Raw genomic sequence first — 109,988 nt, forward strand, 5'->3', positions numbered from 1 at the left:
CCGGGTCCGGGACAATGTATGGTGGGTAGTTTGACTGGGGCGGTCGCCTCCTAAAGAGTAACGGAGGCGCGCGATGGTGGGCTCAGAACGGTCGGAAATCGTTCGCTGAGTGCAATGGCATAAGCCTGCCTGACTGCGAGACTGACAAGTCGAGCAGAGACGAAAGTCGGTCATAGTGATCCGGTGGTCCCGTGTGGAAGGGCCATCGCTCAACGGATAAAAGGTACGCCGGGGATAACAGGCTGATGACCCCCAAGAGTCCATATCGACGGGGTTGTTTGGCACCTCGATGTCGACTCATCGCATCCTGGGGCTGGAGCAGGTCCCAAGGGTATGGCTGTTCGCCATTTAAAGCGGTACGTGAGTTGGGTTCAGAACGTCGTGAGACAGTTCGGTCCCTATCTGCCGTGGGTGTAGGAATATTGAAAGGATCTGTCCCTAGTACGAGAGGACCGGGATGGACGTATCTCTGGTGGACCTGTTGTGGCGCCAGCCGCATAGCAGGGTAGCTATATACGGACGGGATAACCGCTGAAGGCATCTAAGCGGGAAACCCACCTTGAAACGAGTATTCCCTGAGAACCGTGGAAGACGACCACGTTGATAGGCCGGGTGTGGAAGAGCGGCAACGCTTGAAGCTTACCGGTACTAATAGTTCGATCGGCTTGATCGTTCTCATTCCTTATGCTCATCAAAAGCGCTCACGCTTGAGCGGCCCTAACGGGCCCAAGCTCCGCGAGGGCGCCGGATGAACCGGCGACGCGCAGTCGCGCTTGCGGGCAATAGCCCGTAACAAAACTGCAAGCGCCAATGGCACAAATACAGCTTCTCGATTACGTGCGTTTTGCCGACCTGGTGGTTATGGCGGAGCGGCTGCACCCGATCCCATTCCGAACTCGGCCGTGAAACGCTCCAGCGCCAATGGTACTTCGTCTCAAGACGCGGGAGAGTAGGTCGCTGCCAGGTCTGCTAAACGCACGTAAGATTCTCGATATGATCAAAGCAGCCATCGGCCTGATGCCGGTGGGTCTGCTGCAGAACAATCTCTCTCACACTCAAATTCAGTCGGTTTCGCGCATCGTCGCCCAGCGACTTTGGCGCAATGCGCCGGGGCTTGCCATTAACCCTGGATGCCCCGCTGCTTCCGCAACGACAATCGTCGTCGGCAGGAACTGCCCTTCCCCGACACACTGGATCCACTCGGCGCTGATCGGCAATGCCTGTGGGACGCGGGCGCGAACCATCGCCATTCCCGGAGACCTGATTTCAGATCCTGGCGCTGCCGACCTGTCCAGACAGCAGAAAAATCTGGCGGCAGTCTCCGAGCCTTACGGTGTCGGCGCGACCGCCTTGATTTACCTGTACAAGCCTGTCTTTTGTGACACCCAAGCCGGGTCACGTCGCTGTGCCAAAACGGATCTGTTCCTGCTGTCCAGGCCGTTTTCGGAAGGGACTGTTAACCATCGCTTCCTATGTCTCAGGGGACATTCAATCGGCGAGTCTCCAGTATGGCATCCATGCGTTTTTCTCGGGCAAATCTCACGGCTGCAGTGCCTGGAGAGGATGAGCAGCATCGCCACGAGGCCGCGCAGCCGCACGCGATCGATTTTACCGGCCGGATCACCAGCCGTGACAGCAACGCGCACACATATGTAAAGCCCCAGAACGATGGTGCGGTGTTCCCCAATTTCGGCGGCGAGGGTGAGTTCGCCCGCCCGGAATGGCAGGACTATTTCTTCTTGGCGCCGAATGTGCGTTTCACCCGCACGCCCGACCGCGAGATCAAGAAGATCTCGGCGGAGGACGGCGAGCACGAGCAGCCCGGCGAGCAACCGGTAGCCATCGTTTCCCAGGCCACTCCGCGTGTATCGGCTCCCGCCGCCAAGCCGGCTTCTCCAGAGCCACGGGCTACCGCCCCATCCATGCAGCAGCCTTCGCCCAGGCGTGTCGTGGATCAGGCTGCAGCAGCGCCCGCCACCGGGGTATCTGCCGCGACTGTGAGCCAGCCTGCAGCCCCACAACCCATAGCGAAAGCCCCCACACCCCGGCGCAATACACGCTGGTCGTATATCTCGGACCATGCCTTCTTTGAATTTGCTTCCGAATTCTCGCCGCAGCACGCGATATCCCCTGCCCCGGTGCCGGTGGTCTCGGCAGCGGTCAAGCCTGCAGCCCCTGCAGTAGCGCCTCGCCAGCCTGAGCCAAGGCCGATCGTGTCGCCGGACGTGACCTCTCTCTACCGGGTCATCGAGGTGTCCGCTTCCATGCAGCTGACGCCGATCGATGTCACCAAGTCACCGGTCCCGGCAGAGACAGTCGAGATCGCTACGCCTGCCGTTGAAACACCAGTTGCCGCGGCAGCATCGGCCAGCAGGCCGGTTGCCGCCAACGATGCCGCGCCGGCTGCTCCGGCGCGCACCGTCGAGATCACCATGCCGGCGCCGCGCCAGTCGCTGCCGATGGTCGGCAAGGTAACCCAGGTTGAGCCGGGCGACTACGAGCTGCCGTCGGAAGAGCTGCTGCAACTGCCACCGGAGGGACAGGGTTTCTACATGTCGCAGGAGCGGCTGGAGCAGAATGCCGATCTTCTCGAAAGCGTGCTGGAGGATTTCGGCGTCAAGGGCGAGATCATCCATGTCCGCCCAGGCCCCGTCGTCACCCTCTACGAGTTCGAACCAGCACCGGGCGTGAAGTCCTCACGCGTCATCGGCCTCGCCGACGACATCGCCCGTTCGATGTCGGCGATTTCGGCGCGTGTCGCCGTTATCCCGGGACGCAACGTCATCGGCATCGAACTGCCGAACGAGACCCGTGAGACCGTCTATTTCCGTGAATTGATCGAGTCCGACGGCTTCCGCAACACGGGTTGCAAGCTGGCGCTCTGCCTGGGCAAGACCATCGGCGGCGAGCCTGTCATCGCCGAGCTTGCCAAGATGCCCCACCTGCTCGTCGCCGGTACCACTGGCTCTGGCAAATCGGTGGCCATCAACACCATGATCCTGTCGCTGCTCTACCGGCTCAAGCCGGAGGAGTGCCGCCTCATCATGGTCGACCCGAAAATGCTGGAGCTGTCGATCTATGACGGCATTCCGCATCTTTTGACGCCGGTCGTCACCGATCCCAAGAAGGCAGTCACCGCGCTCAAGTGGGCGGTGCGCGAGATGGAGGACCGCTATCGCAAGATGGCGCGGCTCGGCGTGCGCAACATCGACGGCTACAACCAGCGCGCCGCGGTCGCCCGCGACAAGGGCGAGGTCGTGGTGATGCAGGTCCAGACCGGTTTCGAGAAGGGTACCGGCGCGCCGCTGTTCGAGGATCAGGAGATCGACCTCGCGCCGATGCCTTACATCGTCGTCATCGTCGACGAGATGGCCGACCTGATGATGGTCGCCGGCAAGGAGATCGAAGGCGCCATCCAGCGCCTCGCCCAGATGGCCCGTGCCGCCGGCATCCACCTGATCATGGCGACGCAGCGCCCATCGGTCGACGTCATCACAGGCACCATCAAGGCCAACTTCCCGACCCGCATCTCCTTCCAGGTCACCTCGAAGATCGATTCGCGCACGATCCTTGGCGAACAGGGTGCCGAACAGCTGCTCGGCCAGGGCGACATGCTGCACATGGCTGGTGGCGGCCGCATTGCCCGCGTGCATGGCCCGTTCGTCTCCGACGCCGAGGTCGAGCATGTCGTCAACCACCTCAAGTCGCAGGGACGGCCCGAATATCTCGAGACGGTCACCGCCGACGAAGAGGAAGAACTGCCCGAGGTCGACGAGAGCCCGGTATTCGACAAGAGCGGCATGGGCGCCGAGGATGGCGACAACCTCTATGACGAGGCGGTCAAGGTGGTGCTGCGCGACAAGAAGTGCTCGACCTCTTACATCCAGCGCCGCCTCGGCATCGGCTACAACCGCGCCGCCTCGATCGTCGAGCGCATGGAAAAGGAAGGTATCGTCGGTGAGCCCAATCATGTTGGCAAGCGCGAGATCATCCGGTAACCGGGATCGCAAACCGCTCCCAGAAAAGCCGCCCGGTCTTCGGGCGGTTTTTTTTTATGATACGTCTGGCCCGCGCCAGAAGACCTGGTCAGCTGACATCGCTGTTCCAAGGCAGTGCCGGCACCTTGGAACAGCGAACGGGAGACAAAAGATGCGGATTGTCGTTGCCAGGCTGAATCATGAAACCAACACCTTCTCGCCGGTCGTGACGACACTCGCCTCCTTCGACCCGCAATGGGACGAAGCGGCTCGGATTTTCGGCAAGGGTTCCAACACCGCGCTCGCCGCGTTCCATGCATACGCAGAACGGATCGGTGCCGAACTGGTGACGCCACTGGCGGCGACGGCCAATCCCAGCGGGCCGGTCGACAACGAATCATTTGAGACGATGGCGGGCGCTATCCTTCGGGCGGTGGAAGCGGGTTGCGATGCGATATTGCTCGACCTGCACGGCGCCATGGTCACGGATCGTTTCGACGATGCCGAAGGGGAGCTGCTCGCACGTATAAGGCAGAGCGCGCCGCGGGTTCCGCTTGGCGTCGCGCTCGACCTGCACGGCAACATCACGCAACGCATGGTCGACAATTGCGATTGCATCGTCGGTTTCAAGACTTATCCGCATATCGACATGTACGCGACCGGCGAGCATGTCACGCGCATCATCGACAGGATGCTCGACGGCACCGCCAGCCCGAGGCAGCACTGGGTCCACCCACCCATGCTTGCCGCGACATTGCGCATGAACACCAATGTCGCCTGTGCGATGACCGAAATCGTCGATCTGGCGATCGAGGCGGAAAAGCGCGATGGAGTCCACGCCGTCACTTTGTTCGGCGGTTTTCCGATTGCGGACATAGCGGAGACCGGCGTGTGCGTCGTGGTGGTGGCAGATCATGCGGACACAGCCCGGGCAGTGGCCAGTGAGATCGCCGAACAGGCCTGGCGGCGACGTGCCGAATTCCTCTATGACGAGCTAGCGCTGGAGATGTCGCTGGCAGCCGCGGTGGAGGCCTCGCACAAACCGGGGACGGGCCCGGTGCTCCTGCTCGATCATGGCGACAACTGCATGTCGGGCGGCACCTGCGATACGATGGACGTGCTGGAAGCCATGCTTCGAATGGGCCTCTCCGGGATTGTCGCCGGCCCGATCTGTGATCCCGCGTCGGTCGAAGCCCTGATTTCCGCCAGCGTTGGCGCGGTCACCACCATCGATCTCGGCAACAGGATGAAGGCGGAAGGCTTCGTCGCGCCGCGAGAACCCTTAAAGCTCCAGGGACGTGTCGCTGCGATCAGCGACGGCAACTACATCGTTTCGGGTCCGATCTATACGGGCCAGCTTTGCAGGATGGGGCGCGCGGTCAAATTCGAGACCACCAATGCGTCGATCCTGATCACTGAGCTGCCGCATGAGCCGTGGGATCTCGGCGTCTTTCACTGCACTGAGCTCGATCCGCTGGCGGCGCGTTTCCTGTTGCTCAAGTCACGCATGTATTGCCGGCCGGTGTTCGAGCCGCGTTCGAGGGCTGTCGTCGAATGCGCCAGCTCCGGCGTCACGAGCTCCAACTACGAGCTGTTCTCGTTCCACAAGCTCGCGAGGCCGGTCTATCCGCTGGATACCGGCGTCCAGTGGGCGCCGGCTGCCTAGAGCGGAAAGCGATCAGGACGATTCGACACTCCGCTCCATCTTTCTGTCTGCCGCATGATCTCATCCGAAAAGTCTGCAACGTTTCGGGATCATGCCCTATGCGGCCTGGAGCTTGTCCCCGACCGGCGTCGCCTGCGCAGGGACGAGATTGACCCAGGCCTTGATCGGGAGATGGTCGGAAGCCAGCCGCGCCAGGGGCGTGTCGTGAGCGATGACAGGCGACAGGATATCCTTGCGGTTTGAGATCAGGCGGTCGAGCGCCAGCAATGGCAATCGTGATGGAAAACTGGGGACGGCGGGCGGCAGTTCCCCAAACGCGGTCTCGAACATGGCGAGCGCGGAACGGTCGTTGAGGCGCCATTCGTTGAGGTCGCCCATCAGCAGGGTCGGGGTCTCGCGTCTGTCGTTCATGATATCCAGGATCGCGCGAACCTGCCGGGTGCGCGAACGGCGAAGAAGACCGAAATGCGCCGCGACGATCCGGATGATACCACCCGCTTCCAGTTCTATTTCCGCGACCACTGCACCGCGCGGCTCCAGCCCGGGCAGCTTGACCTGGTGGACGTCGCGCACACTGCCGCGCCTGAAGAGAACGACATTTCCATGCCAGCCATGTGCCTTGAGCTGCCCCGGGATCGGCACCGCGGTGAGCCCGGCTTCACGCTCCAGGCGCACCAGATCCAGCAAACCGGTGCGATCACCGAAGCGCTTGTCCGCCTCCTGCAGGGCGATGACATCGGCATCGATCTCGTGGATGACGCGGCCGGTCCGTTCCGGATCGAACTTCCCGTCGGTGCCCACGCATTTATGGACATTGTAGGAGGCGACGAGCACACCGGCCTGCTCGGCGCTCGCGATCGCCGGTTCCGCCTGGTCCCGGCGCATGCGGATGCGCTCGAGGATGTTTGCAGGGATGCCACCGCCCAGCCGGTGCATGGTGCTTCTTGATTCCTTGCTGATCATCAGTCCCAAGCCCGTGTCGTCTTTTTCTAACTAGAGCAGTTCCAGGAAAAGTGTGTAGCGGTTTTCTCTGCAACCGGCAGAACGCCAAAGGACTCGGTCAAAGATAAGGCGAACCAAGCCACAGAATCCGGTCGATCAAGCGTACAAGAAACGGACGCTGACGCAATTCCGGCAGCGTGACCTCTTTTGCCGAGCCGACCGCGGTTTCGATGCGTGCCTCGATTTTTTCGGCAAAGGCAGGATCCAGCACTTCAAGGTCGATCTCGAAATTCAACCTGAGCGAGCGGGGGTCGAGGTTCGACGAACCGATGAAAGCCCAGGTGGAATCGACGACAAGCAGTTTGGAATGGTTGAATGGCCCCTGTGCGCGCCAGACCTTGCAGTAGCTTCTAAGGACCTGGTCGAACTGGGCGGTCATGGCACGGTCGACGAGAACGAGGTTGTTGACGGACGGCACGACGATATCGATATCGACGCCGCGCCGTGCCGCGGTGGTCAGGGCGCTGATCAATTCCCGGTCCGGCAGGAAATAGGGCGACATGATGCGTATGGATCGGCGGGCGACCGAAAAGGCCGCCATCAGCATCTTGTGATTGGCCTCCAGGCTGGCATCGGGTCCGGAAGGCAGCGCACGCATGAGCATCGGCGAGCCCGGATCTCCGGCCGCGTCAAACGCGATATGCCAGGCATCGCCCTGCAGCTGCTCCCCGCTGGCGAAAAACCAGTCTTCGGCGGCAACCGAGAAGATGTCGGAGACTACCGGACCGTCGATGCGGAAATGGGTGTCGCGCGCCATGTCGGCGCCGGCGAATTCGGCGGTGAAAGCCTGCCTTATGTTCATTCCACCCATGAAGGCCACGGCGCCATCAGCGACCAGGATCTTGCGGTGGGTTCGCAGATTGGCATAGGGCAGACGCAGCCCGACGATGATGCTGCCGTTGAACACGTCGGTGGGGACACCGCCCTTCTGCAGATAGCCGACAATGCTGGGAACCGAGTAGCGGGCCCCGACCGCATCGATCAGCACACGCACGGCAACACCGCGTCGCACGGCTTTTATCAAGGCATCGGCGATGCGCAGTCCGATCGGATCTCGGTCGAAGATATAGGTCTCGAGGATAATGCTGCGTTGCGCGCCGTCGATCGCCGCGATCATGGCGGCATAGGCTTCATCGCCGCTTTCGATCATGGTGACGGCATTTGCCGTGGTCAGGACGTGGTGGGTTATCCTGTCGCCGGCGGTCTTGAGTGCCACAAAACGCGGGCCGAACCGGGCTTCGATGGAGCTGTTGGTTGCATCGAAGCGCGTGTGCTCGAGCACCGCGCGCCCTGCCGCCGCCCGCTCCGCCGCGAGCGAGACGCCCCTGATCCGGTTTATGCCGGCAATGGCATAAAGCGCGGCGCCAATGAATGGCGACAGGATGATGATACCGACCCAGCCGATGGCCGCCCGCACTTCATCCTTGGTCATCGCTGCATGTGCGGCAGCGACTGCCGTAATCACCATCGAGACGGCGGCGAGGAATTGGGGCCAATGGGTGGTGATAGATGTCCACATGGCGGACATCTATGCAGTTATCTTCAACGCCGTCGATTGATATCCTTGAAGGGGCCTACGGGTTCCCACCAGCTTGCCAACCCTATCGCCGGATTCCGTTGTGGGATGGAATGTCCTCGTCCGGAGCCGGGCTCCCTTCCTCAGGGGCCGGGCCTTCTTCGTTCGATGGCATCGCCTCATCCGGCCGCAGGGTTTTGCCGCCATCGTCGGGCAGTTCTTCATCTACAGGCGAGTCGATCTCGGGCACCTGGCCTCGGTCTTCGAGGACCTCGCTCTCGCCCCGCTGTGAAGACTGGGGTTGCTCACGGCTGAAGTTGGTGTTCCCGCCATCGTCTTCGTTGTTTTCCGATCGCACATTGGTTTCATTTGTCACGGCCTTTTCAACGGTGAAGTCGACATCTGCCGGCAGGGGCTCAACAGCTGCCCGCGACAGGTCTTCTTCGGGCAGCGCAACATAGATGTTGGTCGTCTCGTTGGTCACACTGTAGATCGTCTCATAGGTGACGTCCTGATAGATCGCCGGCTGACTGACTTCCAGGATGGGGTTGTCGATGATGATCGGGTCGTCGTACCAGCTTGAAGCCAGGCCGTCATAATATCCGTCATAGTAACCGTCCCAATAATCGTCGAAGCGCGGTGATATGTAGTAAGGGTTGTCGAAATATACGTAATAAGCGGGATAGTAGGTTCGTGTCGTCACAACGAAAGCGTCGAAATATCCTGCGAACACCACAAGCATGAACGCGGCGCGCTGATAGACCACCGGATCCTCAAAGCGCCCGTCGAGATAGGCGATCTCACGATGCATGCGCCGAACTTCGGCCCGCAGCGCGGCGTTGTCCGCCACCTGGTTCTCCAGAATGCGAACCCTGGCGGTGAGATTGGAGACTTTCCTTTTGAGAGCATGCACTTGTGCCCTTGAGGCCTTTGGGGTCGATTTTGCCGGCTTGGAAAGCACATAGCGCGAGGAGTATGCGGACCAGGCCCCATTGAGCCGCTGCAACGCTTTCGTGGCGTCGCTGTTCTTCGTTGCCGACAGCGCGTATCGGGTCTGGAGATCTCCTACGGCCCTCGACACAGCTTTTGTGCCTTTGGCGATGGATGCCGCGTTTTTCGATCCCAACGCCCCTTCGAGATTCTGCATGGCCCTGGACGTTTCAGTCACGGCCGCAACAACGTTTGCGCCGCTCCGACGCCTGCTGTCGGCGGAGGCGTCCCTGAAGCTGAAGGCCATCGCTGCCAGAGATCCGCGCATGTCCCTGAGCAGGGCGGGAGCATTCATCTCAACCGGCGCGGATGCATGTGCCTCGGTCGCCATTGCGAGACGGGGGCCGAAAATGGGCGCGATCAGCGGCGTCGCGGTGTTCATCGCTGCTGCTGCCAGCGCTATGCCGAACGTGAAAGGCCGCTTTTGGGTCGAGATCAAGGGACATGTCTCCTGGGAAAACGTTGCGGGTTGGCATTGCCGGTCAAAAGTCCGGTGTTCGGGACGTGTCAGAACCGAACTCCAGCCAGTGCGGGAGGACTTGCTTCAACGGCTAAGAAAGCAGCCCATGTGTTTCCACTCGTGGCATTGCAGCACTCGATACAGGTTCGATGAGGGTCGGTGCTGCACCAGGGGATTGCGAGTGCTATCGCGCACAGGATGGTTACGAAAGCGAAGCCGGGGATGAGACGAGACACCATTCTTCCCCCTTGCCTGCCGTGACGCGCTTGTGGGTTGCCCTGTTTCATAGGCGCGTTTCTAAACCGGCCAAGCTGACAGGCCCCTGAAGCGATTGTCAGCGAATTTTCAGCTACGTTCCTATAGAGTGACGAGCAGATCCGGAGATTGCTGTGAGACGACTGGCTGGCTTGAGGTGTCTCGTGACATGCGGGGCGCTGCTGTTGCTCTTATCGGCAGGCGCGCACGCTCAGGATTCGGGCGAGGGCTCGGACGACGGCGGAAACGGCGGCGTCAGCAATTCGGATTCGGAGTCCGAAGACGCGGGCAGCGAGCAGGACGGTGGCATCTGGGGGGGCTATTCGGTTTCGCGACCGTCCCCGGAACCCGATGATACCGATCGGGGCAAGGACGCAGCCCTGGATGCGGTGCAGAACCAACACGCCCTTCCCTTGGACGCCATCGCTGCCGCGACCCGGAAGTTGACCAACGGCCAGATCCTGGACGCGCAGCTGAAGTCGGTCGGTGGGTCACTTCGCTATGAAATGAAGGTTCTTGAATCCGGGGATCAGCTCCGTCGCTATTCGTTCGATGCCCGAAGCGGTCGCCTGGTCGGAGTGAAATGACGGATGCGCGTTCTGGTCGCTGAAGATGATCGCCGCATTGCCCAGGCGCTTGGCCAGGCACTCGCCGCGGCAGGGTTTGCGATCGAGTTCGCCTCCCAGGGGGAAGATGTCTGGTTTCGCGGCGATACCGAGACATTCGATGCCGTCATCCTCGACCTGGGACTTCCGGACCTGGACGGATTGACGATCCTCAAGCGCTGGCGTCGAGCAGGACGTAACATGCCTGTGCTGATCCTGACTGCCCGCGGGCAATGGAATGAGAGGGTGGAAGGCATAGAGGCGGGTGCTGACGACTACGTGGTCAAGCCCTTTCGTATCGAAGAGGTCGTTGCCCGGATACGTGCCCTTGTGCGTCGCGCGAGCGGGTTCTCGTCCTCCCAGATCGAGGTCGGACAATACATGCTCGACACGCGCATGAAGCAGGTGACCCGCGACGGGCTGCCGGTATCGCTGACACCGCAGGAATACCGCCTCTTTGCTTTCATGGTGCATCAGCGGGCGAGAGTTGTCTCGCAACTGGAGATAACAGAGCATCTCTATTCGCAGGATTTCGCCAGGGACTCCAACTCCGTCGAGGTCCTGGTCGCTCGTCTGCGCAAACGCCTGGGCGCTGATGTGATCGTGACGCGCCGGGGGCTGGGATACACGCTCGGCGGCAATTTCTGATGAAATTTGGCTCGCTCAAGGTTCGGATGATTGTCGGGACCGCCGTCTCGATTGCTTTTGCGCTCGTTCTGGCCGGCATCGCGCTTGGCTACATGTTCGTTGAAAGCGTCGAGCGGGGAGCGCGGTCCGATCTTTCGGCAACCATGGCGCGTCTCGTGGCGCTGGTCGATCTGGACGTGACCGGTGCTGTACCGCGTCTTTCAGGCCGGTTGCCCGACCCCCGCTACGACACGCCACACAGCGGCCTTTATTGGCAGGTCCGCGATATGGACTCCCAGCGGACGATACGTTCCCGCTCGCTTTGGGACCGCATGCTGGAGACGGATCCCAAGCTGGAGGGGCAGCGGTTCTCGACGATGACGGGACCTGCAGGGCAGTCACTGATCGCCTTGTCGCTGAACGCGAACTTCAAGACCAACCAGCAGGACAAGCGTTATCAGATCATCGTTGCCCAGGACCGCTCCATACTCGACGATTCCATCAAGGACTTCGCCTGGTCAATGGTGATAGCCCTGCTTGTTCTGGGCGGTGCTCTCGTCGTCGTTGCTGTCCTGCAGGTGCATTTCGGTCTCTTGCCATTCAAGAAACTGCGTCAGGACGTCGAGAGCATTCGCAAGGGGACAGCCAGTTCGGTCGAAAGCAGCTATCCCGCAGAGGTTGTCCCCTTGGTCGTCGAGGTCAACGAACTGCTGGCGCTGCAGCAAAAATCCATCGAGTTCGCACGTTCGCGCGCCGCCGACCTCGCACACGGGCTCAAGACCCCGCTGTCCGTGATCGGCACCATCGCGCATGAACTGGAGGTGCGCGGCGATCATCACCATGCGGCCGTCATCTCCGACCTGGCGAATGAGATGCACGAGCGCATCGACTATCAACTGCGGCTGTCCCGGCTGCGTCATCGCGCACGGCTGCATGTGCTGAGGGCTCCGCTTAACCCCGTGGTGACGCGGGCGATGCTCGTTCTGCAGAAGACAAAAGAAGGCGAACGCCTCGAGTGGCAGGCCGACATGCAAGATCAGCTCGATGTCGATATCGATGCAAACGACCTCATCGAACTTGTCGGGATCGTTCTGGAGAACGCCGCAAAATGGGCGAGATCCGCAGTGAGCGTCCGACTCCACAAAGACGGCGATGTCGCTGAATTGAGAATAGGCGACGACGGACCGGGAATCGACCAGTCGAACTTAAATCTGGTCGGCGTGCGAGGGCGGCGTTTTGACGAGAGCGCGCCTGGAAGCGGTCTGGGGCTTGCAATCGCAAGAGAGATCATAGCCCTGAACAACGGATCGATGTCGTTTCAGAATCGCTCGAGTGGCGGCACGCTCGTCATCTTGAGACTGCCTCTCGCCTTGACCCAGAATGGCGCGGAAGGCGAAGGACCGAGCCGGCTGGCGGCTCCACATCCTGAGATCCACCACCTGACAGCCCCCATCAAACCGGCATAGCCGAACCCGGATGGGGCCTCGCATGCTCAGATATCCTGGGGAGATGCGCCGCAACCATGTTTCGGCCAAGCGAAAAACAGAAAAGGCCGCCAAACGGCAGCCTTTTTCTAACAGCTTGGTTTTCCGAAGGAAAACTGGAGCGGGTGAGGCGATTCGAACGCCCGACCCCAACCTTGGCAAGGTTGTGCTCTACCCCTGAGCTACACCCGCTCACACGGCCTTGGGCCGCAAGCCGGGCCTATATGGCCGAAGACCGCGCCGAATGCAACAGGGAAAAATGCGCTTTTTGCATCGTTGGCAAAACTGACCAAAACGCCTTGGCTTGCAGGCTCCCTCTGCTCTATGGATCAGGAGGATACGCGTTCAAGTGGCGCATGGATGGCCACGTCGAATCCTTGTGCGGCAATTGAGTGGAGCATCATGGCCAAGACAGAAGACGAGCTTTTCGCTTTCCTGGCCGGTTTGGGCATCGAAGTTTCGACACGCCGGCATGCACCGCTGTTCACCGTCGCCGATTCGCAGGCGCTGCGCGGCGAAATCGCCGGCGGGCACACCAAGAACCTGTTCCTCAAGGACAAGAAGGACAATTTCTTCCTGGTGACCGTCGACGAGGAAGCGGAGGTCGACCTGAAGCAGATCCACCATCTGATCGGCGCGGCCAGCCGGGTTTCGTTCGGCAAGCCCGAGAAGCTGCTGGAATTGCTAGGCGTCGTTCCCGGCGCCGTCACCGTCTTCGGACTGATCAACGACAGCGAAAAGCAGGTCAAGATCGTGCTGGACGCGCCGCTGATGGAAAACCCGGTCATCAACGCGCATCCGTTGACCAATGAAGCGACCACATCGATTACTTCGGGCGACCTGATCAGATTCATCGAGGCAACAGGCCACGAGCCTGTTATCTTGAAAGTCTCGGCGTGATCGCCACATTGGTGGCAAAACCAGCCCCTGCAGAACTGGGCCGCCGTTCTTGCCGGCGACCCGAAAGGACAAGATGATGAGTGACCAAAATCCGTTCGGCGGCATGGGCAACGCGTATACGACAACCGTGCAGTATGGCGGGCAGAACGGTGGAGCCGCGCCGGCAAATGGTGCAGCCGGCAACCTGATCAAGGACACGACCACGGCGACCTTTACTGCCGACGTTATCCAGGAGTCACGAAACCAGCCGGTGCTGGTGGATTTCTGGGCACCCTGGTGCGGGCCGTGCAAGCAGCTGACGCCGTTGCTGGAAAAGGCGATCAACGCCGCCGGCGGCACGGTGAAACTCGTCAAGATGAACATCGACGACCATCCTTCGATTGCCGGACAACTCGGCATCCAGTCCATTCCGGCGGTCATCGCCTTCAAGAACGGACAGCCGGTTGACGGCTTCATGGGCGCCATTCCCGAAAGCCAGATCCGTGAATTCATCGAGCGGGTGGGCGGTAAAGGCGGCGGCCAGCCGCAGCTCGCCGAGGCCCTGGCTGCCGCAACCGAGGCTCGTGGCGCCGGCGATATCCAGACCGCTGCCGATATCTATCAGTCGATCCTGGAGCAGGCGCCCGACACGGTCGAAGCGATAGCCGGCCTTGCCGAGATCCTGTTCGATGCCGGCGATACGGCTGGTGCGGAAGCCGTGCTGGCCCAGGTTCCGGAAGGAAAGGCGGATGCACCGGCGATCAGCGCCGTGCGGGCGCGGATAGCGCTTGCCGCGCAGGCGTCCGAACTCGGCAACCCGGCGGAATTCGAAAAGCGTCTTGCCGAGAACCCGAAGGATCACCAGGCTCGCTTCGACCTGGCCATGATCCAGAACGCCAACGGCGAACGCGAAAAAGCCGCAGACAATCTGCTGGCGATCGTCAAGGCCGATCGCGCCTGGAATGACGACGGCGCTCGTGCGCAGCTTTTGCAGCTGTTCGAAGCCTGGGGCATGACCGACGAGGTCACCTTGTCGACGCGCCGCAAACTGTCCTCGCTGCTGTTTTCGTAAAGCACAGCGCGGACGAGCCCTCGCTGGGAGCCCGGCAAGCCTCGAGGGGCATCAGCCGGTTTTTCGCGAGGCATGTGACTGGACAGGAAAAGGAATGCGCGCGGGAAACACGCGGTATCGGCTCGAAACCGATTTGCCTGCCTCGATCGCGGTTTTTCCGCTGGCGGGGGCGCTGCTTCTGCCCGGTGGGCGTTTGCCGCTGAATATTTTCGAACCGCGCTATCTGCAGATGGTGGACGATGTTCTTGGCGGCTCCAGGCTGATCGGCATGATCCAGCCAAGTCTCGATGGTGCACTGCGTGACGATGGCGAACCGGAACTGAGCGGCATCGGCTGCATCGGCAGGCTGACTTCCTACATGGAAACCGGCGACGGCCGTTATGTCGTTTCGCTTCAGGGGGTCTGCCGGTTCCGGGTCACGCAGGAACTCTCGGTGCGCACACCCTTCCGGCAATGCCGCGTGGCACCCTTCCTGGCAGACCTGGAGGAAGATCCGTCAGCATCGGCGGTTGATCGCACCGCCCTGCTCAAGGCCTTCAGGGCCTATCTGCAGGCCAATGATCTGGAAGCTGACTGGGAAAGCGTCAGCCGGGCCGACAACACCATGCTGGTCAATGCGCTGTCGATGATGGCGCCTTATGGCGCGGCCGAAAAGCAGGCACTTCTGGAGGCGCAGGACCTGAAGAACCGGGCCGAGACGCTGATCGCCATCACCGAAATGACGCTGGCGCGCGAGGGCGAGGATTCCGGGCCAGGTTTGCAGTAGAAACCCTGCAACAAGGCTGGAGATGCAAAGCATGGGTGAGCGGGAAGGCAAGAGGGTCGATGTCGACCCCAAGCTGCTGGAGCTGCTGGTGTGTCCGCTGACCAAGGGACCTCTGAGCTGGGACGCCGAACGCAGCGAACTGGTCTCGCGCGTTGCCAGGCTGGCCTATCCGGTGCGCGACGGGATTCCGATCATGCTGCCCTCCGAGGCACGGTCGATAGCGCCCGGTAAGGGTTGATCCCTGGAATTGTTGGCTGCTTTGCAAGCATCTGCCAATCCGGTTCTGGCCGGATCAGTGAAAGTTGCGGCCCTTCGGCATGACGCTCTGCGTCTCATCGGCAAGCGTGCGGAAATCCTGCTCCGATGGCTTCCGTTGCAGCTCGGGCATGCTGCCGTGACTTCGGCTGGCGGAACCGGTCAGAAGTTTCCTGCCGTCGGCCGATCTGGCGAGGTCTGGGTGCGTGTCTTCCAGCAAGGTCGACAGCCAGGGCGTCAGATCTTCGATCCTGTCTGCGACGATGTGAATGACATCCGACTCGCATTGTAACTTGCCGGTGACGCGGACGAAGCGTGCGCCCATGATGATCGGCCGAAAGCGCGCGAAAGTCGATTTCCAGAAGATCACATTGGCGACAGTCTTTTCATCCTCGAGGGTGAGGAAGATGGCATTGCCATTACCCGGGCGCTGGCGCACCAGCACAAGGCCGGCGACGGTGACGCGCCTGCCGTCCGGCACCGAGGAGAGCAGCGCATTCGGCGTAACACCGCTGCGGGTAAGCCGATCGCGCAGGAACGAGACCGGATGCGCCTTGAGCGACAGGCCGAGCGAACGATAATCGTGAATGACGTGTTCGCCCGACTGCATCATTGGCAGTTTCGTTGCCGGCTCTAGATCCGGAAGCCTTACGTCGGGCTGGTCGAAAAGAGGCAGTCGTTCCGCAGCCTTGCGACCATCCAGAGCGCGCACCGCCCACAGCGCGTCACGCCGGCTGATACCGAGCGAACGAAAGGCATCGGCCTCGGCCAGTTTTTCGATCTCGTCGGTATCGAGGCCGGAGCGAAGCCAGACATCGCGCACGGATTCGTAGCCGTCGCCGCGCCGTTTGATGAAGGTGTTCATCCTGTCTTCGGACAAGCCCCTGATCTGGCGAAACCCCAATCGCACGGCATGATCCGTTACGATGACGCCGCGCATTCCGGCATGACGGTTCACGATGCGATCGGCATCAAAGGATGCCTTTTCAAGCGTGCAATCCCAGACGGAGGTGTTGATGTCGACGTCGCGGACCTCGACGCCATGATCGCGGGCATCCCGCACCAGTTGGGCGGGTTGGTAGAAGCCCATCGGCTGCGAGTTGAGGATCGCGGCGCAGAAGACGTCGGGATAGAAGGTCTTGAACCAGCAGGACGCATAGACGAGCAGAGCGAAGGAGGCGGCATGGCTTTCCGGGAAGCCGTATTCGCCAAAACCTTCAATCTGCTTGAAGCAGCGTTCGGCAAATTCCCTGGGGTAGCCGCGCTCGACCATGCCATTGATCATGCGGTCGCGGTAGTTGCCGATGGTCCCGGTGCGCTTGAATGTCGCCATGGCGCGACGCAGTTGATCGGCCTCTCCGTTTGAAGCCGCCGGCGACGATGGCGATCTTCATGGCCTGTTCCTGGAACAGGGGCACGCCCATGGTCTTCCCCAAAATGTCCTTCAATTCCGGTTTGGGGTATTCGGCAGCTTCCTTGCCCTGTCTGCGCCGCAGATAAGGATGCACCATGTTGCCCTGGATGGGACCGGGGCGGACGATCGCAACCTCGATGACGAGATCGTAGAAAGTGCGTGGCCGCAAGCGCGGCAACATCGACATCTGCGCGCGGGATTCGATCTGAAAAACGCCCAGGGTGTCGGCGCGGCAGATCATATCGTAGACGCGCTGATCGCTTTCGGGGAGTGTCGCCAGGGAATAAGGCCTGCCGAATTCGTCGCGTGCGGGATAATGATCTTCCAGCAAAGTAAAGGCGCGCTTCAGGCAAGACAGCATGCCGAGCGCCAGCACATCGACCTTGAGGATCTTCACGGCGTCGAGATCGTCCTTGTCCCATTCGACCATCTTGCGCTCGTCCATCGCCGTCTTGATGATGGGCACGATCTCGTCGAGCCGGTCCTTGGTGATGACGAAGCCGCCGACATGCTGGGTGAGATGGCGCGGAAAACCCATGATCTCGTTGGCGAGATCGACCACGTGTCTGGTCAAGGGATCGCTCCGATCGAGACCGCCTGCCTGGGTTTCCCGTTCGCCGAGTTCGGATGAATACCAGCCCCAGATCGAGCTGGACAAAGCACTTCGAACATCTTCGGACAGACCCATGGCCTTGGCGACCTCACGCAGGGCCGAGCGGCCGCGATAGCTGGTGACGGCAGCGGCGAGTGCGGTGTGCTTTTCTTTGTACTTGTCATAGATGTAGGCGATGACTTCGTCTCGCCTCTCATGTTCGAAATCGACGTCGATATCGGGAGGTTCGTTTCGTTCCTCGGAGATGAAACGCTCGAAAAGCGTGTCGATCCGTTCGGGTCCCACTTCGGTAATGCCGACGCAGAAGCAGACGATCGAATTGGCGGCCGAACCGCGTCCCTGACACAGAATTCCCTTCTCGCGCGCGAAACGCATGATGTCGTGCACCGTCAGGAAATAGCGCGCATAGTTCAGGCGCTCGATAAGTGCCAGTTCCTCAAGGATGCGCTTGCGCACACCAGCCGGTACGCCGGCCGGGTAGCGGTTGGCTGCGCCTTCCCAAGCCAGCCTGGCCAATTCTTCCTGTGGCCCGAGACCCGACAGGGTCGGTTCGTCAGGGTAGTTGTATTCGAGTTCGCTCAGCGAAAACCGCAGCGTCTCGCTGAAGCGCCGCGTCTGTTCCAGCGCGTCCGGATAGCTGCGGAAAAGCCGCGCCATCTCGGCAACCGGTTTCATGTGGCGTTCGGCATTCGCCGCCAGCTCGAAACCGGCTTCGGCGACGGGGACATTGAGGCGGATCGCGGTGACCACATCCTGGAGCGGCCGGCGCGCGGGCGTGTGGTAGAGCACGTCATTGGTCGCCATCAGGGGCAGGCCGGCCGCGGCGGCCAGGGCGGCTGCCTGTTCCAGCCTGAAGCGGTCGTTGCCTTGATAATCGGGAGCCGCCACCAACCATAGATTGCCGTCGAAGCGATCTTTCAATTGGCGCAGCAAGGCCAGTTGCGTTTCGCCTTTGCCCAGGAGATCAGGCAGGACGGCGAGCGACAGGCGGTCGCCCCATTCCAGCAGGTCGCCCCGTTCAAGCAGCGTCGCGCCCTTTTCCGTCTCGGGACGCAGATTGGCCTGGGTGAGCATGCGGCACAGATGCCCCCACCCTTCGCGATCCTGCGGATAGGCCAGGATGTCGGGAGTGCCGTCGCTGAAAACCAGTCGGCAGCCGGGATGATAGGCTATGCCTTCGACCTTCGACTGCTGCCAGGCGCGTACGACACCTGCGACCGTATTGCGGTCGGCAAGGCCGACCGCCGAAAAACCATAAAGTTTCGCGGTGACGACCAGTTCCTCGGGGCGCGAGGCACCACGCAGGAATGAAAAATTCGACTGCACGCCGAATTCGACATAGGCCGGTGCGCGCTGAACAATCATGTTCATGCAAACACCCCGTGCATGAACCAGCGCGGCGGCGGCTTCGAAGCATCATAGAAGCCCTGGCGATAGAGCCAATAACGGCGGCCGTCGGTGTCCTCGATGCGGAAATAGTCACGCGTTGGTTCGTCTTTGCGCCACCATTCAGCGGCGAGACGTTCCGGCCCTTCGACCTTGGCGACGCGGTAGAGTGCCCGCCGCCAGCGGAATTGCCGCGGCGGACCGTCCGGAATTTCCGAGGCGGGGACTTCGACGGGTTCAGGCGCCTGAAACAGCCGGATCGGACGTTCCGGCTGGTAAGGCACGGCGGAAGGCAGTTCCCTGGGTCCGGCCGGCTTCTTCGGCGGCGAAATCCGCCGCGGTGCGTCCTGCCAATAAGGGATCACCGCAACGGCACGTTCCGGCAGGTGGCTTTCGACGGTGACCGGTTTCAGGATGGCCCCCTCGCCCAGGCGCGCACGGATACGGTCGGCGAACAGTGCCAGGTCTTCCCCACTGTCTTCGGTGGTATCGGCAAGGTCGGCCTGATGCATGTCGAAAGGAGCGGTCGCCAAGATGGCGAGGCGAACCAGATCGAAGCCGTAGCCGGCGTCGAAGTCCTCGGCGATCGCGGTCAGCTTTTCCTGGAACAATCTCAGGATCAACCGCGGCTCGCGCATCGACCGCGAGGTGCCGACGACAAGACGCGTAACCACGCCATCGACCCTGAAAAGCAGGAGCGCTACCGCGCGAGCGCCTTCACCCCGTCGCTCGAGATCGGTTTTCAATGCCGTTGCTAGCAGAAGCACCAGCCGTTCGATGTCATCGATCAAGGTGACGGGTTCGGCGAGGTGGCGTTCGACGGAAAGCGGAGCGATGGGCAGGCGTGGTGAGACGGCTTCGTCCTGCCGTCCGAGCGCCTGGTCGATGCGCAGGAGCAAGGCAACGCCGAAACGGCGCGCCAGCGGCGCGCGTGGTGCCGCCAGGACAGCGCCAACCGTACGCAGGCCAACGCTTTCCAGGCTGCCGCGGACGGCGGGTTCAAGGCGCAGTGCCGCGAGTGGCAGCGGGATGAGAAGGGCCTCTTCCTGTCCTATTTCGATAATACAGCGGCCGCGAAACCTGGCGGCAGCCCAGGCTGCCCCCGCTGTTGAAGCAATGCCGGCACGAACATCGAAGCCCTGGTGGAAGAAGCGGGCCAGGATCTCGTCAAGCATGGCGTGCTCGCCGCCGAACAGATGCGTGCAGCCGGTGATGTCGAGGAACAGGCCATCGGTACCATCGAGCGCGACCAGCGGCGTGTAGCGATCGCACCAGTCGGCGAGGCTTTCAAGCAGACGCAGGTCTGCCTGTGGGTCGGCCTCGACAACATCGATTGCCGGATGCATGGCGCGGGCATCGGCAATGCCCATGCCGGGTTTCAGCCGCAGTGCCTCGGCCCGTTCGTCAAGCGCGGCGATGCGCTGGGCGTTGCGGTCGCGATGGCTGATCACCAGCGGGCAATGGCTGGCGGGACGGGAACGCCAGGACCGGCCGTGCCGCTGCCGCAGGATCCGTTCCGCCGGAAGATAAGGGAACCATAGCGACAGGATTCTTTGCCCGGTTCTGGGTGTTCCATGGCCGCTGGTGGGTTGCGCCCGCGTGCGTTCGATCCAGGAATGTGCGTTCATCGGGGTTCCACTCCAATGTGAATTGTCCGGGCTGTGCGGCGCGGCTCTTGCCGATGGTGACAGCGATGCCAGGGCAGCCGATCGTGCCGTCCAGGGGGCCGGCCATGGTTTTGCGCAATGTGGCCGGCGCCGGCGCGACAACGAGGCGGACGGGGGCAGCGGTCGGCTCGGCAAAGGCGGCCTGACGCAGCAGGAAGACCGGCCGTTCCGCGGCGAGCGCGCGGCGATGCAGCCGGCGCGTGGCGGTAAGGTCGAGCCGGTCAGGATTGCCGCGCAGCTCCAGCACGACAGCAGAGAGTGCGCTCAAGCCTGCCGCTTCTTCGGCAATCCACAAGGCGTCGGTGATCTTCGGCGCCTCGGCGTAAAGCAGGTTCTCTGGTGCGATGCCGAAATTGGCCTCAAGTCCGCGCGCGTACGGAAAACCTGCCTCGCGAAAGATCTCGGTGGTACCGACCCACAGGATGGGTGCCGGGGTTTCCGTCGGCTTCAGCAGCAGGCCGGCAAGCGCCAGCGCAAAGCCGGCGACGGTGCCGGCATCGCGGGTCTCGACACCATGGAATTCGGTCAAGGCAGCCTTGGGCAGTCCGCCATTCAAGGCAGCATCAAAGCGGTTCGCACCAGTGGCGAGCAAGCCATGGCTTTCGGCCACGCCGCTGCGGCGTACCAGCATACGGTCCGCGTCGAAGCCGACCGGCACCTCAAGGCGCTCCGGCAGCGTTCCTTCAATCTTCGCGATCTGGCGGCGCAAGGCAAAAACAGTGTCTCGCGCCACGGCGTTTATCGCCATGTCGGTCAGCGTCCAGTCAATTTGTTCCTGTTATGTTCTTATAGATTCCAGAGGGCGGAATGAGAGTCAAGCGGACTCATGGAGAATTTATTCCTCTCCTGTCACGGTGAAAACAGTACCCGGATGTGCGCCGCGCTTGTTTTCCGAAAGCCTGCAGCCTTTTGCAGCGCCGCCTGTCAGTCCGGGAGCATGCTTTATTTGCCGATTTTGCCGCAACAGCCTATATGCCGGGATCAAAGGATAAAGAATGGCCCGCATCTACAAGACCCGCACCTGGCACAACGAGCTTTCCCCCTCTCTCGAGGAGCTTGAGCTGCTGGCGCTGGAAGCCTACGCGCATCTGCCGGAGGAATTTCGCAAACTGACCGGCGAGATCGTCATCCAGGTGGCGGAGTTCCCGACAGACGAGATCATGGACGACCTGTCGCTGGAGACCCCCTTCGACCTGCTCGGCCTGTTCGAAGGCCGCGGTATCGCCGAACGCTGGAACCCCGCGACCGGCGAAGGGCCGAACCGCATCACGCTCTATCGCCGTGCCATTCTCGACTACTGGGCCGAGAACGAGGAAACGATGGGCGACATCGTTACCCATGTACTGATCCACGAGATCGGCCACCATTTCGGCCTCTCCGACGACGACATGGAGCGTATCGAGGCCTCGGCGGAATAGCCCCCTGCCCGGCGGATCGCGGCCTCTACCAGTCGCTCAACTTGGTCTCGCCGGCCACGTATTCCTGGCCTTCGACGTCCTTCACCACGGCCTGGCCGCAGCGCATCACCTTTTCCTTCTTGTCGTAGGCGTAGGTCGGCGAACCGTAGAGATGCCAGCCCTTGTTCAGCGCGGCCGTTACCTTGTGGCAGAAGGTGGCATCGTCAATGGCGGTGAGGAAGCGGTAGAGGCGCATGGTCCTGTCCTTGAAGCGGTCGCCTGATCATGCGCCGATGCTGGCGGCTTTCGCCAGCAATTTCTGCGCCTGGACCAGATGGAGACGTTCCACCATCCGGCCGTCAAGGGCAATCACACCCTTGCCGGCGTTCTCAGGCCGGGCAAATGCCGCGATGATGACCCCGGCCTCCGACAAGGCCTGTTCCGAAGGGGAGAAAGCAGCGTTGGCAGCCTCGATCTGCGATGGATGGATCAGTGTCTTGCCGTCGAACCCCATGCCGGCGGCATCGGCGCATTCGCGGACGAAACCCTCCGAATCGCGGAAATCATTGAAGACCCCGTCGAGCAGGGTGATGCCGCCGGCCCGCGCGGCCAGAACCATCTGCATCAGCCAGGGTGCCAGGTAGCGCCGGTCCGGGGTGGCCAAGACGCCGGTTTCCTTGATCAGGTCGTTGGTGCCGGCAACCAGGCAGGCGAGCCGCGACGCGGGATCGCGACCGAGCTCGGCGATTGCCGCGATGTTGATCAGCGCCCTGGGCGTCTCGATCATCGCCCACAGTTTCACCTCGTCTGGTGTATCAGCCTCATCGAGGGCATCGCCGGCCTCGAGGATGTCACGCGGCGTATTGATCTTGGGCAGGAGAATGCCGTCCGGCTGGCAAGCGAGGGCCGCGGCCAGATCCTCAGGCCCGCCCTCACCACCAAAGCGGTTGATGCGCACCACCATCTCGCAGCGCCACTGCGGGCGATTGGCGAAGATCGTGCCGAGCCGGTCGCGCGCCGAAGCCTTTTCGCCGGAGGCTACGGCGTCTTCCAGGTCGATGATGACGGCGTCGCAGGCAAGGGCCGGGAGCTTGGCCAGCGCGCGCTCGTTCGCGGCGGGAATGTAGAGAACGGAACGGCGCGGACGATAGGGATTTTCAATCATCTGGTCTTCTTGCCCGCCAAAGCTGGCCCTTGCAAGGGCTTGCGGGAGGGTGGCTGAACCTGCTTAACCTCCAGAACTGCAATCCGGAACAGACTTCATGGCGCAATACGACATCGTGATCATCGGCGGAGCCATCGTTGGCGCTTCGGTTGCCTATTATCTGCGCGAGGAAGGCCTCACCGGCTCCATCGCGCTGGTCGAGCGCGATCCGCAGTTCGCGCATGCCGCAACGACGCTGTCCTGCGCCTCCATCCGTCAGCAGTTCTCGATCCCGGAAAACATCCGGCTGTCGCAGTTCACGCTGAAGCTGTTCCGGCGGCTGAAGGAAGAATTCGGTGAAGACGCCGATATCGGTTTCCGCGAGGGCGGCTATCTGATCCTGGCCGGCGAGAACGGCTTGCCGATCCTGAGGGCCAACCACGACGTGCAGGTCGCCGAAGGCGCCGATATCGTGCTGGAGGACGCCGAGGCGCTGACCCGCCGTTTCGCATGGCTGTCGGCGGAAGGCATCACCGCCGGTGCCTATGGCCGCTCCGGCGAGGGCTGGTTCGACGCGCATGCCTATCTGCAGCTGTTCCGCAAGGCTTTGCGCGGCAAGTCGGTCGACCTGATCACCGCTTCCGTCACCGCCATCGCCCGTGACGGCGACAAGGTCCGGTCGGTGACGCTCGAAAATGGCGAGACGCTGCAGGCCGGCATCGTCGTCAACGCCGCTGGTCCCAATGCCGGCAAGGTTTCGGCGATGGCCGGGATCGAACTGCCGGTCGAGCCGCGCAAGCGCTCGGTGTTCGTGTTCGAGGCGCGCGAGCGCTACGAAGACCTGCCGCTGCTGGTCGATCCGAGCGGCATCTATGTGCGCCCGGAAGGCTCGGTCTATATCACCGGTGGCGCCGAGCCCGAGGAAGGCGAGCTTGCCGCCGACCCGACCGACTTCGAGCCGGATTGGTCGCTGTTCGAGGAAACGATCTGGCCGGTGCTGGCCACCCGCATTCCAGCCTTCGAGGCGATCAAGATGACCCGCGCCTGGGCTGGCCACTATGACTACAACACACTCGACCAGAATGCGGTGATCGGTCCGCATCCCGAGGTGAAGAACTTCATCTTCGCCAACGGCTTCTCCGGTCATGGCCTGCAGCAGGCGCCGGCGGTCGGCAAGGCGCTGGCCGAACTGATCCTGCATGGCGGTTATCGCACGATCGACTGCTCGGCTTTCGGCTATGCCCGCGTGGCGGAAGGCCGGCCGTTCCGCGAGCTCAACGTGATCTGACCGCCACAGCCGGGTTGAACTTCGCCGCCGGCCTTTGGCCGCGATTGACTCTTTGCGCAATCGGCGTAAAAGCCGGCACCGAACAGGAACGTCTTCATGCGCGGCCTTATCATGGCTCTCTTCGCATTCGACTTCCCCGGCCATGGCAACATGGTTGCGGGAGGCCGGCAGCGTGCGCTCCTGTCCTCGACCAAAACTATGGCCAAAAAAACCACCGTCACCACGGTCTGATCTCCCTTGGCCTTCTCGCCCTCTCCCCGGGTCTGGCCCGAGGGAGGCGAGACCCGCAGTGGCCGGCGGGTTTCTCCAAGCAAAGCGAGCGGAGAGCGACAGGAGAATTTTTCGATGGGTTTCAAGGTTGCGGTAGTCGGCGCCACGGGCAATGTGGGCCGCGAAATGCTGAACATTCTGGAAGAGCGCGGCTTCCCGGTGAGCGAGGTGGTCGCACTCGCCTCGCGGCGCAGCCAGGGCACCGAAGTGTCCTTCGGCGACAAGACGCTGAAGGTGAAGGCGCTGGAAGGCTACGACTTCTCCGACACCGACATCGCCGTCATGTCGGCCGGCGGCAACGTTTCCAAGGAATGGTCGCCCAAGATCGGCAAGCAGGGCTGCGTCGTCATCGATAATTCGTCGGCGTTCCGCTACGATCCGGAAGTGCCGCTGATCGTCCCGGAAGTGAACCCGGACGCGATCGAGGGTTTCTCCAAGAAGAACATCATCGCCAATCCGAACTGCTCGACGGCGCAGCTGGTGGTGGCGCTGAAGCCGCTGCATGACGCGGCGACGATCAAGCGCATCGTCGTGGCGACCTACCAGTCGGTGTCGGGCGCCGGCAAGGAAGGCATGGACGAGCTGTTCACGCAGACCCGCGCCGTCTTCGTGGCGGATCCGGTCGAGGCCAAGAAGTTCACCAAGCGCATCGCCTTCAACGTCATCCCGCATATCGACGTGTTCATGGAAGACGGCTCCACCAAGGAAGAGTGGAAGATGGTGGCCGAGACCAAGAAGATGCTCGACCCCAAGATCAAGCTGACGGCCACCTGTGTGCGCGTGCCGGTGTTCATCGGCCATTCCGAAGCGGTCAATGTCGAGTTCGAGAAGCCGATCACGGCCGACGAGGCGCGCGACATCCTGCGCGAGGCACCTGGTTGCCTGGTCATCGACAAGCGCGAGGACGGCGGCTACATCACGCCGATCGAATCCGCAGGCGAGGACGCCACCTACATCTCGCGCATCCGCGAGGATTCGACGCTCGATAACGCCCTCAACATGTGGATCGTCTCCGACAATCTGCGCAAGGGTGCCGCTCTCAACGCCGTGCAGATCGCCGAACTGCTCGTCGAGCGCGGCCTGATCCAGCCGAAGAAGAAGGCGGCTTAGTTCGTCCTCACGCTGTCGCCGCTTCGCGGCTCGCTCCGGACGGGGCGCGCCACGAGGCGCGACACACGGTCGTGCTTGCGGTCTTTGACCGTTGGGCTGCGATCGTGGGCTTAGATCTGAAGTTGTTTCGAAAACATCTTTAACGAAAAGGCCCCGGCAGGTTCTGCCGGGGCCTTTTTCTTTGTGAGAAGAGCGCTCTACGATCAGTTCCAGTCGCGGATGTCGACGAAGTGGCCGGCGATCGCGGCGGCGGCGGCCATGGCTGGCGACACCAGATGGGTACGGCCCTTGAAGCCCTGGCGGCCCTCGAAATTGCGGTTCGAGGTCGAGGCGCAGCGTTCATGCGGCTTGAGGCGGTCGTCGTTCATGGCCAGGCACATCGAGCAGCCCGGCTCACGCCAGTCGAAACCGGCCTCGATGAAGATCTTGTCCAGGCCCTCGGCCTCGGCCTGTTCCTTCACCAGCCCGGAGCCCGGCACGATCATGGCGTTGACGGTCGCAGCGACCTTCTTGCCCTTGGCGACGGCAGCGACGGCACGCAGGTCCTCGATGCGGCCATTGGTGCAGGAGCCGATGAAGACGCGGTCGAGCTTGATGTCGGTGATCCTGGTGCCGGGTTCGAGGCCCATATACTCCAGTGCGCGCTTCTTGGAATTGCGCTTGTTCTCATCGTCGATCTCGTCGGGGTTCGGCACGACGCCGAGCACCGAGGTCACGTCCTCAGGCGAGGAACCCCAGGTGACGATGGGTGGCAGCTTGCCGGCATCGAGCACGACGACCTTGTCGTAGTGGGCGCCCTCGTCCGAGTGCAGCGTCTTCCAGTAATCCAGAGCCATGTCCCAGGCTTCGCCCTGCGGCGCCCGGGGCTTGTCCTTCACATAGGCAAAGGTGGTCTCGTCCGGCGCGATCAGGCCGGCGCGGGCGCCGCCTTCGATCGACATGTTGCAGATGGTCATGCGGCCTTCCATCGACAGCGAGCGGATCGCCTCGCCTGCATATTCGATGACATAGCCGGTGCCGCCGGCGGTGCCGATCTCGCCGATGATGGCGAGGATGATGTCCTTGGCGGTGACGCCTTCCGGCAGCTGGCCGTCGACACGCACCAGCATGTTCTTGGCCTTCTTCTGAATCAGCGTCTGGGTAGCGAGCACGTGCTCGACTTCCGAGGTGCCGATGCCGTGCGCCAGAGCGCCGAAAGCGCCATGGGTGGAGGTGTGGCTGTCGCCGCAGACGATGGTCATGCCCGGCAGGGTGAAACCTTGTTCCGGGCCGATGATGTGGACGATGCCCTGGCGGCGGTCCTTCTCGGAGTAATATTCGACGCCGAAGTCGGCAGCGTTCCTGGCCAGCGCCTCGACCTGGATGCGGCTTTCCTCGTTCTTGATGCCGTTCACACGGTCCGGCGAGGTCGGCACGTTATGGTCGACGACGGCGAGGGTCTTTTCCGGATGACGAACCTTGCGGCCGGCCATGCGCAGGCCTTCGAAAGCCTGCGGGCTGGTCACCTCATGCACGAGGTGGCGGTCGATCCAGAGCAGGCAGGTGCCGTCATCCTGGCGGTCGACCACGTGTTCGTCGAAAATCTTGTCGTAGAGGGTGCGCGGTGCGCTCATGTGCGTAAATCCGTCGATATGAAGCAGGGAAGATGCAGGGATGCGCCAGCCGGAAAATAGGCGCAGTCGGCCGTCAGATCAGGCGCCTAAGTCGGCTGGTCAGCGCGCCGGAAATGCGGGCGAAAAAGCGCGCAGGCAGGCGCTTCTTGTCCTGCAGCACGAAGCCCTTGTAGGCCGGATCGCCGAAAAGCTCTTCCATCGCCTCGCTCATACCAATCTTTTGCCGGATCGGCAATTGGCGGCGACTAGAGCGCCGCGCGTCCGTCCGGACGCGCAAGCACGCTTTTCGAGCATGTGCGCCAGGCCGCAAATAAGCCTGAAAGCTCGATTGCCTTGAGCGGCGAAACGAGGAGCCCCCCCATGATCGATCGTCGCGCAGTCCTGAAATCCATGGCGCTGGCTGCCTGTCCGGTGCTGCTGACGCGCCCGGTATTGGCCGCTGCGCAATCGCAGCCGTGGACCACACGGCTGGTCGACGCGGCGCTCGATCAGGTTGGCGTGACCGTCATCTACGATCCGGCCTATGTACGGCTCGATTATCCCGATGGCGACGTGCCCGCCGAGCGCGGCGTATGCACGGACGTGGTGGTGCGTGCCTACCGCAAGGCGTTCGACGTCGATCTGCAACGGCTGGTCAACGAGGACATGCGTGCGGCGTTCTCCGCCTATCCGACGATCTGGGGCCGCAAGCAGCCGGACCGCAACATCGATCACCGCCGTGTCCCCAATCTGGAGACCTTCTTCAAGCGAAAAGGCGCGGCATTGGAGGTTGTCGACGATCCGGCGGCCTATCGGCCGGGCGACCTGGTCACCCAGCGGCTGCCCGGCAATTTGCCGCATATCGCCATCGTCACCAGCAAAATGACGCCGGATGGCCAGCGGCCGTTGGTGGTCCATAACATCGGCGCCGGTGCCAGGGTCGAGGATACGCTGCTCGCCTTCCGCTTCGTTGGCCACTTCCGTTTCGCGCCAGAGGTCTGAGGCGTTCCGATTGGCCTCCGGCGTTAGAAAATCTCGAACACGAAAGCCTTCACCTGCGCGTCGGGGTCGGCAACGGCGTAGCAGCGGAACCAGGGACTTTCTTCGCGCAGCCGCCATTTGCCGGCCTGTTCCAGTTCGTTGAAAACGTTGCGGAAACGACCCGTTTCCAACACCTGGTCGCGCACGGTGAAGATGGCATGGCCGCCGGCTTTCGTGATGCGCACCAGCTCATGCAGGCCGGAAGCCGGGGCGTGGCCGATGGTGAAGACACCGGTGGAGAAAAAAGCGCGGAAATGCCTGTCCGGCCACGGCAGCGGGCCGCCGAGCATCGCCTTTTTCAGGTCACCATAGGCCTGCCTGCCGGCAGCGACCCGCAGCATGTCGTCGGAAAGGTCGAGCCCGGCCAGATCGGCGTAGCCGAGCGCCTTGAGCTGCGGGCCGGTGAGGCCGGTGCCGCAACCGGCATCAAGCAAAGGGCCTTCACCTGCCGCAACATAACGCGTCACCCAGGCGGTGATCAGGAACGGCAGCAGATAGCCGAGCGAGGCGGTCTCGCTGTCATAACTCGCCGCCCAGGCGGCATAGGCTGCATCGAGCGCTTCGGGTGTACCTGCGCCATAGACGGAATCCAGCGCCGCATGCGCCTTGTCGGTGTCCATCGCGTGTCTCCCAGCAGCCGTTCCAGCCAAGGTGGAAGCGAACGACGCCTGCGTCAACCCAGGCGCTGGCTGCGCCGCATGCGTCGTTCCAGGGCCCTCAGCGCCAAAGAAAGGCTGACGGTAAGGGTCAGGTAGATGTAGGCGACGATCGAATAGGTTTCGAAGAAGCGGAATGAACCGGAGGCGTAGATCTTGCCCATCTGGGTGATATCGGCGACGCCGAGCACCGAGACCAGCGAAGAATCCTTGGTGATGGCGATGAAGTCGTTGCCGAGCGGTGGCAGGATGACCCTGATCGCCTGCGGCATGACGATGAACCTGAAACGCTGGCCGCGGCTCAAGCCGAGCGCCTTCGCAGCTTCGACCTGACCGATGTGGACCGACTGGATGCCGGCGCGAAAAATCTCGGCGATGAAGGGAGAGTAACCGAAGGCAAGCGCGATGATGGCGCGCCACAGCAGCGACACCTCGCGCACCAGCAGTGCGTCCATGTAGCCGGCCTGCTGCAGCGGCAAGGTGATGAAGTTCCAGCCTGCGACGAAAGCGGGGACGCCGGCGAAAGCGATCCAGAACAAAAGCACGAGCACCGGAATGCCGCGCATGATCTCGACATAGAAGCGCGCGGCCTGCCGCAGCCAGATCGATCCCGACAGCCCCATCAGCGCGAAGCCAAGGCCGATCGTCGCCGCCAGAAGGAATGCGACCAGCGCGACGAAGATGGTGATGCCGATACCTTGCGCGACGGTGGCGAAGACCTGCGCATAGACGTCGCTCGTGGCGATCGCAAACGCAGCGACCACGGCGATGGCGACAGCTACCGCCAGCCACCAGGGAAATTCCTTGGCCTGCTTGCCAGACACGGACGGGGTCAATGTCGTGGCTCGCGAAAGGAGGAAGGCAGCGCCTCGAAGCGATCGAGGATGGCAATCATCTGGCGGCCCCCTTCGGACAGCGCATAGATGACACCGCGCGGGAAGGTGGAAATCGTATTGCGCTCGATCAGTCCCCGTCGCATGAGGCCGTCCAGCCGTTCCGACAGCACTTTTGCGGTGATACCGGGCAAGCAGGCCATCAGCTCGCCGTGCCGCTTGGCGCCAACGGACAGGTGCCACAGCACCAGCGCATTCCAGCGATGACCGAGGAAAGCCAGCCAATCCTCGACCGGACAAAGATCCGGTCGTCGCGGTGCGGGCATTTGCGGGCAGGCTTCGGCCGTCGCCGGTTCGGTCATGCTGGGTTCCCGTTTGGATAGTTCTGAAACGACATGGTTCTGTTCTCGAAACAGGAGAAAGCCAATGTCAAGAAAAGTCTATCAGCCGGCTGAGATGAATGGAGCTTTTGCGGCCGCCCGCAATGCCGGAGATCTCGATGAACTGCTTTCGCTCTATGAAGACGATGCGCAGTTGCTTGTGGATGCGAGTGGGGCCAGTCTCACCGGCAAGGTGGCAATCGCGATGGAATTGCAGAAGCTGATCGAATTGCCCGGCATGATGGCGTCGAACAACACGTTCTGCGTGGAGCATGGCGATCTGGCGCTGCTGCGCGCCGATTTCACGCTGACCGACGGCAAAGGCTTCGTCATCTATTCCGGCTTCACCGCCGAAATCATCCGCAAGCAGGCCGATGGCTCGTGGCGTTATGTGATCGATCATGCCGGCGCCAGTCGGTATGGCGCCGGCTGATCTAGGCGATAACCTACTGGCCGACCTTGTAGTCGAGGAACCACTTCTTGTTCAGGCCATCGATGGTGCCGTCGGCCTTGATGGCCGCGATCGCTTCATTGACCGGCTTCACCAGATCGGAGCCCTTGGCGAAGATAAAACCGAAATCCTCGGTTCCGAGCGGGCCTCCGACCAGCTTCAACTTGCCTTCCGAAGCGTCGACATAACCCTTGCCGGCGGTGGAATCGGTCAGCACCACATCGACGTCGCCTGTCTTGAGCGCCTGCACGGTGGCGCCGAAGGTCTCGAACAGCTTGATGCGCGGGTTCTGCTCATTGCCATCGAGCACGGAATAGACGGCGGTGTAGAAAGGCGAGGTGCCCGGCTGCGCGCCGATCAGGCCATCCTTGAAGGCGCCGAAGCTCTTGGCGTCGTTGAAGCGGCTCTCATCGCCGCGCACCAGCATGAACTGTTCGTTGCGCATGTAGGGGTCGGAGAAATCGACCTTGGCCTTGCGCTCGTCGTTGATGGTGATGCCGGTCATGCCGATGTCGTACTGCTTGTCGGCCACCGACTGGATCATCGCATCCCAGGAGGTGTTCTGGTATTCGACCTTGAAATTCAGCCGTTTGGCGATTTCGTTCATGAAATCGTATTCCCAGCCGATCTGCTTGCCCGACTTGGGGTCGACGAACTGCAGCGGCGGGTAGGCGTTTTCCGTCACCACCACGACCTTCTTGCCGGCAAGGTCCGGCAAGGTCTGGGCCGCGGCGGCAATCGGCGCGAGAAGGCAGGCAGCAATCGCGGCCAGCACGAGTTTGGATCTGATCATGATGTATCCCTCGAGAAACGAGGACCGAGCCCACACCCCGTTGGCGGTCCAATCAATTGCGCGCCGACATTAGCGTTCTATCGGACCCTTGCAAGGCACGATATTGCGCTACACGCCAAGAAAGTGCAATTCGATGGCGGTGACGAGGCATGATTGGGGTGGGTTATCGCTCGGTTCCGTCAGGCGGTTCGGCAAAAACGGTTTCGGTTTCTGCAATACGCAACTGACTGCTCAACCTGTTCAATGTATCGCGCAGCCCGGCCAGTTCGGCCGGTTCGAGCGGCAGCTGGCAGCCGAGGGCTTCCTGGATGTCGTTGGCTGCAGTGCGCAGCGCTTCACCCTCGGTGGTCGGTTGCACCAGCACGCGCCGCTCGTCGGCAGGGTCGCGACGGCGGCTGATCAAACCGCCCGCTTCCATGCGCTTCAGCAGCGGCGTCAGCGTGGCCGGGTCGAGGCCGAGTGTATCGCCCAGTTCGCCGACCGTGCGTGGCGCCTTTTCCCACAATGCCAGCATGGTGAGATATTGCGGATAAGTCAGCCCAAGCGGCGCCAGCAGCGGACGGTAGAGCTTCGTCATCAGTCCGCTGGCCGTATAGAGCGCAAAGCACAGCTGACGATCGAGCCGGGGCGTCTGCACCCGGCTCGCATCCGTTTCTTGCTTGATCGTGTCCGAAACGGTCATCCCGCCTTCACCGAAAGAGCGACGTCTACATTGCCCCTGAGCGCATTGGAATAAGGACAGACCTTGTGCGCGGCGGCAACCAGCGCCTCCGCCGCTGCCTGATCAAGCCCTTTGGTTTCGGCGATGAGCTCGGCGCCGAGCCGGAAGCCGCCCTCGCCGTTCGGCAGAAGGTCGATCCTGGCCGTCACCGCGGCATCCGCCAGCCGCAGCTTCTGCTTGCCGGCAACGAAACGCATGGCGCTTTCAAAACAGGCGGAATATCCCGCGGCAAAAAGCTGCTCGGGATTGGTGGCGCCGCCCTTGCCGCCCAGCTCCTTCGGCATGGCGAGGTCGAGGCTGAGCAGGCCGTCAGAGGACTTCACATGGCCGGCGCGACCGCCAACGGCACGGGCTTCGGTGGAATACAAGGCAGACATCGGCATCTCCATTTAATTTGTACGCAAATGATTAGTGTGCAAATTAAATGGAGTCAACCTTGAATTTTGTGATGAACACCGGCCGCGCCTTAGGTGTCGCGTCTGCCGGCGGTATCGGCGTCGGTGGAGACGCCTTCGGCGATCAACAGCCAGGGCATGGACGGAGCTTGACCGGCTGAAACGCTCATTGGGGGATCAACCTCGACAAGGGTACGATTCCGCCAAGGTGCAATCGCGGATGGAGTTTCGCAACTGCATTCGTAGACCGGAGCGGCGATTGCAAAAGTTCGCCTTTGGCCACACAGCAGCAAGAAATGAAAAAGGCGGCCGAAGCCGCCTTTCCAAAATCAGCAGGATCCGAAGATCTTATTCAGCCGCAGCGGTTTCCGCAGCAGCGGCCTCGGCGGCAGCCTTCTTCTCGGCAGCTTCCTGGGCGGCCTTTTCGGCGGCCAGCGCTTCGGCAGCAGCGACCTTTTCGGCTTCGATCCTGGCCTTCTCGGCAGCGAGCGCCTCGCGCTCCTCGTCGTTCAGCTTGCGGGCGCGCACGCCGGTGTTCTCGGAGATACGAGCCGACTTGCCGCGACGATCGCGCAGGTAATAGAGCTTGGCGCGGCGAACCTTACCGCGGCGGACGATCTCGACCGCTTCGACCATCGGCGAGTAGACCGGGAACACGCGCTCCACGCCTTCGCCGTAGGAGATCTTGCGGACGGTGAAATTTTCCTGGAAGCCGGAGCCGGAACGGGCGATCACGACGCCTTCATAAGCCTGCACGCGGGTGCGGCTGCCTTCGGTGACGCGCACCTGAACGCGCACGGTGTCGCCGGGCTGGAATTCGGGGAGCTTGCGCTTGGCTTCGATCTTGGCGGCCTGTTCGGCCTCGAGCTGACGGATCAGATCCATCTTAAAATCCACTTCTTGTTCTTCCGACAGCCAGAGCGCCCTGCACTTGCCTTGCAGTTCTAAACCGCTTGGCTATGCCTTTCACCCGAAGATGTCCGGCAGGGGCGACTACACCGCCATTGTTGACGGGTCCGGACGATCTTGTCCGGTTCGGCGCGGCACATAGCGCTATTTCGCGCGTTTGTCACCTGTCCAACGGTATTTTTTACCGTGGCCGGTTGGTCAGGCCGGCACTCAATGCCAAAAAGTCGGACCAAAGGGAAGCGCTGACCATGACCGAACCCCATCCCATCCGCTTCGCACGCACCGCGCTGCTCGACATCGCCTATGAAGATCACGGCGAACCAAACGGCGATCCAATCATCCTGCTGCATGGCTTTCCTTACGATCCGCGCGGTTATGATGAGGTCTGGCCATTGCTGCATGGACATCGCGTGATCGTGCCTTATCTGCGTGGCTACGGGCCGACCCGCTTCCGCTCGGACGGTTCAATGCGGTCGGGCCAGCAGGCGGCGCTCGCGCAGGACCTCATCGACCTGATGGATGCGCTGTCGATCGAACGGGCAGCACTCGCCGGTTATGACTGGGGCGGTCGCGCCGCCTGCATCGTCGCCGCCTTGCTGCCGGAACGGACACGCTGCCTGGTAACCGGCGACGGCTACAACATCCAGAACATCCCGGCTTCGGTGAATCCGGCCTCGCCCGAGGACGAATACCGCTACTGGTACCAGTATTATTTCCACTCGGCGCGCGGCGTGCGTGGGCTGACCGAAAACCGCGAGGCGCTGACCCGACTGCTGTGGAAGCTGTGGTCGCCGAGCTGGGCTTTCAGCGACGACGACTTCGCGCGCAGCGCTGCGTCCTTTAACAATCCTGATTTCGTCGACGTCGTCATCCACTCCTATCGGCATCGCTACGGCTACGCACCCGGCGACCCGGCACTGCAGGCGATCGAGGACCGGCTGGAGAAGCAGCCGCAGATTTCAGTGCCGACAATCTCGCTGTGCGGGGCCGACGACGGCGTCGGTCCACCCGACGAAGAGGATGGCCATCAATTTTCCGGTCGGTTCGAACGCCGGATCCTGCCGGGCGTCGGGCACAACATTCCACAGGAGGCACCGAAAGCGACGGCGGAAGCGTTGCTGGAGCTGATGGGTAAGGCCTGAGTTTGCTTGCGTGCAGGCGGCGACGCCCCTAAACCTGCCGGATAAGCATTCGACAGGGTCAGCCTTGACGTTCATCGACGCCGCCATTCTGTTTGTCGCCGGCCTGTTGTCCGGCATCGTCAACGCCGTGGCCGGCGGCGGCACGTTCCTTACTTTCGGGGCGATGAGCGTGCTGGGCATTCCGCCGATCTCGGCCAACGCCACGTCCTCGATCACGCAGTTCCCAGGCTACATCACGTCGACGCTGGCTTATTGGGACGATATCCGCGCCATCTGGCGCAGCGCCCTGCTGCTTTGCATCGTCTCGGCCATCGGCGCGCTGGGCGGCGCGCTCCTCCTGCTCGCGCTCGACAACCCGTCCTTCCGCGTCATGGTGCCCTGGCTGCTCATCGCTGCCACCGCGCTGTTCGCCGCCGGACCGTGGCTGAAGCCGAAACCGAAGCCAGGTCAGCCGGCTGCCGTCGGTACCGTGCCGGGTGCCCTCATGCAGTTCGCCACCGCCATCTATGGCGGGTTTTTCGGCGCCGGCATGGGCGTGATGATGCTGGCGACGCTGGGCCTGACCCAGAGCGGCGATTACCATCGCCTCAATGCGCTGAAGAACATGTTCTCCATCGTCATTGCCGCCGTCGCCATCCTGATCTTCGTGTCCGGCGGCGTGGTGTCCTGGCCGCAGGCGATCGTCATGATCCCGGCGGTCGCGGTCGGCGGTTACGTCGGCGTCTGGATTGCCAAGCGCGTGCCGCAGAATGCGGTGCGCGGCTTCGTCATCGCGGTGGGATTGTTCCTGGCGGCGTATTATTTCCTGAAAGCCTAGAGCATTTTGTAGCCAAGTGGAATCACTTGGCGTTGCAAAAATGCGACGAAAACAAAAACTTAGAGCGTTTCCGCGTTTCCGTGAAAAACGGAAACGCTCTAGCCGCGCCCGTCGCCAGAATTCCCGGCCAGCAGATCAGGCCTTCGCTCCGCCGTCAGCTTCTCTGACTGATCGTGCCGCCATGCGGCGATCCTGGCGTGGTTTCCCGAGATCAGCACGTCGGGAATGGGTCGACCCTCGAAGTCCTGCGGCCTGGTGTAGTGCGGATGTTCGAGCAGGCCGTTCTCGAAACTCTCTTCTTCGCCGGAGCGTTCATTGCCCATGACACCGGGCAGGAGCCGAACGACGGCGTCGAGCAGAACCAGCGCTGCCGGTTCGCCGCCCGACAGGATGAAATCGCCGATCGAAACCTCTTCCAGCTCTCGTGCCTCGATCACGCGCTGGTCGACACCTTCGAAGCGGCCGCACAGGATGACGACGCCCGGTCCCGCCGCCAGTTCGCGCACGCGCGCCTGCGTCAGCGGCTTTCCGCGCGGGCTCATCAGCAGCTTCGGGCGCGGATCGCCTTCGGGCGCGGCGTGATCGATGGCGCGGGCCAGCACGTCGGCGCGCATCACCATGCCGGCACCGCCGCCAGCCGGCGAATCATCGACGGTGCGGTGCTTGTCGAAAGCGAAGTCGCGAATCTGGATCGGCTCAAGGGACCAGTCGCCGCGTTCCATCGCCCGGCCGGCCAGGGAGAGGCCGAGCGCGCCCGGAAACATCTCCGGATAGAGGGTAAGAACCGACGCCGAAAAGTTCACCGGTTGCCCCCGGCGTCCTTCGGACCGCGCGGCCGGCGTTTCGCATCGAAGCCGTCATCGCCTGGCGCCGTCTCGCCGTCGGGCTCGCCGTCGCCGTCCTCATCCTCGACAAGGCCGGCCGCGATCGGATCGATGCGCACGAAGCCGCCAGCGATCGAAACCTCGGGCACGGCCGCCTGGGTGAACGGGATGAGCACGCCCTTGCGGGTGCCGAGCGTGATGTCGAGGATGTCGCCACCGCCAAAATTCTGCACCGACACGATCTTGCCGATGATGGCTCCGGAGTCGTCCTTCACGGCAAGACCCATCAGGTCGGTATGGTAGAATTCGTCCTCGTCGCCATCGTCCGGCAGCGCCGAGCGGTCGACGAAAAGCTCGACATTGGTCAGTGCTTCGGCGGCAGCGCGGTCATTGACACCCTTGAAACGCACCACGACGACATTGCCGGCGGGGCGGATGTCGTTGATCGCGAAGGCGCGACCGTCCTTCGAATAAAGCGGACCATAGTCGGCGAGCGCCAGCGGGTCGCCGGTGAAGGTTTTCACGCGCAGCTCGCCCTTGATACCATGAGGAGCGCCGATCACGGCCATCTGGACAGGATTTTTTGGTTTGGTCATTGGCCGGGCTTCATCGCTTGGTAACCTGAAAGGCAAATGCTGGTCTGGAGCACCGCCTTCCGATGAAAGTCTGTCAGGTGTTCTAGTCAACAGGGCCCGCTCTGCCAATGCAGGAATTCCTCATCGCCGCCAAGCCGGACCTCCAGGCCGCCCGCGAAAGCTGGCTGAAGGGGCTGGCCGGCGAGCGTCGGCTGTCGGCGCTGACAGTGGAAGCCTATGAACGCGACACGCGCCAGTTCCTGCAGTTCCTGACCGGCCATGTCGGTGGTCCTGCCGGCATTGCCGACATCGCCGCGCTGCGCCCCGCAGACCTGCGCGGTTTTCTCGCCCAGCGCCGCAACGAAGGGGCCGGTGCCCGCACGTTGGGGCGTGGGCTCGCCGGGGTGCGATCACTGCTGCGCTTCCTGGAGCGGCGAGGGCTGGCGAACGCGGCGGGCGCTGCAGCGTTGCGCGCGCCGAAACAGCCGAAGTCACTGCCAAAGCCGCTGACGGCGGCGGATGCGCGGCGGGTCGTCTCGACCGGCGAGCAGATGGCGGAGGAGCCGTGGATCGCGGCGCGCAATGCGGCCGTCCTCACTTTGCTCTATGGCTCGGGCCTGCGCATTTCCGAGGCGCTTGCCCTGACCGGTGCCGATCTCGCGCATGCGTCGGAGACGGTGCTGCGCGTCACCGGCAAGGGTGGCAAGGTCAGGCTTGTGCCCGTCCTGCCGGTGGCGTTCCAGGCGATAGCCGAATACCGCAGGCTCTGTCCTTACCATCTCGGCGCGGATGGCCCGTTGTTTCGTGGTGCTCGCGGCGGGCAGCTCAATGCGGCGATCATCCAGCGCGAGATGGTGAAACTGCGCTCGGCACTGAACCTGCCCGAGACCGCGACGCCGCATGCGCTGCGCCATTCCTTCGCCACGCATCTGCTGGGACGCGGTGGCGATCTTAGAACCATCCAGGAATTGCTTGGTCATGCCAGCCTGTCGACGACCCAGATCTATACCGGTGTCGATACCGCGAGATTGCTCGATATCTACGAGGCGGCGCACCCTCGCGCGTGAGCCTGTCGGAGGCGATGACAATTTTCATCGCCCGGTTAACCGTTTTGCCGCCTTTGGCGCCTAGAACAATCGCCATGATACTTGCTCCGACAAAAGCCGACCGTATCGCGCAGCTGTCGTTGAAGCTGCTTGCGGCGATCAACGTGCTTTTGTTCCTGTCCTTCGTGGCGGTGGCGCTGCTCGCCTCCAGCCGTGCGCATGCCGAGGCGGTGACCTGCAGCGGCGCCGACATGCTTGCCGGTCTGCAGAAGAGCGATCCGGCTGCCTATGCCGCAATCGAAACGGAAGCGGCGGCCGTACCCAACGGCAAGGGCTTGCTGTGGAAGCTCGAGAAGGCCGGCGAAAAGCCGTCCTGGCTGTTCGGCACCATGCATATGACCGACCCGCGTGTGGTGACCTTGCCACCGGCCGCGCAGAAGGCCTTCGACGGCGCCGATACGGTGATTATCGAAACCACCGATGTGCTCGACCAGGGCAAGATGATGGCGGCGCTGGCCAAGGAGCCGGAGCTGATGATGTTTACCGATGGCAAGAGCCTCAGCACGTTCCTGTCGCCGGACGACGTCAAGGCGCTGGACAAAGGCCTGGATGCACGGGGCATCCCCGCTGCTTCGGTTGCCAAGATGAAACCCTGGATGCTGTCGGCGATGGTTTCACTGCCGGCCTGCGAGATGGCCCGCAAGAATGAAGGAAAGCCGGTGCTCGACGTCAATCTGGCCGAACAGGCCAAGGCGGCGGGCAAGGACCTGCAGGGGCTGGAGACCGCCGCGGATCAATTGCGTGCCATGGCCTCGCTGCCGATGGAACAGCACGTCAAGGGGTTGCTCGAGACGCTCAAGCTGGGCGACAGGATCAATGACGTTTCGGAAACGATGATCGTGCTCTACCAGCGCGGCGACATCGGCATGATCTGGCCGCTGTTTCGGGTCGCACTGCCGGAGGCGACAGAAGACGCGGAAGGGTATGCGGCCTTCGAACAGGCCATGATCACCAACCGCAACAAGACGATGGCCGAACGCGCGCTGCCGATCCTGGCCAAGGGAAATACCTTCATGGCAGTCGGTGCGCTGCATCTGCCCGGGGCGGACGGGCTGGTCGAGCAGTTCCGCAAGGCGGGCTACACCGTCACCGCCGTCCACTGACGGCGTTCAGGCGACCCGCGACAGCATTGCCGGCACGATGATGCGGTGGAACGGCATGACGATCGACAGATAGGCCCGGCCGAGCAGATTGTGCGTTGCGACGAAAGTCGTGGCGCTGATCGACTGGCGGCCGCCGCCGAGTTCGCCCACTTCCACCAGCAGTCGAAAATCGAGATGCCGGTCATCCAGGCCGAGAACCACGGTTGACGGGCTTTCGTCGAGCAAGGGAAAGAAACCGATCTGTTCCTGACCGGCCGGGATGTCGGTGGGGCCTGTCTTCAGACCGAATGGCAGGACCACGAGGTTGCGGAGTGCCATCAGCCAGCGGATCCAGGCGGGCCGACGCAGCATGACACGTTCCGCTGCGGTGCGCGCATCAAGGTTCTGGCCGTCTATCTCGATCGAATACCGATCGCAGAATTGCGCCGCGGGCAGAATGCTTTGATGTCCGGAGAGATCGTGCATGTCAGCCATCTCCTGTTGCGCCGAGATTCCAACGGAGCAACTTCTACTCTAGCGCTATCGCAGCCCTAGAATCAGCTGACCAAATGTCGCTGCCGTGGAACCACGATTGGTGCCCGTAGTACAATTTTCATCAGTAAAAAGCCGGCTATAGATTTCGAGGTCTCGATTTTACCCTGCCCGAAAGCAAAAAAGCTGGGCGATTTGCTGATTTTAGCGCCACTGTCGTTGTTTTGACGCCTTGCGGCTTCTAGATTCAGCACACAATCACGCGTTGCGCGTCGATTGGCATTGATTGATAACTTTCTCCCAGGAGGACTTCCATGGCGGATTCATCCAACAGCTCTCCAAGCTCTGGTGGTGGCGGCAGCGGCTGGCTGATCGCACTCGTTATCGTCGTTCTGGCCGTCGTCGCGTATTTCGTCTTCGGCCGCAGCGGTGGTGAGCATCCGGCGCCTGCCGAAGCTCCGGCGGCCAGCACACCTGCCCCGGCTCCGGCGGCACCCGCGGCCGAACCGGCCAAGCCTGCCGAACCCGCGAAGCCGGCAGAGCCTGCTCCGGCACCGGCAAACCCGGCACCGGCTGCCCCGGCCCAATAACCAGCAGCGTCATGAAATGGAACGGCCCGCCTTTCGGCGGGCCGTTTTCGTTTGATCGGGCGAGAGCGGCGCGATGGCGATCCTGCCGGGCCGCCTGCCTCTAGAGATGGATCGGCTTGAAAAAGGTGGCGAGCGCCGCTTCCTTTACCGCCTCCGACATGGTCGGGTGCGCATGGCAGGTGCGAGCGAGATCTTCCGACGAGCCGCCGAATTCCATCAGCACCGTCGCCTCGTGGATCATCTCGCCGGCACCGAAACCGAGAATGTGCACGCCGAGCACGCGGTCTGTGGCCTTGTCGGCCAGGATCTTCACGAAGCCGTCGGTGTGCAGCATGGCGCGTGCGCGGCCGTTGGCCGTGAACGGGAACTTGCCGACTTTGTAGTCGACGCCTGCTTTCTTCAGCTCCTCTTCGGTCTTGCCGACAGAAGCCACCTCAGGGCTGGTGTAGACGACGCTCGGAATGACGTCGTAGTTCACATGGCCGGCCTGGCCGGCAATGGTCTCGGCCACGGCGACGCCCTCGTCCTCTGCCTTGTGCGCCAGCATCGGACCAGCCACGACGTCGCCGATCGCGTAGATGCCCGGCACATTGGTGCGCAGATGCGCGTCTGTCTTGACGCGACCGCGTTCGTCCACGTCGACGCCGGCCTCCTTGAGACCGAGCGCGTCGGTGTAGGGTCGGCGACCGGTGGCGATCAGCACCGCATCGGCTTCGATGGTCTCTGCGGCACCACCCTTGACCGGCTCGAAGGTCACGGTCGCGCCCTTCTTGACCTTGGCGACGGCCGTCACCTTGGCACCGAGCTTGAAGTCGAGACCTTGCTTGGCCAGCATGCGCTGGAACTGCTTGGACACTTCGCCATCCATGCCGCCGAGAATGGTGTCGAGATATTCGACGACCGTGACCTTGGCGCCAAGGCGTGCCCAGACCGAACCAAGCTCCAGCCCGATGACGCCGCCGCCAACCACGATGAGGTGGCCCGGCACCTTCTCCAGCGACAGGGCGCCAGTGGAGGAGACAATGACCTTCTCGTCGATGTCGACCTTCACGCCGGGGATGCCGGCAACGTCCGAACCGGTGGCGATGACGATGTTCTTCGCCTCGATCTCCTGCACCTTGCCGTCTTCGCCGGTGACGGAGACCTTGCCGGCCGACGCCACCTTGCCGGTGCCGCGGAAGGCATCGATCTTGTTCTTCTTGAACAGGAAGGCGACGCCGTTGACGTTGGCGGCGACGGTCGCGTCCTTGTGCGCCAGCATCTTCTTCAGATTGAGCTTCGGCGTGCCCACCTCGACGCCGAGCGTGTCGAAGGAGTGCTGTGCTTCGGCCAGCATTTCGGACGCATGCAGCAGCGCCTTGGACGGGATGCAGCCGATGTTGAGGCAGGTGCCGCCAAAGGTCTCGCGCTTTTCGATCACTGCCGTCTTCAGGCCAAGCTGCGCGGCCTTGATGGCGCACACATAGCCGCCGGGGCCGGATCCGATAACGACGACGTCATAAGCCATGATCTTGTCCTTCCTGCCTGGCGGTCAACGGCCGCCGCTTACGTTCACAATGGAGCCCGTCGTATATGATGCCGCGTCCGACAAAAGCCAGAGCACGGCGTGGGCGACTTCTTCGGCCTTGCCTTCGCGTTTCATCGGCACGGTATCGCGGATGGCAGCGACCCGTCCCGGCTGACCGCCGGAGGCATGGATTTCGGTGTCGATGATGCCTGGGCGCACGGCATTGACGCGCACACCTTCGTTGGCGACTTCGCGGGCAAGCCCGATGGTGAAGGTATCGATGGCACCCTTGGACGCGGCGTAATCGACATATTCGCCGGGCGAGCCGAGCGTTGCCGCGGCCGAGGAGAGGTTGACGATCGAGCCGCCCCTGCCGCCGCGCAGCTTCGACATGCGCCTGACGGCCTCGCGGGCGCAGAGGATCGAGCCGACGACGTTGATGCGCATCATGCGCTCCAGCCGTTCGACGCTCATTTCGTCGACGCGCGCCTTGCGGTCGACCACGCCGGCATTGTTGACGAAGGCATCGAGCCCGCCGAAGGTCCTGTCCACGGCTGTAAACATCGCGACCACATCGGCTTCGTTGCCGACATCACCCTTGACGGCAAAAGCCTCGCCACCACCGGCCTGGATTTCAGCCACCAGCGCGGCGGCGGCTGCCTCGTTCGAGGCATAGTTGATTGCCACGCGATAGCCAGCCTTGGCCGCAAGCCGGCACACGGCCGCGCCGATGCCGCGGCTGCCGCCGGTGACAAGCAGTGTCTTTGCGGCAGCGGTCATTCCTGGCATCCCTTCAACGCAAAGACATCCCAGGGCTGCTTGGGCAGCTTGTCCTTGATGGCGGAGCGGCTGAGCTGTCCGCCGAGATCCGGGAAGATCAGTTTTCCGGGCGCGTCCTTATGCTCATTGGGCAGAAGATCGACCGCGCCGGCGCCATCCGTCGTGTAGATCACGCCTTCCCAGACGGTACAGGCCGCGAGCTCCTCGCCGGTGACATCGCCTTCCGGGCACTGATGCATGAGGGTGCCATGCGGGCGCGCGGCATCGCTGCTCCACAGCACCACACCGTCGAGGACGAGATCGTTGCCCAGCAGCATCTTGAAGCTGTTGGTGGTGGTGGCCGAGCCCATGGTCGGACGGAAGTCGATCTCCGCCACCTGCTCGCGTTCGCCATAGACGGCAAGCTCGATCGGACAAGCCGCCAGAGCTGGCGAAACGCCGAACAAAGCCAGAGCAATTCCAGGAAAAGTGCGTAGCGGTTTTCCGTCGGGAATTGCGTTTCCGCGTTTCCGTGAGAAACGGAAACGCTCCAGGGAAGAGATCATGGCAGGCAGTCGCATAGTGTGCTCAGCTTGCCTGCTGCGTTGCCAGGCGTATGCCCAACCCGATGAAGATCATGCCGGTGATACGATTGAACCAGCGGCCCCAGGCGACGAAGCGTTCGCGCACCGAGGCGACCGTGAAGAAGGTCGAGACACCAACGAACCAGAGGATCAGGGTCGCCGCCATCAGCAGGCCGTAGATGGCCTGGACCGGGGCTGGCGTGTCATGGCTGACCAGCGCGGTGAACAGCGACAGGAAGAACAGAACCGGCTTGGGGTTCAGCGCATTGGTGGCGAAGCCGAGCAGGAACAGGCGCAATGTCGAAGGTGGTGCGGCGGCCGCGGTTTGCGATTCCGTCTTTTCGTCCGGCATCTCGAAGGCGTCGGCACGCAGTGACTTCCAGCCGAGATAGAGCAGATAGGCAGCACCCGCCCATTTCAGCAGGCCGAACAGGAACAGCGACTGCGCGACGATGATGCCGATGCCGAGGATGGTGTAGCCGATGTGGAACAGCAGCGAGGCGCCGATGCCGAAACTGGTGACGATGGCCGCACGGCGGCCATGCACCAGGCTCTGGCGCACCACGAGCAGGAAATCGGCGCCAGGCGAGACCACCAGCACCGAAAAGACCGCCATCAGGCCGAGAAACTCATAGACATAGTGCATCGATCGGAGCCCTTGTTGTGGCCGGTCTAGGCCATCAGCCTGACCACCATCAGCGCCAGGCCGAGGATGGAGACGAACCAGACCAGTGTGCGCAGAACCGGAACGCCGGCCGCGTAGAGGAATACATACACGATGCGCGCAACAAACCAGAGCCATGCACCGGTCGCGCCGAGGTCGCCGGTCTTGCCGGTGACCGTCAGCGCCAGGGCCAGGCCGATGAAGGCCGGATAGGTTTCCAGAAAGTTGCCGAGCGCACGCTTCAGCCGACCGGGTAGAACATTTCCCGGTTCCTTCGGCTGATCGCGCGGGCCAAGCAGATATCTCAGGCCAAGATCACTCGACAGGTCGAGCGACAGGGCCTGAACCAGAATATGAACCAGGAGGAAAACAACGCTCCAGCCGAACACCCAGATTTCGCTCGACGCTGCTGCGGCTTCCATCATTCCTCCTGTTCTTCGTGTCCTATGAGGCGATCAGTCGGACCAGCATCATCACCAGACCGACAATGGAGGCGGTCCAGACGATGGTGCGCACCACCGGCACCCCGGCCGCATAGAAAACGACATAAAGCACGCGGGCAACGATCCACAACACCGCACCGGTCGCGGCAATGCCGCCGGTTTTGCCGGTAAGTGCAAGCGCCAGAACCAGAGCGACGAAGGCCGGGTAGGTTTCAAGCAGGTTGTGCAGGGCACGCAGCAGGCGTCCGGCCAGCACACTTTTCGAAACACGGGCCTCGTCGCGCGCGCTGAACAGATATTTCGGGCCGAGATCTCCGATGGTCGAGGCCTGGGCGACGACCTGAATGATCAGGAGCGCCGCGCTCCAGCCAAGAACCTGGACCTCCGTCGATGCCGCAACAGCTTCCATATTCCTTGTCCCCTTTTGTCGAGAGGCGCATCGCGCCCCGCTACGTTCAGTTACAAGCGAAAGTCGTTTGCCGGCCGGTCATTTCGACCGGCCACGACGAAAATCTTCCACGGCAATGGAGAACGCCCTTACAGGTCCAGAACGAGGCGTTCCGGATCTTCCAGGCTTTCCTTGACGCGGACCAGGAAGGTCACGGCTTCCTTGCCGTCGACGATGCGGTGATCGTAGGAGAGCGCCAGATACATCATCGGGCGGATGACGATCTGCCCGCCGACCACCATCGGCCGCTCCTGGATCTTGTGCATGCCGAGAATGCCCGACTGCGGCGCATTCAGGATCGGCGTCGACATCAGCGATCCGTAGACGCCGCCGTTGGAGATCGTGAAGGTGCCGCCCTGCATGTCGGCGACCGAGAGCTTGCCGTCACGCGCGGCAATGCCAAGGCGGCCGATTTCCTTCTCGATCTCGGCGATCGACATGGCGTCCGCGTCACGCACCACCGGCACCACGAGGCCCTTGTCGGTGCCGACGGCCACGCCGATGTGCGCATAGTTCTTGTAGATGATGTCGGTACCGTCGATCTCGGCGTTGACGGCCGGGATTTCCTTCAACGCATGGGTCACGGCCTTGGTGAAGAAGCCCATGAAGCCGAGCTTCACGCCATGCTTCTTCTCGAAGATGTCCTTATATCTGGCGCGCAGGTCCATCACCGCCTTCATGTCCACCTCGTTGAAGGTGGTGAGCATGGCAGCGGTCGACTGCGCATCCTTGAGGCGGCGCGCGATGGTCTGGCGCAGCTTGGTCATGCGCACGCGTTCCTCGCGCACCGCATCACCTTCGGCCGACGGGGCGCGCGGCGCCGCAGGGACCTTTGGCGTTTCAACGGGCTGGGACGGCGCGCCCTTGGAGATGGCGTCGAGCACATCACCCTTCAGCACCTGACCGCGCTTGCCGGAACCGGAAACCTGGTCGACCGCGATGTTGCTCTCGGCGAGCAGCTTGGCGGCGCTCGGCGCCGGCGGCATGGTGCGCGCCTCGATCGGGCCTTCACCGGCAACCTGGTTGCTCTGGGCGGCGGCTTCCTTGACGGTCGAGGCAGCGGTTGGCGCCGAAGCCTGGGCAACCGCCTCCGGCTTGGTGGCTGGCGCGCCCGCACCGGCACCGATCGTGCCGAGCAGAGCGCCGACGCCGACCGTCTCGCCTTCCTTCACGGTGATTTCCACCAGCGTGCCGGCAGCAGGTGCAGGCACTTCCACCGTCACCTTGTCGGTTTCCAGCTCGACCAGCGGTTCGTCGGCGGCAATGGCGTCGCCGACCTTCTTGAACCACTTGCCGATGGTTGCTTCGGTGACCGACTCGCCGAGTGTCGGGACTTTGATTTCGGTAGCCATGTGCCTGTCCGTTGTTGTCGGTTGGGTTCGGTGTGCCCGGCTTAACCGCCGAGCGCGTCTTCGAGAAGGGCGGCCAGCTGCGCCAGATGCTTCGACATCAGGCCGGTGGCCGGCGAAGCGGCTGCCGGGCGGCCGGTGTAGCGCACGCGCTGATGCTTGGCGTCGATATGGGCGAGCACCCACTCCAGATACGGGTCGATGAATGACCAGGCACCCATGTTCTTGGGTTCTTCCTGGCACCAGACCATCTCCGCGTTGCGGAAGCGCGACAGTTCGGTGATCAGCGCCTTGGCCGGGAACGGATAGAGCTGCTCGACACGCAACAGGTAGATGTCGTCGATGCCACGCTTCTCGCGTTCCTCGTAGAGGTCGTAATAGACCTTGCCGGTGCACAGCACGACGCGACGGATCTTCGAATCCTTGACCAGCTTGATCGCCTGGTTCGGCAACAGCTGGGCATCATCCCACAGGAGGCGGTGGAACGAGCTCTCGCCCGACAGCTCGGCGATGGTCGACACCGCGCGCTTGTGGCGCAGCAGCGACTTCGGCGTCATCAGGATCAGCGGCTTGCGGAAGTCGCGCTTCAGCTGCCGGCGCAGGATGTGGAAGTAGTTGGCCGGCGTCGTACAGTTGGCGACTTGCATGTTGTCTTCGGCGCAGAGCTGCAGGAAGCGCTCGAGGCGGGCCGACGAGTGTTCCGGACCCTGACCCTCATAGCCGTGCGGCAGTAGGCAGACGAGGCCTGACATGCGCAGCCATTTGCGCTCGCCCGACGAGATGAACTGGTCGAACACCACCTGCGCGCCGTTGGCGAAGTCGCCGAACTGGGCTTCCCACAAGGTCAACGCCTTCGGATCGGCCAGCGAGTAGCCATACTCGAAACCGAGCACGGCCTCTTCCGAGAGCATCGAATTGATGACCTCGTAGCCTGCCTGCGCCGGCGACAGGTTGTTGAGCGGGATGTAGCGGGTTTCGTCGCGCTGGTCGTAGAGCACGGAGTGGCGCTGCGAGAAGGTGCCGCGTTCCGAATCCTGGCCGGACAGACGGATCGGATTGCCGTCGAGCAGGATGGCGCCGAAGGCGAGCGCCTCGGCGGTCGACCAGTCGATGCCCTCGCCGGTTTCGATGGCCTGGCGGCGGTTGTCGAGGAAGCGCGCGATGGTCTTGTGCGCTTCGAAATCCTTCGGCACCTCGGTCAGCTTCTTGCCGATTTCCTTCAGTGTCTTGACCGGCACGGCGGTCTTGCCACGGCGCAGCTCGTCCTGCTGGTCGGCCGAGCGCAGTCCGGACCAGGCGCCGTCGAGCCAGTCGGCCTTGTTCGGCTTGTAGGCCTGGCCGACTTCCCACTCGCTTTCCAGATGCGCGCGCCAGTCCGCCTTCATCTTGTCGAAATCGGCCTGGGCAAGGTGGCCTTCGGCGATGAGGCGATCAGCATAGAGCTGCACGGCGGTCTTCTGCGTGCGGATCTTGCGGTACATGATCGGCTGGGTGAAGGCCGGCTCGTCGCCCTCATTGTGGCCGAAGCGGCGATAGCAGAACATGTCCACAACCACCGGCTTGTGGAACTTCATGCGGAATTCGGTCGCCACCTTGGCGGCGAACACCACGGCTTCCGGATCGTCGCCGTTGACGTGGAAAATCGGCGCCTCGATCATCTTGGCCACATCCGACGGATAGGGCGAAGAGCGCGAGAAGCGTGGATTCGTGGTGAAGCCGATCTGGTTGTTGATGATGAAGTGCAGCGTGCCGGCGACGCGATGGCCGCGCAGGCCGGAGAGGCCGAGGATTTCGGCGATCACGCCCTGGCCGGCGAAGGCGGCGTCACCATGCAGCAGCAGCGGCATGACCTTGGCCCGTTCGGCCAAGGGCACGATCTCGCCGCGCTCGCGACCGACGAGCTGGTCCTGCTTGGCGCGGGCCTTGCCCATCACCACCGGATCGACGATTTCCAGATGCGACGGATTGGCGGTCAGCGACAGGTGCACCTTGTTGCCGTCGAACTCGCGGTCCGAGGAGGCGCCGAGGTGATACTTCACGTCGCCCGAACCCTCGACATCGTCGGGGGCATAGGAGCCGCCCTTGAATTCGTGGAAGATGGCTCGATGCGGCTTCGCCATCACCTGCGAAAGCACGTTGAGGCGGCCGCGATGGGCCATGCCGAGCACGACCTCCTTGAGGCCGAGCTGGCCGCCGCGCTTGAGGATCTGCTCCAGCGCCGGGATCAGCGATTCGCCACCATCAAGGCCGAAGCGCTTTGTGCCCTTGTACCTGACGTCGAGGAACTGCTCGAAGCCTTCGGCCTCGATCAGCTTCTGCAGGATCGCCTTCTTGCCCTCGGCGGTGAAGGAGATCTCCTTGTCGGCGCCTTCGATGCGGGCCTGGATCCAGGCCTTTTCCTCGGGGTCCGAGATATGCATGAACTCGACACCCAGCGTCGAGCAGTAGGTGCGCGTCAGGATCTCCAGCATCTGCCGGATAGTGCCGAACTCGAGGCCCAGCACGTTGTCGAGGAAGATCGGCCGGTCGTAGTCGGCCTCGGTGAAGCCGTAGTTGGCCGGCGACAGCTCGTTATAGTCCTCGAGCGGATTGGCAATACCGAGCGGGTCGAGATTGGCGTGCAGGTGGCCGCGCATGCGGAAGGCGCGGATCATCATGATGGCGCGCACGGAATCGCGCGTCTGCTGATGGACATCGGCCTCGGAGACGGCGACGCCATTGCTGGCGGCCTTTTCCTTGACCTTCTTCTCGATGGTCTTTTCGACCAGGCCCCAATTGCCGTCGAGCGCGGAAACCAGCTCGCCGTTGGCGACCAGCGGCCAGGAAGGACGCGCCCAGGATGCGCCCTTGGCGTTCTTCTTCACATCGGCAGCGTCATCCTTCAGCGCGGCGAAGAAATCCTGCCATTCCGGATCGACCGACGCCGGATTGTCCTCATAGGCGGCATAAAGCGCATCGATGTAGTCGGCGTTGCCGCCATAGAGGAACGAAGTGAGGGAAAATTGGTCGTTGGCCTGATCTTGTCGTGCCATCTTTGTCTCGGAGCGCTCGCTCCGTCTCCTTTGTGAAGGGGAGTAAGGCAACAAGGCAGTAGGGGAATGTTCCGGTCCCGATGCCTTACTGCCCCAATCCCTTATTCCCTTAACCCTTGATCGCTTCGACCAGCGTCGTGCCGAGGCGCGCCGGCGACGGCGACACGCGAATGCCCGCCGATTCCATCGCTGCGATCTTGTCTTCCGCGCCGCCCTTGCCGCCCGAGATCACCGCGCCGGCGTGACCCATGGTGCGGCCGGCCGGAGCCGTGCGGCCGGCAATGAAACCGGCCATCGGCTTCTTGCGGCCACGCTTGGCTTCGTCCTTGAGGAACTGCGCGGCGTCTTCTTCGGCAGAACCGCCGATCTCGCCGATCATGATGATCGATTTGGTTTCGTCGTCGGCCAGGAACATCTCCAGCACGTCGATGAACTCCGTGCCCTTGACGGGATCGCCGCCGATGCCGACTGCAGTGGTCTGGCCGAGGCCGACATTGGAGGTCTGGAACACAGCTTCATAGGTAAGCGTTCCCGAGCGCGAAACAACGCCCACCGAGCCTTTCTTGAAGATGTTGCCGGGCATGATGCCGATCTTGCACTGTTCCGGCGTCAGCACGCCGGGGCAGTTGGGGCCAAGCAGCCGCGACTTGGAGTTTTCCAGCCGGGCCTTGACCCGCACCATGTCCAGCACCGGGATGCCCTCGGTGATGCAGACGATGAAAGGAACCTCGGCGTCGATCGCCTCGATGATCGCCTCGGCGGCGCCTGCCGGCGGCACATAGACGACGGAGGCGGTAGCACCGGTCCTCTCCTTGCCTTCGGCCACCGACGAGAAGATCGGCAGCGTCTCGCCCTTGGCGCCGGTCCAGGTCTCGCCGCCCTTCTTCGGGTGGATGCCGCCGACCATCTGCGTGCCGTAATAGGCCAGCGCCTGTTCGGTGTGGAAGGTGCCGGTCTTGCCGGTCAGGCCCTGAACCAGGATTTTGGTGTTCTTGTCGACGAGAATGGACATGCCCAACCTTTTTACGAGAGGGTGATTGAGGAAGGTGAGACGCGCCGGTAGACGCCGCTCACCATGTCTTGCCAGACGTCGCTGCCGGCCGCCTTGAACTCGAGGCGCATGCGGTAGCTGTCGGCGGTATCGAAATTGTAGGTCACGCGCGCGGCACCGCGCGGCGAGGTCTTCACCAGTGCCAGCTCGTTGCCGATCCAGGCGCCGGAAGCCGGCGCCGCCGGCACGAAACCCATGGTGTCGAACTGATGCATGGTGCAGGCACCGTTCGGCAGGTCGAAACCAAAGACGTTGTGCGAAGCGAAGGACGCCTTGCCGTCGCGGCTCTGCCGATAGCGCTGCACCACAAACAGACCGTCGAACTCGGGTTCGGCCACGATCTCGGCGGTGGCCTTGCCGGCCGGTGCCCATTGCGTGGCCGAAATCTCCTCCTCGCCATGCCACGCGCCAACCAGCGCCTGCAGGCGCTGGTGGTCGGGTGACAGAGCGGGTGAAGATGCCGTGCTCATGGTCGAAGCCGTTTCAGCCAGAAACCGTTCAGCCCTTGACCGCCGCCACGATCTTCTTGGCAGCGTCGTCGAGATCGTCGGCCGGCGTGACGTTCAAGCCGCTTTCGCGGATGATCTTCTTGCCAAGCTCGACATTGGTGCCTTCGAGGCGCACGACCAGCGGCACTTTCAGGCCGACTTCCTTGACGGCCGCGACAACGCCCTCGGCGATGACATCGCATTTCATGATGCCGCCGAAGATGTTGACGAGGATGCCTTCGACCGCGGGATCCTTGGTGATGATCTTGAAGGCGGCCGTCACCTTCTCCTTCGAAGCGCCGCCGCCGACGTCGAGGAAGTTGGCGGGTTCGGCGCCGTAGAGCTTGATGATGTCCATGGTCGCCATGGCAAGGCCGGCGCCATTGACCATGCAGCCGATGTTGCCGTCGAGCGCGACATAGGCGAGGTCGTATTTCGACGCCTCGATTTCCTTCTCGTCCTCTTCGGTCTCGTCGCGCAGTTCCATCATGTCGGCATGGCGGAACAGCGCGTTGTTGTCGAACGACACCTTGGCGTCGAGCACGCGCAGGCGGCCGTTCTTCATGACGATGAGCGGGTTCACCTCGAGCAAGCTCATGTCCTTCTCGGTGAAAGCCTTGTAGAGCAGCGGGAACAGCGTTTCGCCGTCCTTGGCTGCATCGCCCGAAAGCTTCAGTGCGGCATTCAGCCCGGCGATGTCGTCGCCGGTCACGCCCTTGGCAGGATCGATCGCCAGCGTGACGATCTTTTCCGGCGTGTCGTGCGCGACGGTCTCGATGTCCATGCCGCCTTCCGTCGAAACGACGAAGGCAACGCGGCCGACCGAGCGGTCGACCAGGATCGACAGATAGAGCTCACGGTCGATGTCGGCGCCGTCCTCGATGTAGAGGCGGTTGACCTGCTTGCCGGCAGGGCCGGTCTGCTTGGTCACCAGCGTGTGGCCGAGCATCTCGTTGACGTTGGCGACCACCTCGGCGATCGACTTGGCCAGCCGCACGCCGCCCTTGGCATCGGCGGACAGTTCCTTGAACTTGCCCTTGCCGCGGCCGCCGGCGTGAATCTGGCTCTTCACGACATAGAGTGGTCCGGGCAGCCGCTTGGCGGCGGCTTCCGCGTCACCAGCCTGGAACACCGGCACGCCTTCCGCGACCGGAGCGCCGAAACCCTTGAGAACCTGCTTTGCCTGATATTCGTGGATGTTCATCTGGAGCGGTCCCCGTTTACTTTTGACCGAGCTGCGGCGCGATCGCCACACAGGCCTCGCAAAGGCCCTTCACGGCTTCGACCGACTTCTCGAACATCTTTTCCTCGGTCTTGTTGAAGTCGAGCTCGATGATGCGCTCGACGCCACCGGCACCGATCACCACCGGCACGCCGACATAGGTATCCTTGAGGCCGTACTGGCCGTTGAGGTGCGCGGCGCAAGGCAGGACGCGCTTCTTGTCCTTCAGGTAGCTCTCGGCCATGGCGATCGCCGAGGCGGCCGGGGCGTAGTAAGCCGAGCCGGTCTTGAGCAGGCCGACGATCTCGCCGCCACCCTTGCGGGTGCGCTCGACGATGGCGTCAAGCTTCTCCTGGCTGGTCCAGCCCATCTTGACGAGGTCCGGCAACGGAATGCCGGCGACGGTGGAGTAGCGGGTCATCGGCACCATGTCGTCGCCGTGGCCACCAAGCGTCATGGCGCTGACGTCCTCGACCGAAACCTTGAATTCCTCGGCCAGGAAATAGCGGAAGCGGGCGGAGTCGAGCACGCCGGCCATGCCGACGACATGGCTCTTTGGCAGGCCGGAGAACTTCTGCAGCGCCCAGACCATCGCATCGAGCGGGTTGGTGATGCAGATGACGAAAGCGTTCGGGGCATATTTCTTGATGCCGGCACCGACCTGTTCCATCACCTTGAGGTTGATGCCGAGCAGGTCGTCGCGGCTCATGCCGGGCTTGCGCGGCACGCCGGCGGTGACGATGCACACATCCGCACCCTCGATGCCGGCATAATCGTTGACGCCGACGTAACGCGTGTCGAAGCCGTCCACCGGCGAGGATTCCGCGATATCCAGTCCCTTGCCCTGAGGAATGCCTTCCGCGATGTCGAACAGCACGACGTCGCCGAGTTCCTTCAGGCCGATCATGTGAGCGAGCGTGCCGCCAATCATGCCGGAGCCGATGAGCGCTATCTTGTTGCGTGCCATGTGAGGATCAATTCCCTTGTCAAAAGACGGCGCCATTGCGGCGTCGGAGGAGAGGCCGGTAGGATCGGGAAACCCGCGAGATTTCGCCGCACCCAATAGTCCCGTTGTGGAAAAAATTCAAACGATTATTTTGAGGCTAAATATTTCAATCGGTTAGATTACTTTGGATTTACGTAAACGTCAAAATTCGAACGTGCTTGTAGAGCCGGTTCTGGCAAGATGACCATAGAGATCAGAAGATTGTTGCCGAGTGATGACGCATTGCTCTGCGGTGAGGCTGGGAAGGTGCCCCGCGAGCCCGTCGAGACTGCGGGCGGTGGCGCACGTTCTAACCGGCCAGGGCCGGCTTGGCCTGTCTTTCGGACCAGCCTTCGAGCCAGTCCTTGCTCTGCATTTCGATGAGGCGGGATACGGTGCGGTCGAATTCGAACGCTTCGGTCGTACCGGCGCGACCGGCATAAAGCCCGTCGGCCGTTGCTTCGGCACTCACGACGACGCGCTTCCTAGTGTCGTAGAGCGTATCCACCAGCAGGATGAAACGCTTGGCGGGATTGCGGCGCGTCTGGTCGAGCACCGGCACGTTGTCGATGAAGATCGTGTCGAAACGCTCGGCGATCGCCAGGTAGTCGCGCGCACCAAGCGGTGCGTCACACAATTCCGCGAAGGAAAAGCGCGCATTGGCGCCGACGGCACGGGGAACCGACACATGCCGGCCCTTGAGCGGGATCTCGACCACCGTCGAGGCGTGGCCGTGGGTCACGGCATGCCAGGCCTCGTCCATCCTGCGGCCGGTCTCTTCGCCCAGCGGGGTCATATAGACCGGCAGCCGGTTGAGCTTCTCCAGTCGATAGTCGGTGTCGGAGTCCAGCGTCACCACGTCTGCATGGCGTTCCAGTATCGCGATGAAAGGCAGGAAGAGTTGCCGGTTGAGGCCGTCGCGATAGAGATCGTGCGGCGCCACATTGGAGGTGGCCACCAGCACGACACCGCTGGCGAACAGCGCTGAAAACAGCCGCGACAGGATCATCGCGTCGGCGATATCGGTGACAGTGAACTCGTCGAAGCACAGCACCCATGATTCTTCGGCCAGCGCCTTGGCGACCGGCGGGATAGGATCGTCCTCCTTGACGGTACCTTCCTTGCGGGCCTGCCGGTGCTTCTGGATGCGGTCCTGCACGTCGGCCATGAAGTCGTTGAAATGGACGCGTCGCTTGCGCCTGACCGGCACGAGCTCGAAGAAAATATCCATCAGCATTGTCTTGCCGCGGCCGACGCCGCCGTAGACATAAAGGCCCTTGACGACGGCAGGGGTTCGGGGTCGCCTGGCGAACAGCCAGCCCAGCGCGCTGGACTTATGCGCCAGGCGCTTGTCGGCGATTTCGTCGATGAGGCGGTCGAGCCGCCCTACGATACGCTCCTGTGCGGCGTCGCGCGTGACCGCGCCGGTCTCGACGAGATGGTCGTAGCGCTGCCTGACGGTCGCGTGGGTCTGGAGGCCGTCACGCACATGCATGATGTATGGTCACCGGATGGGGATAGGGAATACCTATCCCGACTGGTCTTATCTGGAAAGCGAGATCGGCTGGCCGTTCGAGGTCTGGCCGTCGAATTTGGTCGGGCTCGAGGAATAGAGCCTGGCCAGAGTGCCGCCGTCCTGATCGTAGAGGGTCAGCTGCTTGCCGGCGACGTTCCACGACTTGACGTTGTCGATCGGCGGGGGGCAGCGCAGCGGGCCGGCGCGATAGCCCTGGCCGAATTTGGTCTGCGGGGTCGCCACCTTGCAGCCCTGGCCGGCGACCGAAGCGCTCCACACACCGGCAATCGCCGACGCCGTGAGGTCCGGTGCGTTGGCTGGCGGCGTGGCGCCACCGCCCGCCGGCAGCGAAGCCACCTGGGTGCCGGCGCCCGGTGCGGTCGGAAACTTGGAGGCATCGGTCGGAGCCGGAGCGGCCGGCGGCGGCAGCTGGCTCGAGGAAACGGTGCCGGAAGGCTGCGGCTCGAGCGGAGCGGGCTGCGAGTCCTCCGAGCCAAAGCGCGTGCTGGTACAGCCGCTGGCGACGAGTGCGGCTAGCGATACGGCAACAAGACCGGATCTCGAAAGGATCATGGCAACCTCCGCGGCCCGAAACGGGCGCCGTCCAAAGAAAATGCGCCTTCCACCAAAAGGGCGAAGGCGGCAGAATTTCAACCCGATATGGTTAAAATAGGGTTTGCGCTGGCGTCTGTTGCATTTTTATCGCAACCGGGAGCGGTGCCGTTACCGCAGTTCGGACGTCGCGGATGTCCCTTCATCTTTTCGGAACCCAGCATTCGAAACAGCGTTTGAGCGTCGTCAGTCTATCGATTGCGGGTATATAAATGCTCAAGTGGATTCTCATCCTGCTCATTGTCGCTGCTGCGGCAAGCCTGCTCGGCATGCCGGCACTGGCCGGCGCTGCAGCGACCGGTGCGCGCATTCTGATCGCCATAGTTCTGGTGCTGTTCCTGCTGCTGCTCCTCGGCGTCTTCGCCATCACCTGATTTGCTCCACTTCTCGGCCGGACTGGTAATTTCCGGCCGTTTCCGCCATATAGCGCCAAACAGACGTGGAATTTCGGGACCATTATGGCTGGCGCAGCCCCCTTCGCCAAAATGAATGGCATCGGCAACGAGATCATCGTTGCCGACATGCGTGGTCGTGCCGACAAGGTCACGGCGGCGGCGGCGATCGCGCTCAATGCCGATCCCGCCACGCGCTTCGACCAGATCATGGCGATCTATGACGCGAAAACGCCCGGTACCGCCTATTTCGTCGAGATCCTGAACTCGGATGGATCGTCGGCACAGGCCTGCGGCAATGGCATGCGTTGCGTGGTGCAGGCCCTGGCCGCCGAAACCGGGCAGACGATGTTCACCTTCGAAACCGTCGCCGGTATCCTCAACGCCAGGCAGCACGCCGACGGGCTGATCTCGGTGGACATGGGCAAGCCGCGTTTCGGCTGGCAGGAAATCCCGCTGGCCGAGGAATTTCGCGATACCCGCATGATCGAGCTGCAGATCGGGCCGATCGATGCGCCGGTGCTGCATTCGCCCTCGGCCGTCTCGATGGGCAATCCGCATGCGATCTTCTGGGTCGACAACGACGTCTGGAGCTATGAGCTCGAACGTTTTGGCCCGATGCTGGAAAACCATCCGATGTTCCCGGAACGCGCCAACATCAGCATCGCCCAGGTGACCTCGCCCGACAGCATGGTCATCCGTACATGGGAGCGTGGTGCGGGTCTCACCAAGGCCTGCGGCTCTGCTGCCTGCGCGGCAGCGGTGGCCGGCGCGCGTACCAAGCGCACCGGACGCAGCGTCAACCTCACCGCGCCGGGCGGACAGTTGCATGTCGAATGGCGCGGGGACGACAACGTTGTCCTGACCGGCCCGGCCGCATGGGAATTTTCCGGCACCTTTGATCCGGCCAACGGCGCCTGGACGCGCGATACCGAGAGCGCCGCCTGATGCCGGAAGCGCCTGCCAAGGGGATCGAGGTCGTCACCTTCGGTTGCCGGCTCAACACCTATGAATCCGAAGTGATGCGCAGGGAGGCCGAAAGTGCTGGCCTAGGCGCTCTGAAGGGCGGCGCGATCATCTTCAACACCTGTGCCGTGACAGGTGAAGCGGTGCGCCAGGCCAAGCAGTCGATCCGCAAGGCGCGACGCGAGAACCCGGAAGCCCGCATCATCGTGACCGGCTGCGCGGCCCAGACCAAGCCAGAGGATTTCTCCGCCATGGGCGAAGTCGACCTCGTGCTCGGCAACGAGGAAAAGCTCAAGGCGCACAACTACCGCGCGCTGCCCGACTTCGGCGTCAATGATTTCGAAAAGGCCCGCGTCAACGACATCATGTCGGTGAAGGAAACGGCATCGCATATGGTCGATGCCATAGAGGGGCGCGCGCGTGCCTTCGTGCAGGTGCAGAATGGCTGCGACCACCGCTGCACCTTCTGCATCATCCCTTATGGTCGTGGCAATTCGCGCTCGGTGCCCATGGGGGCCGTGGTCGAGCAGATCAAGCGGCTGGCCGGCAATGGTTACGCCGAGATCGTGCTTTCCGGTGTCGACATGACAAGCTATGGCGCCGACCTGCCTGGCGCGCCGCGACTGGGCAGGCTGGTGAAGACCATTCTGCGCCAGGTGCCGGAGGTGAGGCGGCTGCGCCTGTCGTCGATCGATTCGATCGAGGCCGATGACGACCTGCTCGAAGCGATCGCCACCGAGAGCCGGCTGATGCCGCATCTGCATCTGTCGCTGCAGTCGGGCGACGACATGATCCTCAAGCGCATGAAGCGGCGGCATCTGCGCGACCAGTCCATCCGATTCTGCGAGGATGTGCGGAAGCTGCGGCCCGGCATCGTCTTCGGCGCCGACATCATCGCCGGCTTTCCGACCGAAACGGACGCCATGTTCGACAATTCGGTCGCAATCGTCGAGGAATGTGGCCTCACCCATCTCCATGTGTTTCCGTTCAGTCCGCGTGAAGGCACGCCGGCTGCGCGCATGCCGCAGGTGCGGCGCGATTTGGTGAAAAGCCGCGCAGCCCGATTGCGCGCGGCAGGCGATGCCGCCTACGCCAGGCACCTGGCATCCCTTGGCGGCACGACGCAGTCTATCCTCATCGAACGTGCGGGTCTTGGCCGCACCGAGGGCTTCACGCTGGCGGCGATCGCGGCCGGCCAGCCCGGGGAAATCATCGAGGCGGTGGTGACCGGCCATGACGGCGCCCGGCTCGAAGCCGCGCCGCTGACCGCACGCGCAGCCTGAAACGAGCGGGACGCATGGCATTCGGGTTCATCAAAAAGGTCTTTTCCTTCGGCAAGAAGGAAGTGGTGGAGGAGAAGGTCGACGAGACCGCCCCGCTGCCGCCGCTCAATTTCGACGCGTTGGAAGCGCTCAGGCCCGCCGCCGAACAGGAAGTCCCCGATTTCCTGAAACGCGAAGAGCAGGCCGAAGCGATACCGGCTCCGGAACCGGCCGCGCCAGAAAAGATCGAACCAGCGGCGCCGGAAGCCAAGGCGGCTGACGAAGAACCGATCGAGATCGCCGAGCAGGAAGTCCCTGATTTCCTGAAGCGCGAAGAGCAGGCCGAAACGGTACCGGCTTCGGGACCGGTCACGCCTGAACCCGAAAAGGTCGAACCGGCGGGGCCTGAAGCCGAGGCACCCGACCAGGAATTGATCGAGACTGCCGCAGAACCGGAGGCGCTGACAGCTCAGGTCGAACAGCCGGCGTTTGTCGAGACCGCGCCCGAGCCGGTTACAGAAGAACCTGAAGAGGCTCCTGTCGCGCAAATCGATGTCGAGCAGGCAGAGGCAGTTGTCGAGTCGGAGCCGGTAGCGCCCGTTGTCGAACCGGTAGAACCAAAGCCCGTCGCCGAAGTCGAGGCAACGCCGGCACCGGAAGCGGATACAGCCGCCGAATCGCCTCCCGCTATGCCGGAGCCGGAGGTTGAACACTCCGAGCTGGAAAGTCAGCCCGAGACACCGCAGGCCGAAGAAGAGCCTGCGATGGCAGTCGAGCCGACAATTGTCGTCGAGGAAGTGCCGCAAGCGGAAACCGAAACCGCGTCGGAAATAGTCGTACCCGAGTCGGAACCTGAACCAGTTGCGCTCGAGCCGGTGGAAGCGCCTCAGGTCGAAGCGACTGTGCCTCCCACTCCTGTTGCGGAAGCGGCCGCTGCCCGTGCAACTGCCGGCAAGGTTACCGTCAGCAAGAAAGTCGAGCAGAAGACAGAGCCCGAAAAGGCTCCCGAACCGGTTGCGAAGCGCTCGTGGTTCCAGCGTATGCGCGAGGGGCTCGCCCGCTCGTCGCGTGAACTGAGCGGCAACATTGCCGGTGTCTTCACCAAGCGCAAGCTCGACGAGGAGACGCTGCAGGACCTGGAGGACGTGCTGATCCGCGCCGACCTTGGTGTCGAGACAGCCCTGCGCGTCACCGATTCCCTGGCCTCCAGCCGCTACGGCAAGGATGTGTCCGATACGGAAGTGCGTGCGGTCATGGCTGCCGAGGTGGAAAAGGTGCTGGGACCGGTGGCAAAGCCGCTGGAGCTCGACCTGTCGCACAAGCCGCATGTCATCCTCGTCGTCGGCGTCAACGGCACCGGCAAGACCACGACCATCGGCAAGCTTGCCGCCAAGCTCACCGACGGCGGGCTTTCGGTGATGCTGGCCGCCGGCGACACGTTCCGCGCTGCCGCCATCGAACAGCTCAAGATCTGGGGTGAACGCACCAAATCGCCCGTCATCGCCACCAAGCTCGGTGCCGACGCCGCCGGTCTCGCCTATGACGCCTTTGAAAAGGCAAGGGAAGCCGGCTCCGACGTCCTGATCATCGACACGGCCGGCCGCCTGCAGAACAAGGCCGAGCTGATGGCGGAGCTGGAAAAGATCGTGCGCGTTCTGGGCAAGCTCGATCCGGAAGCGCCGCACACCGTGCTGCAGACGGTGGACGCGACAACGGGCCAGAATGCGCTCAACCAGGTCGAGATCTTCCGCAACATCGCGGGGGTCAACGGGCTGGTGATGACCAAGCTGGACGGCACGGCGCGCGGCGGTATCCTGGTCGCCATCGCCGCCAAACATAAGCTGCCGGTCTATTTTATCGGTGTCGGCGAACAGGTCGACGACCTCGAACCCTTTTCCGCCAGCGATTTCGCCAGGGCGATTGCCGGCGTTGGATAGATGATGAACGAACCCATTCTCGAAAAAGACCCCTCCGATCCACGCAAGAAGGCGTTGAATCCCGGCCTGAAGTTCCTGCTGGAGCTTGGGCCTGGCCTCGTCTTCTTCTTTGTGACCTTGCGCGGCGAGTGGCTGGCGCAGAAGTTCCCGGTGCTGGCGGAACTTGGCGAGCCGATCCTGATCGCCACGGCCTTCTTCATGGCCGCGACGGCGATTTCACTGAGCGTCTCCTGGCTTTTGACACGCAGCCTGCCGATCATGCCGCTGGTATCCGCGGTGGTGGTTTTCGTGTTCGGCGCGCTGGCGATCTGGCTGCAGGACAAGACCTTTGCCTTCATGAAGCCGACCATCATCAACTCGCTGTTCGGCGCGGTGCTGTTGGGCGGGCTGCTGTTCGGCAAGTCGCTGCTCGCCTATGTGTTCGACACGGCCTTCAAGCTCGATGCCGAAGGCTGGCGCAAGCTCACCTTCCGCTGGGGCCTGTTCTTCTTCTTCCTGGCCGCGGTCAACGAAGTGGTGTGGCGCAACTTCTCCGAGAACACCTGGCTCTACTTCAAGGTGTGGGGCATCATGCCGATCACGCTGGTGTTCACCCTCAGCCAGATGCCGTTGATCATGCGGCATTCGGTTGAGGAAAAAGCGGAAAAGTAGCCCTTCAATCGATTAATTCGGCATTAACCGGCCATGCGCAGGGCGCAATGCTGCATTGCAGCATCTTGTTTTGCAATGCACACGAACTATGTCATGGTGGAATTGAAAAGGGAGGACTAACCGCCGCGCCAATGCGGCCAATCGCGAAGGAATTTCGCCATGATCCTCGACCTCGTGTCCCGTGCTCGTGACAGCATGAACAAGCGCAAGCGCTACAACCAGCTCGTCAACGAGATCCAGAGCCTGACCGACCGCGACCTCGCCGACTTCAACGGCAACCGCGCCGAGATGCTCTACAACGTTCGCAAGCAGATCTACGGTTAAGCCTGCTTGTCGCATGTTGCGCGGCGAATTCCTGGCGCTCGATGTGAAAGTTCTGGAACCCGAAAGCCGGCCGGCTTTCGGGTTCTTTTGCTATCAGGACAATCTCTGTGCGGCGGCCGATGCTGTCTGCGCCCGCTTCAGCCAATAGCCGAAGATCGCAGCGGTAACGAAGGCAATGACCCCGTAGATCGCCGCCGGCACCGCCATGGTCGCATTGTTGAGCAGAAGCGGGCTGAGCGCGATGGCGATCGCCAGCGTGCCATTGTGGATGCCGATTTCCATGCCGATGGCGGTCGCCTGGCGTCTGTCGATACCCGCCACACGTGGCACGCAATAGCCGACCGCCAGGCTGACAAGGTTGAAGGCGAGCGCGGCAAGGCCGACCACCGGGCCCCAGGTCATGGCGGTCTCCCATTCCTGGACAAGCGCCACCACAACCACCGCGAACAGGAACAGCATCGACAGGATCTTCACCGGCTGTGCCATGCGCGCGGCGAAGGCCGGGAAGCGACTGCGCAGCCACATGCCGATCAGCACCGGCCCGAGCACGATGACGAACACCTGCACCACCTTCGCGAACTGCAGCGGAATAGCCTGGTCGCCTGTCATGAAATGCGCGAGCGACCAGTTGACGATCAAGGGCAGCGTGGCGATCGACAGGGCCGAGTTGATTGCTGTCAGCGTGATGTTGAGTGCCACGTCGCCACCGGCGAGATGGCTGTAGAGATTGGCTGACGTGCCGCCGGGGCTGGCCGCCAGCAGCATCATGCCGACAGCCAGTGCCGGCTCGAGTTCGAACAGGTAGATGAGGGCAAGGCAGGCCAGCGGCAGGATCAGCGTCTGGCAGATCAGCGCCACGATCACAGCCTTCGGTTTCTGGAGAACGTCGCGGAAATCCTGGAGCGTCAGCGACAGGCCGAGACCCAGCATGATGACGCCGAGCGCGAGCGGCAGAAAGATTGTCAGCGCGGAGCTGTCCTGCATGGAAGTCCTCTCCCCTTTTAGACTGCGCGCGCCGTTGTGGCGCCCTCCCTTGCAGCCATTGCGGGAAAGGTAATCGAAAAGCCGCTTGCTTGCCTATCAGGCATGCGGCCAAGTCGGCTTACCATGGGTCAAGTCGATCGACGGTGCAGGCTCAGGGGTAAAGCATCCTCTGCGCCGAGTAGGACGCGGTGCTTCAGTCGGCCGCCAGCGCCTTTTCGATTTCGGGCAGCAGCAGTGCCTTGGCGGTCTGCGGGGTCAGCGGCCCGACATACTTGAAGGCGACCTTGCCGTCCTTGTCGATCAGGAAGGTTTCAGGCACGCCATAGACACCCCAGTTGATCGCGGCGCGCCCGTTCGCATCGACGCCGATGACGTTGAACGGATTGCCGAGTTCGCCGAAGAAGCGGCGCGCATTCTCCGGCTTGTCCTTGTAGTTCAGCGCGGCCATCACGAAGCGTTTGTCCTGGGCAAGTCCCATCAGCACCGGGTGCTCCTCGCGGCAGGGCACGCACCAGGAGGCGAACACGTTGAGCAGGGTGACCTGACCCTCGAACTCTGAGGAATCGAGACCCGGCAGGCTGCTTCCCTCCAGCGGCGGCAGGTTGGTCTCCGGCGCGTCCTGGCCGATGAGAGCCGAAGGGATGGCGGAAATGTCGCGTCCGGACAGCAACTGGGACAGGAACAGGCCAGCGAGACCGAGGAAGATCGCCAGCGGCAACAGCAGGATCGGCTTGAAACGACGGCGTCGGGGCGCTTCTGTCTGTTCGCTCACTTAAAATACCGCTTTCATGATCTGGCCGCCTTGTCGGAGCGACGGCGAACGCCGGCCGATTCCAGCTCCGCCAGTTCCCGGTTACGGGCCCGCTGGTCGAGCAGGATCCAGCCGATCAACCCAGCCAGGGCAATGGCAGTGATGCCGTAGGCGGCAGTTACATAAAGGGCGTGTGCACTCATGCGTAGCCTCGCGCGCAATCGACAGGCAGACTGTCTTCCCGGCCCTTTGCGATCATGCCTACCCTTAGCCCTCGCCTTTTGAGGGCGCAATCCGGCGCCACGCCGCACCCCAAAACGCCATCAGTCACCGCTATGGCGCAATGCCAGGGCGGCGGCCAGTGGTCCGATGACTGCCAGAAACAACGTCAGCGCGGCAAGAATGAGGAAAGGCTGCAAAAAAGGATCGGGATCGTTGACGGCACCGTAGCTGGCCGAGACGCCGAAGATCAGCACAGGAATGGTGATCGGCAGAACCAGCACCGAGATCAGCAGTCCGCCACGCGGCAGTGCCACCGCCACCGCCGCACCCGCGGCGCCGATGAAAGTGATTGCGGGGGTGCCGACCAGCAAGGTCAGCGCGGTGGCACCGATGCCGGTCGGGGTCATGTTCATGAACAGGCCGAGCAAGGGCGAGGCCACGACCAGCGGCAGCACGCTGACTGTCCAATGGGACAGGCATTTGACGAAGACGGTGAGAGCCAGCATGTGGCGATCACGGTTGAGCACCAGCAGGTCGAGCGATCCATCCTCGCGTTCGGCCTGGAACAGCCGGTCGAGGCCGAGCAGGGAAGCAAGCAGCGCCCCGATCCACAGGATCGCCGGGCCGATGCGCGCAAGCAGGTTTAGATCCGGGCCGACACCGAAAGGAATGGTGGCGATGACGGCCAGGAAGAAGATGACGCCCGTCAGCGCACCACCGCCGGCACGGAAGCCCAGTTTGAGATCCCTGACATAGAGGGCAAGCATCAGGATTGCCCTCCCATCTCCAGCGTCCTTGCCGTTCTCAGACCCAGCGGCAGGTGGGTCGCGGCGATAACGATGCCTCCGGCGGCGCAGTGGGCGTTGATCAGGCCGGTGAAACGCTGTTCCGATGCCTTGTCGAGGCCTGCGGTCGGCTCATCCAGCAACCAGGCCGGACGATGCGAGACCAGCAGCTTGGCGATGGCGGCGCGGCGGCGCTGCCCGGTCGACAGGTAGCCGAAAGGCAGGTGGCCGATGCCATCCAGCCCGACCGCATCAAGTGCCTCGGCGATGCCGAGCCGGCCTTCTCCACAGAAGTGCCGCCAGAAGGCGAGGTTCTCCGTCACTGTGAGTGCCGTCTTCATCGCGTTCTGGTGGCCGAGGTAGTGACAGGCGGAAGCAACGCTTGGGAAAGCCTCGCCACCCTCGGCGATTCGCATGCTGCCGGCGGCCACAGGCAGGAAACCGGCGACGACGCGCAGCAGCGTCGACTTGCCGGAACCGTTGGGTCCAGTGACCACGAGGCTCTCGCCGCCTGCGATAGAAAAGTCGATGCTGTCGAAAACGGGCTCTCCGCTGCGCTCTCCGCTCAGATTTTCGGCGATAAGCCGCATCATTTCCCCTTCGCCGAAAGTCTGACTGGCAGTGCATTGCGTCGCAACAAAAATGCCAATTCCCTGTCTAGAACTATTCAATCATTTTCTCTATATGCACCCTTACCAACCCCAGCGGTCGGGGAAGGCAAAATGAATTTGCGCCGAACCAGCGCACGCGCCGCCTTGAACGGCTCGGGTTGCTTGGGAGCGGACAGCGGAAATGGCCGTACCCGCACCTTTGCGCGTGATGAGCATGCCCATCGGAGTCCGTTCCCTTTCAGGCTGAACAGACAAGGATGGATCGCTCGTGTCCAAATCACTAGACAGTTTCAATTGCCGCCGGACCCTGACCGCAGGTGGCGGAGAATATGTATATTTCGACCTCACCGAGGCCGAAAAGAACGGCCTGGCCGGGGCGTCGAAGCTCCCCTATTCGATGAAGGTTCTGCTGGAGAACCTGCTTCGCAATGAAGACGGCCGCTCCGTCACCAAGGAAGCGATCCAGGCTGTCGCGGCCTGGCTGACCGACAAGGGCAGCGCCGGCGTCGAGATCGCCTACCGCCCGGCCCGCGTGCTGATGCAGGACTTCACCGGGGTTCCGGCCGTGGTCGATCTGGCAGCCATGCGCGACGGCATCGCCGCACTCGGCGGCGACCCGGAAAAAATCAACCCGCTCGTGCCGGTCGATCTGGTCATCGATCACTCGGTCATCGTCGACGAGTTCGGCACGCCGATGGCGTTCGCCCGCAATGTCGAGCTGGAGTATCAGCGCAATGAAGAGCGCTACAAGTTCCTGAAGTGGGGTCAGCAGGCATTCCGCAACTTCCGCGTCGTGCCGCCCGGCACCGGTATCTGCCATCAGGTCAATCTCGAATATCTCGGCCAGGTGGTCTGGACCAACAATGAGGATGGCGAAACCGTCGCCTATCCGGACACCTGCGTCGGCACCGACTCGCACACCACCATGATCAATGGTCTCGGCGTGCTGGGCTGGGGCGTCGGCGGCATCGAGGCGGAGGCTGCCATGCTCGGCCAGCCGGTCTCCATGCTTCTGCCCGAGGTCATCGGCTTCAAGCTCACCGGCAGGCTGAAGGAAGGCGTGACCGCTACCGACCTGGTGCTCACCGTCACGCAGATGCTGCGCAAGAAGGGCGTCGTCGGCAAGTTCGTCGAATTCTTCGGCCCTGGCCTGTCCAACATGACGCTGGCGGATCGTGCCACCATCGGCAACATGGCGCCCGAATATGGCGCGACCTGCGGTTTCTTCCCGGTCGACGGCGAGACCATCCGGTATCTGACCATGTCCGGCCGTCCGGAAGATCGTATCGCGCTGGTCGAGGCCTATTCCAAGGCGCAGGGCATGTGGCGGCACGATGGTTCGGCCGATCCGGTCTTCACCGACACGCTCGAACTCGACCTCGGCTCGGTGGTACCTTCGATGGCCGGCCCGAAGCGGCCCGAAGGCCGCGTCGCGCTCGAAGACATCCCGGCTGGTTTCGCCAAGGCGATGGAGACCGAGTACAAGAAGGCCGCCGAGATGCACAAGCGTTACGCGGTCGAAGGCACCGACCATGACCTCGGTCATGGCGATGTCGTCATTGCCGCCATCACCTCGTGCACCAACACGTCCAATCCTTCGGTGCTGATCGGCGCCGGCCTGCTGGCCCGCAATGCCAACCGCCTCGGCCTCAAGCAGAAGCCCTGGGTGAAGACGTCGCTGGCGCCCGGCTCGCAGGTCGTGGCCGAATATCTGGAAAAGTCCGGCCTGCAGAAGGAGCTGGACCAGATCGGCTTCAACCTCGTCGGCTTCGGCTGCACCACCTGCATCGGCAATTCCGGCCCGCTGCCTGGCCCGATCTCCAAGACCATCAACGACAAGGGCCTGATTGCTGCCGCGGTCTTGTCCGGCAACCGCAACTTCGAAGGCCGCGTGTCGCCGGACGTGCAGGCGAACTATCTCGCCTCGCCGCCGCTGGTGGTTGCCCATGCGCTTGCCGGCACTGTGACCAAGGATCTCACCAAGGAGCCGATCGGCGAAGACCGGAACGGCAAGCCGGTCTATCTCAAGGACATCTGGCCCACCTCGGCCGAAATCCAGGAGTTCATCGAGAAGAACGTCACGCGCGAGCTGTTCGCCCGCAAATATGCCGACGTCTTCAAGGGCGACGAGAACTGGCAGAAGGTGCAGGCTCCGAGCGGCCAGACCTATGCATGGGACGACAAGTCGACCTATGTGCAGAACCCGCCTTATTTCGCCGGCATGGGCAGCAAGCCCGGCCATATCAGCGACATCAAGGGTGCCCGCGTGCTGGGTCTGTTCGGCGACAAGATCACCACCGACCACATCTCGCCGGCGGGTTCGATCAAGGCGGCCTCTCCGGCCGGAAAGTACCTCACCGACAATGGCGTCGGCGTCGCCGACTTCAACCAGTACGGCACGCGACGTGGCAACCATGAAGTGATGATGCGCGGCACCTTCGCCAACATCCGCATCCGCAACCACATGCTGGGCGAGAACGGGCGCGAGGGCGGCTACACCATCCACTATCCGTCCAAGGAGGAGATGTCGATCTACGACGCAGCCATGGAATACCGCAAGGAAGGCGTGCCGCTGGTGATCTTTGCCGGCGTGGAATACGGCAACGGCTCCTCGCGCGATTGGGCGGCCAAGGGCACCAACCTGCTCGGCGTGCGTGCCGTCATTGCCCAGTCGTTCGAGCGTATCCACCGTTCGAACCTGGTCGGCATGGGCGTCATCCCCTTCACCTTCGAGGAGGGAACGTCGTGGGCCTCGCTCAACCTGAAAGGCGACGAACTGGTCGAGATCGACGGACTTGAGACCATCAGGCCGCGCCAGAAGATGGTTGCCAAGGTCACTTTCGCTGACGGCACCGTCAAGAATGTCCCGATCCTGTGCCGCATCGATACGCTCGACGAGCTCGACTATTACAAGAACGGTGGCATCCTGCAGTACGTGCTGCGCGACCTCGCAGCCTGATCCGACAAGCATATCCAAAAAGAGACCGCCGGAATGAAAGTTCCGGCGGTCTTGTTTTGTGGAAACAGTTGTTTTGTGAACGAAAGAATTTCACCGCAACGTGACTTCCGGTTGAGCGTCGCTTCTGGCAGTAATTCAGAAAACACGAACATGCCGGCCATGCTGGCGGGACCAGAAATATGTCCTCTCGGAAACCATTGCTGCTGGCTGTTGCCGGGCTGGCGGTATCGACGCTCGCAACCGCGGCTCAGGCGAAGGAGCCGGTGCGACCCCTCGGGGTCGTGGAGCTGTTCACCAGCCAGGGCAACAAATCCTGCCCACCTGCCGATCGTTACCTGGCGGAGATCGCCGCCAAGGGTGATGTGATCGCGCTCGCCTACCATGTCGACTATTGGGACTATCTCGGCTGGCAGGATTCGCTCGCGCGCAAGGAGAACACCGAGCGTCAATACGGCTACATGCGCTCCTTCAAGGGTCGTTCCGTCTATACACCGCAAGCGGTCATCAACGGCCGCGCCGACGTCAACGGCGCCAGCCGCGAAGCCATCAGCGGCGCCCTGACGAGGCTGAACAAGACCGGCGAAGGCATGCGGATCGACATCACGGTGACCAACACCGGTGACGGCATCTCGATCGAGGCCGGTAATGCGCCCAGCGATGCCGCCGGCATTCCGGTAAAGGCGCATGTCGTCATCGTCTATTTCAATCCACCGCAGGTGGTGAATGTCGGCAACGGCGAAAACAACGGCCGCAAGATGACTTACTGGAACGCCGTTTCCAATGTCCAGACCGCCGGCATGTGGTACGGCAAGGCACAGCGCTACGATCTGCCGGCGAGCGAGATCGCCAAGGCGGCCGGTTCCGCCGTGCTGTTGCAGTCGGTCGGCCGCGATGGGGAACTCGGCCCGATCATCGGCGCGTCCTTCATCCGCAGGCCATCCGTCTGATCGCGGCCAGGTCGGTTAAAGACCTCAATTTTCTGGGATCATGTCACCGTGTCACGGTGCGACCATCACGCCGTGACCGACGATTGCTACCTTGCCACCCACCTTTACGGATGTGACGTTGTCTGGTGCCCCATGCGGCTCGACGATGAGTTCGCTCGGTCGTCCTGCAAAGCGTCCCTGGTTCAGCGTGAAGGCTTTTCCCGATTGGGCGCCACAATAACGAAGGCAATAAGCGCCAATGGTTCCCGCTGCGCTTCCCGTGGCGATATCCTCGATGATGCCGTCATTGTTCCAATGGCGTATTTCGCAGGCTGTCCGGTCGAAGAGCACGGCGAATTGAGCACCCCGTGCGGCGAGGAACCCGCTGATGTCAGCCTTGATCCTGGCTCGGGCCAGCACTTGCGGACCCACAGGTACGATCAGATAGCGCAGGCCGGTGCTTATGACGGCCGGTGGCAGTGTTGGATCGAGATCGGCAAAGCTCAGGCCAAAAGCCGCGGCGATCTCGTCAGACGTCGCGACCTCGCCGAAGAACTGGGCCGGACCTTGATCGAGCAAACCGAAATAACCCGAGCCATTTCGCTGCGTGACAACCGTGACGCTCTTGTCGGCGAGGTTGAATGTCCATCGCTGGTCTTCCTCGCGCTCCGCTGTTTCGTGCAGGGCAGCCGCCGCGCCGATGATGGGGTGGCCGGCGAAGGGCAGTTCCTCGATCAGGTCGAAAACGCGGGCGCAATAGGTCCGGGCGTCCGCCGCGGCTTCCAGGAAGATGGCTTCGAAATGCCGGAGCTCGCGGGTGATCGTCTGCATCTGATCGGCGTTCAGGCCGGCGCTGTCGAGAAACACCGGCAGGCTGTTGCCGGCGTAGGCGTGAGGTGCGAACACGTCGACATGCAGATAGGACAGCACGGATAACCTCCGTTAGAGATTGCTGGCGAGATCGTTGGTGAAGCGAGCGATCTCCTCTTCGTTGCGCCGGTAAAAGGTCCAGCCTTTCCTGCGCGTTGCAATCAGCAGGCCACAGTCGGTCAAAAGGGTCAGATGGCGTGAGGCGGTTGCCGCGGCGATTTCGAGTTTGTCGCGCAGAAAGTCCGCGCAGACACCGTCGAGCACGAGATCGCCATCCTCCTGCGGGGGGAAGTTTGCAACGGGATCCTTGAGGTAGCCCAGCACAGCCAGCCGCACCGGGCTGGCAAGTGCCTTCAAAGCTGTAAGACGGCGCCTGGATAAATCATTCGCTTCGTTATTTCGCATAAATACGAAATACATACAGCGAGCGTCACGAGTCAAGGCGCTGCGATGGTCGGGCAGCCCGCGACATCGCAAACGTAGCGTGATTGTCGGCCTGCTTTGCCAAGGATATCTGTCGCAGGTCCGGTCGAAATGGGTGTTAAAATGTAAAAACCGACGTCAGTTCAGGCCCGACGCCGGTTGGAAACATCCAAATTGTCGCTGCGACTTTCCTGATTGAAAGCCGAGGTTGGTTCGATCCGACTCAGACCCGTGGGCGGGGGGCTTGGGGTTTACGAGCCAGTGCCGGACCGAACCGTCTCAGGCAACACCCGCAAGTTCGTCGGACATTGGGGCGACAACGCGGATAAAAGACGGCGAGAATGTGGCAAGGAATCACCAATTCCAACACATCGTTCGCAAATGTGAGTAGACGTGCGCTCCATTGGTGACGGCTGCTGACGTCGTGAACAGATTCGTGTGCGCCCTTGCAATTGCGATCCGAAAGCGCGACCCTGTTGCCAGCAAACGATTCAGCCTGAGGACAAAGGCATGATGGACCGTGGTGGCGGGACGGAGGATGGGGAAGCATCCGCAATACTGATCCCGCTACACGAGGCACGACGCGAGCGCCTCGATATGCCGGTCGCCTTCGAGCGACGTGAACTCGATCTCATTCTCCGTCTGTACGGGCGCATGGTTGCAGCCAATGAATGGCGTGACTATGCCATCGATCATCTTGCCGACCGGGCGGTTTTTTCCGTCTATCGTCGTGCATCGGAAGTGCCCTTGTTCCAGATCATCAAGGATCCGAATCTCGCGCGGCGCCAGGGTGCCTTTGCCGTTGTCGCTGCGGGCGGCCGTATTCTGAAACGTGGCCATGAACTTGCCCGCGTGCTTGGCATCTTCGACACCAAGCTCAAGCTGGTAAAGGCTTGAAAGCCTGAGTTATCAAGCGGTTGCCAGAGCTTAGCCTTGCCGGAATTTCCGCTCCGGCAACGATGCCGGGTCCGGCGGCAGCGTAGCGCCGCCGTTCAGTTCGAGCTGCATGAACACCGTATCCAGCCAGCGCTCGTGCTTGTAGCCCGAGCCGACGAGGCGTCCGGAGTGACCGAAGCCGAGCCTCTCGTGCAGCTTCACCGAGGCGCTTTCGGGGTGGCCGTCACCGATCACGGCGATAATCTGGCGGAAGCCCAGCGCCCGCGCCGCCTCGATCAGCTGTTCCATCAGGCGCCGTCCGACGCCCCGGCCCTTCGCTTCGGGCGCGACATAGACGGAATCCTCGACGATGAAACGGTAGGCCTGACGTGGCCGGAATGCGCCGGCATAGGCGTAACCGAGAATGGTCCCGTCCGAATCAGTCGCAACCAGATAGGGAAAGCCGCCGGCCCGCAGTGATTCGTAGCGTGCGCCCATCTCCTCCCTGCCCGGGGGGACAAGTTCGTAAGACGCCGTGCCATTGTCGACGGCATCTGCATAGATTTCGGTTATCCGGTCGAGGTCGGCTGGTTCCGCATCGCGGATCGTCAAGTTGCTCATTTATTGTGCACTCGTATCTACTGCCTTCAATAACAGCAAATCCGCGTTCAAAAGAAAAGGGCGGCCGTTGGGCCGCCCCTTCGATTTCGCTGGTCCAGCGCGTCGGTTAGCGACGATCACCCATGAACTGCAGCAGGAACATGAACATGTTGATGAAGTCGAGATAGAGCTGCAAAGCACCCATGATGGCCTTGCGGCCAGCGACGAGGGTGTCGTCGTTCTCGTAATACATTTCCTTGATCTTCTGGGTATCGTAGGCGGTGAGGCCGGCGAACACCAGCACGCCGATCGCCGAGACGGCGAAGGACAGCGCGGAGGATTGCAGGAAGATGTTGATCACGGAGGCGATGATCAGACCGAACACGCCCATGATCAGGAACGAGCCCATCGCGGTCAGGTCACGCTTGGTGGTGTAGCCGTAGAGCGACAGCGCACCGAAGGCGGCCGCGGTGGCAAAGAAGGTCTGAGCGATCGACGCCGTCGTGTAGACGAGGAAGATCGACGACAGCGACAGACCGACCAGGCCGGCATAGATCCAGAAGGTGGTCTGCGCGGCCGAAACGCTCATCGACTGCACGCGGAACGACAGGAAGAACACTGCGGCAAGCGGAGCGAGGATGACGACCCAGCGCAGCGGCGAAGCGAAGATGGCGTAACCGAACGAAGTCAGCATGTCACCGCTCGGCAGCGTTGCGACGGCCGAGGCAGGGTCGCTCGTGGTGGCCAGCATCACGGTGCCAACGGCGGCAAGGCCGGTGATCAGCAGGCCAAGGCCCATAAGGTTGTAAACCTTGAGCATATAAGCGCGCAGGCCTTCGTCGATGCCGGCGTCGGCACGGGTTCCAGCCGGCACGCTACGCGTTTGATAGTTGCGGAAGTCAGACATGGATTCCTCTGTTGCTCTGCCCCGTCGGGTGTCCGGTTCCTCGAACGAAACCCAGGCGCCGCTGGCGGGGCTCCAGCATGCCTGCTCGAAATATGAGGGTTATTGCCGGCAAGAACAAGACCGTAACGGCCTGCAACGCTTCGTGAGCGGCCAGGACGCGCCGTTTTTAACCAAAACAGGCCATTTCTTACCGAAAATTAATCAAAAGCGCCCAGCTGGCGGCCCCTTGCGTCAAAGGCTGCGCAATACGGGAGCTGCCTTCTGTCCGAGAATTCGCCACGTGCCGATGAGGCCGATGCCGACGGTGACGACCAGCGAGAGCACGATCGTGCCGATCGCTACTTCGGGCAGGAAAGTCCACGGTAGCGTCATGACATTCGAGATGACGAACCAGGCCGCGATGCCACCGGCAAAAAGGGCGAAGATGGCGGTGGCAAGTCCGATCAGCATGTATTCAAGCGAAAAGGCAGCGATCAGCGTACGCCGTGTCGCGCCCAGGGTCTTTAGCACCACCGCGTCATGCACGCGCGCCCGGTTGCCGGCAGCCAGCGCACCCGCCAGCACGAGCACGGAGGCGATGAGCGCCACGCCAGCCGCGGCGCGGATCGCGGTTCCGATCTGGCCGACCAGCTGATTGACGACGTCGAGCGCGTCCTTGACCCGGACGGTCGTCACCGTCGGATAGGCGCGGGTCACGGCATTGAGCAGGCGAGCGTCATCGGTAACGGTTGCCGATTTGTCAGACAGCGTGGCCAGCCAGGAATGCGGCGCGCCGGCGAAGGTGTTGGGCGAGAACACCATGACAAAATTGATGCCCATGCTTTCCCATTGCACGCGGCGGAAGCTGGAAATCCTGGCCGTGATGTTGCGGCCGAGCACATTGACAGTCACCGTGTCGTCGAGCTTCAGTCCAAGCGCCTTGGCCTCGTCGGCCGAGAAGGAAACCAGCGGTTCGCCCCGATAATCGGCCGGCCACCAACTACCTTCGATCAGCGTGGCGTTCTCGGGCTTGGCAGGAGCATAGGTGACGCCTCGGTCACCCCTCAGAACCCAGGCCGCTTCGGGTGGCACCTTGACCTTGTCGACGGGGACACCGTTCAACGCCATGAGCCGGCCCCGCAACATCGGCACCCTGGCCAGCGTACCGGAAGGAGCTTCCTTGCCGACCAGGGCGGCGAAGGCATCGACATCGGCTGCCTGGATATCGACGAAGAAGAAATTGGGCGCGCGCTCGGGCAGGTTGCCGCCGATCTGGCGCCGCAGATTGCCGTCGATCAGCGCCAGCGTCACCAGGAGGGTCAGTCCCAGGCCCAGCGACAGAACGACCGAAGGCGTCAACGCGCCCGGCCGATGGATGTTGCCGACCGCAAGCCGCAGCGCCGTCGAACGCACACGTGGGCTCTTCCTGGCGATGAACTGGACGAGTGTGCTCACAACGCGCAGCACGAGGAAGGAAAATACCGTCGCGCCCACGAAGATAGCGGCAATGCGGCGATCATTGGCCATGAAGATCGCCAGGGTTGCCAATGCGATTGCAATGGCAAGCGCTATCACGACGTAGGGCAGCCTCGGCAGGCCGCGGCTTTCGAAGCCCATTTCCCGAAACAGGGCTGTTGCTGGCACGTCACGGGCACGGCCGAGCGGCAGCAGTGCGAAGACAAGCGTCACCATCAGACCGAACAGTGCCGCAAGGGCGAGCGAACCGGGATAAAAACCACCTTCCGCAGGCACCGGAATGACGGACTGCAGTGCCGTGCTCGCGGCAAAGGGCATCGCTGCCCCGAGCAGCAGGCCGGCAACGATGCCAAGCCCTGAAATCATCAGGATCTGAACCAGGTAGACGAAGAAGACGAAGCCGCCGGAAGCACCCAGGCTCTTGAAGGTGGCAATCACCGCACGCTTGCCGTCGAGATAGGCGCGCACGGCGTTGGCGACGCCAACGCCGCCGACCACAAGCGCCGTCAGGCCAACCAAGGTCAGGAACTGTGAGAAACGCTCGATGTTGGATGACAGAGCAGGTGCCGCATTGGTGCGGTTGCGGATGGACCAGCCCGCTTCGGGGAATCGCTCGGTCGCCTGCCGGCGAACGGTTTCGATGTCGGCTTCGCCGGCACTCCCGGGCAGGCGCACCTTGTAGGCGTTTTCAACCAGGCTGCCCGGCTGAACCAGACCAGAGGCCTGGAGGCCGTCGCGGGAGATGAGCAGGCGTGGCGCGAAGCCGAAACCATCGGAGACGGCGTCCGGCTCGCCGATCAGCCTGGCGCGCAATTCGAACGTGGCGTTGCCAAGTTTGACGCGGTCGCCGAGCTTCAGATGAAGCCGTTCAAACAGCAGGTCAGGTGCCGCGGCTCCGAAGACATCGCCAGACTGTCCAAGCAGCGCCGCGTGCGCGAGGGGCGGTTCGGTCTGCAGCGCACCATAGAGCGGATAGGCGTCGTCAACCGCCTTGGCCTCGACCAGTGCCTGGTCGGAGCCGTCCGGCAGGCGTGCCATCGAACGCATGCCGGAGCTTTCCGACACCGCGCCAAGTCCATCAAGAAACGCCCGTTCCGCCGGGCTTGCTTCGCGCTGGTTCAACTGGAAGCGGATGTCGCCCCCGAGAAGCGCCTGGCCCTGGGTCGCGACGCCATCCGAAATGGAACGCGCCACCGAATTGACCCCGCCGATAGCCGCAACGCCGAGCGCAATGCAAGCGAGGAAGATGAGAAAGCCGGACAGGCCGCCACGCATCTCGCGCAGTGAAAACCGAATGGCCAGGGCCAGGGTTCGGGCCGGTGAAATCGTCTGGGTCGCTGCGTTGCCTGGCATCCGTCAGTTCTCAGGCCACGATCTTGGCTGGAGCGGCGTCAATCTCGATGCGGCCGGAGCGCATCGCCACCTGCCGGGAGCAACGAGCCGCCAGGGAAGGGTCGTGGGTGACCAGAACCAGCGTCATGGCGCGCTCGGCAGCCTTGGCGAAAAGCAGATCGGCCACCTGCTTGCCGGTGGCCTGATCGAGATTGCCGGTGGGTTCATCGCAGATCAGGATGCGCGGCGAGGGGGCCAGTGCCCGCGCGATCGCAACACGTTGCTGTTCGCCGCCCGAAAGCTCGCCCGGGTAATGGGTGACACGGTCGGCAAGGCCCACAGCTGCCAGTTCCCGCGCGGCAACCCCAAAAGGATCGGCCGCGCCCGCCAGCTCGAGTGGAACGGCAACGTTTTCAAGCGCGGTCATGTTGGGGATGAGGTGGAAGGACTGGAAGACGATGCCGACATTGCGACCTCGAAACGCCGCGATCTGGTCTTCGCTCTTTCCATTCAGCACCTGGCCGGCGATGCGCACCTCGCCTGCGTCAACACGTTCCAGTCCGGCCAGAACCATCAGCAGCGTGGACTTGCCGGAACCGGATGGCCCGACGATGCCGGTGGTTTCGCCCGCTGCGACATCGAGACTGATGCCCTTGAGCACGTTCACCGAGGAAGCACCCTCGCCGAGGGTCAGGGAAACGTCCTTCAGCTGAATAGCGGCTTCAGTCAAAGCAAAACTGTCCTATATGGAGGGAACGTGGGCGGAGTTGCCCCGGTGATATGGGTTCTGCCGCATGGCTTTCAAACATCTGGCTGCTTTTGTCGCGCTTTTCCTTGCATTCGGACAGACTTCACCCGTTCGGGCCGAACAAGTCCAGATCGTCGGATTCGGTGACAGCCTTACCGCGGGCTTCGGCCTGGCCCCCGGCGAAGGCTTCACCGACCGGCTGCAGGTGGCATTGCGCGCCAAGGGTTATGACGTCGCCGTCGCCAACGCCGGCGTTTCGGGTGATACCTCGAGCGGCGGTCTGGCCCGGCTCGACTGGTCGGTTCCTGACGGCACGAGCCTGGTTATCCTCGAACTCGGCGCAAACGACATGCTGCGCGGCATCGATCCGCAGATGGTCGAGGACAATCTGGACAAAATGCTGGCACGGCTGAAGGAGCGCAAAATTCCAGTCCTGCTCGCCGGCATGGTGGCTGCCCCCAATCTCGGCCACGCCTATGGCGAGGCCTTCGGCACGCTCTATCCGCGGCTGGCGAAAAAATACGAGGTGCCGTTCTACCCGTTCTTCCTGGACGGAGTCGCCGGCAACCCTGCCTTGCAGCTGGAAGACAAGATGCATCCCAATGCAAAGGGCATCGACGTGATCGTCGAGCGAATCCTTCCGGATGTCGAAAAAGCGATCAAGGCGTTGCCCGCGAAGTCCTGAGCCGGCTGCCCGATCGATGGGCTGCGTCAGTGTGTCCGGAAAATAAACCCCTTGCTCCCGCCGCTTTTCAGTGATTCGCTGTGATTCGAGAGTTCGATTCGAGGACAGGAGGCTTGCCATGCCACGTCTTTTCACGGCCCTCGAAATTCCGCGTGATGCGGCGCTTTCGCTCTCCCTGCTCAGGGGCGGCTTGCCCGGCGCCCGATGGATCGATGTCGAAAACTACCATCTGACGTTGCGCTTCATCGGTGATGTCGAAGGTCATGTCGCCGATGAAGTCGCCAATGCGCTCGACCGCATCGAACGCCCGTCCTTCTCGCTGACCCTCTGTGGTGTTGGCGCTTTCGGCCAGAAAAAGCCGCATGCTGTATGGGCAGGCGTCATTCCGTCCCCCGATCTCAACATGCTGCAGGCCGATATCGACCGTGTCTGCAAACGCCTTGGCGTACCCACCGATCCGCGCAAGTTCACGCCACATGTGACACTGGCAAGGCTACGCAATTCCAGCCCGCTGGAGGTCGCCGGTTATCTCTCCGCACGCGGCAATTTCGCGGCCCTGCCGTTCAGGGTCGGCCGCTTCGTGCTGATGTCCTCACGCGATTCCGTTGGTGGCGGCCCCTACATCGTCGAGGAGGCATGGCCGCTGTCGGATGCCGCCACGCGCCCGTCCAACCGAGTGGCGATGGCCTCCGACGCGTCGCGGATCATGCGGTAGACCGAGGCAAAACCTTCCGGTCCACCATAATAGGGATCCGGCACTTCGCGGCCGCGATCACCGGCGTATTCCAGGAACAGATGGATGCGTTCGCGTGCGTCGTGCGGTGCCATCGCCTTGAGATCGGCGACGTTCGACCGGTCCATGCCGAAGATCAGATCGAAGCGCGAAAAATCGTCGAGAGCGACCTTGCGTGCCTTCTGGCTGGAGATATCAATGCCATGACGGGCGGCGATTTCGACCGAGCGCGGATCGGGTGCTGAGCCGGCGTGCCACCCGCCCGTGCCGGCCGAATCCAGGAGAAAGCGATGTCCTAGCTCACGCGTGGTCAGGACATCCCTGAAGACGCCTTCCGCGAGCGGTGAGCGGCAGATGTTGCCGAGGCAGACGAAAAGGATCGATTTTGGGGGTTCCACGCGCATCCGACGCTACGGTATCCTCTGTCAATTCTGATGCATGTCGCGCATCGGGTTTTTTGCGCATGTCGTCATCGCAAGATCGTTTGCACTGTTGCACGACATGCTTAACCGGGAAAGCACGGAAGCAAGCCATGGCGAGAGAGAAATTGGACGGACAGGCCGTAGCGGCGCTTCTGGCCGGGCTCGAGAGCTGGACCCTTGCCGCCGATGGGAAGTCGATCCGTCGCAGGTTCGAATTCAAGAATTTTTCAGAAGCCTTCGCCTTCATGACCCGATCGGCGCTGGCAGCGGAAAAACTGGATCATCATCCCGACTGGTCGAATGTCTACAAGACCGTTGATGTCACGTTGAACACACACGATGTCGGCGGACTGACGGCGCTCGACTTCGAACTGGCCAAGAAGATGGACCGCTTCGCGGGCAGCTGAGCCGGTTGCATCTTGCGATGGATCGCAGAGGTCACCACATTTCGTGGCGAAGCGAGGCAGCATCTGCTGCTTCACGAGGGAAACCACCATGGTGCAAGGCAGCAACTACGAGTTCCTCGGGCCCGATGGCAAGGTCATAGGCGAGGACAACGTGCGCGCGAAGTTCTGGCGCACCGCCAAGAAGGCGGCGCGCCAGGTTCCATTCATGGAAGACGTCGTAGCGGCCTACTATTGCGCCCTGGACAAGGAAACGCCGTACAAGGTCAAGGCGATCCTGCTCGGCGCGCTGGCCTATTTCGTGCTGCCGGTGGATGCCATCCCCGATATCGTCGCGGGCATCGGCTTCACTGACGACGTTGCGGTGCTGACGGCGGCGATCACCGCCGTACGCGCCCATATTACGCCCGCTCACAAACTCGCGGCGCGCAAGGCAATCGCCGAACAGGACTGACGCGGCGTCACCGCATGGTGTGGTCAATGCGGTCCCCGTCGGGCTAATCCAGTCAAATTCTTGCCGTTTTCCTGCTCTCCAAGTCGACGCCGGGACACCGTGTCGTCGCCTGAAGGGTTGGCTACGGCATGGAATTGGCGGCGGTTTCCGAAGGTCATGCTCTTTTCGATGGAAAGTTCACCCTTTGGTAACCCAGATTAAATCAAACTAAAGCGAACCGGCGGGCGGGGGTCCGCCTGGCGCCGCACCGTATGGAATACAGGGAATAAGATGCGCGGATTGATCCTCACAGCCACCAGTCTGGTCTTGCTTGCCGTTGCCTCGCCGGCGCTGGCACAGCAGGCGACCAAGATCGGCCAGCACAACGCCTGGGGCACCTACAGCTACAAGGCGCAGACCGGCAAGGTGTGCTACGTGTTGACCGTTCCGACCGACAAGCAGCCGCCGACGCTAGACCATGGCGACATGTTCTTTTTTGTCAGCCAGCGCCCGGGCCAGCAGGTCTCCTACGAGCCGCAGTTCATTGCGGGCTACGAGTTCCAGAAGAACTCGAAGGCCACTGTCACCATCGACAACAAGTCTTTCTCGATGTTCACACGCGGCAAATCGGCCTGGGTCGAAAACGCCGCCGAGGAGCCGGTGCTGATCGCGGCGATGAAGACCGGCAAGGATATGAAGGTCACCGCCAAGTCCGGTCGCGGCAATCCGACATCCTACGTCTTCTCGCTGAAAGGCATTTCTGCAGCGCTGCAATCGATCGCGACGTGCAAATAGGGACCTGATACCCCGACATTTCGACAGCGGGCCGGGTCGATATCCGGCCCTTTCTGTTTTCAAACGCGAGAAACTTCCCGATGATGCGCATCGTTGTCGACGAGGCAGGTGAACATCTCGATGCGGCAGCGCGGATCTGGGCCGAGGCGACCAGCCGGCGCGACAATGACAAGGACGTGCCGTCGCTCGAATTGTCGCGCCCTATCATCAAGCGCGTGCTGGAAATCTCGGAGCGTTCATTCCTGCTGATGGTTTTCGAGGACGCCGACGGCGGCCGGCCGGTCGCCTTCACGGCGGTGGCACCCGTTCCCGGGGACGAAGACATGGCTGAACTGCACTACCTCGGTGTCGAGCCGCCTTCATGGGGCAGGAGCTACGGCGCCGTGGCGCTGGTGGCCACGCAGGATGCCTTGCTCGAACGAGGCTTTGCAGTGGCCAGGCTCTCGGTCTATGTCGACAACCAGCGTGCGGTTCAATTCTACCAACGCGGAGGTTGGCAACCGCATGGAGAGGCGCTTCCACATCCGCGCACCGGCAAGCTGGAGCAGCGATACCGCCTCTTTCTCGATCCTCTCCGGCGGTAAGGACGCGCCATCGTGACGTCACGCCACAGCTGTGATATGTGCCGGCTGAACCCTATCTAGCCAGGATTGTTTCTGTTCAAGCCAGATCTGCCATGACCATTTCGCTCGACATCACCGACAGCAACACACGCGCCGCGCTTGCGTCACGCGCTGCCGCACCACAGAAGGCCTCGCTTGTCGGTCTCAGCCGCGCCGAAATGGCCGAGGCGCTCGTTGCTGCCGGCATCGTGCCGGAAAGACAGGCCAGGATGCGGGTGCAGCAGCTCTGGCACTGGCTCTATGTGCGCGGCGTTTCCGAATTCTCGCAGATGTTCAACATCTCGAAGGATCTGCGCACCGCGCTCGACCAGCATTTTGCCATTGCCCGTCCGGAAATCGTCGAGGAACAGATCTCCGAGGACGGCACGCGCAAGTGGCTGTTCCGCTTCCCTGCGCGCGGAGCCGGCAGGCCGGTGGAGATCGAGACGGTCTATATCCCTGAGGAGGGGCGCGGCACGCTGTGCATCTCTTCCAGGTCGGCTGTACGCTGACCTGTTCGTTCTGCCACACCGGCACGCAGAAGCTGGTGCGCAACCTGACGGCGGAAGAGATCCTGGCGCAGCTGCTGACCGCGCGGGACCGGCTGGGCGATTTCCCGGACCGGGACACGCCGGCTGGCGCGATCGTGCCGGCCGAAGGCCGCAAGGTTTCCAACATCGTCATGATGGGCATGGGCGAGCCGCTTTATAATTTCGAGGCGGTCAAGCAGGCGCTGCTGATTGCTTCCGATGGCGACGGGCTGGCCTTGTCAAAGCGTCGTATCACGCTTTCCACCTCGGGCGTCGTGCCCGAAATCTTCCGGACCGGCGAGGAGATCGGCGTGATGCTGGCGATCTCGCTGCACGCGTCGAATGACGACCTGCGTGATCTTCTGGTGCCCATCAACAAGAAGTATCCGCTGAAGGATCTGATCGACGCCTGCCGAAAATATCCCGGCCTTTCCAACGCGCGCCGCATCACCTTCGAATATGTGATGCTGAAGGATGTCAACGACAGCCTGGAAGATGCCAAGGCGCTGGTGCAACTGCTGAAAGGCATTCCGGCCAAGATCAACCTGATTCCGTTCAACCCGTGGCCCGGCACCAACTACCAGTGCTCGGACTGGGAGACGATCGAGAAGTTCGCCGACTTCATCAACAATGCAGGCTATGCCTCGCCGATCCGTACGCCGCGCGGCCGTGATATTCTCGCGGCCTGCGGCCAGCTGAAGTCGGAATCGGAACGGCTGAAGAAATCCGAGCGCCTGGCGCTTGAGGCGATGATGATAGCGGGACACGGCGAGGCGTGAGCAGCCAGAGTTCCGCTCTGGTGCTCTGGCTTGGTCGCTTCGGCCTCGTCGTTCTCGGCTATCTGGCCTCGGTCGTCGGTGCGACCGCCGTCACGGTCATCGCGCTTTTCGCCGCTGGTTTCGTCGCGGAAGGCGCCAACATGGCTGGCCTGCTGAAGAACCTGCGCCAGCTGCCCGAAACTTTCCTGGTAGGCCTGATCATAACCGTGCAATCGGCATTGCCCGGTTTCCTGATTGCCATATCCGCCGCGGCAATCCTTCGCTGGGTCAAGCCACTGAGCTACACGCTGGCAGGGGGGCTGAACGGCGTCTTCTCCATCCTTGTGCTCAATTTCTTCACCGGGACCCGACTGTTCGTCATGCCGCCGGGCCTGCTGATCCCATGCGTCGTTGGCGGCCTCGCCGGCGGTTTCGTTTTCCATCTTGTGTGTGTCCGTCGAATTGGCAACTGGGGCAGGACGACGGCATGAACCGCTTCGCGGCCTATTTCATCCGCTGCCTTGTCATCCTGTTCGGGTATGCGGTCGCCGTTTTGGCGGCGAGTGCCTTCATCAATGTGCTGTTCCTGGGGGCGATCGGCTTCAGTGCCGAGGAAACCCGCTGGTTGGCAAGCGGCCCGCTCGTGGTCACCATTCCACTTCTTGCTGTCTTCGTCGGTTATTTCGCGTTTGCGCCCTCCGCGCTGCTGATCCTGGTGACGGAGCTGCTGGCTCGGCGCGACTGGCTGTTCTATGCCCTGGGGGGTGGCGTGGTCGCGGGCATAGTCCTGGGCGTTGCCTGGCGATCGGGCGACCCGGATTTCGCGGTCATGGACACGCGCGTCATCCTGGGCATCGTCGGTGCAGGAATGGTCGGCGGCATCTTCTACTGGCTCTGCGCCGGCCGTTGGGCCGGAAGCTGGTGGCGGGACAGCAGGCCGCCTACTTCGCCTGGGCCGTCAGGATCTTGAGCGCGAAGGCCGAGAAGACGCCGGCGAACAGATAATCCACGGCTCGCGTCACGCGTGGGCTCGCCTTCATCGCTGCCGAGAATTTTTCCGCAGCGAACACCATTGGCGCGGTGACCGGGATGGACAGCACCACGAACATGGCGCCGAGGAAGAACAGCTTGCCCGGCGCGTTAGGATCGTGCGCGGAAACGAACTGCGGCAAGAAGGTCATGAAGAACAGGATGATCTTGGGATTGAGCAGGTTGACGCCCAGTCCGGCCGCCCAGGCGCGGGTCAGCGAGATTTTCGGTCCGCTCTTCTTCTCCGGGGAAAAAGCCGAGCCCTTGGCGATGGCCTGCCAGGCGAGAAAGACAAGGTAGCCGGCGCCGAATATCTTCAGCACGAAGAACGCCATCGGCGAGGCGACGATCAGCGCGGAAATGCCGACCACCACCAGCGATGTATGGATCAGGGTGCCGCACAGCGCCCCCGCCATCGAAGCGAAGCCGGCAGCGCGGCCCTGGCTTAGGGTACGGCTGACGAAAAGCGTCATGTCGGGCCCGGGCGTGATCGCCAGGATGAAGGTGGCGATGGCGAACTGGATCAGCGTGGTGGTATCTGGAACAAACGACATTGCAGGCTCCCCGCAGCAGGCAGGCCGAGCCATAGCCGATAAGCCCGCCCTGCTCCAGGGGCAGCTGAATGTCTCTATCGACCCAGGCGTCTCAGCGCCGGGAGCGTCGGGACGGCGATTTCAGCAGTCTCTTCGGGCATGTAGGGGCCGAATTTGGCTTCGATGATCCTGCCCAGTGGCTGGGGCCTGCCAAGCAGATAGCCCTGCGCCTCGTTGCAGCCTTCCTTCTGCAGGATGGAAAGCTGGATTTTTGTCTCGACGCCTTCTGCAAGCACCGGGATCTCCAAGCTGCGCCCCAAAGCCAGTACGGCACGCACGATGGCCTTGGCCTGTGGACTCTGTTCGATATCGCCCATGAAGGAACGATCGAGCTTGATCTTGTCGAAGGGGAATGAACGCAGCGTGTCGAGCGAGGAATAACCGGTGCCGAAGTCGTCGATCGCGATGGTGACACCCAGCGCCTTGATCTGACGCAGTGCGTGCAGGGTTCGCGCCTTGTCGGCGATGATCGCTGACTCGGTCAGCTCGAGTTCCAGCCGGCGCGCCGGCAGGCCCGTCTCCAGCAGGATCTCATGGACCAGCTTTGGCAGGTTGTTGTGCGACAGCTGTTTCGGCGACAGGTTGACGGCAACCTTGTGCTCATTGTGCCAACCCGCCGCATGCCGGCATGCGGTGCGCAGGACCCACTCGCCGATCGCCTGGATCGAACCGTTTTCCTCCGCGATCGGGATGAATTCGGATGGCGGGATCATGCCACGCTCGGGGTGACGCCAGCGCAGGAGCGCCTCGTAGCCGGTCACTTCGCCGGTGAGTACGGAGGCCTGCAGCTGGTAGTGAAGGGCCAGTTCGCCGCGTTCGATCGCGTGGCGCAGATCGTTGGCGAGCGCCCGCCGGTCGCGGGCCGCTTCGTCCATGGCCGATTCATAGAAGCAGACAACTTGCTGTACATCCGCCTTGGCACGGTACATGGCCAGGTCGGCATTGCTCACCAGGCGCTCGCAGTCCTCGCCGTCGTGCGGATAGACCGCGACACCGATGCTGGCTCCGGTGACGATCTCGAAATCGTCGAACCGCAGCGGCTGGAACAGCGCCTTTTCAAGCCGGGCAACAAAATCGAGCAGGTCGCTCTGTTCCGAAAACCGCTTGATGGCTGCAAACTCGTCGCCGCCCAGGCGAGCCGCGAACTCGCTATCCTTCAACAGGCGGGTCATGCGGCGCGCCACGGTCTTCAGCGCCTGGTCGCCAGCCGCATGTCCGCGCATGTCGTTGATCTCCTTGAAGCGATCGAGATCGATTCCGATCACGGCGACTCTCGCGTCCTCGGCCTCGCCTGCCCGCTCGATCTCGTGAGCCAGACGGTCGTTGAAGCTCGTACGGTTCGGCAGGCCGGTCAGCGCATCGTTGAGGGCAAGATGCTGCAGGCGTTCGTAGTTCTCGAAACGCGTCCGCTCGTCGATGAGATGGCTGACGGCGCCGGTGCCGGCGATCAGCAGTCCGACGATCGCTACCGAGACGGCCATGGCTTCGAGAACGCTCGGGTTGGTACCGCCTGTGACGAAGGACATCGGCGTCACCGAGACCGCGGCCATCCCGGTGAAATGCAGTCCGACGATGGCAAGCACCAGGATCGCGGTACCAATGAGGAATGCCTTGGCACTCTGCCCATCGACCCACTGCCTCAGCGCCAGGGACGCTGCGACAACCGCGATGAGCACGGATGCTGCGACATAGATGCCATCCCATTCGACGATGCCGGCGACGTGATAGGCCGCCATCCCCGCATAATGCATGGCCGAGATCGAAAGGCCGACAACAGCGCCGCCGACCACTGCCGCCAAGCGGCGGCCGCTTGTTGCCCAGGCAAAGCCGATACCTGTGCCGATGATGGCAATGACCAGCGACGCCATAGTCAGGAGCGGCTCGAAGAAAATGGGCGCGCCTGGATCATAGGCCAGCATGGCGACGAAATGCGTGCACCATATCGACGAGCCGGCGGCTACGGCGGTCAGAACCAGCCAGCCCTTCGCCTGCACGCCTTCGGTTTTTCTGACGCGTTGAAAAAGACCGGAGGTGACCCAGCAGCCTGTGACGCAAACGAATGCCGCGAGCAGGACGAGCCACAGATTGTGTTCCATGGCGATGCAGGAGATGACGCGCATCAGATTCAGCGGACCTTTGGAGCGGGACAATCAAGAAAGCCGAGACCGACTAGCGGTTGAATCGTGAATGCGGGTTTAACCCAGCGGTATTCGAGGCGAGTTCCCCGTTCGGTCGAAGAGTAGGGTCAAGGAAGTGTTTCCATCAGGAACGCCAAATGTCCTGCCGGATGTCCGGTCCAACATCCTTGCCGCCAAACAATTTGGCGCGGTTGGCCGCTTCCCCCAGGATCGGAACCGCACTAATAGTGGCGCCGAAAAAGCGGTTCTGTCCAAATGCAGGAAGGTTGCCCTCCAAGATGTCCAAATTCAAAGACGTGAAGAAGGTGGTGCTCGCCTATTCGGGCGGCCTCGATACCTCGATCATCCTGAAGTGGCTGCAAACCGAACTTGGTGCGGAGGTTGTCACCTTCACCGCCGACCTTGGCCAGGGCGAAGAGCTGGAGCCGGCGCGCCGCAAGGCCGAGATGCTCGGCATCAAGGAGATCTTCATCGAGGACGTGCGCGAGGAATTCGTGCGTGATTTCGTCTTCCCGATGTTCCGCGCCAACGCGGTCTACGAGGGGGTCTATCTGCTCGGCACTTCGATCGCCCGCCCGCTGATCTCCAAGCATCTGATCGAGATCGCCGAGAGGACCGGCGCCGACGCCATCGCGCACGGTGCGACCGGCAAGGGCAACGATCAGGTTCGCTTCGAACTGTCGGCCTATGCGCTGAACCCGGACATCAAGATCATCGCGCCATGGCGGGACTGGTCATTCAAGAGCCGCACGCACCTGCTCGAGTTCGCCGAGCAGCACCAGATCCCGGTCGCCAAGGACAAGAAGGGCGAGGCGCCGTTCTCGGTCGATGCGAACCTGCTGCACTCCTCCTCCGAGGGCAAGGTGCTGGAAGATCCGGCGGTCGAGGCGCCCGAATACGTGCATATGCGCACGATTTCACCGGAAGCCGCTCCCGACAAGGCAACCGTCATCACGGTCGGCTTCGAAAAGGGCGACGCGGTTTCGATCAATGGCGAACGCCTTTCGCCGGCGACGCTGCTTGCCAAGCTCAACGACTATGGCCGCGACAACGGCATCGGCCGCCTCGACCTGGTGGAGAACCGCTTCGTCGGCATGAAATCGCGCGGTGTGTACGAAACGCCGGGGGGCACGATCCTGCTCGCTGCGCATCGCGCCATCGAGTCGATCACGCTCGACCGCGGTGCAGCCCACCTCAAGGACGAGTTGATGCCGCGCTACGCGGAGCTGATCTACTACGGCTTCTGGTTCTCGCCGGAGCGGCAGATGCTGCAGGCCGCGATCGACCTCAGCCAGAAGGACGTCGAGGGTGAAGTGACGCTGAAGCTCTACAAGGGCAACGTCATGGTTGTCGGCCGTGAATCGCCTAAGTCGCTCTATTCCGACAAGCTGGTCACCTTCGAGGACGACCAGGGCGCCTATGACCAGAAGGACGCGGCCGGCTTCATCAAGCTGAACGCCCTGCGCCTGCGCACGCTCGCGGCCCGCAACAAGCGCGGTTGAGCGTGCACAAGGCCCGTTGTTCCGTCGCTGGCTTTCTTGCGCTGGCGGCGGTTCTGCCGGCTGCCGCACAGGATTTCGACCCGGCTGCGCTTGATCTGCCTGCACTGGTCGAATGCCGGGCGGACGTGCCGACCTATAATGGTTTCGCTTTCTGGTTGGCGGGTGAGCCGGACGCCGCCGACAGGCTGGGCTGGCGCAAGGTCGACAGCGGCAATCCTTTCCTGTCGCAGTATGAGCTGGAAAAGCCGCTGGTTGCCTTCGGCAGCGAAACGAGAACGCTGGTCTTCACATCGAGCGGCCCGATGGCCGTGCTCGATGGCATCACAGCGCCGGATCTGGCAAAGAAGCTCGGCATTGAGCCGATGATCTCCACACCGCAGAAATTCCTCGGCGAAAAGGTCGTCTCGGAGAGGAGCGAGACATCCGAAGGCATCACTTTTGCCACCCGCATCAGCCTCAATGTCTCAACAGTCGAGACGCATCCAGGCAAGGTACTTGCCGGCTGCTCCTACAAGGTCGAGGTCATGTAAAAGCGTGTCGTCCGGCATCGCAGAGGACATATCGGTCAATCACTGATTGAGGACCAACTACACCTCTGCGGCTTGATGTTTTGTCACCTTTGCCTAGGTTTGCGACCTACCGGGCTGAGGGGCTTTCCATGAAGAATTGTCTTTTCGTATTACTTGCTGCGACCGTCGTGCTTTCCGGCAGTCGAACCACCCAGGCGGCTGATAGGCCGGACGTCAAAACCGGCTTCGCCCGCTGCATGAAAAACTATCCTTCCTTTCCCCTCTCCGCAAAGGAGGAAATCAGGACCTTCATGGGGGTATCGAAGGAGCGCGCGCCTCGACTTTTCTGTCAGCGCCTCGCCAAGGCTGTCGCCAGTGGACGCATTACCTTGTCCGATATCAATCGGCTTCAGGAGAACCGATCCACCGAGATCTGGAAGGTCATAAAGGGGAAATAGGCGAGGATCGCCGCGCCGGCGACCCTCGCAAGAAAAGTTCGAGCCCGAGCTCGAACCTGGTCCCATCAATCGTTGTCGATGGCCGTGGCGATGCGGGCGATTGCCTGCTGATAGACGCTCGCCGAATTCCAGCCGGCAATTGCGCCCATATTGCCATCAGCGCCGACACCGGGCCGCCAGCCGTGGCCCTTGAGGAAGTTGGCGGTCGAGGCAAGCGCGGTTTCCTTGTCGCGCAGGTTTGCTCCGCCGACGCCATATTTCAGGACATTTCCTGGCAGGAACTGGGTGTGGCCGATCTCTCCGTGCATCGCGCCCACCGAACTGGCGGTCAGCGCACCGCGATCGACGAGCTTGAGCGCGGCGATGGCGTGCGGGTAGAAGAACTCGGGGCGGCGGCAGTCATAGGCGAGGGTCACGATGGCGGAAACGGTGTTCTGTTTGCCCATGGCCGCGCCAAAACCGGTTTCCATGCCCCAGATGGCGAGCAGCACGCCCGGCGTTACGCCATAGGTGCTCTCGATCCGGTTGAAGAGCGCCGCATTGGCCCTCTTCATGGACTTGCCGCGCGAAATGATTGTCGCGGCGCCCCTGCGCTTCATGAAATCTTCCACCGAACCGCTGAAAGCCTTCTTGACCGCCCGGTCGGCGCGTATGGTCGCCGTGGCGTATGTCGCGCCTTCCAGCGCCGCAAGGCCGCGGCTCTTGACGCCTTCAGCCTGCGCTTGCTGCGCGAAATCCGCCTTCCACTGGTCGAACCCCGCGGCCGACTTGCCGCATTCGGCCGCCTGGGTGGCGCCGGTCAGCAGCAAAAGCGCCGCCACGGCTGCGAAAACCTTTCCCTTGGCACGCAATGCCATTCTCATCTCCTGGTTGCCTGAATCACCTCGCGAGGCGAATTTGCCAGCGAACATCGAGCTTGTCACCGACGTTTCCCCGGCGCCCGCCGTGTTCCGGCTAAAGGCCAGAACCCTGCTCCAATCAAGCGTTTTTTGCCGATTTCGCCGATTCGGGCGTCGATCTGGCGGCGCCTGCGGCTCACCTGCAACGACAATCTGGAACAAAGCGTGAGCATCGATCGAAACTTTAGCGGGAACGTCAGGATGCCGGAGGCGTTGGCGGTGCGAGGGACGATGACAGAGGAGCAAGACAATGAGGACATTGCTGTTGTCTGCGATCGCGGGAACACTCGTTGCCATGTCTGGCGCGGCATGGGCGGATACGCTCGTATCGGCCGACAGAGACCTCAACATGCGCGCCGGGCCTGGTTCACGTTACCCCGTGGTGGGTGTCCTGGCTGAGGGTCAGACCGCGGTGCTGGATGGTTGCCTGCAAGGCTCGAAATGGTGCGCCGTCGGCAATGCCGACAACCGTGCCTGGATCAATTCGGACTATGTCACCAGCGAATTCTCCGGCAGGCGCGTGCTGCTGACAGAACGGCCCGTCGATTCAGGCGTGACCGTGATCGAGACGCCGGGCGCCGTCATGGACGATGAACTGTCGACCGGATCGATCATCCAGGATGATGATGCGGATATGCCGGTGCCGCCGATGGAAGTGCGCAGCTACGTCAGGACGAACGCGGTTGATCCGATCTACATCCAGGATGAGGTTCGGACCGGCGCGACACTGCCCGATACGGTCATGCTGCGTGAAGTTCCCGGATATGACTATCGATATGCCTATGTGAATGGCGAGCCGGTCATCGTCAGCCCGTCGTCCAGGCATATCGTCTATGTCGGCGAGTAATCATAACGACTGTCGGCGGCGCGATCCGACAAATTTAACCTAATCCTTGCGACGTGATTGCGAGGTTTCCGGGCATCGCCTAGTCATGGCGGTGCCCGATGTTACAGGCGGGTCATTCGAGAAGAGCCCGCATGATCTCCGAGCCGACAGCCTTCGAGCGTTACCGTTCGAGCCCGAATGGCAAAATGACGCTCCCGCGTCTCACCTTCGGCACCATCATCATCTTGCTGGTCTGGACACTTTCGACTTTTGCGGCGGTGCGGGCCGGCTGGGGTTTCGTTGCGCTGGTGCCCGCCTCGTTGCGGCCGGATGGCTATGGCATGGAGGCTTTCCTCACCTCGCCCATCGGTGTGCTGACAGCGCTGGTCACATTCAGCGGCATATGGGCTGGTGCGTGGCTGGCGATGCGATGGATCCACCGCGAGCCGCTTTCGGCCCTTTTCGGCAACAGCCAGAGGATTTCCCGATCCGGTTTCCTCAAAGGTTTTGTTGCCGTCATCCTCACATCGGTCTTTTCCGAAGTGCTGCTGTTTCTGCTCGATCCTGTGATCCAGCGTGGCTCGATCCGCCTTGGTGTCTGGTTGTTGGCTTTGGTGCCTGTCGCGCTGCTTGGTTTCGTGCAGACCTCCGCGGAAGAGCTGTTGTTTCGCGGCTACCTGCCGCGCGGGCTGGCCGGACGTTTCCGAAGCCCGGCGGTGTGGGCGCTGCTGCCAACGCTGGTCTTCACGGCGCTGCACTGGAGTGGAGGCTCGGCGCCCGCGATGAACGCTGCCGGACTGATCTCCATCGGTGTCTTCGCGGCTGTCCTGATGATGCTCGTCCATTCGACAGGGAATCTCGGCGCGGCCTTCGGTGCCCATCTCGGCAACAACCTGTTCGGTTTCCTGCTGATTTCGCACCAGGCCAGTCTTTCCAGCTTTGCGCTGTTCGAGGCACGATCGCTGGAGGGCGCTGGCTGGGCTGGCACCGATGCGGTCCTGATCGCGGGTATCGGCATCGTATCCAGCCTGCTGACGGCACTGCTTCTGCTGCATCCGCGCTCGCCGCTCAGGGTGGCGCCGGATCTCGGTTGACTGGCCGAAAACGCCGATTTCAGCCATTTCCCTTGACTCTCGGCCATTTTTCCTGTCAAAGGCCGCCAACTTCCGCGACGATCGTCTTCGCGAAAGCCGACCGGGACGAGGCAAGCGCGTCAAGATGCGCTGCCGAGCGATCCCGGAGGCCAACACCCGGCAGCGCTGTGCGCCCCCGGGGTGCTTTTTGGTTTTGGGCTTTGCTTGGATGATCGGTGCGGACGTATTACCTCTCGGGTCTGACCATCCGGGATCGAAGGAAGAAGCATGTTCGAATCGCTGCAAGAGCGACTTGGCTCAATTCTGAACGGCCTTACCGGCCGCGGCGCGCTGTCGGAGGCTGATGTCTCGGCCGCGCTGCGCGAAGTGCGCCGTGCGCTGCTCGAGGCCGACGTCGCACTGGAAGTCGTGCGTTCGTTCACCGACAAGGTGCGGGAGAAGGCGGTCGGCGCGGCGGTTCTGAAGGCGATCAAGCCCGGCCAGATGGTCGTGAAGATCGTTCATGACGAACTGGTCGAGATGCTGGGTGCCGAAGGCGTCGCCATCGACCTCAATGCGCCGGCGCCGGTCGTCGTCATGATGGTCGGTCTGCAGGGCTCCGGCAAAACGACGACCAGCGCCAAGATCGCCAAGCGGCTGACCGAGCGCCAGGGCAAGAAAGTGCTCATGGCCTCGCTCGACACGCGCCGCCCGGCGGCGCAGGAGCAGCTGCGGCAGCTCGGTGAGCAGACCAAGGTGGCGACGCTGCCGATCATCGCCGGACAGACCCCGGTCGACATCGCCAAGCGTGCCGTTCAGGCGGCCAAGCTGGGCGGCCATGACGTGGTCATCCTCGACACCGCCGGTCGGACGCATATCGACGAGCCTTTGATGGTCGAGATGGCCGACATCAAGAAGGCTTCGACCCCGCATGAAATCCTGCTGGTGGCCGACTCGCTGACCGGTCAGGATGCCGTCAATCTCGCCAAGAATTTCGACGACCGCGTCGGCATCACCGGGCTGGTGCTGACCCGTATGGACGGTGACGGCCGCGGCGGCGCGGCGCTGTCGATGCGCGCGGTCACCGGAAAGCCGATCAAGCTCATCGGCACCGGCGAGAAGATGGACGGGCTGGAGGAATTCCACCCCAAGCGTATCGCCGACCGTATCCTCGGCATGGGCGATATCGTTTCGCTGGTCGAGAAGGCTGCCGAAACCATCGACGCGGAAAAGGCCGCGGCGATGGCCAAGAAGATGCAGTCCGGCAAGTTCGACCTGAACGACCTCGCCGATCAACTCGGCCAGATGCAAAAAATGGGCGGCATGGGCGGCATCATGGGCCTGATGCCCGGCATGGGCAAGATGAAGGACCAGATGGCGGCAGCCGGCCTCGACGACAAGATGTTCGGCCGCCAGCTTGCCATCATCTCGTCGATGACCAAGGCCGAGCGGGCAAACCCGGACCTTCTCAAGCACAGCCGCAAGAAGCGCATCGCTGCCGGTTCCGGGACCGATGCCGCCGAGATCAACAAGCTCCTGAAGATGCATCGCGGCATGGCCGACATGATGAAGGCGATGGGCGGCAAGGGCAAAGGCGGCGGCATGATGCGCGGCCTGATGGGCGGGCTGGCCAACAAGATGGGCCTTGGCGGCACGATGCCTGGGATGGGTGGCATGCCCGATCTTTCCAAGATGGACCCCAAGCAGATCGAAGCCTTGCAGAAACAGGCGGAAGCCGCGGGCCTCGGCAAGGGTCTTCCGGGCGGAATGCCCGGCGGTCTACCAGGCCTCGGTGGCGGCGGTTTGCCGGGCCTGCCTGGTGGCCTGAAGCTTCCGGGCCTCGGTGGTCCGGGTGGCTTACCGGGCCTCGGCAAGAAGAAGTGAGGCGGCGATGAGCGACGAGAAAAAAATGGAAGCCGCCCGCGCCCAGCTCGCAGGCTATCGTGCTTCGATCGACAACATCGATGCCGCGCTCGTGCATATGCTGGCAGAGCGTTTCCGCTGCACCAAGGCGGTCGGCGTTCTGAAGGCCACGCATGGCTTGCCGCCAGCCGACCCGAAGCGCGAGACCGAGCAGATCGAGCGGTTGCGCCGACTTGCCAAGGAAGCGCAGCTCGATCCCGATTTCGCAGAGAAATTCCTGAACTTCGTCATCCGCGAAGTGATCCGCCATCACGAGCAGATCGCCGCGGAAACGGCGCAAGCATAACCGGCTGGACCCGGCCGTAACCCGATCAACGAGAATCAGAGCTTTAGGAGAAACAAAATGGCACTGAAAATCAGACTGGCCCGCGCGGGCTCGAAGAAGCGTCCTTACTACCACATCGTCGTCGCCGACGCGCGCTCGCCGCGCGACGGCCGTTTCATTGAATCGATCGGCGCCTGGAACCCGCTGCTGCCCAAGGATGGCGACCGCGTCAAGATCGACGCTGATCGCGCCAAGCATTGGCTGGGCAACGGCGCGCAGCCGACCGACCGCGTGCTGCGTTTCTTCGACGAAGCCGGTATCGCCAAGCGCGAAGCCCGCAACAACCCGTCCAAGGCCGAGCCGGGCAAGAAGGCGCAGGAACGCGCCGCCTTGCTTAAGAAGGCGCAGGAAGACGCCGCTGCCGCCGTGGCTGCCGCTGCCGCCCCGGCTGAAGCCAGCGAGTAAACAGTTCCGCTACGGCGGAGAAACGGCGGGCCGAAAGGCCCGCCGTTTTGCGTTCAGGCAACAGGGTCGGCAAATGGAGTGTCCGGTTTGCTGGCGTAGAAGATCACCATCCGTGCGGGCGTATCGGTGCTCAGATTGCGGCCGGTCATGGCGACGTGCGCCGGTTCGACAAAGACCTCACCCGCCCTTATCTCCATCGGCGCACGGCCTTCGAGCTCAAGCGTGAACGTTCCTTCCAGCATATAGACCGTCACGGGGTGACGGTGGCTGTGATGAGGCGTGCAATCGCCAGGATCAAGCCTGGCCAGCAGGATCCGTATTTCCTGTGTCTCCTGTGTCGGCATGTCGGTGGTCGCCGCGCGGTACGCGACCGATAGCTTCGCGGCACCCGAAGATTGTGCCGAGGTGGTGATGCCGACGGTCAGGCCGGCGATGGCGTCTCTGGTTGCCATTGTCTCGTGCATCGTCTCCTCCATCGTTTCGTAATGAAGGCTAATGCCGGGCCGCTCTTTCCGGCAGCCGCAAGCTTGCAGAGCCGCCGAGCAGAAGCGCATAACGTCGGGATGTTCGACTGGAACGACCTGCGCTATCTGCTTGCCGTCGCGCGCGAGGGCAGCACGCTGGCGGCTGCGCGGGTGCTGGGAGTAAACCAGTCCACGGTCCATCGACGGCTGGTTGAGCTCGAGCGGCGCGTCGGTTCTGCACTCGTCTCCCGACATGCAACGGGCTACAGGCTAACGAGCCTGGGCGAGGCGCTGCTTCCGGCAGCCGAGCGCGTAGAAGCAGAAATTCTGGTTCTTCAGAACCAGATCCGCGCTCACGGGGACGAGCTTGTCGGGGTCATTCACCTGACCTGCCCCGAGCCACTGGTGTCCCGCCTCGCAGGGTCGTCCTATCTCGACCTCTTCCACGAGAAGCATCCGGGTTTGACGATCGAATTCGTGATGAGTGACCGCTATCTCGACCTTGGAAAGGGCGAGGCGGACGTGGCGCTGCGTTCAGGCGAACCGGATGACGAAACGCTGGTCGGCCGCAAGATCGCCGATTCGATATGGGCGGTCTACGCCAGCAAGAGTTATCTTCAGCATCATGGTCGGCCGGAACGGGTCGACGACCTTGGCCGACACGCGCTGGTTGGCTTCGATGGAATGCTCGTCAACCATCGCGCTGCGAAATGGCTGTCTGCCGTTGCCCCCGGCGCCAGGATCGCTGCCCGCAACAACAGCGTGCTTGGCGTGTTGCATGCCGTGAAATCAGGTATCGGCATCGCGCCGCTGCCAACCACCATTGCAGACACGGAGGATGACCTGGTCCAGGTTCTTCCCCCGGTGCAGGACCTTGCACGGGGTTGGTATCTTCTCACCCGTGCCGATCTGCGCCAGACGCCGCGCATCAGCAGCTTCTTTGATTTCACGTTCCGTCATCTGCATCTCATTAGGCCGATCCTGATGGGCTGATGTCTGTCCTCACGTCGAAAGATGGGCGCGTTGCGGGCGGCGATTCCTCCCTTTCGAAGTATGACGGGTATATGACATTCGGCTTAAGCAAGAAGTAAGTAAGCGGCCGCTAACGTGCTTGATATGGCGCGCTGTCCAAGGATGTTGCGCGAGGCATGATGCCGTGATGCCGGGCCGGAATTGTTCCGGCATGTGCTGAAAATCGATGCGACTCTGCCGTGAAGCCTGGTGCATGCCGGGCCGTGGAAGCGTTGCGGCAATGGCGGGCTGGAATGATGTCGATTGCGGTGCGGGTCAAGGAACTGGACGGGCTTGCGAGGCAACAACAGCCGACCGAGCCAAGTCCTTCGAGCCAGGCCGACCGCGTGTTCCGTATCGACACCGAATTCGAGGACGTTCGACTGATGTTGCGTCGCTGGCAGGCGGCATGCATCGACGGCGTTCTCCCCCCTTATGAGGAGCTGGCACTGGGCAGCGTCGGTCGTTTTGCCGACGAACTGGCAGTGGTTCGGCTTTCGGAAGGCCATGCGGGTTTCATCCTGCGCGCGGGCTCCCGTTTCTGCAGCCTGGCTGACATCGCCGAGGCATCGGTCTCGCTTTCCGTCCTGCCGTTTGCGGTTCGACGCGCGGTGAATGACGCCATCGACCTCGCGCGCCTGGCTGCGCGCCCCTATCTGACGCTGTGCCGGTCGATCATCGACGGCATGGTGTCAACCATGGAGGTGCTGGCGCTGCCGCTATCCTGTCGCTGGCCAGGCGAATACTTCCTGGTTTTCGCAAGACCGCGCAAAAGCCAGGTCGATCTGGCACGTCTGCTCATCAACTCGACCGACGAGGGCATTCTGGCGCTGAGCCCACTGGAAGGCGTCGGTACCGCGCCCCGCGACTATCAGGTGCTCAGCATAAACAACGCCGCGGCCAGGATGCTCGGCGCACCGGCGGAAAACATGCGCCTGCGCCTGTTGTCCGAGGTGAGTGCGGCTGAATGCCTGGCGCGTCTGCTTGATCAGCGCTCTCGCAACCGAAGCCAGGGCACTGCTGTACCGTCGCTCGAACTCGAATACGATCTCGCCGGCGAAGCGATCTCCCTGCAGGTGGGTGTCGTCGAAACCGACGGTCTTCTTGCCGTGACGCTGACCGATGTGCGTGAGATCCGCAATCGCGAGGTGCTGTTCCGTTCGCTGTTCGACGACAACCCGGTGCCGATGTATGTGCGCCATCTCGCGACCGGCGCGTTCCTCAACGCAAATGCCGCGGCACTTCACCTTTACGGGCATGATCGCGCTGCTTTCCTCGCCCTGGACATCCGCAATCTCGAACCGAATTCCGCGGCGCGTGTTGGTTCTTCCGGCGAACGCTTCGCGCGCCACCGCACGGCATCAGGAGCCGAGCTGGACGTCATCGAATACACGCGTGCCATAACCGTCGGCGGACAACCGGCAACGCTCTCGACCATCGTCGATGTCACCGAGCGCAAGCGGGCGGAAGAGCGGATCTCGTTCCTCGCGCACCACGATCCGCTGACCGGGGTCGGCAATCGTACGACCTTTTCACAGGAAATCGAGGAGGCGGTGGCAACCGCGGTTGCCGGCCACCAGCCATTCGCACTGGTTCTGATCGATCTCGATGACTTCAAGGCCGTCAACGATACGCTGGGTCACGCCGCCGGCGATTCCCTGCTGATCGAAACCGCCGACAGGATCCGCCGGCTGCTGCGCCGTACGGATCTCGTCGCTCGTCTCGGTGGCGATGAATTCGCCGTGCTGTTGCGTGGTGCGTTGAGCCGAGACGACGTCCAGTTGCTGGCCGGGCGGATCATCCACGCGATCGCCCAGCCGCACGGCTATGAGGGACACAAGCTTTCCATCGGCGCCAGCCTGGGCGCCGCCATCGCGCCTGTCGATGCACGTGAGGCCGGCACGCTGCTGAAATGCGCCGACCTCGCTCTCTACCGCTCGAAGCGCGAGGGCAAGGGCACGTTCCATTTCTTCGAACCCGAAATGGACGCCGAAATGCGGGAGCGCCGTGAGTTGGAACTGGAACTGCGCTCGGCCGATTTCGACCGCGAACTGGAGTTGCACTACCAGCCGATCATCTCGCTGCGCAGCGGCGGCCTGCGTGGCTTCGAAGCGCTGGTGCGCTGGCGCAACCCGAGACGCGGCATGGTGTCCCCGGCAGAATTCATCCCCTTGGCCGAAGAGACAGGCATGATCGATGCCATCGGCCGTTGGGTCCTGGAGGAGGCCTGCCGGCGTGCGGCTGCCTGGCCACAGGATCTCATCATCGCCGTCAACGCTTCGGCGGTGCAGTTCCGCCAGGGCCGCTTCGCGGAGACAGTCACCCAGGCGCTCGCGGCGTCCGGGCTCGATCCCTCGCGCCTGGAGATCGAAATCACCGAATCCGTGCTGCTGGCCGACACGGGTGCCAATCTTGCTTTGCTGGAGCGGCTGAAGGATGTCGGCGTGCGTGTCGCGCTCGACGATTTCGGCACCGGTTATTCAAGCATGAGTTATCTCAGGCGCTTCCCGTTCAGCCGGCTGAAGATCGATCGCTCCTTCATCCGCGACATTGGTTCCAGCCGCGAATCCATGGCGATTGTCAGGGCGATCATCGGTCTGGGCGCCAATCTCGGCATCGATACAACTGCGGAAGGCGTCGAGACGGGTGCGCAGCTCGAACTGCTGCGGCAGGAACGCTGCGGCGAGATTCAGGGCTTCCTGTTCAGCCCCCCGGTCGACAGCGTCGGCGCCTTGCGCATCATAGACAGCTACCGCAGCGACGAGAGTAAGGTCGCCTAAAAGCAATCCCGGGAAAAGTGTGCAGCGGTTTTCCGGCCGGAATTGCCTAAAGCAAAAATTGAAGCGCTTCGGCTTCCGAAAAAGGAAACGCTCTGGCCTTGGAGGCCATCCGTCACGAATAGAAGTAGTTTTCTGCCTCCAGCACCGGCGGTGCCGGTTCGCCGAGTGCTTCGAACACGGATACCTCGCAGACCCGGCAAAGCGCGTCGAGCGCAAGGTCGTTGGCCTCCGTGCCGAAAGGGTCTTCCAGTTCTTCCGACAAGGCATCGAGCCCGAAGAAGGTGTAGGCGATCAGCGCCGTGAAAAGCGGCGTCACCCAGCCGGCGGTCGCGGCAAGCCCGAAGGGCAACAGCAGGCAGACGATGTAGGCCGTTCTGTGCAGCAGCAGTGCATAGGCAAAAGGCAGCGGTGTGCCGGCGATGCGTTCGCAACCAGCCTGCATGGCGGCGATCGCCGACAGGCGCTCGTCGAGGATGCGATAGCCGATACTGTCGATCGTGCCGCTTTCACGCAGGGCTGCCACTCGTTTGCCCATGCGTCTCACCATCTCGTCCGGCCGATTGACGAAGACCGCGAGGCTGTCGGCCGCCTCGCCGATGAAGGGACGCGCGTCGGTGGTGCTGTCGATCCGCCGCAATTGCCCGCGCAACATGTGACAGAAGGCCAGCACGTCCATCAGCAGCGAACGTTGTTCCTCCCGCGATGAAATGAGTCCGGTCGCGGCACGGGCAAGGTTGCGGACATCGTAGACAAGTTGTCCCCAGAGCTTGCGCGCTTCCCACCAGCGGTCATAAGCGGCGTTGTTGCGGAAGCCGAGATAGATCGACAATGTCACGCCCAACAGACCGAAGGGGGCGATGGTGAAACCGCTCAGCTCTAAGCCGAAATATCTGACCAGCGCGACCACGGCGACCGCATAAGCGGCAAAACCGAGGATCTGCGGCAGAATTCGCGGTACGATCGACCCGCGCATGATGAAGAAGAGCTGCCAGAGCCCCGGTTTTGGCCGCACGATCATGACAACCCCACTCTTGCCCACCCTTCGACAGCCGGGCATAGAATGGGAAATGGCGGCTAGCAACACACGGCCGCGACAGGATGCGTCGCGACCGCCGCTTCATGCGCTGTACTGCTTCTGCTCGTCAGTATCCGGGGCGAGAGCGATAATCCGGATCGTCGTTGTAGTAACGGCCGCCGCGATCCGGACAGCGATCGACGAAGACCCGTCCATAACGATCGCGGTAGCGGCATTTGCCACGCTCGCTGGCGTTGCCGATCAAGGCGCCTGCCACAGTGCCGACAGCGCCGCCGATGACGGCACCCTCGACTGGATTGCCTGCGACGGCGGCACCCACTGCCGCGCCACCCAGTCCGCCGATTGCAGCGCCCCTTTCCGTCTGCGAACAGGCGGCAAGGGGCAGCAACAAAGCTGCCAGGATCAAGACGTTCTTCATGATCGTTCCTTTCGAAGCGACATACCGCCCGCCTGTGTCCAACGCCGTAGCGTTGGATTCGATCCAAACAATCACTCCCTTAGCCGGAGAACGGCAACAGAGCGCGCAACCGCGGATCACGCAGCCACAGGCCGCCCCACAGAAGCAGGCCGAGATAGATGCCGAAGAAGGTGTGCGAGAACAGTGGATTGCCGATCCTGACGTGAGTGGCGATCGCGCCGCCGAAATAGGCGGTAAGCAGGATGGCTCCCAGGAAAGAGGTGCGCGGCCAGGCGTAGAGCGCGGTGGAGATCAGGCCGATGACACCGAGCAGGCGCGCGGTGCCGACATCCGCGGGCCAGCCGATCTCGGTCATCGTCTGGGTGACGATATCGAGTGGTGGCAGCTTGATCACGCCGTCGAATATCATGAAAAGGACGATCAAGCCGCTCATGATGCGGCCAGCCCACAGGGCTCGGGTCGAGACGGTTTCCGTCGATGCGTTGAGATTGGACATGTTGTTCCCTCCAATGCTTCGTTGGCCCGGGGTTGTCCGAGGCCATCTGCGAAGTTACGCCTAGGACGGATAAGCCGGCGCAAATCCGACAGGGGTCTTGATTTTTTGCCGCTGAACCAACCTGCGAGGAAACAATGAGTGGTGAGACCAAGCTGAAGACGTTGCTCGGTTCGATGCGGCCGGAACTGCAACCGGAGACATATGTCTTTGTCACCCTTCCGCTTGACCACAGCCTGCCGGATGGTGTCCCGCCGTTGATGGTGTTTGGTGAAAAAGAGGGCTGGACCTGCATCGTCGGCGAAGACGCAGCCGGCCGAGCCGGGCTGTCTGGCACCTTCCCCTGCCGCATGATCACGCTTTCCATCCACTCGTCGCTCGAGGCCGTGGGCTTTCTCGCTGCCATCCTGCCGCGCCTTGCCGCCGCAGGCATGGGGGTCAATCCGGTCTCGGGTTTCTACCACGACCATCTTTTCGTGCCGGCCGATCGCGCCGACGATGCGATGCGTATGCTCGAGGACCTGGCGGCGGCAAACAGGAGCTGACAGTTCCAGCCCTACTTAACGCGTTGTTTGTCCCTTGGTTCTAGTGTGCAGGCGGGACATTCGGGCGTGGCGGTGAGTCAGGACCTTTTCATATCGCTTCTCAATCCGGTGCTGTCGATCGTTCTGTCGACGGCATTTTTCGTGCTGTGGTCTTTCCGGCGCGAGAACCGCTACGTGCTGCAACTGTGCATCTGCTACCTAGCCGTGGCGATCGGTTTCACACTGCAATCGTTCGACCTCGGTGCCGGCCTGGCCGTGTCGAAAGTGATTTCCAATTTTCTGTTTTTCGGCGCGCTTCTGCTGTTTGTCGCGGCAGTCGCGACCCGCCAGGGCGTGCGCGTCCCCTGGGTAGCGTCGCTGGTCTGCATAGCGGCTGGCATGGGCGGCCTGCTCTGGTTCCTGTTCGTGCAACCTTACTTTCCCGGGCGGGTGTTTTCCGTGAACTACGGCCTGGGTGCGCTGTGCATCATCGCCGTGATGCGGCTGCGCCAGTCCAGCCGCCGCTCGGTGATCGACCGGATGATCGTCCTGATGGCCGGATTGAGGGCGGCTGACTTTTTCATTCGCCCGCTGCTGGTCGCATTGTTGAGCGGCGTCGATGCCGGCCGTCCGCCATACCTGCACTCGCCCTACTGGCTGACCACCAGCCTTTCGGTAATGGTGTTCTCGCTGCTGATCGCGCTCACCCTGCTGACTGCCGTTGCGCTCGACACCATCAACGAATTGCAGGCCGAGTCCGAGACCGATGCATTGTCGAAACTGCTCAACCGGCGCGGCTTCGAACAGAAAGCCGCGTCCGTTCTGCAGCGTAGCGCCCGCAACGGCGCGCCGGTGACACTGGTGCTGGCCGATCTGGATCATTTCAAGTCGGTCAACGACCGTTTCGGACATGCTGTCGGCGACCAGGTCATCGTCGAATTCGCCGCGAGGCTGCAGGCGGCGGGTTCGCGCGCGGTCGTCGGGCGGATCGGCGGCGAAGAATTCGCGGTGCTGATGCCGTCGACCGATCTGGTTGCCGGGCGCCTGTTTGCCGAAACGGTGCGGGGGGCCTTCTGCTCGGAAACAGTCGAAGGCGTGCCGCAGGGCGTCAAGCTGACCGCCAGTTTCGGCGTCGCCGGCCGCTTCGGAGGCGAAGAACTCGCCCCGCTGATGTTGCGCGCAGACGAGGCGCTCTACAAAGCGAAGCAGAACGGGCGCGACAGCGTCCGCATATCGTTCCAGAGGCAGCCGATGGCCGCATACGTGGAACTGCCGGCTGCGAGTTGACGGAACTGCCGCCCGGTTAACCTGTTCTTCGTTTCGCAGCGCTACAATCATCACTTGCTAAAATGATTAAGTTGATGCGACCGGAACCGAGGCTACGGATAGATTTGTCGCGATGAGCGGTGCGAACTTCATCCTGGCGATCAACCTTTTCGTCGCTGGCCTGCTGGCAGCGGCTTTCATGACTGTTGCCGCCTACGACACGCGACGTGTCGCGGCGCGTTGGCTGGCGCTCGGTTACGCCGTCGGCATGGTCTATTTCGTCGTTGAATTCTCCATCCCTGCTTTCAACTATGCGACGCCACCGGTGGTGGCGGCGTTTGCGGTATTTCTTGCAGCAACCCTCATCTTCAACGTCGGGCTCGCCAACAAATACGGCATAACGCCGCCGTGGCGTTTCATGGTGGCGTTTTTGCTGCTTACTTCAGTGATCGTCTATTTCGTGCAGGATCTGCCTCGGAATTCCTTCCCGCGCATGGCAGCCTATCAATTCCCCTATGCCGCGGCGCAGCTCATCGGACTGTGGATCGTTTGGTCGTCGCGCCAGCGGCGCGAGAAGCTCGACATCATCCTGATGGCTGTTCTCGCGGCGAGCGCGCTGCAGTTTGCGTCGAAGCCGTTGATCGCCCACGCATTGGGCGGCTGGGGTGCCAATCCGCAAGCCTATCTGCAGACGAACTATGCGATGGTCTCGCAGTCGATTGGCACGGTGTTTGCCATTGCGATTGCCTTGCTGCTTCTGGTCATCCTGGTGCGCGACGTGCTCGCCGAAGCCACTTCGAAATCGGAGACCGATACGCTCTCGGGCCTGCTCAATCGCGGCGGGTTCGAGCGTCATGCCGAAACGGCATTGCGCGACGGGGCCCGCCAGGGCCTGCCGGTGTCGCTCGTCATTGCCGATCTCGACCATTTCAAGCTGGTCAACGACAATTTCGGCCATGCCTGCGGCGACCGCGTTATCGAAACCTTCTCGGGTTTCCTGCGCGATGCGGCCGGGCGGAGCCATCTCGCCGCACGTCTCGGCGGCGAAGAGTTCGCTGTGATGCTGCCGGGGACCAATCTTGCCGCCGCGCGACTGTTCGCTGAAGGCGCGCGCAGTGCCTTCGGTGCCCTGCCGATCAAGGGGTTGCCGCTGTCCTATCGCTGTACGGCGAGCTTCGGCGTTGCCGAACTACGCTCCGGGGAAACCCTCTCCGAATTGGTGCGCAGGGCGGACGAGGCACTTTACGGCGCCAAGAAGGGGGGCCGTGACCAGGTCCGCGTGGCTTCGGGGCCGATCGCCCTCGTCGGCAAACCCAACGGCAAGCCGCTGGGCAACGGCTTCAACGGCAGGGACTGATTTCCGGCATTTCGCCGTCGGCAAGGCCGTACATATAGGAGCGGCCCTTCACGAAGGCCGGCGGCCGATAGCAGTCGCGTTCATCGGCGTGGCTGCCCATTCGATCCATATAAAGAAGCTTCGGCTGGCCGGCGCTGGTGTAGTCGGCCATCTTCCTGGCCATGGCGCCTTCGCCGACCAGGATGCGCTTGTAACCAGTCGCACTGTCGATCACGAGGTTGCCGAAAGAGTCGGCGTAGGCGCGATCGTGCTGACTCGACCACGCCAGGGCGGGAAACGCCTGGCCGACTGTCATGGCCACAAACGTGATGCCGATGACGGCATGGCGGGTAGAATTCCAATGCATGGCGCTCCTCCATTCGAACGAGGGCTGCCTCCTCGAATCGTAGAATTAACCTTTTCTTAACCTTTGTTAAGGGGGTGGCGCGTTGGCATGCGTGACTTCGCTTAACATGGTTAATATCGTGGCTTGATCGGCAGGGATGATCGCGACTAGGTTGGCGCGGTGGAGGAGTCATATGGCGCTACGCCGAATTTCCCGGGCGACGCCCATCCTGATCACGCTTCTGGCGCTTGCAGCCTGTGTTTCGCAGCCGAGCAAATCCGCCCTGAAAGCCAACAGCGCACAGGGGCAGCTGGCTGCAGCCGCCACCGCTGCCGCACCGGCTTCGCAAGCCGCAACGACGCTGGTTGAAAAGGATACGCCGCAGCCACGCATGGCGACCTACAACTGCGCCGACGGCGGCCGCATGACCGTCGAGAACATTGGCACGGCGATCCGCGTTGTGGGCTCTGATGGTGTCAATGAGGAGCTGCCCGCGGCGCCGGCCGGCCAGAACAGCCGATTCGGTATCGACCATGACGCAATCGTGATCGACGGGCGCGAGGCGCTGGTCATGAAAGCCAATGCTACCCCTGTGGCCTGCAGGCGCTGATCCTTTCGGGCAGCATCCGATAGGCCAGTCGGGTGGTGGCATTCGCAGTCGCGAGGAAGTTCAATCGTTTAAAGGCGACGACGCCACTATTCATCAGACTAAATGACTTTTCCAAAACGATTTTCTGGCTTTGACGCGGTGCAAAAAGCGTTTTAGAACGCCGCTGTTCCATAGTCGCATTCCGAAGCGTCGATGCCGCGTTTGCATTGCCGTGACGGGTGCCGAACGGGGAAGCCATGAGCCACTCACCAGCCACCCGCGACAGACCACTTTCGCCGCATCTCACCATCTACCGGCCGACGATCACCATGACGATGTCGATCGTGCACCGCATCACCGGTTGCGCGCTTTATGTCGGCACGCTTCTGGTCGCCTGGTGGCTGACGGCAGCGGCCGGTCCGCAATCCTATTTCGATTTCGTCAACGGCATCTTCGGCTCCTGGTTCGGCCAGCTGGTGCTGCTTGGCTACACCTGGGCACTGATGCATCACATGCTGGGCGGCATCCGCCATTTCGTGTGGGATACCGGTGCCGGGCTCGAAAAGCACACCGCCTCGAAGATCGCCTGGGCGACATTGATCGGCTCGGTGATCCTGACGATCCTGATCTGGGTTGTCGGCTATATGGTCAGGGGAGGCTGAGCCGTGAGCGCGAACAAATCCGAGATGCGCACTGCGCTCAAGAAGGTGCGCGGCCTTGGCTCCGCTCGCGAAGGCACCATGCACTTCTGGCGCCAGCGCCTGACGGCGGTCGCCAATGTCCCGCTGCTGCTCTTCTTTGTCGGCTTCCTCATCGCCACCAACGGCGCATCCTATGAGGAAGTCCGCGCAGCCCTGGCCAACCCGCTGGTTGCGCTGGTGATGATCCTGGTGCTGGTTTCCGGGCTCGTTCACATGCGCCTCGGCATGCAGGTCGTCATCGAGGACTACGTTACCAGCGAGGGCAGAAAGCTCGCAGTGCTCATCCTCAATACTTTCTTCACGGTAGCGGTCGGCGTGGTTTCGATCTTCGCCCTGCTCAAGCTGGCATTCGGAGGCTGACGCTTTGGCCAAGGACGCAAAAAGCGGCAGCGCAGGCTCCGCCTATACCTATGTGGACCACAAATTCGACGTGGTGATCGTCGGCGCGGGTGGCGCCGGCCTGCGCGCTACGCTCGGCATGGCCGAGCAGGGACTGCGCACGGCCTGCATCACCAAGGTCTTCCCGACCCGTTCGCACACCGTGGCGGCGCAGGGCGGCATCGCCGCCTCGCTGCAGAACATGGGTCCCGACAGCTGGCAGTGGCACCTCTATGACACCGTGAAGGGCTCCGACTGGCTCGGGGATGTCGATGCCATGGAGTACATGGTGCGCGAGGCACCTGCCGCGGTCTACGAGCTCGAGCACTACGGCGTGCCGTTCTCGCGAACCGAGGAAGGCAAGATCTACCAGCGCCCGTTCGGCGGCCACATGATGAACTACGGCGACGGTCCGCCCGTGCAGCGCACCTGCGCGGCGGCCGACCGCACTGGCCACGCCATCCTGCATACGCTCTACGGCCAGTCTCTGAAGAACAACGCCCAGTTCTTCATCGAGTATTTCGCACTCGACCTGATCATGGACGATGACGGCACCTGCACCGGTGTCGTCGCCTGGAATCTCGATGACGGCACCATCCACCGCTTCTCGGCCAAGATGGTGGTGCTGGCGACCGGCGGCTACGGCCGCGCCTATCTGTCGGCAACCTCGGCACACACCTGCACCGGCGACGGCGGCGGCATGGCCGTGCGTGCCGGCCTGCCGTTGCAGGACATGGAATTCGTGCAATTCCATCCGACCGGAATCTATGGCGCCGGCTGCCTGATCACCGAAGGTGCGCGCGGCGAAGGCGGTTATCTGGTCAATTCCGAGGGCGAGCGCTTCATGGAGCGTTACGCACCTTCCGCCAAGGACCTTGCCTCGCGCGACGTCGTCTCGCGTTGCATGACGCTGGAAATCCGCGAAGGACGCGGCGTCGGCAAGCTGAAGGATCACATCTTCCTGCATCTCGACCATCTCGATCCGGCGGTTCTGCACGAACGCCTGCCGGGTATCTCGGAATCGGCGAAGATCTTCGCCGGCGTCGACGTGACGCGCGAGCCGATCCCGGTGCTGCCGACTGTGCACTACAACATGGGCGGCGTGCCGACCAACTACTGGGGCGAGGTGCTGAACCCGACCGCAAAGAGCCCGGACCGCGTATCGCCGGGCCTGATGGCGGTGGGCGAGGCCGGCTGCGCTTCCGTGCATGGCGCCAACCGTCTCGGCTCCAACTCGCTGATCGACCTTGTGGTGTTCGGCCGCGCGGCGGCGATCCGTGCGGGACAGGTGGTGGACCGCAGCTCCGCCGTGCCATCGGCCAACCCAAAGTCGCTCGAAAGGATCATGGATCGCTTCGACCGGCTGCGCTACGCCAATGGCAGCACGCCGACCGCGGTGTTGCGCGACAAGATGCAGCGCGCCATGCAGGAAGATGCTGCGGTGTTCCGCACGCAGGAGTCGCTCGAGCAAGGCTGCAAGCGCATTTCCGCGATCTGGGGCGAGCTGAAGGATCTCAAGGTCTTCGACCGCTCGATGATCTGGAATTCGGACCTGGTCGAGACGCTGGAGCTGGAAAACCTGATGGCCAACGCCATCGCCACCGTCTACGGCGCCGAAGCGCGCAAGGAAAGCCGCGGCGCACATGCCCGCGAGGACTTCTCGGCGCGTGACGACGCCAACTGGCGCAAGCACACGCTGGCGAAGGTCGGCGAGGATGGCAAGGTGACGCTGACCTATCGCGGCGTGCACACCGAAACCACGCTGCCGCTGGACAAGGGGGGCATCGACCCCGCAAAGATCGCGCCCAAGGCGCGGGTGTACTGAGGATGGGTGCGGCGCTGGCCACGGCTGGCTATTCCGGTACGCCGCTTGTGGCGAAGCTGGGACTGAAGGACGGCATGCATGCTGTCTTTCTTGCCTTGCCGGGACAGTTGGCGCGGCTCAGCGAAGCAGTCCGCTTTGCCACGGTGAGGCATTTCGCTGCCTGGGCAGACATCGAGGCCGATGCAAGCTGCGATGTGGTGCATGCTTTCACCAAGCAACGCGACGAGGTCGAGAGTTCGCTCAGTCAGCTGCAGGCTGCGATCAAGCGCGACGGCATGATCTGGGTGTCGTGGCCGAAAAAGGCATCCAAAGTGCCGACCGATGTGACCGAGGACGTGATCCGCGCCGAAGCGCTCAAGCTCGATCTGGTCGACATCAAGGTCGCGGCAATCGATGAAATCTGGTCCGGGCTGAAGCTCGTCATCCGAAAGGACCGTAGGTAATGGTCGAACTCGCACTCCCCAAGAATTCGCAGGTCAAGCCGGGCAAGACCTGGCCGAAGCCGGAAGGCGCGACGAACCTGCGCGAGTATCGCATCTACCGCTGGTCGCCGGACGATGACGAGAACCCGCGCATCGACACCTATTTCGTCGACATGGACGACTGCGGCCCGATGGTTCTCGACGCGCTGCTCTACATCAAGAACAAGATCGACCCGACGCTGACGCTGCGCCGTTCCTGCCGCGAAGGCATCTGCGGTTCCTGCGCCATGAACATCGACGGTTCCAACACTCTGGCCTGCACCAAGGGCTGCGACGACATTTCCGGCGCGGTGAAGGTCTACCCGCTGCCGCATATGCCGGTGGTGAAGGATCTGGTTCCTGATCTTACCAATTTCTACGCCCAGCATCGTTCGATCGAACCCTGGCTGAAAACGGTTTCGCCGGAGCCGGCCAAGGAATGGCTGCAGAGCCATGAGGATCGCCAGAAGCTCGATGGCCTCTACGAATGCATCCTGTGCGCCTGCTGCTCGACATCGTGCCCGAGCTACTGGTGGAACGGCGATCGCTATCTCGGTCCGGCCACGCTGCTGCAGGCCTACCGCTGGCTGATCGATTCCAGAGACGAAGCCACCGGTGAGCGCCTGGACAACCTCGAGGATCCGTTCCGGCTCTATCGCTGCCACACCATCATGAACTGCGCGCAGACCTGCCCGAAGGGTCTCAACCCGGCCAAGGCGATCGCCGAGATCAAGAAGATGATGGTGGAGCGGCGAGTCTGAGCGACCGTCTCCCGTCAAGTTTTTCGCCCGAGGCCGTCGTTTCAATCCGGCAGCGGCTGGATTTGGCGCGGGAGCAAGACGTCTCGATACTTTTTGCCATTGAAAGCGGCAGTCGCGCCTGGGGTTTCCCTTCGCCGGACAGCGATTATGACTGCCGGTTCGTCTATGCGTGCGGGATGCGGCGGCATCTGGTGCTCACCCAGCCGCGGGATGTGATCGAGTTTCCGATCGAAGGTGAGATCGATGCCGGGGGCTGGGATTTACGCAAGGCGCTGCTTCTGGCCCTGGGTGGAAATGCCGTCGTCGTGGAGTGGGTCAAGTCGCCGATCGTCTATGAAGAGATTCATGGGTTCAGGCAGTCACTGGTCGAAATCCTGGACCAGGTTGTCGACCCCATCAAGGTCGCGCAACACTATCTGGGTCTGGCGCGTTCGCACGTTGCCCGGCTTGGACATTTTTCCGGCGACGTGAACCTGAAAAAATTGTTCTATCTCATCCGGCCGATTGTCGCGCTGGACTGGATGGAGCAGCGTCATTTTGCAGCGTTGCCTCCGATGGCCCTGCCCGATTGTCTTTTCGAAACGGAGTTGCCCATCGCGACGACGCAGGCAATCCGTGATCTGATCGATCGCAAGGCCAAGACCCGGGAGATGGGCACGGGTCCAATCCCGGCCCCCATCGCCAGCTATGTGGAGCGACGCTACGCTCACCATGAAAAGAACATTCCAGATATGCGCAACGACGGAGCCGATCTCGCGCTGCGACATCAGTTGGCAGAGGACTTTTACCGGCAGACGATCGAGCGACTTGGCTGACAGCGCCTGGCGTTCGAGTTAGAGAGTAGACATGACCGCAGAAGATCTCCCTCATCTCACTCCCGCCGAAGCGCGGGTCCTCGGCTGCCTGATCGAGAAGAAAGAGCTTACCCCCGACGTCTATCCGATGACATCGAATGCGCTGGTGGCCGCAGCCAACCAGAAGACCTCGCGCGATCCGGTGATGACGTTGGAGATGGTCGAGATCATGCGCACGCTCGGCACATTGCAGACCAAGGGCCTGGTGCGCCAGCAATTCGCCTCGCGCGTCGAACGCTACGAACATCTGATGGCGCAGAGGTTCTCGCTGACCCGCAACCAGAGCGCGCTGATCGGCCTGCTTCTGCTGCGCGGTCCGCAGACGGTCCATGAATTGCAGGCGCGCGCCGAGCGCATGGCCAGTTTCGCCGACGCCGATGCCGTGCGTGGCGAACTCGACATGCTGATCGGCCGCAGGCCGCCCCTGGTCAAGGAAATCGGGCGAGCGCCGGGTCAGCGCGAAGACCGTTTCGCGCATCTGCTCTCCGGCGATGTCGAAGTTGGTGCGGTGGTTGTGACAAGCCGTGCGGCCGACACCGCTCCGTCCGCCGTTTCGGAGCTCGAAGAGCGGATCCGGCTTCTGGAGGAGGAAGTGGCGGCCCTCAAGGCCAGGCTCGATGCCGTAGGCGCATAGTGTGGCCGAGCCGCGGGCCAACGCCTCGACGAATGTCAGTTTCAAGGTCGACATCGTCGTTATCGGCGCGGGGCAGGCGGGCCTTTCTTCAGCCTATCACCTCGGCAGGCTGGGTCTGGCGGTCGGGCGACAGTTCCTCGTGCTGGACAGCAACCCGACGCCTGGCGGTGCCTGGCAGCATCGTTGGCCCTCGCTGACGCTGAGCACCGTCAACCGGGTACACGATCTGCCCGGCATGCAGTTCTCGGAGGCTGTCGACACCGGTGACGGAGCCGTCAAGGCGTCGGCCGCGGTGCCGGAATATTTCGCCAGTTACGAGCGCAAGTTCAATCTGCCGGTCTACCGGCCGGTCACGGCCAAAGTCGTCTGCGATCGCTCCGGGCGGCTGCGGATCGAGACGAACCGCGAGACGTTTTCGGCGCGCGGCATCATCAACGCCACGGGTACCTGGGAAAACCCGGTCATTCCGGCCTATCCCGGCGCAGACCTGTTCCTGGGTCGGCAACTCCACACCCATGACTATCGCGGCGCCGACGAGTTCGCGGGAAAACATGTCATCGTGGTCGGCGGTGGCATTTCGGCCTTGCAGCATCTCGATGAAATTTCGCGGGTGACCGGCACAAGCTGGGTCACCCGCTACGAGCCACAGTTCCGGGAACAGCCCTTCACGCCGGAAGATGGCCGCGCTGCGGTCGCCGCGGTCGAAGACAGGGTGCGGCGTGGCCTGGTTCCGGGATCGGTGGTTTCCGTTACCGGCATTTCGCTGACGCCAGCCCTGCGCGCCGCCCGGGATCGTGGTGCACTGAAGCGCCTGCCGATGTTCAGCGAGATCACCAGGGACGGCGTTCGCTGGCCTGACGGCTCCGAGCAGCGGGCCGACGTCATTCTGTGGGCGACGGGTTTCCGCAGTTCGCTCGATCATCTCGCGCCGCTGCAGCTGCGCGAGGACAATGGCGGGATCGTCATGGGTGGCCGGCTGGCAACGCGGGTCGAAAAGGATCCGCGTGTCCATCTGGTGGGTTATGGGCCCTCAGCCTCCACCATCGGCGCCAATCGCGCCGGCGGCGCGGCGGCCCGCGAGCTGGCCGGCCATCTCGGCTTGATCTGAACAGCCCGGCTCTCCATGCGGGACATCGATGGCGAGATGTGTCAGCAGCGATTTGCCGTGCCCTTGAACCGGCTGTCGGCGCTTCCTCTATTAGGGATTTGGCAAATACACGCTGCGCCGGCACCCTCGCCGTCGTTGTAATGGAGGGGTAAATGCCGAACCAGAAGGCGACACGCCGCGAATGGATCGGGCTGGTGGCACTCGCGCTGCCCTGCCTGCTCTACACGATGGACCTGACAGTGCTCAATCTCGCGGTGCCGCACCTGGTCGCCGACCTGAAGCCGAGCGCCGTGCAACTGCTCTGGATCGTCGACATCTACGGCTTCCTGATCGCCGGCTCGCTGATCACCATGGGCACGCTGGGTGACCGTATCGGTCGCCGCAAGGTGCTGCTCGCCGGCGCTATTCTCTTCGGCATAGCCTCGGTGATCGCCGCATTCTCGACCTCGGCCGAAATGCTGATCGCGGCGCGGGCGCTTCTCGGCATCGCCGGGGCGACCCTGGCGCCGTCGACGCTTTCGCTGATCCGCAACATGTTCCACGACGCCGGCGAGCGCACCTTCGCAATCTCGATCTGGGCGACCAGCTATTCGCTGGGTGCCGCCATCGGTCCGCTGCTCGGCGGCGTGCTGCTCGAGTATTTCTGGTGGGGTTCGGTGTTCCTGCTGGCTGTCCCGGTCATGGTGCTGCTTCTGATCGTCGGGCCGATCCTGCTGCCCGAGTATCGCGATCCCGGCGCCGGCCGTCTCGACGTCGCCAGCGCGGCGCTTTCCCTGGTGGCCGTCCTGGCGATGGTCTACGGTCTGAAGCAGATCGCCTCGGACGGTGTCGCCTGGCTGCCGGTCGCGGCGATCCTTGGCGGCGTTGCCGTCGGTGCTGCCTTCGTGACACGACAGCGCCGCCTGGCCGATCCCCTGCTCGATCTCAGCCTGTTTCGTTCGCGTCCATTCAGCGCGGCGCTGATCGTCAACGTCATCGCCTGCTTCGTTGCTTTCGGACCTTTCGTCTTCATCGCGCAATATCTGCAGCTGGTCATCGGCCTGACGCCGCTCAAGGCGGGTCTGTGGACATTGCCGTC

Annotated in this window: 115 protein-coding genes, 1 tRNA gene, 2 rRNA genes and 2 pseudogenes (2 of these 120 cut by a window edge); 64 read left to right on the forward strand and 56 right to left on the reverse strand. The window is 62.5% G+C overall.

What is annotated here, in order from left to right:
* The 5 genes from ACFJIU_RS27035 to ACFJIU_RS27055 all read left to right on the forward strand — a co-directional run.
* Positions 1–673: ribosomal RNA gene (locus tag ACFJIU_RS27035) — 23S ribosomal RNA — on the forward strand; it begins 2,125 nt to the left of the window's first position.
* Between the two features lie 178 nt (positions 674–851).
* A 5S ribosomal RNA gene (rrf, locus tag ACFJIU_RS27040) occupies positions 852–966 on the forward strand.
* Positions 967–993: 27 nt separating this feature from the next.
* Complete coding sequence (locus ACFJIU_RS27045; RefSeq protein ID WP_379065173.1) at positions 994–1,656, forward strand: hypothetical protein; 663 nt, start codon at positions 994–996, stop codon at positions 1,654–1,656.
* Positions 1,657–1,676: 20 nt separating this feature from the next.
* Positions 1,677–3,998, forward strand: a complete 2,322-nt coding sequence (locus ACFJIU_RS27050) for a DNA translocase FtsK (RefSeq protein WP_379065175.1) — start codon at positions 1,677–1,679, stop codon at positions 3,996–3,998.
* 151 nt (positions 3,999–4,149) lie between these two features.
* The gene (locus tag ACFJIU_RS27055) at positions 4,150–5,643 is read left to right on the forward strand and encodes a M81 family metallopeptidase (RefSeq protein WP_379065177.1); all 1,494 of its coding nucleotides are present in this window, start codon (positions 4,150–4,152) and stop codon (positions 5,641–5,643) included.
* Positions 5,644–5,739: 96 nt separating this feature from the next.
* Here the strand turns inward: ACFJIU_RS27055 and ACFJIU_RS27060 are convergent, their stop codons facing one another.
* The 3 genes from ACFJIU_RS27060 to ACFJIU_RS27070 all read right to left on the reverse strand — a co-directional run bounded on the left by ACFJIU_RS27060 (position 5,740) and on the right by ACFJIU_RS27070 (position 9,533).
* Entirely contained in the window at positions 5,740–6,579 is an 840-nt protein-coding gene (locus ACFJIU_RS27060) for an endonuclease/exonuclease/phosphatase family protein (RefSeq protein ID WP_379073236.1), read from the reverse strand.
* A gap of 124 nt (positions 6,580–6,703) precedes the next feature.
* On the reverse strand, positions 6,704–8,164 hold the full coding sequence (locus ACFJIU_RS27065; RefSeq protein WP_379065179.1) for a phosphatidylserine/phosphatidylglycerophosphate/cardiolipin synthase family protein: 1,461 nt from the start codon (positions 8,162–8,164) through the stop codon (positions 6,704–6,706).
* An 82-nt stretch (positions 8,165–8,246) separates the two neighbouring features.
* A complete protein-coding gene (locus ACFJIU_RS27070) occupies positions 8,247–9,533 on the reverse strand; it encodes a hypothetical protein (protein ID WP_379065181.1) in 1,287 nt (428 codons plus the stop codon).
* Between the two features lie 518 nt (positions 9,534–10,051).
* Between ACFJIU_RS27070 and ACFJIU_RS27075 the strand changes: the two genes are divergently transcribed.
* The 3 genes from ACFJIU_RS27075 to ACFJIU_RS27085 all read left to right on the forward strand — a co-directional run bounded on the left by ACFJIU_RS27075 (position 10,052) and on the right by ACFJIU_RS27085 (position 12,564).
* Complete coding sequence (locus ACFJIU_RS27075) at positions 10,052–10,453, forward strand: PepSY domain-containing protein (RefSeq protein ID WP_379065183.1); 402 nt, start codon at positions 10,052–10,054, stop codon at positions 10,451–10,453.
* Between the two features lie 3 nt (positions 10,454–10,456).
* Entirely contained in the window at positions 10,457–11,119 is a 663-nt protein-coding gene (locus tag ACFJIU_RS27080; protein WP_379065186.1) for a response regulator transcription factor, read from the forward strand.
* Positions 11,120–11,274: 155 nt separating this feature from the next.
* A complete protein-coding gene (locus ACFJIU_RS27085) occupies positions 11,275–12,564 on the forward strand; it encodes a sensor histidine kinase (RefSeq protein ID WP_379065188.1) in 1,290 nt (429 codons plus the stop codon).
* Between the two features lie 135 nt (positions 12,565–12,699).
* On the opposite strand, the gene ACFJIU_RS27090 is transcribed toward ACFJIU_RS27085, so the two are convergent.
* Positions 12,700–12,774: transfer RNA gene (locus tag ACFJIU_RS27090), tRNA-Gly, on the reverse strand.
* 210 nt (positions 12,775–12,984) lie between these two features.
* Between ACFJIU_RS27090 and ACFJIU_RS27095 the strand changes: the two genes are divergently transcribed.
* The 4 genes from ACFJIU_RS27095 (at position 12,985) to ACFJIU_RS27110 (ending at position 15,537) form a co-directional block, all read left to right on the forward strand.
* On the forward strand, positions 12,985–13,482 hold the full coding sequence (locus tag ACFJIU_RS27095; RefSeq protein WP_379065190.1) for a prolyl-tRNA synthetase associated domain-containing protein: 498 nt from the start codon (positions 12,985–12,987) through the stop codon (positions 13,480–13,482).
* 76 nt (positions 13,483–13,558) lie between these two features.
* Positions 13,559–14,533, forward strand: coding sequence for a thioredoxin (trxA, locus tag ACFJIU_RS27100; RefSeq protein ID WP_379073237.1), 975 nt, complete (start codon positions 13,559–13,561; stop codon positions 14,531–14,533).
* A gap of 94 nt (positions 14,534–14,627) precedes the next feature.
* Positions 14,628–15,299 carry an LON peptidase substrate-binding domain-containing protein gene (locus ACFJIU_RS27105; protein ID WP_379065192.1) on the forward strand — a complete coding sequence of 224 codons (672 nt, stop codon included), beginning with the start codon at positions 14,628–14,630 and terminating at the stop codon, positions 15,297–15,299.
* Positions 15,300–15,330: 31 nt separating this feature from the next.
* Positions 15,331–15,537 (forward strand): Trm112 family protein, encoded by a 207-nt coding sequence (locus tag ACFJIU_RS27110; RefSeq protein ID WP_379065194.1) that lies wholly within the window; start codon positions 15,331–15,333, stop codon positions 15,535–15,537.
* 54 nt (positions 15,538–15,591) lie between these two features.
* Here ACFJIU_RS27110 and ACFJIU_RS27115 read toward each other — a convergent pair.
* From ACFJIU_RS27115 to ACFJIU_RS27125, 3 genes and pseudogenes are all read right to left on the reverse strand, one after another.
* Positions 15,592–18,946 (reverse strand): annotated as a pseudogene (locus ACFJIU_RS27115) (error-prone DNA polymerase).
* 2 nt (positions 18,947–18,948) lie between these two features.
* Positions 18,949–20,418 (reverse strand): DUF6504 family protein, encoded by a 1,470-nt coding sequence (locus ACFJIU_RS27120; protein WP_379065196.1) that lies wholly within the window; start codon positions 20,416–20,418, stop codon positions 18,949–18,951.
* On the reverse strand, positions 20,372–21,382 hold the full coding sequence (locus tag ACFJIU_RS27125; RefSeq protein WP_379065197.1) for an ImuA family protein: 1,011 nt from the start codon (positions 21,380–21,382) through the stop codon (positions 20,372–20,374). Before ACFJIU_RS27125 ends, ACFJIU_RS27120 begins: the two co-directional genes overlap by 47 nt.
* Positions 21,383–21,629: 247 nt before the next feature.
* Between ACFJIU_RS27125 and ACFJIU_RS27130 the strand changes: the two genes are divergently transcribed.
* Positions 21,630–22,052, forward strand: coding sequence for a metallopeptidase family protein (locus ACFJIU_RS27130; RefSeq protein WP_129412414.1), 423 nt, complete (start codon positions 21,630–21,632; stop codon positions 22,050–22,052).
* Between the two features lie 25 nt (positions 22,053–22,077).
* Here the strand turns inward: ACFJIU_RS27130 and ACFJIU_RS27135 are convergent, their stop codons facing one another.
* Both ACFJIU_RS27135 and ACFJIU_RS27140 read right to left on the reverse strand, forming a co-directional pair.
* Positions 22,078–22,287 carry a DUF1737 domain-containing protein gene (locus ACFJIU_RS27135; protein ID WP_144378617.1) on the reverse strand — a complete coding sequence of 70 codons (210 nt, stop codon included), beginning with the start codon at positions 22,285–22,287 and terminating at the stop codon, positions 22,078–22,080.
* A gap of 27 nt (positions 22,288–22,314) precedes the next feature.
* On the reverse strand, positions 22,315–23,196 hold the full coding sequence (locus tag ACFJIU_RS27140) for an HpcH/HpaI aldolase/citrate lyase family protein (protein ID WP_379065200.1): 882 nt from the start codon (positions 23,194–23,196) through the stop codon (positions 22,315–22,317).
* Positions 23,197–23,293: 97 nt separating this feature from the next.
* Between ACFJIU_RS27140 and ACFJIU_RS27145 the strand changes: the two genes are divergently transcribed.
* The 3 genes from ACFJIU_RS27145 (at position 23,294) to ACFJIU_RS27155 (ending at position 25,843) form a co-directional block, all read left to right on the forward strand.
* Positions 23,294–24,463 carry an NAD(P)/FAD-dependent oxidoreductase gene (locus ACFJIU_RS27145; protein ID WP_379065202.1) on the forward strand — a complete coding sequence of 390 codons (1,170 nt, stop codon included), beginning with the start codon at positions 23,294–23,296 and terminating at the stop codon, positions 24,461–24,463.
* Positions 24,464–24,559: 96 nt separating this feature from the next.
* Entirely contained in the window at positions 24,560–24,694 is a 135-nt protein-coding gene (locus tag ACFJIU_RS27150; protein WP_260855432.1) for a hypothetical protein, read from the forward strand.
* A gap of 114 nt (positions 24,695–24,808) precedes the next feature.
* Positions 24,809–25,843: an aspartate-semialdehyde dehydrogenase gene (locus ACFJIU_RS27155; RefSeq protein ID WP_379065205.1), complete on the forward strand. Its 1,035-nt coding sequence runs from the start codon at positions 24,809–24,811 to the stop codon at positions 25,841–25,843.
* A 203-nt stretch (positions 25,844–26,046) separates the two neighbouring features.
* Here ACFJIU_RS27155 and leuC read toward each other — a convergent pair whose 3' ends face one another.
* Entirely contained in the window at positions 26,047–27,456 is a 1,410-nt protein-coding gene (leuC, locus tag ACFJIU_RS27160; RefSeq protein WP_379065207.1) for a 3-isopropylmalate dehydratase large subunit, read from the reverse strand.
* A gap of 73 nt (positions 27,457–27,529) precedes the next feature.
* A complete protein-coding gene (locus ACFJIU_RS27165) occupies positions 27,530–27,667 on the reverse strand; it encodes a hypothetical protein (RefSeq protein ID WP_379073283.1) in 138 nt (45 codons plus the stop codon).
* A 149-nt stretch (positions 27,668–27,816) separates the two neighbouring features.
* Between ACFJIU_RS27165 and ACFJIU_RS27170 the strand changes: the two genes are divergently transcribed.
* On the forward strand, positions 27,817–28,437 hold the full coding sequence (locus tag ACFJIU_RS27170; RefSeq protein WP_379065209.1) for a DUF1287 domain-containing protein: 621 nt from the start codon (positions 27,817–27,819) through the stop codon (positions 28,435–28,437).
* Between the two features lie 23 nt (positions 28,438–28,460).
* On the opposite strand, the gene ACFJIU_RS27175 is transcribed toward ACFJIU_RS27170, so the two are convergent.
* From ACFJIU_RS27175 to ACFJIU_RS27185, 3 genes are read right to left on the reverse strand one after another with little or no spacing between them, the layout of a single operon-like run.
* Positions 28,461–29,096: a class I SAM-dependent DNA methyltransferase gene (locus ACFJIU_RS27175; protein ID WP_379065211.1), complete on the reverse strand. Its 636-nt coding sequence runs from the start codon at positions 29,094–29,096 to the stop codon at positions 28,461–28,463.
* A gap of 53 nt (positions 29,097–29,149) precedes the next feature.
* Positions 29,150–29,956 (reverse strand): amino acid ABC transporter permease, encoded by an 807-nt coding sequence (locus ACFJIU_RS27180; protein ID WP_379065214.1) that lies wholly within the window; start codon positions 29,954–29,956, stop codon positions 29,150–29,152.
* Between the two features lie 8 nt (positions 29,957–29,964).
* Positions 29,965–30,327, reverse strand: coding sequence for a winged helix-turn-helix transcriptional regulator (locus ACFJIU_RS27185; protein ID WP_379065217.1), 363 nt, complete (start codon positions 30,325–30,327; stop codon positions 29,965–29,967).
* A gap of 64 nt (positions 30,328–30,391) precedes the next feature.
* Between ACFJIU_RS27185 and ACFJIU_RS27190 the strand changes: the two genes are divergently transcribed.
* Positions 30,392–30,778: a YybH family protein gene (locus ACFJIU_RS27190; RefSeq protein ID WP_379065219.1), complete on the forward strand. Its 387-nt coding sequence runs from the start codon at positions 30,392–30,394 to the stop codon at positions 30,776–30,778.
* 13 nt (positions 30,779–30,791) lie between these two features.
* On the opposite strand, the gene ACFJIU_RS27195 is transcribed toward ACFJIU_RS27190, so the two are convergent.
* The 4 genes from ACFJIU_RS27195 to rplS all read right to left on the reverse strand — a co-directional run bounded on the left by ACFJIU_RS27195 (position 30,792) and on the right by rplS (position 33,590).
* Complete coding sequence (locus ACFJIU_RS27195) at positions 30,792–31,589, reverse strand: transporter substrate-binding domain-containing protein (RefSeq protein ID WP_379065221.1); 798 nt, start codon at positions 31,587–31,589, stop codon at positions 30,792–30,794.
* A gap of 163 nt (positions 31,590–31,752) precedes the next feature.
* Positions 31,753–32,271, reverse strand: coding sequence for a MarR family winged helix-turn-helix transcriptional regulator (locus ACFJIU_RS27200; protein ID WP_379065223.1), 519 nt, complete (start codon positions 32,269–32,271; stop codon positions 31,753–31,755).
* A complete protein-coding gene (locus ACFJIU_RS27205; RefSeq protein ID WP_379065225.1) occupies positions 32,268–32,687 on the reverse strand; it encodes an organic hydroperoxide resistance protein in 420 nt (139 codons plus the stop codon). The genes ACFJIU_RS27200 and ACFJIU_RS27205 overlap by 4 nt, the downstream gene beginning before the upstream one ends.
* A gap of 366 nt (positions 32,688–33,053) precedes the next feature.
* Entirely contained in the window at positions 33,054–33,590 is a 537-nt protein-coding gene (rplS, locus tag ACFJIU_RS27210) for a 50S ribosomal protein L19 (protein ID WP_379065227.1), read from the reverse strand.
* 272 nt (positions 33,591–33,862) lie between these two features.
* Here rplS and ACFJIU_RS27215 point away from each other — a divergent pair, with 272 nt between their 5' ends.
* Both ACFJIU_RS27215 and ACFJIU_RS27220 read left to right on the forward strand, forming a co-directional pair.
* Positions 33,863–34,756, forward strand: a complete 894-nt coding sequence (locus ACFJIU_RS27215) for an alpha/beta fold hydrolase (RefSeq protein ID WP_379065229.1) — start codon at positions 33,863–33,865, stop codon at positions 34,754–34,756.
* A 64-nt stretch (positions 34,757–34,820) separates the two neighbouring features.
* Positions 34,821–35,573 carry a sulfite exporter TauE/SafE family protein gene (locus ACFJIU_RS27220; protein WP_379065231.1) on the forward strand — a complete coding sequence of 251 codons (753 nt, stop codon included), beginning with the start codon at positions 34,821–34,823 and terminating at the stop codon, positions 35,571–35,573.
* Positions 35,574–35,671: 98 nt separating this feature from the next.
* Here ACFJIU_RS27220 and trmD read toward each other — a convergent pair whose 3' ends face one another.
* Positions 35,672–36,376 (reverse strand): tRNA (guanosine(37)-N1)-methyltransferase TrmD, encoded by a 705-nt coding sequence (gene trmD, locus ACFJIU_RS27225; RefSeq protein WP_379065233.1) that lies wholly within the window; start codon positions 36,374–36,376, stop codon positions 35,672–35,674.
* Positions 36,373–36,993: a ribosome maturation factor RimM gene (rimM, locus tag ACFJIU_RS27230; protein WP_379065235.1), complete on the reverse strand. Its 621-nt coding sequence runs from the start codon at positions 36,991–36,993 to the stop codon at positions 36,373–36,375. The genes trmD and rimM overlap by 4 nt, the downstream gene beginning before the upstream one ends.
* A gap of 107 nt (positions 36,994–37,100) precedes the next feature.
* On the opposite strand from rimM, the gene ACFJIU_RS27235 reads away from it, so the two are divergent.
* Both ACFJIU_RS27235 and ACFJIU_RS27240 read left to right on the forward strand, forming a co-directional pair.
* Positions 37,101–38,039 carry a tyrosine recombinase XerC gene (locus tag ACFJIU_RS27235; protein ID WP_379065237.1) on the forward strand — a complete coding sequence of 313 codons (939 nt, stop codon included), beginning with the start codon at positions 37,101–37,103 and terminating at the stop codon, positions 38,037–38,039.
* A 74-nt stretch (positions 38,040–38,113) separates the two neighbouring features.
* Complete coding sequence (locus tag ACFJIU_RS27240; RefSeq protein ID WP_379065239.1) at positions 38,114–39,181, forward strand: TraB/GumN family protein; 1,068 nt, start codon at positions 38,114–38,116, stop codon at positions 39,179–39,181.
* A gap of 6 nt (positions 39,182–39,187) precedes the next feature.
* On the opposite strand, the gene ACFJIU_RS27245 is transcribed toward ACFJIU_RS27240, so the two are convergent.
* Positions 39,188–39,646 carry a DUF2867 domain-containing protein gene (locus tag ACFJIU_RS27245; RefSeq protein WP_379065241.1) on the reverse strand — a complete coding sequence of 153 codons (459 nt, stop codon included), beginning with the start codon at positions 39,644–39,646 and terminating at the stop codon, positions 39,188–39,190.
* A 320-nt stretch (positions 39,647–39,966) separates the two neighbouring features.
* Here ACFJIU_RS27245 and ACFJIU_RS27250 point away from each other — a divergent pair, with 320 nt between their 5' ends.
* The gene (locus tag ACFJIU_RS27250; RefSeq protein ID WP_379065243.1) at positions 39,967–40,242 is read left to right on the forward strand and encodes a hypothetical protein; all 276 of its coding nucleotides are present in this window, start codon (positions 39,967–39,969) and stop codon (positions 40,240–40,242) included.
* A 100-nt stretch (positions 40,243–40,342) separates the two neighbouring features.
* On the opposite strand, the gene lpdA is transcribed toward ACFJIU_RS27250, so the two are convergent.
* The 14 genes from lpdA to ACFJIU_RS27320 all read right to left on the reverse strand — a co-directional run bounded on the left by lpdA (position 40,343) and on the right by ACFJIU_RS27320 (position 54,863).
* A complete protein-coding gene (gene lpdA, locus ACFJIU_RS27255; RefSeq protein ID WP_379065245.1) occupies positions 40,343–41,749 on the reverse strand; it encodes a dihydrolipoyl dehydrogenase in 1,407 nt (468 codons plus the stop codon).
* 24 nt (positions 41,750–41,773) lie between these two features.
* The gene (locus ACFJIU_RS27260; RefSeq protein WP_379065247.1) at positions 41,774–42,529 is read right to left on the reverse strand and encodes an SDR family oxidoreductase; all 756 of its coding nucleotides are present in this window, start codon (positions 42,527–42,529) and stop codon (positions 41,774–41,776) included.
* The gene (locus ACFJIU_RS27265) at positions 42,526–42,981 is read right to left on the reverse strand and encodes a hypothetical protein (RefSeq protein WP_379073238.1); all 456 of its coding nucleotides are present in this window, start codon (positions 42,979–42,981) and stop codon (positions 42,526–42,528) included. Before ACFJIU_RS27265 ends, ACFJIU_RS27260 begins: the two co-directional genes overlap by 4 nt.
* 115 nt (positions 42,982–43,096) lie before the next feature.
* Entirely contained in the window at positions 43,097–43,738 is a 642-nt protein-coding gene (locus tag ACFJIU_RS27270) for a LysE family translocator (RefSeq protein WP_379065249.1), read from the reverse strand.
* A gap of 26 nt (positions 43,739–43,764) precedes the next feature.
* The gene (locus ACFJIU_RS27275; protein ID WP_379073239.1) at positions 43,765–44,178 is read right to left on the reverse strand and encodes an MAPEG family protein; all 414 of its coding nucleotides are present in this window, start codon (positions 44,176–44,178) and stop codon (positions 43,765–43,767) included.
* Between the two features lie 22 nt (positions 44,179–44,200).
* Positions 44,201–44,608: an MAPEG family protein gene (locus ACFJIU_RS27280; RefSeq protein WP_379065251.1), complete on the reverse strand. Its 408-nt coding sequence runs from the start codon at positions 44,606–44,608 to the stop codon at positions 44,201–44,203.
* 128 nt (positions 44,609–44,736) lie between these two features.
* Positions 44,737–45,999, reverse strand: coding sequence for a 2-oxoglutarate dehydrogenase complex dihydrolipoyllysine-residue succinyltransferase (gene odhB, locus ACFJIU_RS27285; protein WP_379065253.1), 1,263 nt, complete (start codon positions 45,997–45,999; stop codon positions 44,737–44,739).
* A 41-nt stretch (positions 46,000–46,040) separates the two neighbouring features.
* A complete protein-coding gene (locus ACFJIU_RS27290) occupies positions 46,041–49,028 on the reverse strand; it encodes a 2-oxoglutarate dehydrogenase E1 component (protein ID WP_379065255.1) in 2,988 nt (995 codons plus the stop codon).
* Positions 49,029–49,137: 109 nt separating this feature from the next.
* Positions 49,138–50,040, reverse strand: a complete 903-nt coding sequence (gene sucD, locus ACFJIU_RS27295) for a succinate--CoA ligase subunit alpha (protein WP_129412443.1) — start codon at positions 50,038–50,040, stop codon at positions 49,138–49,140.
* A gap of 11 nt (positions 50,041–50,051) precedes the next feature.
* Positions 50,052–50,549, reverse strand: coding sequence for a DUF1579 family protein (locus tag ACFJIU_RS27300; RefSeq protein ID WP_379065257.1), 498 nt, complete (start codon positions 50,547–50,549; stop codon positions 50,052–50,054).
* Positions 50,550–50,577: 28 nt separating this feature from the next.
* The gene (gene sucC, locus ACFJIU_RS27305) at positions 50,578–51,771 is read right to left on the reverse strand and encodes an ADP-forming succinate--CoA ligase subunit beta (RefSeq protein ID WP_379065259.1); all 1,194 of its coding nucleotides are present in this window, start codon (positions 51,769–51,771) and stop codon (positions 50,578–50,580) included.
* 16 nt (positions 51,772–51,787) lie between these two features.
* On the reverse strand, positions 51,788–52,756 hold the full coding sequence (mdh, locus tag ACFJIU_RS27310; RefSeq protein WP_379065261.1) for a malate dehydrogenase: 969 nt from the start codon (positions 52,754–52,756) through the stop codon (positions 51,788–51,790).
* 328 nt (positions 52,757–53,084) lie between these two features.
* A complete protein-coding gene (zapE, locus tag ACFJIU_RS27315) occupies positions 53,085–54,269 on the reverse strand; it encodes a cell division protein ZapE (protein ID WP_379065263.1) in 1,185 nt (394 codons plus the stop codon).
* Positions 54,270–54,317: 48 nt separating this feature from the next.
* Positions 54,318–54,863: an AprI/Inh family metalloprotease inhibitor gene (locus tag ACFJIU_RS27320; protein ID WP_379065265.1), complete on the reverse strand. Its 546-nt coding sequence runs from the start codon at positions 54,861–54,863 to the stop codon at positions 54,318–54,320.
* Positions 54,864–55,114: 251 nt separating this feature from the next.
* Between ACFJIU_RS27320 and ACFJIU_RS27325 the strand changes: the two genes are divergently transcribed.
* The 6 genes from ACFJIU_RS27325 (at position 55,115) to ACFJIU_RS27350 (ending at position 60,434) form a co-directional block, all read left to right on the forward strand.
* Positions 55,115–55,276 carry a DUF1328 family protein gene (locus tag ACFJIU_RS27325; RefSeq protein WP_129412449.1) on the forward strand — a complete coding sequence of 54 codons (162 nt, stop codon included), beginning with the start codon at positions 55,115–55,117 and terminating at the stop codon, positions 55,274–55,276.
* A gap of 84 nt (positions 55,277–55,360) precedes the next feature.
* Entirely contained in the window at positions 55,361–56,242 is an 882-nt protein-coding gene (dapF, locus tag ACFJIU_RS27330; RefSeq protein WP_379065268.1) for a diaminopimelate epimerase, read from the forward strand.
* On the forward strand, positions 56,242–57,543 hold the full coding sequence (gene mtaB / locus ACFJIU_RS27335; protein WP_379065270.1) for a tRNA (N(6)-L-threonylcarbamoyladenosine(37)-C(2))-methylthiotransferase MtaB: 1,302 nt from the start codon (positions 56,242–56,244) through the stop codon (positions 57,541–57,543). Before dapF ends, mtaB begins: the two co-directional genes overlap by 1 nt.
* A gap of 14 nt (positions 57,544–57,557) precedes the next feature.
* The gene (gene ftsY, locus ACFJIU_RS27340; protein WP_379065272.1) at positions 57,558–59,459 is read left to right on the forward strand and encodes a signal recognition particle-docking protein FtsY; all 1,902 of its coding nucleotides are present in this window, start codon (positions 57,558–57,560) and stop codon (positions 59,457–59,459) included.
* 3 nt (positions 59,460–59,462) lie between these two features.
* On the forward strand, positions 59,463–60,110 hold the full coding sequence (locus ACFJIU_RS27345) for a septation protein A (RefSeq protein WP_379073240.1): 648 nt from the start codon (positions 59,463–59,465) through the stop codon (positions 60,108–60,110).
* Positions 60,111–60,269: 159 nt separating this feature from the next.
* Positions 60,270–60,434, forward strand: coding sequence for a DUF1127 domain-containing protein (locus ACFJIU_RS27350; RefSeq protein ID WP_129412452.1), 165 nt, complete (start codon positions 60,270–60,272; stop codon positions 60,432–60,434).
* A gap of 93 nt (positions 60,435–60,527) precedes the next feature.
* Here the strand turns inward: ACFJIU_RS27350 and ACFJIU_RS27355 are convergent, their stop codons facing one another.
* The 5 genes from ACFJIU_RS27355 to ccmA form a co-directional block, all read right to left on the reverse strand.
* Complete coding sequence (locus tag ACFJIU_RS27355) at positions 60,528–61,418, reverse strand: bile acid:sodium symporter family protein (protein ID WP_379065274.1); 891 nt, start codon at positions 61,416–61,418, stop codon at positions 60,528–60,530.
* Between the two features lie 193 nt (positions 61,419–61,611).
* A complete protein-coding gene (locus ACFJIU_RS27360; RefSeq protein ID WP_379065276.1) occupies positions 61,612–62,190 on the reverse strand; it encodes a DsbE family thiol:disulfide interchange protein in 579 nt (192 codons plus the stop codon).
* A gap of 14 nt (positions 62,191–62,204) precedes the next feature.
* Complete coding sequence (ccmD, locus tag ACFJIU_RS27365; RefSeq protein ID WP_379065278.1) at positions 62,205–62,372, reverse strand: heme exporter protein CcmD; 168 nt, start codon at positions 62,370–62,372, stop codon at positions 62,205–62,207.
* A gap of 120 nt (positions 62,373–62,492) precedes the next feature.
* Positions 62,493–63,158, reverse strand: a complete 666-nt coding sequence (ccmB, locus tag ACFJIU_RS27370; protein ID WP_379065280.1) for a heme exporter protein CcmB — start codon at positions 63,156–63,158, stop codon at positions 62,493–62,495.
* Positions 63,158–63,766, reverse strand: coding sequence for a heme ABC exporter ATP-binding protein CcmA (gene ccmA, locus ACFJIU_RS27375; RefSeq protein WP_379073241.1), 609 nt, complete (start codon positions 63,764–63,766; stop codon positions 63,158–63,160). The genes ccmB and ccmA overlap by 1 nt, the downstream gene beginning before the upstream one ends.
* 289 nt (positions 63,767–64,055) lie before the next feature.
* On the opposite strand from ccmA, the gene acnA reads away from it, so the two are divergent.
* A complete protein-coding gene (acnA, locus tag ACFJIU_RS27380; RefSeq protein ID WP_379065282.1) occupies positions 64,056–66,746 on the forward strand; it encodes an aconitate hydratase AcnA in 2,691 nt (896 codons plus the stop codon).
* Positions 66,747–66,925: 179 nt separating this feature from the next.
* Positions 66,926–67,693, forward strand: coding sequence for a DUF1223 domain-containing protein (locus ACFJIU_RS27385; protein ID WP_379065284.1), 768 nt, complete (start codon positions 66,926–66,928; stop codon positions 67,691–67,693).
* A 51-nt stretch (positions 67,694–67,744) separates the two neighbouring features.
* On the opposite strand, the gene ACFJIU_RS27390 is transcribed toward ACFJIU_RS27385, so the two are convergent.
* Both ACFJIU_RS27390 and ACFJIU_RS27395 read right to left on the reverse strand, forming a co-directional pair.
* A complete protein-coding gene (locus tag ACFJIU_RS27390; protein ID WP_379065286.1) occupies positions 67,745–68,602 on the reverse strand; it encodes a PhzF family phenazine biosynthesis protein in 858 nt (285 codons plus the stop codon).
* A gap of 12 nt (positions 68,603–68,614) precedes the next feature.
* Positions 68,615–68,962 carry an ArsR/SmtB family transcription factor gene (locus tag ACFJIU_RS27395; RefSeq protein ID WP_379065288.1) on the reverse strand — a complete coding sequence of 116 codons (348 nt, stop codon included), beginning with the start codon at positions 68,960–68,962 and terminating at the stop codon, positions 68,615–68,617.
* Positions 68,963–69,475: 513 nt separating this feature from the next.
* On the opposite strand from ACFJIU_RS27395, the gene ACFJIU_RS27400 reads away from it, so the two are divergent.
* Positions 69,476–69,862, forward strand: a complete 387-nt coding sequence (locus ACFJIU_RS27400) for a DUF2794 domain-containing protein (protein ID WP_379065290.1) — start codon at positions 69,476–69,478, stop codon at positions 69,860–69,862.
* A gap of 30 nt (positions 69,863–69,892) precedes the next feature.
* Here the strand turns inward: ACFJIU_RS27400 and ACFJIU_RS27405 are convergent, their stop codons facing one another.
* From ACFJIU_RS27405 to ACFJIU_RS27420, 4 genes are all read right to left on the reverse strand, one after another.
* On the reverse strand, positions 69,893–70,462 hold the full coding sequence (locus ACFJIU_RS27405; protein WP_379065292.1) for a GNAT family N-acetyltransferase: 570 nt from the start codon (positions 70,460–70,462) through the stop codon (positions 69,893–69,895).
* Between the two features lie 106 nt (positions 70,463–70,568).
* Entirely contained in the window at positions 70,569–71,348 is a 780-nt protein-coding gene (locus tag ACFJIU_RS27410) for a Bax inhibitor-1/YccA family protein (RefSeq protein ID WP_129412460.1), read from the reverse strand.
* A gap of 231 nt (positions 71,349–71,579) precedes the next feature.
* A complete protein-coding gene (locus ACFJIU_RS27415; protein ID WP_379073242.1) occupies positions 71,580–74,129 on the reverse strand; it encodes an ABC transporter permease in 2,550 nt (849 codons plus the stop codon).
* Between the two features lie 37 nt (positions 74,130–74,166).
* On the reverse strand, positions 74,167–74,865 hold the full coding sequence (locus ACFJIU_RS27420) for an ABC transporter ATP-binding protein (RefSeq protein ID WP_379065294.1): 699 nt from the start codon (positions 74,863–74,865) through the stop codon (positions 74,167–74,169).
* Between the two features lie 64 nt (positions 74,866–74,929).
* On the opposite strand from ACFJIU_RS27420, the gene ACFJIU_RS27425 reads away from it, so the two are divergent.
* A complete protein-coding gene (locus ACFJIU_RS27425) occupies positions 74,930–75,568 on the forward strand; it encodes an arylesterase (protein ID WP_379065296.1) in 639 nt (212 codons plus the stop codon).
* Between the two features lie 118 nt (positions 75,569–75,686).
* On the forward strand, positions 75,687–76,283 hold the full coding sequence (thpR, locus tag ACFJIU_RS27430) for an RNA 2',3'-cyclic phosphodiesterase (RefSeq protein WP_379065298.1): 597 nt from the start codon (positions 75,687–75,689) through the stop codon (positions 76,281–76,283).
* Here thpR and ACFJIU_RS27435 read toward each other — a convergent pair.
* Positions 76,187–76,705, reverse strand: coding sequence for a low molecular weight protein-tyrosine-phosphatase (locus tag ACFJIU_RS27435; protein WP_379065300.1), 519 nt, complete (start codon positions 76,703–76,705; stop codon positions 76,187–76,189). The two genes, thpR and ACFJIU_RS27435, sit on opposite strands and share 97 nt — an antisense overlap.
* Before the next feature lie 128 nt (positions 76,706–76,833).
* Between ACFJIU_RS27435 and ACFJIU_RS27440 the strand changes: the two genes are divergently transcribed.
* The 7 genes and pseudogenes from ACFJIU_RS27440 to ACFJIU_RS27470 all read left to right on the forward strand — a co-directional run bounded on the left by ACFJIU_RS27440 (position 76,834) and on the right by ACFJIU_RS27470 (position 81,215).
* Positions 76,834–77,130: a 4a-hydroxytetrahydrobiopterin dehydratase gene (locus ACFJIU_RS27440; protein ID WP_379065302.1), complete on the forward strand. Its 297-nt coding sequence runs from the start codon at positions 76,834–76,836 to the stop codon at positions 77,128–77,130.
* Between the two features lie 88 nt (positions 77,131–77,218).
* The gene (locus ACFJIU_RS27445) at positions 77,219–77,581 is read left to right on the forward strand and encodes a YkvA family protein (RefSeq protein ID WP_379065304.1); all 363 of its coding nucleotides are present in this window, start codon (positions 77,219–77,221) and stop codon (positions 77,579–77,581) included.
* Between the two features lie 270 nt (positions 77,582–77,851).
* Positions 77,852–78,355, forward strand: coding sequence for an invasion associated locus B family protein (locus ACFJIU_RS27450; protein WP_379065306.1), 504 nt, complete (start codon positions 77,852–77,854; stop codon positions 78,353–78,355).
* Between the two features lie 80 nt (positions 78,356–78,435).
* Positions 78,436–78,939 (forward strand): GNAT family N-acetyltransferase, encoded by a 504-nt coding sequence (locus ACFJIU_RS27455; protein ID WP_379065308.1) that lies wholly within the window; start codon positions 78,436–78,438, stop codon positions 78,937–78,939.
* Between the two features lie 92 nt (positions 78,940–79,031).
* Positions 79,032–80,266 (forward strand): annotated as a pseudogene (gene rlmN, locus ACFJIU_RS27460) (23S rRNA (adenine(2503)-C(2))-methyltransferase RlmN).
* Positions 80,263–80,736 carry a hypothetical protein gene (locus tag ACFJIU_RS27465; protein WP_379065310.1) on the forward strand — a complete coding sequence of 158 codons (474 nt, stop codon included), beginning with the start codon at positions 80,263–80,265 and terminating at the stop codon, positions 80,734–80,736. Before rlmN ends, ACFJIU_RS27465 begins: the two are co-directional and overlap by 4 nt.
* Positions 80,733–81,215: a hypothetical protein gene (locus tag ACFJIU_RS27470; protein ID WP_379065312.1), complete on the forward strand. Its 483-nt coding sequence runs from the start codon at positions 80,733–80,735 to the stop codon at positions 81,213–81,215. The genes ACFJIU_RS27465 and ACFJIU_RS27470 overlap by 4 nt, the downstream gene beginning before the upstream one ends.
* Here the strand turns inward: ACFJIU_RS27470 and ACFJIU_RS27475 are convergent.
* Both ACFJIU_RS27475 and ACFJIU_RS27480 read right to left on the reverse strand, forming a co-directional pair.
* The gene (locus tag ACFJIU_RS27475) at positions 81,187–81,828 is read right to left on the reverse strand and encodes a LysE family translocator (protein ID WP_379065314.1); all 642 of its coding nucleotides are present in this window, start codon (positions 81,826–81,828) and stop codon (positions 81,187–81,189) included. The two genes, ACFJIU_RS27470 and ACFJIU_RS27475, sit on opposite strands and share 29 nt — an antisense overlap.
* A gap of 74 nt (positions 81,829–81,902) precedes the next feature.
* Positions 81,903–83,987, reverse strand: coding sequence for a putative bifunctional diguanylate cyclase/phosphodiesterase (locus ACFJIU_RS27480; RefSeq protein ID WP_379073243.1), 2,085 nt, complete (start codon positions 83,985–83,987; stop codon positions 81,903–81,905).
* Between the two features lie 296 nt (positions 83,988–84,283).
* On the opposite strand from ACFJIU_RS27480, the gene ACFJIU_RS27485 reads away from it, so the two are divergent.
* The 3 genes from ACFJIU_RS27485 (at position 84,284) to ACFJIU_RS27495 (ending at position 86,474) form a co-directional block, all read left to right on the forward strand.
* Positions 84,284–85,507: an argininosuccinate synthase gene (locus ACFJIU_RS27485; protein WP_379065316.1), complete on the forward strand. Its 1,224-nt coding sequence runs from the start codon at positions 84,284–84,286 to the stop codon at positions 85,505–85,507.
* 2 nt (positions 85,508–85,509) lie between these two features.
* The gene (locus tag ACFJIU_RS27490; RefSeq protein ID WP_379065318.1) at positions 85,510–86,037 is read left to right on the forward strand and encodes a hypothetical protein; all 528 of its coding nucleotides are present in this window, start codon (positions 85,510–85,512) and stop codon (positions 86,035–86,037) included.
* Between the two features lie 128 nt (positions 86,038–86,165).
* Positions 86,166–86,474, forward strand: coding sequence for a hypothetical protein (locus ACFJIU_RS27495; RefSeq protein ID WP_379065320.1), 309 nt, complete (start codon positions 86,166–86,168; stop codon positions 86,472–86,474).
* Between the two features lie 65 nt (positions 86,475–86,539).
* Here the strand turns inward: ACFJIU_RS27495 and ACFJIU_RS27500 are convergent, their stop codons facing one another.
* Entirely contained in the window at positions 86,540–87,331 is a 792-nt protein-coding gene (locus ACFJIU_RS27500; protein WP_379065322.1) for a lytic transglycosylase domain-containing protein, read from the reverse strand.
* A 292-nt stretch (positions 87,332–87,623) separates the two neighbouring features.
* On the opposite strand from ACFJIU_RS27500, the gene ACFJIU_RS27505 reads away from it, so the two are divergent.
* From ACFJIU_RS27505 to rpsP, 5 genes are all read left to right on the forward strand, one after another.
* Positions 87,624–88,220, forward strand: coding sequence for a DUF1236 domain-containing protein (locus ACFJIU_RS27505; RefSeq protein ID WP_379065323.1), 597 nt, complete (start codon positions 87,624–87,626; stop codon positions 88,218–88,220).
* Positions 88,221–88,351: 131 nt separating this feature from the next.
* On the forward strand, positions 88,352–89,293 hold the full coding sequence (locus tag ACFJIU_RS27510) for a CPBP family intramembrane glutamic endopeptidase (RefSeq protein ID WP_379065325.1): 942 nt from the start codon (positions 88,352–88,354) through the stop codon (positions 89,291–89,293).
* Positions 89,294–89,560: 267 nt separating this feature from the next.
* On the forward strand, positions 89,561–91,156 hold the full coding sequence (ffh, locus tag ACFJIU_RS27515) for a signal recognition particle protein (protein ID WP_379065327.1): 1,596 nt from the start codon (positions 89,561–89,563) through the stop codon (positions 91,154–91,156).
* A 7-nt stretch (positions 91,157–91,163) separates the two neighbouring features.
* The gene (locus tag ACFJIU_RS27520) at positions 91,164–91,481 is read left to right on the forward strand and encodes a chorismate mutase (protein ID WP_379065329.1); all 318 of its coding nucleotides are present in this window, start codon (positions 91,164–91,166) and stop codon (positions 91,479–91,481) included.
* Positions 91,482–91,538: 57 nt separating this feature from the next.
* A complete protein-coding gene (gene rpsP / locus ACFJIU_RS27525; RefSeq protein ID WP_379065331.1) occupies positions 91,539–91,925 on the forward strand; it encodes a 30S ribosomal protein S16 in 387 nt (128 codons plus the stop codon).
* Between the two features lie 53 nt (positions 91,926–91,978).
* Here the strand turns inward: rpsP and ACFJIU_RS27530 are convergent, their stop codons facing one another.
* Positions 91,979–92,389, reverse strand: a complete 411-nt coding sequence (locus ACFJIU_RS27530) for a cupin domain-containing protein (protein WP_379065334.1) — start codon at positions 92,387–92,389, stop codon at positions 91,979–91,981.
* A 99-nt stretch (positions 92,390–92,488) separates the two neighbouring features.
* Between ACFJIU_RS27530 and ACFJIU_RS27535 the strand changes: the two genes are divergently transcribed.
* On the forward strand, positions 92,489–93,382 hold the full coding sequence (locus tag ACFJIU_RS27535; protein ID WP_379065336.1) for a LysR family transcriptional regulator: 894 nt from the start codon (positions 92,489–92,491) through the stop codon (positions 93,380–93,382).
* Positions 93,383–93,654: 272 nt separating this feature from the next.
* Positions 93,655–96,180, forward strand: coding sequence for a putative bifunctional diguanylate cyclase/phosphodiesterase (locus ACFJIU_RS27540; protein WP_379065339.1), 2,526 nt, complete (start codon positions 93,655–93,657; stop codon positions 96,178–96,180).
* Between the two features lie 112 nt (positions 96,181–96,292).
* On the opposite strand, the gene ACFJIU_RS27545 is transcribed toward ACFJIU_RS27540, so the two are convergent.
* The 3 genes from ACFJIU_RS27545 to ACFJIU_RS27555 all read right to left on the reverse strand — a co-directional run bounded on the left by ACFJIU_RS27545 (position 96,293) and on the right by ACFJIU_RS27555 (position 98,130).
* Entirely contained in the window at positions 96,293–97,198 is a 906-nt protein-coding gene (locus ACFJIU_RS27545; protein ID WP_379065341.1) for a bestrophin family protein, read from the reverse strand.
* Between the two features lie 124 nt (positions 97,199–97,322).
* On the reverse strand, positions 97,323–97,634 hold the full coding sequence (locus ACFJIU_RS27550; protein ID WP_379065343.1) for a YMGG-like glycine zipper-containing protein: 312 nt from the start codon (positions 97,632–97,634) through the stop codon (positions 97,323–97,325).
* A 79-nt stretch (positions 97,635–97,713) separates the two neighbouring features.
* On the reverse strand, positions 97,714–98,130 hold the full coding sequence (locus ACFJIU_RS27555) for a DoxX family protein (protein WP_379065345.1): 417 nt from the start codon (positions 98,128–98,130) through the stop codon (positions 97,714–97,716).
* A gap of 134 nt (positions 98,131–98,264) precedes the next feature.
* Between ACFJIU_RS27555 and ACFJIU_RS27560 the strand changes: the two genes are divergently transcribed.
* The 3 genes from ACFJIU_RS27560 to ACFJIU_RS27570 all read left to right on the forward strand — a co-directional run bounded on the left by ACFJIU_RS27560 (position 98,265) and on the right by ACFJIU_RS27570 (position 101,274).
* Complete coding sequence (locus ACFJIU_RS27560; protein WP_379065347.1) at positions 98,265–98,672, forward strand: ACT domain-containing protein; 408 nt, start codon at positions 98,265–98,267, stop codon at positions 98,670–98,672.
* A 66-nt stretch (positions 98,673–98,738) separates the two neighbouring features.
* Positions 98,739–99,938, forward strand: a complete 1,200-nt coding sequence (locus ACFJIU_RS27565) for a diguanylate cyclase (RefSeq protein ID WP_379065349.1) — start codon at positions 98,739–98,741, stop codon at positions 99,936–99,938.
* Between the two features lie 112 nt (positions 99,939–100,050).
* Positions 100,051–101,274 carry a GGDEF domain-containing protein gene (locus ACFJIU_RS27570; protein ID WP_379065351.1) on the forward strand — a complete coding sequence of 408 codons (1,224 nt, stop codon included), beginning with the start codon at positions 100,051–100,053 and terminating at the stop codon, positions 101,272–101,274.
* Here ACFJIU_RS27570 and ACFJIU_RS27575 read toward each other — a convergent pair.
* Positions 101,258–101,620 (reverse strand): hypothetical protein, encoded by a 363-nt coding sequence (locus ACFJIU_RS27575; protein WP_379065353.1) that lies wholly within the window; start codon positions 101,618–101,620, stop codon positions 101,258–101,260. The two genes, ACFJIU_RS27570 and ACFJIU_RS27575, sit on opposite strands and share 17 nt — an antisense overlap.
* A 172-nt stretch (positions 101,621–101,792) precedes the next feature.
* Between ACFJIU_RS27575 and ACFJIU_RS27580 the strand changes: the two genes are divergently transcribed.
* Entirely contained in the window at positions 101,793–102,209 is a 417-nt protein-coding gene (locus tag ACFJIU_RS27580) for a hypothetical protein (RefSeq protein ID WP_379065355.1), read from the forward strand.
* Here the strand turns inward: ACFJIU_RS27580 and ACFJIU_RS27585 are convergent.
* Positions 102,184–102,447: a hypothetical protein gene (locus ACFJIU_RS27585; protein WP_379065357.1), complete on the reverse strand. Its 264-nt coding sequence runs from the start codon at positions 102,445–102,447 to the stop codon at positions 102,184–102,186. The two genes, ACFJIU_RS27580 and ACFJIU_RS27585, sit on opposite strands and share 26 nt — an antisense overlap.
* Between ACFJIU_RS27585 and sdhC the strand changes: the two genes are divergently transcribed.
* The 9 genes from sdhC to ACFJIU_RS27630 form a co-directional block, all read left to right on the forward strand.
* Positions 102,446–102,850: a succinate dehydrogenase, cytochrome b556 subunit gene (gene sdhC, locus ACFJIU_RS27590; RefSeq protein ID WP_144378668.1), complete on the forward strand. Its 405-nt coding sequence runs from the start codon at positions 102,446–102,448 to the stop codon at positions 102,848–102,850. The genes ACFJIU_RS27585 and sdhC overlap by 2 nt on opposite strands.
* Before the next feature lie 24 nt (positions 102,851–102,874).
* Positions 102,875–103,249 (forward strand): succinate dehydrogenase, hydrophobic membrane anchor protein, encoded by a 375-nt coding sequence (gene sdhD / locus ACFJIU_RS27595; RefSeq protein WP_379073244.1) that lies wholly within the window; start codon positions 102,875–102,877, stop codon positions 103,247–103,249.
* Between the two features lie 4 nt (positions 103,250–103,253).
* Positions 103,254–105,092, forward strand: a complete 1,839-nt coding sequence (sdhA, locus tag ACFJIU_RS27600; protein WP_379065359.1) for a succinate dehydrogenase flavoprotein subunit — start codon at positions 103,254–103,256, stop codon at positions 105,090–105,092.
* Positions 105,093–105,094: 2 nt separating this feature from the next.
* Positions 105,095–105,535: a DUF3052 domain-containing protein gene (locus ACFJIU_RS27605; RefSeq protein WP_379065361.1), complete on the forward strand. Its 441-nt coding sequence runs from the start codon at positions 105,095–105,097 to the stop codon at positions 105,533–105,535.
* Complete coding sequence (locus ACFJIU_RS27610; protein ID WP_379065363.1) at positions 105,535–106,314, forward strand: succinate dehydrogenase iron-sulfur subunit; 780 nt, start codon at positions 105,535–105,537, stop codon at positions 106,312–106,314. The genes ACFJIU_RS27605 and ACFJIU_RS27610 overlap by 1 nt, the downstream gene beginning before the upstream one ends.
* A 62-nt stretch (positions 106,315–106,376) precedes the next feature.
* The gene (locus ACFJIU_RS27615; RefSeq protein WP_379065365.1) at positions 106,377–107,129 is read left to right on the forward strand and encodes a DNA polymerase beta superfamily protein; all 753 of its coding nucleotides are present in this window, start codon (positions 106,377–106,379) and stop codon (positions 107,127–107,129) included.
* Positions 107,130–107,160: 31 nt separating this feature from the next.
* Complete coding sequence (locus ACFJIU_RS27620; protein WP_379065367.1) at positions 107,161–107,802, forward strand: YceH family protein; 642 nt, start codon at positions 107,161–107,163, stop codon at positions 107,800–107,802.
* A gap of 1 nt (position 107,803) precedes the next feature.
* Complete coding sequence (locus ACFJIU_RS27625) at positions 107,804–108,910, forward strand: NAD(P)-binding domain-containing protein (protein ID WP_379065368.1); 1,107 nt, start codon at positions 107,804–107,806, stop codon at positions 108,908–108,910.
* Positions 108,911–109,062: 152 nt separating this feature from the next.
* Positions 109,063–109,988 carry the 5' portion of an MFS transporter gene (locus ACFJIU_RS27630; RefSeq protein WP_379065370.1) on the forward strand. 628 nt of this gene lie beyond the right edge of the window, so the window shows 926 of its 1,554 coding nt (coding positions 1–926); it begins with the start codon at positions 109,063–109,065; the stop codon falls past the right edge of the window.

Origin of the sequence: Mesorhizobium sp. UC74_2 (assembly GCF_042701485.1) — a bacterium.
GTDB lineage: Bacteria > Pseudomonadota > Alphaproteobacteria > Rhizobiales > Rhizobiaceae > Mesorhizobium.

Bases quoted from the DNA above. Each gene is read 5' to 3' on its own strand.
- ACFJIU_RS27045 (WP_379065173.1), top strand. From the start codon at position 994: ATGATCAAAGCAGCCATCGGCCTGATGCCGGTGGGTCTGCTGCAGAAC.
- ACFJIU_RS27055 (WP_379065177.1), top strand. From the start codon at position 4,150: ATGCGGATTGTCGTTGCCAGGCTGAATCATGAAACCAACACCTTCTCG.
- ACFJIU_RS27060 (WP_379073236.1), bottom strand. From the start codon at position 6,579: ATGCACCGGCTGGGCGGTGGCATCCCTGCAAACATCCTCGAGCGCATC.
- ACFJIU_RS27065 (WP_379065179.1), bottom strand. From the start codon at position 8,164: ATGTGGACATCTATCACCACCCATTGGCCCCAATTCCTCGCCGCCGTC.
- ACFJIU_RS27070 (WP_379065181.1), bottom strand. From the start codon at position 9,533: ATGAACACCGCGACGCCGCTGATCGCGCCCATTTTCGGCCCCCGTCTC.
- ACFJIU_RS27080 (WP_379065186.1), top strand. From the start codon at position 10,457: ATGCGCGTTCTGGTCGCTGAAGATGATCGCCGCATTGCCCAGGCGCTT.
- ACFJIU_RS27095 (WP_379065190.1), top strand. From the start codon at position 12,985: ATGGCCAAGACAGAAGACGAGCTTTTCGCTTTCCTGGCCGGTTTGGGC.
- trxA (WP_379073237.1), top strand. From the start codon at position 13,559: ATGAGTGACCAAAATCCGTTCGGCGGCATGGGCAACGCGTATACGACA.
- ACFJIU_RS27105 (WP_379065192.1), top strand. From the start codon at position 14,628: ATGCGCGCGGGAAACACGCGGTATCGGCTCGAAACCGATTTGCCTGCC.
- ACFJIU_RS27110 (WP_379065194.1), top strand. From the start codon at position 15,331: ATGGGTGAGCGGGAAGGCAAGAGGGTCGATGTCGACCCCAAGCTGCTG.
- ACFJIU_RS27125 (WP_379065197.1), bottom strand. From the start codon at position 21,382: ATGGCGATAAACGCCGTGGCGCGAGACACTGTTTTTGCCTTGCGCCGC.
- ACFJIU_RS27130 (WP_129412414.1), top strand. From the start codon at position 21,630: ATGGCCCGCATCTACAAGACCCGCACCTGGCACAACGAGCTTTCCCCC.
- ACFJIU_RS27135 (WP_144378617.1), bottom strand. From the start codon at position 22,287: ATGCGCCTCTACCGCTTCCTCACCGCCATTGACGATGCCACCTTCTGC.
- ACFJIU_RS27140 (WP_379065200.1), bottom strand. From the start codon at position 23,196: ATGATTGAAAATCCCTATCGTCCGCGCCGTTCCGTTCTCTACATTCCC.
- ACFJIU_RS27145 (WP_379065202.1), top strand. From the start codon at position 23,294: ATGGCGCAATACGACATCGTGATCATCGGCGGAGCCATCGTTGGCGCT.
- ACFJIU_RS27150 (WP_260855432.1), top strand. From the start codon at position 24,560: ATGCGCGGCCTTATCATGGCTCTCTTCGCATTCGACTTCCCCGGCCAT.
- ACFJIU_RS27155 (WP_379065205.1), top strand. From the start codon at position 24,809: ATGGGTTTCAAGGTTGCGGTAGTCGGCGCCACGGGCAATGTGGGCCGC.
- leuC (WP_379065207.1), bottom strand. From the start codon at position 27,456: ATGAGCGCACCGCGCACCCTCTACGACAAGATTTTCGACGAACACGTG.
- ACFJIU_RS27165 (WP_379073283.1), bottom strand. From the start codon at position 27,667: ATGAGCGAGGCGATGGAAGAGCTTTTCGGCGATCCGGCCTACAAGGGC.
- ACFJIU_RS27170 (WP_379065209.1), top strand. From the start codon at position 27,817: ATGATCGATCGTCGCGCAGTCCTGAAATCCATGGCGCTGGCTGCCTGT.
- ACFJIU_RS27175 (WP_379065211.1), bottom strand. From the start codon at position 29,096: ATGGACACCGACAAGGCGCATGCGGCGCTGGATTCCGTCTATGGCGCA.
- ACFJIU_RS27185 (WP_379065217.1), bottom strand. From the start codon at position 30,327: ATGACCGAACCGGCGACGGCCGAAGCCTGCCCGCAAATGCCCGCACCG.
- ACFJIU_RS27190 (WP_379065219.1), top strand. From the start codon at position 30,392: ATGTCAAGAAAAGTCTATCAGCCGGCTGAGATGAATGGAGCTTTTGCG.
- ACFJIU_RS27195 (WP_379065221.1), bottom strand. From the start codon at position 31,589: ATGATCAGATCCAAACTCGTGCTGGCCGCGATTGCTGCCTGCCTTCTC.
- ACFJIU_RS27200 (WP_379065223.1), bottom strand. From the start codon at position 32,271: ATGACCGTTTCGGACACGATCAAGCAAGAAACGGATGCGAGCCGGGTG.
- ACFJIU_RS27205 (WP_379065225.1), bottom strand. From the start codon at position 32,687: ATGTCTGCCTTGTATTCCACCGAAGCCCGTGCCGTTGGCGGTCGCGCC.
- rplS (WP_379065227.1), bottom strand. From the start codon at position 33,590: ATGGATCTGATCCGTCAGCTCGAGGCCGAACAGGCCGCCAAGATCGAA.
- ACFJIU_RS27215 (WP_379065229.1), top strand. From the start codon at position 33,863: ATGACCGAACCCCATCCCATCCGCTTCGCACGCACCGCGCTGCTCGAC.
- rimM (WP_379065235.1), bottom strand. From the start codon at position 36,993: ATGACCAAACCAAAAAATCCTGTCCAGATGGCCGTGATCGGCGCTCCT.
- ACFJIU_RS27235 (WP_379065237.1), top strand. From the start codon at position 37,101: ATGCAGGAATTCCTCATCGCCGCCAAGCCGGACCTCCAGGCCGCCCGC.
- ACFJIU_RS27240 (WP_379065239.1), top strand. From the start codon at position 38,114: ATGATACTTGCTCCGACAAAAGCCGACCGTATCGCGCAGCTGTCGTTG.
- ACFJIU_RS27245 (WP_379065241.1), bottom strand. From the start codon at position 39,646: ATGCACGATCTCTCCGGACATCAAAGCATTCTGCCCGCGGCGCAATTC.
- ACFJIU_RS27250 (WP_379065243.1), top strand. From the start codon at position 39,967: ATGGCGGATTCATCCAACAGCTCTCCAAGCTCTGGTGGTGGCGGCAGC.
- lpdA (WP_379065245.1), bottom strand. From the start codon at position 41,749: ATGGCTTATGACGTCGTCGTTATCGGATCCGGCCCCGGCGGCTATGTG.
- ACFJIU_RS27260 (WP_379065247.1), bottom strand. From the start codon at position 42,529: ATGACCGCTGCCGCAAAGACACTGCTTGTCACCGGCGGCAGCCGCGGC.
- ACFJIU_RS27270 (WP_379065249.1), bottom strand. From the start codon at position 43,738: ATGCACTATGTCTATGAGTTTCTCGGCCTGATGGCGGTCTTTTCGGTG.
- ACFJIU_RS27275 (WP_379073239.1), bottom strand. From the start codon at position 44,178: ATGGAAGCCGCAGCAGCGTCGAGCGAAATCTGGGTGTTCGGCTGGAGC.
- ACFJIU_RS27280 (WP_379065251.1), bottom strand. From the start codon at position 44,608: ATGGAAGCTGTTGCGGCATCGACGGAGGTCCAGGTTCTTGGCTGGAGC.
- odhB (WP_379065253.1), bottom strand. From the start codon at position 45,999: ATGGCTACCGAAATCAAAGTCCCGACACTCGGCGAGTCGGTCACCGAA.
- ACFJIU_RS27290 (WP_379065255.1), bottom strand. From the start codon at position 49,028: ATGGCACGACAAGATCAGGCCAACGACCAATTTTCCCTCACTTCGTTC.
- sucD (WP_129412443.1), bottom strand. From the start codon at position 50,040: ATGTCCATTCTCGTCGACAAGAACACCAAAATCCTGGTTCAGGGCCTG.
- ACFJIU_RS27300 (WP_379065257.1), bottom strand. From the start codon at position 50,549: ATGAGCACGGCATCTTCACCCGCTCTGTCACCCGACCACCAGCGCCTG.
- sucC (WP_379065259.1), bottom strand. From the start codon at position 51,771: ATGAACATCCACGAATATCAGGCAAAGCAGGTTCTCAAGGGTTTCGGC.
- mdh (WP_379065261.1), bottom strand. From the start codon at position 52,756: ATGGCACGCAACAAGATAGCGCTCATCGGCTCCGGCATGATTGGCGGC.
- zapE (WP_379065263.1), bottom strand. From the start codon at position 54,269: ATGCATGTGCGTGACGGCCTCCAGACCCACGCGACCGTCAGGCAGCGC.
- ACFJIU_RS27320 (WP_379065265.1), bottom strand. From the start codon at position 54,863: ATGATCCTTTCGAGATCCGGTCTTGTTGCCGTATCGCTAGCCGCACTC.
- ACFJIU_RS27325 (WP_129412449.1), top strand. From the start codon at position 55,115: ATGCTCAAGTGGATTCTCATCCTGCTCATTGTCGCTGCTGCGGCAAGC.
- dapF (WP_379065268.1), top strand. From the start codon at position 55,361: ATGGCTGGCGCAGCCCCCTTCGCCAAAATGAATGGCATCGGCAACGAG.
- mtaB (WP_379065270.1), top strand. From the start codon at position 56,242: ATGCCGGAAGCGCCTGCCAAGGGGATCGAGGTCGTCACCTTCGGTTGC.
- ftsY (WP_379065272.1), top strand. From the start codon at position 57,558: ATGGCATTCGGGTTCATCAAAAAGGTCTTTTCCTTCGGCAAGAAGGAA.
- ACFJIU_RS27345 (WP_379073240.1), top strand. From the start codon at position 59,463: ATGAACGAACCCATTCTCGAAAAAGACCCCTCCGATCCACGCAAGAAG.
- ACFJIU_RS27350 (WP_129412452.1), top strand. From the start codon at position 60,270: ATGATCCTCGACCTCGTGTCCCGTGCTCGTGACAGCATGAACAAGCGC.
- ACFJIU_RS27355 (WP_379065274.1), bottom strand. From the start codon at position 61,418: ATGCAGGACAGCTCCGCGCTGACAATCTTTCTGCCGCTCGCGCTCGGC.
- ccmD (WP_379065278.1), bottom strand. From the start codon at position 62,372: ATGAGTGCACACGCCCTTTATGTAACTGCCGCCTACGGCATCACTGCC.
- ccmB (WP_379065280.1), bottom strand. From the start codon at position 63,158: ATGCTTGCCCTCTATGTCAGGGATCTCAAACTGGGCTTCCGTGCCGGC.
- ccmA (WP_379073241.1), bottom strand. From the start codon at position 63,766: ATGCGGCTTATCGCCGAAAATCTGAGCGGAGAGCGCAGCGGAGAGCCC.
- ACFJIU_RS27385 (WP_379065284.1), top strand. From the start codon at position 66,926: ATGTCCTCTCGGAAACCATTGCTGCTGGCTGTTGCCGGGCTGGCGGTA.
- ACFJIU_RS27395 (WP_379065288.1), bottom strand. From the start codon at position 68,962: ATGTATTTCGTATTTATGCGAAATAACGAAGCGAATGATTTATCCAGG.
- ACFJIU_RS27400 (WP_379065290.1), top strand. From the start codon at position 69,476: ATGATGGACCGTGGTGGCGGGACGGAGGATGGGGAAGCATCCGCAATA.
- ACFJIU_RS27405 (WP_379065292.1), bottom strand. From the start codon at position 70,462: ATGAGCAACTTGACGATCCGCGATGCGGAACCAGCCGACCTCGACCGG.
- ACFJIU_RS27410 (WP_129412460.1), bottom strand. From the start codon at position 71,348: ATGTCTGACTTCCGCAACTATCAAACGCGTAGCGTGCCGGCTGGAACC.
- ACFJIU_RS27425 (WP_379065296.1), top strand. From the start codon at position 74,930: ATGGCTTTCAAACATCTGGCTGCTTTTGTCGCGCTTTTCCTTGCATTC.
- thpR (WP_379065298.1), top strand. From the start codon at position 75,687: ATGCCACGTCTTTTCACGGCCCTCGAAATTCCGCGTGATGCGGCGCTT.
- ACFJIU_RS27435 (WP_379065300.1), bottom strand. From the start codon at position 76,705: ATGCGCGTGGAACCCCCAAAATCGATCCTTTTCGTCTGCCTCGGCAAC.
- ACFJIU_RS27440 (WP_379065302.1), top strand. From the start codon at position 76,834: ATGGCGAGAGAGAAATTGGACGGACAGGCCGTAGCGGCGCTTCTGGCC.
- ACFJIU_RS27445 (WP_379065304.1), top strand. From the start codon at position 77,219: ATGGTGCAAGGCAGCAACTACGAGTTCCTCGGGCCCGATGGCAAGGTC.
- ACFJIU_RS27450 (WP_379065306.1), top strand. From the start codon at position 77,852: ATGCGCGGATTGATCCTCACAGCCACCAGTCTGGTCTTGCTTGCCGTT.
- ACFJIU_RS27455 (WP_379065308.1), top strand. From the start codon at position 78,436: ATGATGCGCATCGTTGTCGACGAGGCAGGTGAACATCTCGATGCGGCA.
- ACFJIU_RS27470 (WP_379065312.1), top strand. From the start codon at position 80,733: ATGAACCGCTTCGCGGCCTATTTCATCCGCTGCCTTGTCATCCTGTTC.
- ACFJIU_RS27475 (WP_379065314.1), bottom strand. From the start codon at position 81,828: ATGTCGTTTGTTCCAGATACCACCACGCTGATCCAGTTCGCCATCGCC.
- ACFJIU_RS27480 (WP_379073243.1), bottom strand. From the start codon at position 83,987: ATGCGCGTCATCTCCTGCATCGCCATGGAACACAATCTGTGGCTCGTC.
- ACFJIU_RS27485 (WP_379065316.1), top strand. From the start codon at position 84,284: ATGTCCAAATTCAAAGACGTGAAGAAGGTGGTGCTCGCCTATTCGGGC.
- ACFJIU_RS27495 (WP_379065320.1), top strand. From the start codon at position 86,166: ATGAAGAATTGTCTTTTCGTATTACTTGCTGCGACCGTCGTGCTTTCC.
- ACFJIU_RS27500 (WP_379065322.1), bottom strand. From the start codon at position 87,331: ATGGCATTGCGTGCCAAGGGAAAGGTTTTCGCAGCCGTGGCGGCGCTT.
- ACFJIU_RS27505 (WP_379065323.1), top strand. From the start codon at position 87,624: ATGAGGACATTGCTGTTGTCTGCGATCGCGGGAACACTCGTTGCCATG.
- ACFJIU_RS27510 (WP_379065325.1), top strand. From the start codon at position 88,352: ATGATCTCCGAGCCGACAGCCTTCGAGCGTTACCGTTCGAGCCCGAAT.
- ffh (WP_379065327.1), top strand. From the start codon at position 89,561: ATGTTCGAATCGCTGCAAGAGCGACTTGGCTCAATTCTGAACGGCCTT.
- ACFJIU_RS27520 (WP_379065329.1), top strand. From the start codon at position 91,164: ATGAGCGACGAGAAAAAAATGGAAGCCGCCCGCGCCCAGCTCGCAGGC.
- rpsP (WP_379065331.1), top strand. From the start codon at position 91,539: ATGGCACTGAAAATCAGACTGGCCCGCGCGGGCTCGAAGAAGCGTCCT.
- ACFJIU_RS27530 (WP_379065334.1), bottom strand. From the start codon at position 92,389: ATGCACGAGACAATGGCAACCAGAGACGCCATCGCCGGCCTGACCGTC.
- ACFJIU_RS27535 (WP_379065336.1), top strand. From the start codon at position 92,489: ATGTTCGACTGGAACGACCTGCGCTATCTGCTTGCCGTCGCGCGCGAG.
- ACFJIU_RS27540 (WP_379065339.1), top strand. From the start codon at position 93,655: ATGATGTCGATTGCGGTGCGGGTCAAGGAACTGGACGGGCTTGCGAGG.
- ACFJIU_RS27545 (WP_379065341.1), bottom strand. From the start codon at position 97,198: ATGATCGTGCGGCCAAAACCGGGGCTCTGGCAGCTCTTCTTCATCATG.
- ACFJIU_RS27550 (WP_379065343.1), bottom strand. From the start codon at position 97,634: ATGAAGAACGTCTTGATCCTGGCAGCTTTGTTGCTGCCCCTTGCCGCC.
- ACFJIU_RS27555 (WP_379065345.1), bottom strand. From the start codon at position 98,130: ATGTCCAATCTCAACGCATCGACGGAAACCGTCTCGACCCGAGCCCTG.
- ACFJIU_RS27560 (WP_379065347.1), top strand. From the start codon at position 98,265: ATGAGTGGTGAGACCAAGCTGAAGACGTTGCTCGGTTCGATGCGGCCG.
- ACFJIU_RS27570 (WP_379065351.1), top strand. From the start codon at position 100,051: ATGAGCGGTGCGAACTTCATCCTGGCGATCAACCTTTTCGTCGCTGGC.
- ACFJIU_RS27575 (WP_379065353.1), bottom strand. From the start codon at position 101,620: ATGCATTGGAATTCTACCCGCCATGCCGTCATCGGCATCACGTTTGTG.
- ACFJIU_RS27580 (WP_379065355.1), top strand. From the start codon at position 101,793: ATGGCGCTACGCCGAATTTCCCGGGCGACGCCCATCCTGATCACGCTT.
- sdhC (WP_144378668.1), top strand. From the start codon at position 102,446: ATGAGCCACTCACCAGCCACCCGCGACAGACCACTTTCGCCGCATCTC.
- ACFJIU_RS27585 (WP_379065357.1), bottom strand. From the start codon at position 102,447: ATGGCTTCCCCGTTCGGCACCCGTCACGGCAATGCAAACGCGGCATCG.
- sdhD (WP_379073244.1), top strand. From the start codon at position 102,875: ATGCGCACTGCGCTCAAGAAGGTGCGCGGCCTTGGCTCCGCTCGCGAA.
- ACFJIU_RS27605 (WP_379065361.1), top strand. From the start codon at position 105,095: ATGGGTGCGGCGCTGGCCACGGCTGGCTATTCCGGTACGCCGCTTGTG.
- ACFJIU_RS27610 (WP_379065363.1), top strand. From the start codon at position 105,535: ATGGTCGAACTCGCACTCCCCAAGAATTCGCAGGTCAAGCCGGGCAAG.
- ACFJIU_RS27620 (WP_379065367.1), top strand. From the start codon at position 107,161: ATGACCGCAGAAGATCTCCCTCATCTCACTCCCGCCGAAGCGCGGGTC.